General features: G+C 54.5%; 87 protein-coding genes, 1 tRNA gene and 3 pseudogenes. 40 read left to right on the top strand and 51 right to left on the bottom strand.

The features are described 5' to 3' along the window. The first annotated feature begins 545 nt into the window (after positions 1–545). On the top strand, positions 546–2927 hold the full coding sequence (locus RBB49_RS04810; protein ID WP_306141552.1) for an EAL domain-containing protein: 2382 nt from the start codon (positions 546–548) through the stop codon (positions 2925–2927). Between the two features lie 7 nt (positions 2928–2934). Here the strand turns inward: RBB49_RS04810 and RBB49_RS04805 are convergent, their stop codons facing one another. Together RBB49_RS04805 and RBB49_RS04800 are read right to left on the bottom strand one after the other, a co-directional pair. Then, positions 2935–4941 (bottom strand): alkaline phosphatase family protein, encoded by a 2007-nt coding sequence (locus tag RBB49_RS04805; RefSeq protein ID WP_306141551.1) that lies wholly within the window; start codon positions 4939–4941, stop codon positions 2935–2937. 192 nt (positions 4942–5133) lie between these two features. Beyond that, a complete protein-coding gene (locus tag RBB49_RS04800) occupies positions 5134–6273 on the bottom strand; it encodes a polyamine ABC transporter substrate-binding protein (RefSeq protein WP_306141550.1) in 1140 nt (379 codons plus the stop codon). A 333-nt stretch (positions 6274–6606) separates the two neighbouring features. Here RBB49_RS04800 and RBB49_RS04795 point away from each other — a divergent pair, with 333 nt between their 5' ends. The 4 genes from RBB49_RS04795 to RBB49_RS04780 all read left to right on the top strand — a co-directional run bounded on the left by RBB49_RS04795 (position 6607) and on the right by RBB49_RS04780 (position 13343). Then, positions 6607–8670 carry a bifunctional diguanylate cyclase/phosphodiesterase gene (locus tag RBB49_RS04795; RefSeq protein ID WP_306141549.1) on the top strand — a complete coding sequence of 688 codons (2064 nt, stop codon included), beginning with the start codon at positions 6607–6609 and terminating at the stop codon, positions 8668–8670. A gap of 321 nt (positions 8671–8991) precedes the next feature. After that, the gene (locus RBB49_RS04790) at positions 8992–9381 is read left to right on the top strand and encodes a hypothetical protein (RefSeq protein ID WP_306141548.1); all 390 of its coding nucleotides are present in this window, start codon (positions 8992–8994) and stop codon (positions 9379–9381) included. 502 nt (positions 9382–9883) lie between these two features. Next, positions 9884–10921, top strand: a complete 1038-nt coding sequence (locus tag RBB49_RS04785; protein WP_306141547.1) for a helix-turn-helix domain-containing protein — start codon at positions 9884–9886, stop codon at positions 10919–10921. Between the two features lie 634 nt (positions 10922–11555). After that, entirely contained in the window at positions 11556–13343 is a 1788-nt protein-coding gene (locus tag RBB49_RS04780; RefSeq protein ID WP_306141546.1) for a methyl-accepting chemotaxis protein, read from the top strand. Positions 13344–13441: 98 nt separating this feature from the next. On the opposite strand, the gene RBB49_RS04775 is transcribed toward RBB49_RS04780, so the two are convergent. Together RBB49_RS04775 and RBB49_RS04770 are read right to left on the bottom strand one after the other, a co-directional pair. Beyond that, positions 13442–14128 (bottom strand): hypothetical protein, encoded by a 687-nt coding sequence (locus RBB49_RS04775; RefSeq protein ID WP_306141545.1) that lies wholly within the window; start codon positions 14126–14128, stop codon positions 13442–13444. Between the two features lie 119 nt (positions 14129–14247). Beyond that, entirely contained in the window at positions 14248–14643 is a 396-nt protein-coding gene (locus RBB49_RS04770) for a hypothetical protein (protein WP_306141544.1), read from the bottom strand. Between the two features lie 712 nt (positions 14644–15355). Here RBB49_RS04770 and RBB49_RS04765 point away from each other — a divergent pair. Both RBB49_RS04765 and RBB49_RS04760 read left to right on the top strand, forming a co-directional pair. Continuing rightward, complete coding sequence (locus RBB49_RS04765; protein WP_306141543.1) at positions 15356–15583, top strand: hypothetical protein; 228 nt, start codon at positions 15356–15358, stop codon at positions 15581–15583. 225 nt (positions 15584–15808) lie between these two features. Beyond that, complete coding sequence (locus tag RBB49_RS04760) at positions 15809–15931, top strand: hypothetical protein (RefSeq protein ID WP_306141542.1); 123 nt, start codon at positions 15809–15811, stop codon at positions 15929–15931. 42 nt (positions 15932–15973) lie between these two features. Here the strand turns inward: RBB49_RS04760 and RBB49_RS04755 are convergent, their stop codons facing one another. Further along, on the bottom strand, positions 15974–17320 hold the full coding sequence (locus tag RBB49_RS04755) for a globin-coupled sensor protein (RefSeq protein WP_306141541.1): 1347 nt from the start codon (positions 17318–17320) through the stop codon (positions 15974–15976). A 964-nt stretch (positions 17321–18284) separates the two neighbouring features. Here RBB49_RS04755 and RBB49_RS04750 point away from each other — a divergent pair. The 4 genes from RBB49_RS04750 (at position 18285) to RBB49_RS04735 (ending at position 21693) form a co-directional block, all read left to right on the top strand. Then, positions 18285–19691 carry a pilus assembly protein gene (locus tag RBB49_RS04750; protein WP_306141540.1) on the top strand — a complete coding sequence of 469 codons (1407 nt, stop codon included), beginning with the start codon at positions 18285–18287 and terminating at the stop codon, positions 19689–19691. A gap of 35 nt (positions 19692–19726) precedes the next feature. After that, a complete protein-coding gene (locus RBB49_RS04745; RefSeq protein ID WP_306141539.1) occupies positions 19727–20260 on the top strand; it encodes a TadE/TadG family type IV pilus assembly protein in 534 nt (177 codons plus the stop codon). 1 nt (position 20261) lies between these two features. Continuing rightward, positions 20262–20840, top strand: a complete 579-nt coding sequence (locus tag RBB49_RS04740; protein ID WP_306141538.1) for a hypothetical protein — start codon at positions 20262–20264, stop codon at positions 20838–20840. Between the two features lie 550 nt (positions 20841–21390). Further along, positions 21391–21693 carry a hypothetical protein gene (locus RBB49_RS04735; RefSeq protein ID WP_306141537.1) on the top strand — a complete coding sequence of 101 codons (303 nt, stop codon included), beginning with the start codon at positions 21391–21393 and terminating at the stop codon, positions 21691–21693. Positions 21694–21965: 272 nt separating this feature from the next. Here RBB49_RS04735 and RBB49_RS04730 read toward each other — a convergent pair whose 3' ends face one another. From RBB49_RS04730 to RBB49_RS04720, 3 genes are read right to left on the bottom strand one after another with little or no spacing between them, the layout of a single operon-like run. Then, positions 21966–22355 (bottom strand): hypothetical protein, encoded by a 390-nt coding sequence (locus RBB49_RS04730; RefSeq protein WP_306141536.1) that lies wholly within the window; start codon positions 22353–22355, stop codon positions 21966–21968. Positions 22356–22414: 59 nt separating this feature from the next. Then, complete coding sequence (locus RBB49_RS04725; RefSeq protein ID WP_306141535.1) at positions 22415–23002, bottom strand: TetR/AcrR family transcriptional regulator; 588 nt, start codon at positions 23000–23002, stop codon at positions 22415–22417. 60 nt (positions 23003–23062) lie between these two features. After that, positions 23063–24319 carry an NADH:flavin oxidoreductase/NADH oxidase family protein gene (locus RBB49_RS04720; RefSeq protein ID WP_306141534.1) on the bottom strand — a complete coding sequence of 419 codons (1257 nt, stop codon included), beginning with the start codon at positions 24317–24319 and terminating at the stop codon, positions 23063–23065. Positions 24320–24386: 67 nt separating this feature from the next. Between RBB49_RS04720 and RBB49_RS04715 the strand changes: the two genes are divergently transcribed. Then, entirely contained in the window at positions 24387–24749 is a 363-nt protein-coding gene (locus RBB49_RS04715) for a MerR family transcriptional regulator (RefSeq protein ID WP_306141533.1), read from the top strand. Positions 24750–24942: 193 nt separating this feature from the next. Here RBB49_RS04715 and RBB49_RS04710 read toward each other — a convergent pair whose 3' ends face one another. Continuing rightward, the gene (locus tag RBB49_RS04710) at positions 24943–25551 is read right to left on the bottom strand and encodes a site-specific integrase (RefSeq protein ID WP_306141532.1); all 609 of its coding nucleotides are present in this window, start codon (positions 25549–25551) and stop codon (positions 24943–24945) included. Positions 25552–25830: 279 nt separating this feature from the next. On the opposite strand from RBB49_RS04710, the gene RBB49_RS04705 reads away from it, so the two are divergent. Together RBB49_RS04705 and RBB49_RS04700 are read left to right on the top strand one after the other, a co-directional pair. After that, positions 25831–27096 carry a porin gene (locus RBB49_RS04705; protein WP_306141531.1) on the top strand — a complete coding sequence of 422 codons (1266 nt, stop codon included), beginning with the start codon at positions 25831–25833 and terminating at the stop codon, positions 27094–27096. A gap of 1250 nt (positions 27097–28346) precedes the next feature. Then, on the top strand, positions 28347–28907 hold the full coding sequence (locus tag RBB49_RS04700; RefSeq protein WP_306141530.1) for a hypothetical protein: 561 nt from the start codon (positions 28347–28349) through the stop codon (positions 28905–28907). A 196-nt stretch (positions 28908–29103) separates the two neighbouring features. Here the strand turns inward: RBB49_RS04700 and RBB49_RS04695 are convergent, their stop codons facing one another. From RBB49_RS04695 to chvE, 8 genes are all read right to left on the bottom strand, one after another. Beyond that, the gene (locus RBB49_RS04695) at positions 29104–30063 is read right to left on the bottom strand and encodes a 2-hydroxyacid dehydrogenase (protein ID WP_306141529.1); all 960 of its coding nucleotides are present in this window, start codon (positions 30061–30063) and stop codon (positions 29104–29106) included. Then, positions 30060–31763 (bottom strand): gamma-glutamyltransferase, encoded by a 1704-nt coding sequence (gene ggt / locus RBB49_RS04690; RefSeq protein WP_306141528.1) that lies wholly within the window; start codon positions 31761–31763, stop codon positions 30060–30062. The genes RBB49_RS04695 and ggt overlap by 4 nt, the downstream gene beginning before the upstream one ends. Positions 31764–32090: 327 nt before the next feature. Continuing rightward, positions 32091–33014 (bottom strand): Gfo/Idh/MocA family protein, encoded by a 924-nt coding sequence (locus RBB49_RS04685; RefSeq protein ID WP_306141527.1) that lies wholly within the window; start codon positions 33012–33014, stop codon positions 32091–32093. Beyond that, complete coding sequence (gene araD / locus RBB49_RS04680; protein ID WP_306141526.1) at positions 33014–34756, bottom strand: L-arabinonate dehydratase; 1743 nt, start codon at positions 34754–34756, stop codon at positions 33014–33016. Before araD ends, RBB49_RS04685 begins: the two co-directional genes overlap by 1 nt. A 3-nt stretch (positions 34757–34759) precedes the next feature. After that, complete coding sequence (gene araD1, locus RBB49_RS04675; protein ID WP_306141525.1) at positions 34760–35755, bottom strand: AraD1 family protein; 996 nt, start codon at positions 35753–35755, stop codon at positions 34760–34762. A gap of 4 nt (positions 35756–35759) precedes the next feature. After that, positions 35760–37013 (bottom strand): multiple monosaccharide ABC transporter permease, encoded by a 1254-nt coding sequence (gene mmsB / locus RBB49_RS04670; RefSeq protein ID WP_306141524.1) that lies wholly within the window; start codon positions 37011–37013, stop codon positions 35760–35762. 9 nt (positions 37014–37022) lie between these two features. Continuing rightward, positions 37023–38537, bottom strand: coding sequence for a multiple monosaccharide ABC transporter ATP-binding protein (gene mmsA / locus RBB49_RS04665; protein ID WP_306141523.1), 1515 nt, complete (start codon positions 38535–38537; stop codon positions 37023–37025). A gap of 75 nt (positions 38538–38612) precedes the next feature. Continuing rightward, positions 38613–39677, bottom strand: coding sequence for a multiple monosaccharide ABC transporter substrate-binding protein (gene chvE, locus RBB49_RS04660; protein ID WP_306141522.1), 1065 nt, complete (start codon positions 39675–39677; stop codon positions 38613–38615). Between the two features lie 150 nt (positions 39678–39827). Here chvE and RBB49_RS04655 point away from each other — a divergent pair, with 150 nt between their 5' ends. Further along, on the top strand, positions 39828–40784 hold the full coding sequence (locus RBB49_RS04655; protein WP_306141521.1) for a LysR substrate-binding domain-containing protein: 957 nt from the start codon (positions 39828–39830) through the stop codon (positions 40782–40784). Positions 40785–40890: 106 nt separating this feature from the next. Here RBB49_RS04655 and RBB49_RS04650 read toward each other — a convergent pair whose 3' ends face one another. Next, positions 40891–41790: a LysR substrate-binding domain-containing protein gene (locus tag RBB49_RS04650; protein WP_306141520.1), complete on the bottom strand. Its 900-nt coding sequence runs from the start codon at positions 41788–41790 to the stop codon at positions 40891–40893. A 107-nt stretch (positions 41791–41897) separates the two neighbouring features. Between RBB49_RS04650 and proX the strand changes: the two genes are divergently transcribed. The 4 genes from proX to betC all read left to right on the top strand — a co-directional run bounded on the left by proX (position 41898) and on the right by betC (position 46355). Continuing rightward, entirely contained in the window at positions 41898–42848 is a 951-nt protein-coding gene (gene proX, locus RBB49_RS04645; RefSeq protein ID WP_306141519.1) for a glycine betaine/L-proline ABC transporter substrate-binding protein ProX, read from the top strand. 64 nt (positions 42849–42912) lie between these two features. Then, positions 42913–43932, top strand: coding sequence for a glycine betaine/L-proline ABC transporter ATP-binding protein (locus tag RBB49_RS04640; RefSeq protein WP_306141518.1), 1020 nt, complete (start codon positions 42913–42915; stop codon positions 43930–43932). An 18-nt stretch (positions 43933–43950) separates the two neighbouring features. Further along, a complete protein-coding gene (locus RBB49_RS04635) occupies positions 43951–44865 on the top strand; it encodes a proline/glycine betaine ABC transporter permease (protein ID WP_306141517.1) in 915 nt (304 codons plus the stop codon). Next, on the top strand, positions 44862–46355 hold the full coding sequence (gene betC, locus RBB49_RS04630; protein ID WP_306141516.1) for a choline-sulfatase: 1494 nt from the start codon (positions 44862–44864) through the stop codon (positions 46353–46355). The genes RBB49_RS04635 and betC overlap by 4 nt, the downstream gene beginning before the upstream one ends. Before the next feature lie 96 nt (positions 46356–46451). On the opposite strand, the gene rbsK is transcribed toward betC, so the two are convergent. The 3 genes from rbsK to RBB49_RS04615 all read right to left on the bottom strand — a co-directional run bounded on the left by rbsK (position 46452) and on the right by RBB49_RS04615 (position 48985). Next, the gene (gene rbsK, locus RBB49_RS04625; protein WP_306141515.1) at positions 46452–47381 is read right to left on the bottom strand and encodes a ribokinase; all 930 of its coding nucleotides are present in this window, start codon (positions 47379–47381) and stop codon (positions 46452–46454) included. Then, complete coding sequence (locus tag RBB49_RS04620) at positions 47378–47830, bottom strand: RbsD/FucU family protein (protein WP_306141514.1); 453 nt, start codon at positions 47828–47830, stop codon at positions 47378–47380. The genes rbsK and RBB49_RS04620 overlap by 4 nt, the downstream gene beginning before the upstream one ends. An 84-nt stretch (positions 47831–47914) precedes the next feature. Continuing rightward, on the bottom strand, positions 47915–48985 hold the full coding sequence (locus RBB49_RS04615) for an ABC transporter ATP-binding protein (RefSeq protein WP_306141513.1): 1071 nt from the start codon (positions 48983–48985) through the stop codon (positions 47915–47917). 236 nt (positions 48986–49221) lie between these two features. Here RBB49_RS04615 and RBB49_RS04610 point away from each other — a divergent pair, with 236 nt between their 5' ends. The 3 genes from RBB49_RS04610 to RBB49_RS04600 all read left to right on the top strand — a co-directional run bounded on the left by RBB49_RS04610 (position 49222) and on the right by RBB49_RS04600 (position 52953). Further along, positions 49222–50862 (top strand): extracellular solute-binding protein, encoded by a 1641-nt coding sequence (locus RBB49_RS04610; RefSeq protein ID WP_306141512.1) that lies wholly within the window; start codon positions 49222–49224, stop codon positions 50860–50862. 65 nt (positions 50863–50927) lie between these two features. Then, complete coding sequence (locus RBB49_RS04605; RefSeq protein WP_306141511.1) at positions 50928–52034, top strand: carbohydrate ABC transporter permease; 1107 nt, start codon at positions 50928–50930, stop codon at positions 52032–52034. Between the two features lies 1 nt (position 52035). Then, entirely contained in the window at positions 52036–52953 is a 918-nt protein-coding gene (locus RBB49_RS04600; RefSeq protein WP_306141510.1) for a carbohydrate ABC transporter permease, read from the top strand. A 37-nt stretch (positions 52954–52990) separates the two neighbouring features. On the opposite strand, the gene RBB49_RS04595 is transcribed toward RBB49_RS04600, so the two are convergent. From RBB49_RS04595 to RBB49_RS04585, 3 genes are read right to left on the bottom strand one after another with little or no spacing between them, the layout of a single operon-like run. Then, a complete protein-coding gene (locus RBB49_RS04595; protein WP_306141509.1) occupies positions 52991–54478 on the bottom strand; it encodes an FGGY-family carbohydrate kinase in 1488 nt (495 codons plus the stop codon). Continuing rightward, a complete protein-coding gene (locus tag RBB49_RS04590; RefSeq protein ID WP_306141508.1) occupies positions 54475–55545 on the bottom strand; it encodes a M42 family metallopeptidase in 1071 nt (356 codons plus the stop codon). Before RBB49_RS04590 ends, RBB49_RS04595 begins: the two co-directional genes overlap by 4 nt. Beyond that, positions 55542–56345: a BtpA/SgcQ family protein gene (locus tag RBB49_RS04585; protein WP_306141507.1), complete on the bottom strand. Its 804-nt coding sequence runs from the start codon at positions 56343–56345 to the stop codon at positions 55542–55544. The genes RBB49_RS04590 and RBB49_RS04585 overlap by 4 nt, the downstream gene beginning before the upstream one ends. Before the next feature lie 89 nt (positions 56346–56434). Here RBB49_RS04585 and RBB49_RS04580 point away from each other — a divergent pair, with 89 nt between their 5' ends. Next, positions 56435–57457, top strand: a complete 1023-nt coding sequence (locus RBB49_RS04580) for an aldo/keto reductase (RefSeq protein WP_306141506.1) — start codon at positions 56435–56437, stop codon at positions 57455–57457. A 22-nt stretch (positions 57458–57479) separates the two neighbouring features. On the opposite strand, the gene RBB49_RS04575 is transcribed toward RBB49_RS04580, so the two are convergent. The 3 genes from RBB49_RS04575 to RBB49_RS04565 are packed head-to-tail and all read right to left on the bottom strand — an operon-like array spanning position 57480 to position 60021. Further along, positions 57480–58328 carry a PfkB family carbohydrate kinase gene (locus RBB49_RS04575; RefSeq protein WP_306141505.1) on the bottom strand — a complete coding sequence of 283 codons (849 nt, stop codon included), beginning with the start codon at positions 58326–58328 and terminating at the stop codon, positions 57480–57482. Next, complete coding sequence (locus tag RBB49_RS04570) at positions 58325–59296, bottom strand: TIM barrel protein (protein ID WP_306141504.1); 972 nt, start codon at positions 59294–59296, stop codon at positions 58325–58327. Before RBB49_RS04570 ends, RBB49_RS04575 begins: the two co-directional genes overlap by 4 nt. Beyond that, the gene (locus tag RBB49_RS04565) at positions 59293–60021 is read right to left on the bottom strand and encodes a GntR family transcriptional regulator (RefSeq protein WP_306141503.1); all 729 of its coding nucleotides are present in this window, start codon (positions 60019–60021) and stop codon (positions 59293–59295) included. The genes RBB49_RS04570 and RBB49_RS04565 overlap by 4 nt, the downstream gene beginning before the upstream one ends. Before the next feature lie 277 nt (positions 60022–60298). Between RBB49_RS04565 and RBB49_RS04560 the strand changes: the two genes are divergently transcribed. Together RBB49_RS04560 and RBB49_RS04555 are read left to right on the top strand one after the other, a co-directional pair. Continuing rightward, positions 60299–61681, top strand: a complete 1383-nt coding sequence (locus tag RBB49_RS04560) for an FGGY-family carbohydrate kinase (RefSeq protein WP_306141502.1) — start codon at positions 60299–60301, stop codon at positions 61679–61681. Between the two features lie 173 nt (positions 61682–61854). Continuing rightward, the gene (locus tag RBB49_RS04555) at positions 61855–62700 is read left to right on the top strand and encodes a PHB depolymerase family esterase (RefSeq protein ID WP_306141501.1); all 846 of its coding nucleotides are present in this window, start codon (positions 61855–61857) and stop codon (positions 62698–62700) included. 412 nt (positions 62701–63112) lie between these two features. Here the strand turns inward: RBB49_RS04555 and RBB49_RS04550 are convergent, their stop codons facing one another. Continuing rightward, a complete protein-coding gene (locus RBB49_RS04550) occupies positions 63113–63688 on the bottom strand; it encodes a YceI family protein (RefSeq protein WP_306141500.1) in 576 nt (191 codons plus the stop codon). Positions 63689–63800: 112 nt separating this feature from the next. On the opposite strand from RBB49_RS04550, the gene RBB49_RS28385 reads away from it, so the two are divergent. The 3 genes from RBB49_RS28385 (at position 63801) to RBB49_RS04540 (ending at position 66969) form a co-directional block, all read left to right on the top strand. Then, entirely contained in the window at positions 63801–63941 is a 141-nt protein-coding gene (locus RBB49_RS28385; protein WP_369293622.1) for an integrase core domain-containing protein, read from the top strand. Positions 63942–64894: 953 nt separating this feature from the next. Beyond that, on the top strand, positions 64895–65812 hold the full coding sequence (locus RBB49_RS04545) for a helix-turn-helix transcriptional regulator (protein ID WP_306141499.1): 918 nt from the start codon (positions 64895–64897) through the stop codon (positions 65810–65812). Positions 65813–65886: 74 nt separating this feature from the next. Then, a complete protein-coding gene (locus RBB49_RS04540; RefSeq protein WP_306141498.1) occupies positions 65887–66969 on the top strand; it encodes a hypothetical protein in 1083 nt (360 codons plus the stop codon). A gap of 11 nt (positions 66970–66980) precedes the next feature. Here the strand turns inward: RBB49_RS04540 and RBB49_RS04535 are convergent, their stop codons facing one another. Then, the gene (locus tag RBB49_RS04535; protein ID WP_306141497.1) at positions 66981–67835 is read right to left on the bottom strand and encodes an alpha/beta fold hydrolase; all 855 of its coding nucleotides are present in this window, start codon (positions 67833–67835) and stop codon (positions 66981–66983) included. Between RBB49_RS04535 and RBB49_RS04530 the strand changes: the two genes are divergently transcribed. From RBB49_RS04530 to RBB49_RS04520, 4 genes and pseudogenes are all read left to right on the top strand, one after another. Next, positions 67800–69758: a glycosyl hydrolase 108 family protein gene (locus RBB49_RS04530; protein WP_306141496.1), complete on the top strand. Its 1959-nt coding sequence runs from the start codon at positions 67800–67802 to the stop codon at positions 69756–69758. The two genes, RBB49_RS04535 and RBB49_RS04530, sit on opposite strands and share 36 nt — an antisense overlap. A gap of 258 nt (positions 69759–70016) precedes the next feature. Continuing rightward, positions 70017–72899 (top strand): patatin-like phospholipase family protein, encoded by a 2883-nt coding sequence (locus tag RBB49_RS04525; protein ID WP_306141495.1) that lies wholly within the window; start codon positions 70017–70019, stop codon positions 72897–72899. A 481-nt stretch (positions 72900–73380) separates the two neighbouring features. After that, positions 73381–73485, top strand: a pseudogene (locus tag RBB49_RS28360) (transposase); the annotation flags it as partial. Between the two features lie 346 nt (positions 73486–73831). Then, positions 73832–75658, top strand: coding sequence for a hypothetical protein (locus RBB49_RS04520; protein WP_306141494.1), 1827 nt, complete (start codon positions 73832–73834; stop codon positions 75656–75658). 633 nt (positions 75659–76291) lie between these two features. Here the strand turns inward: RBB49_RS04520 and RBB49_RS04515 are convergent. The 9 genes and pseudogenes from RBB49_RS04515 to RBB49_RS04475 form a co-directional block, all read right to left on the bottom strand. Further along, positions 76292–76920, bottom strand: a pseudogene (locus RBB49_RS04515) (transposase); the annotation flags it as partial. Positions 76921–76996: 76 nt separating this feature from the next. Next, positions 76997–78406, bottom strand: a complete 1410-nt coding sequence (locus RBB49_RS04510) for a hypothetical protein (RefSeq protein WP_306141493.1) — start codon at positions 78404–78406, stop codon at positions 76997–76999. 93 nt (positions 78407–78499) lie between these two features. Beyond that, positions 78500–78847, bottom strand: coding sequence for a plastocyanin/azurin family copper-binding protein (locus tag RBB49_RS04505; protein ID WP_306141492.1), 348 nt, complete (start codon positions 78845–78847; stop codon positions 78500–78502). 267 nt (positions 78848–79114) lie between these two features. After that, on the bottom strand, positions 79115–80911 hold the full coding sequence (locus RBB49_RS04500; protein ID WP_306141491.1) for a vanadium-dependent haloperoxidase: 1797 nt from the start codon (positions 80909–80911) through the stop codon (positions 79115–79117). A 343-nt stretch (positions 80912–81254) separates the two neighbouring features. After that, positions 81255–81407, bottom strand: coding sequence for a transposase (locus RBB49_RS04495; RefSeq protein ID WP_306141845.1), 153 nt, complete (start codon positions 81405–81407; stop codon positions 81255–81257). A gap of 141 nt (positions 81408–81548) precedes the next feature. Further along, positions 81549–84359, bottom strand: coding sequence for a pentapeptide repeat-containing protein (locus RBB49_RS04490; RefSeq protein WP_306141490.1), 2811 nt, complete (start codon positions 84357–84359; stop codon positions 81549–81551). A 443-nt stretch (positions 84360–84802) separates the two neighbouring features. Further along, on the bottom strand, positions 84803–85279 hold the full coding sequence (locus RBB49_RS04485; protein WP_306141489.1) for a hypothetical protein: 477 nt from the start codon (positions 85277–85279) through the stop codon (positions 84803–84805). Beyond that, positions 85254–86804, bottom strand: coding sequence for a S8 family serine peptidase (locus RBB49_RS04480; RefSeq protein ID WP_306141488.1), 1551 nt, complete (start codon positions 86802–86804; stop codon positions 85254–85256). Before RBB49_RS04480 ends, RBB49_RS04485 begins: the two co-directional genes overlap by 26 nt. A 756-nt stretch (positions 86805–87560) precedes the next feature. Then, a complete protein-coding gene (locus tag RBB49_RS04475) occupies positions 87561–88658 on the bottom strand; it encodes an endonuclease/exonuclease/phosphatase family protein (protein WP_306141487.1) in 1098 nt (365 codons plus the stop codon). Between the two features lie 175 nt (positions 88659–88833). Here RBB49_RS04475 and RBB49_RS04470 point away from each other — a divergent pair, with 175 nt between their 5' ends. Beyond that, a complete protein-coding gene (locus RBB49_RS04470; RefSeq protein ID WP_306141486.1) occupies positions 88834–89661 on the top strand; it encodes an endonuclease in 828 nt (275 codons plus the stop codon). A gap of 416 nt (positions 89662–90077) precedes the next feature. On the opposite strand, the gene RBB49_RS04465 is transcribed toward RBB49_RS04470, so the two are convergent. Further along, the gene (locus RBB49_RS04465) at positions 90078–90938 is read right to left on the bottom strand and encodes a hypothetical protein (protein ID WP_306141485.1); all 861 of its coding nucleotides are present in this window, start codon (positions 90936–90938) and stop codon (positions 90078–90080) included. 516 nt (positions 90939–91454) lie between these two features. Between RBB49_RS04465 and RBB49_RS04460 the strand changes: the two genes are divergently transcribed. From RBB49_RS04460 to RBB49_RS04435, 6 genes are all read left to right on the top strand, one after another. Further along, a complete protein-coding gene (locus RBB49_RS04460) occupies positions 91455–92696 on the top strand; it encodes a site-specific integrase (protein WP_306141484.1) in 1242 nt (413 codons plus the stop codon). Positions 92697–92905: 209 nt separating this feature from the next. Further along, positions 92906–93340, top strand: a complete 435-nt coding sequence (locus RBB49_RS04455) for a hypothetical protein (RefSeq protein ID WP_306141483.1) — start codon at positions 92906–92908, stop codon at positions 93338–93340. A 76-nt stretch (positions 93341–93416) separates the two neighbouring features. Next, a complete protein-coding gene (locus RBB49_RS04450) occupies positions 93417–93656 on the top strand; it encodes an AlpA family transcriptional regulator (protein WP_306141482.1) in 240 nt (79 codons plus the stop codon). 115 nt (positions 93657–93771) lie between these two features. Further along, positions 93772–94749, top strand: a complete 978-nt coding sequence (locus RBB49_RS04445) for a DNA-primase RepB domain-containing protein (RefSeq protein ID WP_306141481.1) — start codon at positions 93772–93774, stop codon at positions 94747–94749. Further along, positions 94746–95729, top strand: a complete 984-nt coding sequence (locus RBB49_RS04440) for an AAA family ATPase (protein WP_306141480.1) — start codon at positions 94746–94748, stop codon at positions 95727–95729. Before RBB49_RS04445 ends, RBB49_RS04440 begins: the two co-directional genes overlap by 4 nt. A gap of 324 nt (positions 95730–96053) precedes the next feature. Then, positions 96054–96800 carry a hypothetical protein gene (locus RBB49_RS04435; RefSeq protein WP_306141479.1) on the top strand — a complete coding sequence of 249 codons (747 nt, stop codon included), beginning with the start codon at positions 96054–96056 and terminating at the stop codon, positions 96798–96800. A 331-nt stretch (positions 96801–97131) separates the two neighbouring features. Here RBB49_RS04435 and RBB49_RS28380 read toward each other — a convergent pair whose 3' ends face one another. Beyond that, positions 97132–97707: a GIY-YIG nuclease family protein gene (locus RBB49_RS28380; RefSeq protein WP_369293621.1), complete on the bottom strand. Its 576-nt coding sequence runs from the start codon at positions 97705–97707 to the stop codon at positions 97132–97134. Between the two features lie 317 nt (positions 97708–98024). On the opposite strand from RBB49_RS28380, the gene RBB49_RS04430 reads away from it, so the two are divergent. After that, positions 98025–98228 (top strand): hypothetical protein, encoded by a 204-nt coding sequence (locus tag RBB49_RS04430; RefSeq protein WP_306141478.1) that lies wholly within the window; start codon positions 98025–98027, stop codon positions 98226–98228. Between the two features lie 309 nt (positions 98229–98537). Here RBB49_RS04430 and RBB49_RS04425 read toward each other — a convergent pair whose 3' ends face one another. The 11 genes and pseudogenes from RBB49_RS04425 to RBB49_RS04375 all read right to left on the bottom strand — a co-directional run bounded on the left by RBB49_RS04425 (position 98538) and on the right by RBB49_RS04375 (position 115241). After that, positions 98538–101738, bottom strand: a complete 3201-nt coding sequence (locus tag RBB49_RS04425; RefSeq protein WP_306141477.1) for a DEAD/DEAH box helicase — start codon at positions 101736–101738, stop codon at positions 98538–98540. Between the two features lie 4 nt (positions 101739–101742). Further along, a complete protein-coding gene (locus RBB49_RS04420; protein WP_306141476.1) occupies positions 101743–101967 on the bottom strand; it encodes a DUF2188 domain-containing protein in 225 nt (74 codons plus the stop codon). A 262-nt stretch (positions 101968–102229) separates the two neighbouring features. Then, a pseudogene (locus tag RBB49_RS04415) lies at positions 102230–102714 on the bottom strand (transposase); the annotation flags it as partial. Between the two features lie 62 nt (positions 102715–102776). Then, positions 102777–107309 carry an SAV_2336 N-terminal domain-related protein gene (locus tag RBB49_RS04410; protein WP_306141475.1) on the bottom strand — a complete coding sequence of 1511 codons (4533 nt, stop codon included), beginning with the start codon at positions 107307–107309 and terminating at the stop codon, positions 102777–102779. Then, positions 107306–108358 (bottom strand): MoxR family ATPase, encoded by a 1053-nt coding sequence (locus tag RBB49_RS04405; RefSeq protein WP_306141474.1) that lies wholly within the window; start codon positions 108356–108358, stop codon positions 107306–107308. Before RBB49_RS04405 ends, RBB49_RS04410 begins: the two co-directional genes overlap by 4 nt. Further along, complete coding sequence (locus RBB49_RS04400; RefSeq protein ID WP_306141473.1) at positions 108355–110241, bottom strand: caspase family protein; 1887 nt, start codon at positions 110239–110241, stop codon at positions 108355–108357. The genes RBB49_RS04405 and RBB49_RS04400 overlap by 4 nt, the downstream gene beginning before the upstream one ends. Then, positions 110241–111638, bottom strand: coding sequence for a hypothetical protein (locus tag RBB49_RS04395; RefSeq protein ID WP_306141472.1), 1398 nt, complete (start codon positions 111636–111638; stop codon positions 110241–110243). The genes RBB49_RS04400 and RBB49_RS04395 overlap by 1 nt, the downstream gene beginning before the upstream one ends. Before the next feature lie 27 nt (positions 111639–111665). Continuing rightward, on the bottom strand, positions 111666–112961 hold the full coding sequence (locus RBB49_RS04390; protein WP_306141471.1) for a hypothetical protein: 1296 nt from the start codon (positions 112959–112961) through the stop codon (positions 111666–111668). Positions 112962–113625: 664 nt separating this feature from the next. Then, positions 113626–113702, bottom strand: a tRNA-Met gene (locus RBB49_RS04385). A 115-nt stretch (positions 113703–113817) separates the two neighbouring features. Then, positions 113818–114996, bottom strand: coding sequence for a tRNA 2-thiouridine(34) synthase MnmA (mnmA, locus tag RBB49_RS04380; protein ID WP_306141470.1), 1179 nt, complete (start codon positions 114994–114996; stop codon positions 113818–113820). Between the two features lie 2 nt (positions 114997–114998). Then, a complete protein-coding gene (locus RBB49_RS04375; protein WP_306141469.1) occupies positions 114999–115241 on the bottom strand; it encodes a hypothetical protein in 243 nt (80 codons plus the stop codon). Positions 115242–115343: the final 102 nt, after the last annotated feature.

Genomic DNA, 115343 nt, shown 5'->3' with positions numbered 1-115343 from the left:
ATTCTATAAGTAAAATAGTTTAGTGAAAACAGCTTCAAAGTAAAAAAGGTCAAGAAAAATTCAAAATAATTTTGCATAAATATCTATTTATCAGTAATTTGTTCTGATGTTTCTGCGATTATCTCGCGCTTGTGAAATAGTCGCAATCGAAATAGATATCCTAGAGTAAGAATTTACTTTACATTCACATATCCCGGATATAACAAAAACTACGTGTGGGGGACGTCCAAACAGAGACGTCCGATGATACCGAACTCCAGTCACCAGCTTCCGCTGACACATCTGTCGGTACAGGCAACGCTGGTTTTAAGGCCCATATTTTTCACTCAGGAAGCACCTTTTCGGACCGGCATCGTCTCCGGCAAGCCTGATCCCGTTTCCCGGCTCTTTGAACCAAGTTCAGCTTACCTCGCGCATGCGGGGGGTGCCCCGCATGGCGCTTCAGCCGTTGCGATGACGGATTGGACCGGCGGTCTCAACACGCACTGTGACCGGAGACGAGAAACCGGGTTCGGCAATGATCGTGACTGGCAAGGCAAAAGATAATGAAAACAAACCCGCCTCGTCCTGGCCTCGGCCCGGCAGCTGACGCACACTCCTGTTTCCCCGCGAACGAACTCAAGCGCTTCTTTGTCGATAGCAGACCAACCCGTCTTGAATACGCCCGGGTGGTTGCAAAAGAGGCATTTTACGAGCTTGGCGTCGACCGCTTGAGTGTGTGGCTGTTTCCTCCGGACAAGGCGAGCCTTGATTGCGTCGTGTGTTATCCGCATGAGACGCTCGGGCAGCTTGCGGAGCGCAAGCTTCACGCCGAAACCTGCCCGGGTTTCCTGGAAGCCGTACTGGTGGAACGTGTTTTCGGTGCAAGCGATGCAGCAAAGGATGAACGGACGTCGGAGCTTGCGGCGGCATGCTGCGCATCGAACCCGGCAGTTTCGATGCTGGTCGCACAAATCAGATCTGCCGTCGAACCCGTCGGCATCGTCTGCGCGGAGACGTTGCAAACACAGCGCGACTGGTCCACCGGGGAAAGTGCATTCATCGCTTCGATCGCGGAGCTTCTCGGCTTTTCCATAGACCGGAAAAACAAGCTCCCGTTCCTGGGCCACGGAGGCCAGGCCAGGAACGGGTTCAAAGAAGCCGTTCAAAGTTCGTTTGTTGCAAACGAACGGTATGATCTTGCCATCAAGGCGGCCTATGACGGTGTCTGGGATCTCGACTACAAAACCGGGCAGGTCTATTTCTCGGAACAGAATTTCGACCTGCTCGGAGAACGCTACGACATTCCACCGACCGAGTTTGAGTGGTGGCAGGAGCGGGTGCATCCGGAAGATATTGACGGCGTTCTGGCGTATTATGCGGAACTTCTCCAAAATGACCGCCCGTATGACGTAACCTATCGCATGCGGCACAGGGATGGGTCCTGGCGCTGGTGGCGTTCGCGCGGCAAAGTCATTCGCAATCCCCACTACGAACCGGTCCGAATAGTTGGAACGAACTCCGATGTAACGGATCTGGTCGAGACCAAGCTTGAACTCGAAAAACGAAATCAGGAACTTCTGCTGGCCAAGAAAAAGGTGGAGCACGCTGCTCTGCACGACAGCCTGACCGGTCTGCCAAATCGACGGTTCATGGAACTGATCTCCGCCAACAAGGCACGCAGCGCGCCCGGCAAGCAGAAGGCTCTCGCGTTTTTGCACATAGATCTCGACAACTTCAAGGAGGTCAACGATCTGCTTGGGCATGCTGCAGGCGACGAGGTGCTGTGCCGGGTGGCGGAATGCCTGCAAGGATTGTCAGTCGAAGGTGACTTCATTGCGCGCAGCGGGGGTGACGAGTTTATTGCGATCCTTGAAGACGAGAGCAATGCCGAAAGATCGATACGTTTCAGCGAGCGGTTCATCGGGAAACTTGAAAACCCCATGATCGTCGAGGGGCGCCCGGTCAACCTGGGAGCAAGCGTCGGTATCGCCTTGTCGGAAGAGCCGATAAACGATGCATCGGATCTGCTGAGAAATGCCGATCAGGCCTTGTACAAGGCAAAACGGGCCGGAAAGAACACCTACAGGGTGTATGACCATCAAATGAGCCTGCAGGCGGCGAACATTCGAAAAACAAAGGAGGAAATCCAGTTTGCCCTGGAAGACGGCGGTTCGTTTGTGCCCTTTTTCCAGGCACAGTTTTATGCCGGCAACCTGGAACTCGCAGGTGCGGAGGCGCTTGTGCGATGGCACCACCCGACGCGGGGAATACTGTCGCCGGGGGACTTTCTGCAATATGCGGAAGAAATGAACTGCGTTGCGGAGATTGACAGGCAGGTGCTCCTGAAATCCCTTGCCACGGTCAACCAGTGGCACGAAACGGGGCTGGCCCTGCCGCGACTTGCAGTCAACGTTTCGTCCGACCGTCTGGCTGATCCCAGTCTTCTGTTTTCTCTCGAGAATTTCGAAGACAACGTCCCCAGCCTGTCGTTCGAATTGATCGAGTCGACGTTCCTTGACGACACCAGCGAGCAGGTCAAGAAAACGCTCAGCCAACTGCAGGATCTGGGTATCGAGATGGAAATCGATGACTTCGGCAGCGGCTACGCCTCCATTGCCAGCCTCGTGAACATCCGTCCCAAGCGTTTGAAGATCGACAAAACCCTTGTCTCGAATGTCGACACAGACACGGCCATGACGAGCCTGGTACAGTCGATCATCGATATCGCGCGAACCCTTGAGGTGGAAGTGATCGCGGAAGGCGCCGAGACCCCGTCGCAGATCAAGACACTTACCGCCATCGGCTGCGACATCCTTCAAGGCTACGGCCTGGCGCGTCCGATGTCGGCCGAGATGTTCTTCAAAACCTTCGCGCACAAACGGCTGCAGCGCGGCACCGGGGAGCGTAATCAGGCGGCCAACGGGACAACGGCACACCAGCCATGAGCACCGGTCAATCCAGCCGGGCTTCCGCCTCTCTGCGCTCGAACACGTAACTTTTTCCCGCGGCCGTGACCTGCCGGATGGTTGTCGGTGCGCCCTGGTCATCCAATTCGACGACGCCAATACCTGATGCGTTCAGGATCCGCCTGCCACCCGGTGTGCCGCGCGGCTTTCTCGGAATAATCCGCATGCCGCGGCGTTTCGTCAGCCAGTTGAGCGGCGACCTGGGTGAGAACGCCAGGCGGTTTCCGCGATCAAGTGCGGCGATCAGCCGGTCCGGCCACTTGTTCTTGATACCGCTGGAGCAGATCTGCCAGATTTTCGGATCCGCCTGCGCCGTGCGATGGCGTGCGGAGTGGCCGTTGCGCAGTTCCACGTCATAAACAAAGGAATAGTGGACGTCACCGGACAGGATCACGAAATGCTCCGGCGTGTCCCGGTGCTGAAAGATGTTCAGGATCGCGCTCGCGGTGCCAGGATGCGCCATCCAGTATTCGGCATCGACCATGAGAGGTTTGCCGATCAGAGTGAAGAATTTCTGGACGACCTCGATCAGCTTGACGCCGAAGATCGGCGCGGCCGAGACCAGCAGGACCGCATCCTGTCCCTTCAGATTTGCCTGCAAGTCGGTTGCCGCCTCCCAGTCGAGCAGCCCGGACGGGTAATGCGCGTTTCTTTCCGATCTCCAGCGCCGCGTGCGGGTATCCAGCGCAATAAGCGGCGGGGTGGTCGGCCAGACAAAGTCCCATTTTTCGTAGCCCAGAATCTTGTCGATCGCGTCCTCATGGACACTCGACCCGGGCTGCGCAAGCGCTTGGCGAAACAGATTTGCAAGGTCTTCACGGATCTGCGACGGACGGTTGCCCCAACCCTGATTGATCCCGTAGGCGATCAGCGCGTTGCCAATGACGCGGCGAGACAAGGGATGTGCATAGGCGGCGTCTTCCCAGGCGAGCGACAGGTTCCAGTCGTCCGTGACGTCGTGGTCGTCGAAGATCATTGCTGTCGGCAAATGGGCCAGCAACCTGCGCACGCTCGGCAGGCCTTGAACAAAATCTCGCAAGGTATCCCGTTCACGCGCATACATGGCGCTGTCGTCTTCGTCCAGGCTTTCCGGCGCGTTGAAGCCGGGCAGGATCTGCCAGGCTGCCGGCGACCAGACCAGGAGATACATGCAGAGCATTTCACCAAGCGTGATCAGATGATTGCGTGCATGCGCCGACGTGAATACGGGCTTGTTGGTGCCTCCGAACAGGACATCGAACACAGTGCTTTTCTGGTCGATTTTCGGCAGCAAGCGGTCGCGGTGATAAAGGCAGCCGCCGGTTTCGCGGAGCTGCGTACCCGATCGCGGCAGGCCCGGGCCGGACCCCTCAAACGTTTCGTCGGGCAGACCGAGAATACCGGCGAGGCACATGATCGCCTGCAGCATCGGACCGGCGACATCGTCAACATAGACCTGATCACCGCTCAGAACGAGCATTTCGGGCAGGGTTTCGGCGGCAGGATTTTCTGCATCCGGCGACGTCAGAATGTCAGCCAGAAGGCGGTCTGCGGCAACAAGACCATCCCCGCATTGGCTGTGAGGCTTGCGGCATGAGCCATGCATGACCGAGGACACCTTGTCGGGAACGCGCAGGAAAGGTGTGTTCCATCCCGGATAACACAGATCCTGCGCCCAGGTCTCATGGTCCTGCCAATCCGCAGACGGCTCGTCGTGAAGTCTCAGGTTGAGCCGGTATCCGACAAGCGTTTCCTTCGGAAGCTCCGTATCGAGGCGGAGATCGATCATCAGGTAATAGAGTTGCTCGCCGGCCTCGAGGCAGGCGAGTTCCGCGGTGCCGGGGGCCATGTCGTAGGTCTGCGCAGGCGCATCCGGCGGAAAGAGTTCCAACCGGATGTCCGCGGGCGCGCGTGCCGCCAGCCAGAAGCACAAACGGCCGGACAAAGTCTTGCGCAAGATCGGTCCCGCCAGGACGGCCGGCACCTGCCGTTCAGCCGAGGTCGCAGATTGCATAAAGGGCGCGGTCCTTCTTCAACACGTCGTTCAGACTTATGTCCGCGACGCTTCCTTTCAAGAGCCAGAAATGTCGCAAATTGTCGTCGTCCGGAGCACCAGGCTCCGAACGACAGATCCGCCGCCACCCGCTCAAGAATAACCAGTCACGGCGACGGACGGCAAAACCGATCAAGCCGGTCGGAATATGCTCTAGCTACCTGTCTTGAAACGTGTCCAGCTTCTGGTCAGCAGGCGCAGCGCTCCATGCGCGCGCGGGAGGTTGGGAAACAGCTTTTCCATGATCTCTGACGGCGGGTAGACATTGGGGTCGTTTCTGACCTCCTCGGCCACCAATTCGAAGGCCGCCCTGTTGCCGTTCGGATAGAAGTACTGGTTGGTTACCTCGGCAATGGCTTCCGGTTCCATCAGGTAGTCGATGAACCTGTGCGCGTTCTCGGGGTTGGGCGCATCAACGGGAATTGAAAGGAAATCGAAGAAGACTTCGGTTCCTTCCCTCGGGATGGCGTAGGCGATTTCGATGCCGTTTCCGGCGTCGAGAGCCCGGGCATGGGCCAGACCGGCGTCACCGCTCCATCCCAGAACCAGACACAAGTCACCGTCGGCCAGACCATTGATGATTGCACCGGTCCTGAAATGCCGGATGTGCGGTCTGACCGACGTCAAAAGAGCTTCCGCCTGCGCCAGTTCAGCAGCATCGCCGGTAAATGGATCAAGACCGAGATAGTTCAGCGCAATTGCGACCACTTCTTCGGGCGAGTCGATCATGGCAATCCCGCAATCGGCGAAGTGGGCTGCAATTTCAGGATCGAACAGTATGTCCAGACTGCCGACCGGCGCGTTTTCCAGGCGCTCGGATACGAGTTTCGGGTTGTAGAGGATGCCCGTTGTGCCCCAGAGATACGGAACGCCGTACGCGTTGCCTTCATCGTGTTTCGCCAGAAACGCCAGGATGTCCGGATCAAGGTTTGCGTAGTTGCCGAATTGCGCCTTGTCGAGCTTCTGGAGCGCACCCGCCTGTATCAGCCTGTTGGCAACAAGGGCGGAGGGAAGAACCAGATCGTATCCGGAACCGCCGGTCAGCAGCTTCGTTTCAAGAAACTCAAGAGAGTCAAACGTATCGTAGACGACCTTTATCCCGGTTCGCGCTTCGAAACCGGAAATGACTTCCGGAGGGATATAGTCTGCCCACGCCGCAATTGTGACGGTCTTTTGCTGTGAAACCGCTGTGCCGAGAGCCGACAGGAACACACAGACTGAAGCGGCCAGGAGCGTGGCCAGCTTGAAGCAAAGGCTATATGGGCGGCAATGTCCGCAGGTGTGGATGGTCACGTCTTTTCCTCAATGATTGAGCCCGACCGCACCGAATTTGCGCGTATGCAAATTTCAGTCACCAGTCGGACCGGTCCGGTCCCACACCTTGCCCTCAGGATGTAGCCGGGTTCTGCGGCCAGGAAAAGGTCTTTTCCGGGTTCCCCTCAAAATCGGGGCAGTGCGACCGGCGGCAGGCCCTGTGGATACAGCCCCGGATCTTGCGCAAAACGACTAACGTGCGCGACCGGCGTCGCGTTAGCCTTACGCAACGAAGTCGTCCAAGCACTGTCTGAAAATTGTGTTTCAGCAGCGAGTTTGACTTGGGCAAGACAACTCGGAGATCCGTTGTTCTTGTCGACACACAGGCAACCCGTCGACGCCGCGCGTGCGCTGGGGTTCAAGAGATTCAAACCCACGAGAACAATTTACCTCGCGTTGTTCATAGCGCTGGGTGGTGCTGTGTTCTATTTTGCCATTGCGAATGCAAAACTGCTGCAGTCTGAGCGCGCGCAACAACATCAGATGATCGAACTGACCAATGCATTCACGAATGCCTATGCGCTTGAGCGCACCGAAAACGGTGCGGTCCCGGCTGCGTTCCGCAGGATCGGCATGGAACAATTCGCCCGCGAAATAGGACAATCTTCCCGTTCGCGGGAAGTTCCCGTTTACATCCGGATGCCCGGGGTGCCGGGGCTGGAACTCCAAACGGTCGAGAAGAACCGGCAGATCCTCGACTATATCAGGGTCATGGCAAATTCCGGCATGCCGCGAGGAAAAGAGGAAATCCAACTCGAGCTGGGGAGGGTGATCGCGCGCAAGATCGTGCCTTCGTTCGCCTCGGAGCAGACGTGCGTTTCATGCCACAACGAAGCGCTGGGATTTCAGGCCTATGCGCGCGGTGACGTTATGGGTGCGTTCGTCATCGAGACGGATCTGACGAAGCCGGTCGTTCAAAACGCCTACTTCGCCTTAGGCGCGTTTTTCGTCATTCTATTCGCAGCCCTGCTTGTTGTCGGGCGTGAGAATCAACGCATGCAAAGTGCGGTCGATGCGTTGCGAGGCCGCGTGGAAGCGGAGAGCTACGCGAATTTCCTTGCCTCTCACGACTCGCTCACGGATTTGCCGAACAGGAAACTGTTTCTGCGGAGGCTGAATGCGGATGTAGCGGCGTTTGACAGGGGCAAATGCGAGAATGTCATTGCCGTTATCATTGATGTCGACGACTTCAAAACGATCAACGATACCCTGGGTCATGACGCCGGTGACGCGGTCTTGAAAAAAATTGGTATCAGCCTGCGCGCCGTGTTGGAACGGTACGGCGGCATCGCCGCCCGGCTTGGAGGTGACGAATTCGCCGGCGTGCTGAAGGTTTGTCCAGGGGGGCTCCTGCCGGAAGATCTCGGGTCTGAGCTGCTGGACGAACTCTGTCTTCCGTTCGGCTTCAAGGGAGCGTCCATTCAACCCGGTGTCTCCATCGGCGTCGCCGGTCTCAATCACCTGCCGGAACCAGGGCCCAGGCAACTGCTGAAAGCCGCCGATATCGCGCTCTACGCAGCGAAGCGGGGGGGCAAAAGGTGTACCAGAATATTCGACAACGAACTGCGCCAAAGGTTCGGGCGGCTGTCGGGTCTCACCTCTGCGCTGCCGGATGCGATTGGCAAAGGCGCTGTCAGCCCGATTCTGCAGCCACAGGTCGACGTTTCGACCCATCAGCTTGTGGGCTTTGAAGCGCTCGCGCGCTGGACCCATGAAGGGCAGGAGATCTCACCTGCCGAATTCATACCCATCGCCGAGGAAATCGGACTGATCGGGCGCCTCGATCTGGCCGTTCTCGAACGCGCGATCGTGCTGGTGCAACGATTGATGGAAACCGCGAACCGTGCGTTCAGGCTTTCGGTCAACGTGAGTGCGAAGGATTTCAAAACGGACGAGTTTGTCGAGCAAATCCAGCGTGTCCTCCACACCAGCAGGTTTGACCCGAACCTGCTTACATTGGAAATCACGGAATCGGTTTTTCTGGAAGACTGGAGCGCAGCCTGTGCTCGGCTGGAATTGTTGCAGAAGATGGGGCTCAAGATCGCGTTGGACGACTTCGGGACAGGATATTCGTCGTTGTCCTACCTCATGCAGTTTTCGTTTGACATCATCAAAATCGACCGCACGTTCCTGCAACGGCTGGACGAGGACCGGGCAAGACTGATCCTGCTCAATCATATTATCAAGCTCGCGACGAATCTTGGTAAGACCGTCGTCGCCGAAGGTGTCGAGCGGCCGGATCAGGCTGTGAAGGTTTCAAAACTGGGCGCACATGTTCTTCAGGGTGCGTTGTTCGGGCTCGATATTGAGCAAGCTCCCGAATTGCTTATGCAGTCAAATCGCAAAGTGGCCGATCACGCCCGCGCGGCACATTGATCGATCGGCGCACAGGCCAATGGTCTGCGGCCTGAAAGGCCGCCGTTTCGGGTTCGCTTCGTCCCGGGCACCGGGCTGTTCCTGTTCGAATACCCCCAGGTCAGGGTCGCCGGTTTTCCGTCTTCGAATCACTGGTCTGTCCGTCATTAATGTCTTGTTAATCTCTGAATTTCGCAATTCGCTCACGCCGGAAGTTAAGTGACTGATTTTAAATGATTAACGTCAGTCTTGGGTGTCGAGAGACATTCGGAAACTGCATAACGCCGCAGTGCTGAAATCCCGTATTAATTGGTCAACGTTTCACGAACTTGGAGAGTGATCTTGTTGGCGGCAGACGGCGCATTATCGCTGAAGGTAGCATCGATCGGAATACCGTTCCGGATCCTGTCACCCAAGCACGGTATTTTCGTCAACGCCGATGCATGTGCGTTTCAAAGCCTGCTCGTGAAAGCCGTGCTTTCAGGTGAGCCGGAAGAGTTTCAGGACAATCTCAGTCACTCCGCGAACCAGGGTGAAGCTGGCCTTGGGCAGGGAGCCGGTTCGGATCCCTGCCAGGAAGCTTCCTCTATCGACAGCCGCTGCAGTTCCGTCTCGCGGGACCGTGTGCGCGAAGACCCGCTTCCGCAGGAGTGCGGCAAGCGTTCCCGGTGGACCGTTCTCCGGGCCGATGAGAAAGGGCTCATTTGGCGCAGACGAAACGCCATGGACTAGATAAAGCGGCGCCTCTGCTCGCAACAAAGGCGCCAAACAGTCAGTTCGCGTTGCAAAAACTGTGATGCGGACTGGCGGCACCGCTCCAATCCATAGATGCGGACGAGCGGTCGACGACTTCCGGTGCGCCGGTCACATGTATCAGCAAGGAGCTACCCCTCGCTGGTTTTCGGTGACTGATCGTGTCGGACGAACCCACCCGCCCAGGAGTAACACGGGGTCTGGCGCAAAAGGTCCCCCACACCTGTTCAGCGCCCGTGCCACCTGGGTGGGTGGCCTTAAAAATATTGGCACATCCTGGTTGTGTTGGCAATACAATATGCTGGTGGAGTGTTGGTGTTGAACGACGGCATTCTCGCAATGCGCACCGCTCTACTTCTCCTTATTTATCAGATGTTTGCCGACTCCGGAGTGCCAGGCACACAAGCCGGCGCGGCGCAGTCCTGCGTGCGTATCCAGTTGCAGTTGTGTCGAAACCATCAAGCGACGCGGAAGAACGCTCATGAATGATCTGGCCACCATTGGAAATGCGGACTCATTCGAACGGGTCGAACTTGCAGCCCTGCAAAACGAAGGGTGCAGTACCGACAATTTCGATCATCATGCGAACCTCTACAAAGGCATCGACGTCAGGCTGATGCAACTCAGCGATGGCAGTTTCAAGGGCCGGCTTGGCCTGGGGCTTTCGGAAAAAATTGCGATCCATTTTTCGATTTGCACACGGTCCGTCGAGCAGCACATGATTGCGGATGCGAACAAGTTCGTGTTTTGCATCGCGCCGTCCGAAGCGTGTTCACATGCCGTTTTCGGAAACGCGAGCTTAAATTCCTCCGTGTTCATTCTGCCACCACGCGGCGAGGCAGTTGCCATCGTGCCGGAAGACGTTCCTCTTGTGACGATGACGGTTGATCGGGACTTCCTGCTGCAGTGCGACAGTCTTCTGCCCGCTGTTGCGGCATGGTTCCAGGCAATCGGTCCTGAAGGCGAAACCATAAATTCGCTGTCATTGGCCAGCCGCTTGCGTACCGATGCGTTTGCAAAGCTGTGCAGCGCACATGGACAGCAAGACACGCAACAACTTCGAACAATGGATCAGCTTTTCGTCTCGAATATTGCAAACTCCCTTTCTCTCGAATGGCTGAAAGAAAAGAGGTTTCTCTCTCCGAAAAGATCGGCCGCGCTACAACGGTTCTTGAAAGCGCGTTGCCTCGTTTGGAAGAACCCGCACAATCTTGCAGGAAATGGCCAGCACGCGATCTTCCAGCTTGGCTCAAAACGGTCCGTGGAACAGGCGTTTGCGGAACGTGTCGACATGGGCCCGCTCTCTTACGCCCGTCTTGTACGTCTGCACAATGCCCGGCGAAAACTGGGTGACACGAGGTTCGCTCGCGAGTCGATCGGAAACATCGCGGCTCAGGAAGGGTTCTGGGAGTGGAGCAGATTCACGTCATACTATGGCAAGCATTTTGGCGAACTTCCTTCACAGACACGAGAAAATGCGGCTCCATCCGACTTGTCTCCGCAGGCCATGGCGGGATGAGCGGTCGCGCTGCAGGGCAGGCCCAGCCGATCCTTCCCGAACGGGGAGAATGATACCCGGAAGCGAGCGCCGATCATCACGAAAAGAGCCTCGTGGATTGAGGAAGCCCGGATCGTTTGCCGGCTAATTTCCAAGGGGATGGATCGGTCGGGAAGCGTCCAAACAGACTGCCTGGAAAGTCATCCGAGATGCGCCGTTCTGCTCTTGATCCGCATCCAGCCACCGCGCTGCGTCCGGACGCATCACGTTTACCCCTTTTTCAGATTTCAACCTGTAGTTTCGTTTCTGTGTGGGGGACGTCCCAAAGACGAGACGTCCAGAAATGTGCAGATACAATCAGCTTCGTTCCGCATCCCGCGTTGCAGGAAGAGAGATGCCGGCCGGCGGCAGCGGGCCTGAGATCACAACGCTGTTCTTCCGGTTCGACGCCGATCCAAAAGCGCAGGCTGAACCTTTCTCCGCTTTGAATTCTGTCCGTTTGCTGATTTTTTTGTCAGGCTGCGACCGCTCACGCGCCGGCTGGCCTGACAGTCTGTCCTTGCCAGGTTGAGCAAAAAAAGTCTCGTCTTTGTCCCGTTTCTTCCCAGGCCGCGGGTCCTCCGCGTTTGCCCCAAAATCGAATCCGGAGCGCTCCATGCAGCAGTTCTTTGAGTCAGAACAGCCAGACAAGATTGTCTTCAAGCGATCTTTGAGCATAGGGGCGAAAATCGTCGGTCTTGTTTCAGTGTGTCTTGCAGGTCTGCTTCTCGTCGCCGGAATCTCGTTGTGGCAGCTTGTCAGCATTGGCGCGCTGATCGACGACGTCGCAAACAGGGATGTTCCGCTGACGAATGCGGTTGCCGGGATAACGGCACATCAACTGGAACAGTCGATCAGCCTGGAGCGGTCACTTCTGGCCGGACTTAATCTCGAGCGTAGCCGGAAAGCCAGGCAGGCGTTCGACGACGCGCGCGCTTCTTTCCTCGCTTACGCTGTTGATGTTGATGAAGAGATTTCCGCTGCCAAGGCGCTGGCCAAAGCAGCTGAATCATCGGCGATCTCCGAAAAATCAAAACGCAAATTCCAGAAAATCCACGTCGCTTTCGATGCCATCGCGGCAAAACACAAGGCGTTCAATGAGACCGCCCTTCGGGCCTACGTCATGATAGACGAAGGCCAATTGGATTCTGCCCTCGACCTGCATGAAGACGTTGAAGCACTAGAAGACGGCCTGAACCTTGCGCTTGAAGACATGGTGGCCGAGCTCGCCGTCTTCACGCTCGAGGCGGCGCAAACAGCGCTGGCCGCCGAACAGCTTGCGGTTCGAAGCATTCTTCTGATTGCGGGTGTCATCTTCGTTGCATCGCTCGGCTCTGCCGTGCTGCTGTGCAAACGGACAATCGTGCATCCGCTAAGCGACGTTGTCGCTGGTATCAAGGCCCTTGTCGATGGTGATTTTTCACGGGAGGTGAGAGTTTACTACCACGACGAAATCGGCGCCGTTGCAACGGCTTATCAGACCTTTCGCGAGACGATGATCCGAACCCGTGAGCTTGAAGAGCAGCAGGTACATGAGCGTGAGAACGAAGCGGCCCGGCAGAAAAATCTTGCCGATGCATCGGGCAGTTTCATTGAGAAGGTCGGTACGATTGTCGAGACCCTGTCGGTCGCGTCGGCTGAACTTGAAGCAACGGCTCAATCCATGTCGAGCATTGCGGAAGAAACCGGCCGTCAGACAACATCCGTCGCAGCGGCAACGGAAGAGGCAACGACCAATGTATCCGCTGTTTCCAGTTCTACAGAAGAGCTTTCAAGTTCAATTGGTGAAATCAGCGCGCGCATTGCCCAGGCCTCGGAGACTTCCGGACATGCGGTTGAAGAGGTTGCCAGAACAGAGGTGCAAATCGATCATCTCGCGCAAACGGCGGAGAAGATCGGCGAAGTCATATCAATGATTTCCAAGATCGCGGGCCAGACGAACTTGCTGGCCTTGAATGCGACGATTGAATCTGCGAGTGCCGGTGATGCGGGCAAGGGTTTCGCGGTGGTGGCCAGCGAAGTCAAGGCTCTGGCAAACGAAACGGCAACGGCGACGGACGGCATTGCCGGTCTGGTGAGGGAGATCCAGGAACAGACGCGGGCGTCGGTCACGTCCGTCAAGGAGATTGGCAGCACGATTTCAACAATCAATGAAACGACGCTTGAGATTGCTGCGGCACTGGATCAGCAAAACACGGCAATGCAGGAAATCGCACAAAACATCACAGAGGCCTCGGGCGGAACCGGTGCCGTATCCGAGACCGTGTCAGGGATCAGCCTTGCTTCGCTGGAAACCGGGGCGGCGGCAAACCAGGTGACCATGCGGGCTGCGGAACTGTCCGGCCAGGCGGCCAAACTGAAGTTTGAGGTCGACGAGTTTCTCGAGGAAATCAGAGTAGCCTGAGCGCATCCGGGCCTATGGCAAGCGCTCATATGCTCCGCCAGCTTCTGCGGGGTTCGAACTTGGTCACTGCCCGCGCGGGCGCTCAGTGACAGGCCCTGTTACCGAGATGCCGGTTCCGAGACGTCCAGTGCCACAATCGGAACCATGGCAAATTCAGGATGCTCCTCCTTGAAACGCTCAAAAGCGCTTTCCCGAGCGCGGTCCTTTTCATGTGCGGTGACGCCAAATACACGTATCGCAGCCAGTTTTTCGGTTCCGTTCTGGCGGATGATGAACCAGAACAGTAGGTGGGCGTCCCGATCCCCTTCGCGCTTGCGCGGCTGGAAAATACAGGTCGAAATTATTTCAACATTGCGCATGAGCGCCGTTCCTTCCGTCTGCGCGACGATTTTTTCCGCAGATGTTTTTCCGTCCTGTTGAAACCCCGGCACCGACTGCAGGTGTGCCGACCAGCGCAATTTTCGCATCTGAAGTGCGTGGCCGGAATAGCAATACGGGTGCGAAAGCTGCTCCTGATCTGAGAGTAATTGGAAGAAATGCATACGGTTATGCGACTTGCGCAACAATCGGTTGCTGCCGGGTTGTATCGCCCGGCGCGAAACACAGACGAGATGATTCGCAAAGGGCAGCGCGGAATGCCCTTGGAACCGTGGGTTCGAACGGGTGCGGGAAACGTGGAACGTTCGGGCTCGAATGGCGCCAGGACAAAGCGGAACGAGGAAATCGGAGACGGTGCGTTTGAAGTGTCGTTTTCCGCTTCTTGTTTTCAATGCGCCCGGACGCATCGCGGGGAGGCGTCCGGGGTTCGGAGGTGCAGGCGCCACTTGGCTGCTTGCAACAATCCGGATGTTGACATCTGTGCCATCGCATCGGGCAACCATCCTTGCCGCCCGGAAAAACGCATTTAGGCGACCTTCAGCCGTCTCATTGCAGCCAGAAGTGTCCGGTGCTTGTTCTTTGGCCGGTAACTGACTGATATTCCAGTCGTATAGGGTGGAAATTCACCCATGACCTCGTATTGCGCCTTCGTTGGGTCGAGAATAGCGTCACTCGAGTTGGCCACCCAATAGTGCGGCACATTGTGCTGATCGACGGCTCGCATCAGCCTGTAGCCGTGCTTCTTGCCTCCCAGGTAGTCCAGCAGTGCGCGCGCTGCGACATAGGATTTGCCGCGTGTCGGGTTGCGTGCCGATGCGAATCTCGCATCCGCGTTCGCGAAGTGAAGGCATTCAACGCACTTCCGAAGCGCGATAACTTCGGTTGCCTGCATTTTTTGCTTGGGGATTTTTCCGTTCATCATTTGAATTTCCAAGAATCATCATCGCCAAACTCCCGTGGCCCGGTCATGGCTTTGGGAATGTCTTGGTATGCAATCACGGATAAATCGGTGGTTGTTAATGCAATTTGCGCAATAATATGTTGAATCCAGCCGTGTCTGCCGAGTGCGGTATCCGGGGCCGGCTGCAGGTGCACCAACGCGTCGTGCACAGCGTGTCACTGCATCAGTGGCCCGGGCGCGTGCCAGGTGAATTGTTCCGATTTTCGGATTGCATTTCACCGATTCTTAAGCGCAGTAGGCTATCCAGAACCCGTGTGGGGGACGTCTGAAACGAAAGACGTCCATCGATGAAGAGTTCCTGTTGTCCGCGCAGGCCCTGGCGTCGCGAAACGGGCAATCGCCATTTGACGGCGCGGCTAATCCATTGCGATCCAGAATCGAACTTCGAGAGGGCTTGCCGGTGTACCGGTGAACCCGACCCCGCGCTTTGTCTTCCATCGACCGAATGGAGTGCTGATCGAGCGGCGCATGATGCCGGCCCGTCGTCACGAAAGGGTCCGATTGCGTCGGCGTTACCGAGCCTAATCCCGAGTGATTTATGCCGGCGGAGGACTGATGCCGGCGGGACTTCAAATCCGGCTCGGGATCTTTGTTCAGCGACTGCGATCTGACCCGTTTCCAAACTTCGAAGGCTGAAACCTGCCTTCGGACCCCTTGTTGAGGAGAGACACCCGTGACCTATGCAAAAGGAATTTACGCCTATTGGGTGATGTGTTTCGGCCTTGCCGTTCTCAAGGCATTCGGCGTCGTGAACATCTCTTTCTGGTGGCTGATCCTGCTTGGTGCCGCACCGCTGCTTTCCTATGTTGTCTTTGCCTTGGCAGCGGTAACTCTGGTGGCTTTCGCCCTGGGCCAGAAATCCAGATCGGGGACGTTGCGCAGGCCGCGCGAGCGCCCATGACACAGGGCAGGAATGCGCGCAAGACACCGATCAGTCGTCTGAACCCCAATCGGTGAACAACCTTTTGGGACTCCACACCTAGGGTACGGACTCATAAATGAAGTCAATTTGGTTTGGATCGCTTTGACCAGCTGCGAGAAGCGAAAGCGCAGGAAATGTGGTTCATTTTCAAGCCTTTCGCGACGCAGCAGATGGCCAAAACGGCCAAATCCGAAGGACGGCAAAATGGCTTCACCCCGTGGCGTCAGCGTGCTTGACCGGGCAAAAAGCCCGCTCCGCACACCCTTCCTGACGGGATTTCGCCATTTCTACCGCCAAATCGGCTTCATTTATGGGTCCATACCCTAGTCCGCGCGGAATGATGCGGTGGATCCGCCTGCGGGTTTCCACTTACGCGGATCTGACTGATTTGAGGAAATTGTCGACCTCCGCCTTGAGGTCGCCGGACTGTTCCGACAGCCGGGCGGCGGAAGCCGAAATCTGACCGGAAGAGGTTCCGGTCGAATCGGCGGTCTTGCTCACGGCTGCCACATTGCGCGACAGGTCCTGCGTGCCCTTTGCCGCTTCTTCGACGTTTCTTGCAATCTCCTGCGTTGCCGTATCCTGTTCCTCGACGGCTGAGGCGATGGCTGCCGAGATCACATGGGTTTCCTCGATGATCTTGCTGATGGATGAAATCGACGCGGCCGCGTCGGTGGTTGCGCCCTGAATGCTGGCAACCTGTGTCCCGATTTCGGCGGTTGCCTTTGCCGTTTGTTCAGCCAGTTGTTTGACTTCTGATGCAACCACGGCAAATCCCTTGCCTGCGCCGCCGGCGCGTGCCGCTTCGATCGTGGCATTGAGAGCAAGAAGATTTGTTCTTTCCGCGATATCACTTATCAGGCTGACGATCTCACCAATGACCTGCGACGAGGATGTCAGCAGTTCCACCTTGCCGTTGGTCGCGCGCATGCCTTCGACTGCCTTGGAAGACAAGTCCGTGGAATTGGCGATCTGGCGGGAAATTTCAGTAACTGAGACCGCCATCTCTTCCGTTGCCGCGGCAACGGTTTGCACATTTGATGCCGTCTCTTCGGATACGGCGGAGACAGCGGCTATGTTTCCCGATGTTTCCTGTGCACCTGTCTGCAAATGCCGGGAGGCATCCGACAGCTCTCCCGCTGCAGTCGCAACGCTCAAGGCAATTCCGCCGACCGTCTCCTCGAATTGTGCGGCCAGGCGTTCAAGCGTTTCGTGCCTGTCCCGGATACCGGCCTTGAGATAGACGTCGATTGCGTAGTCCATGTCGAGCATCGACGCCCGGATGACCGCAGTTTGCAACTGGCGCAGATATTCGCGCTTCCTGCCCGCCATGATCCCGGACGGCATGGTCCGCGAAATCGCTTCCACAACACCTGCGACCAGGAAATTGTAGCCGCCAATATACCAGCGCGGCTCCAGGCCAAGCTGATTGTGGACTTCTCCAATGCGCGTCACGGAGGCAACATAATCCTTGTCGAACCTGCCTTGCGCGATGATTTGCCAGTGTTCCAACTGCTTCTGTTTGGCATGCCGCATATGTGCGTCGTCACGAAAGAAAGCCCTTGTCTCGGAGACGGCGCTTACGTGATCGTAAAAGCGATCAAGAACATGCGGGAGAATGGCCAGAATTTTGTCCGAGTTTTCCCTGAGCAGCTGAATTGTGCCGCCGTCAATCTTGTTGAAAGCCAAACGCTCTTGCAGTGTTTCGTCAAGCATGGGGATCCATCCAAAGAGAGAACAGTCAGTGAAGAAGAGCGTCTGTTGGTAAATAAATGTATAAATTCATCTAATGTTTCTATAATTTTCGTTTATGGTATCAGCACAAATTACCATTTTCCGCGTTGCGGCAGCTTGTCGTGCAAAGCGGTCCGCGCCTGTTCCCGCGAGCGACTCTTCTGATGGCAGGGGGGGAAGCCTTAAACAATGGATTTGAGCATTCGAAAATTAATACCTGTCCAGATGGCGCAATCCGTTAAGCGACGGGTCTGTCTTGTTCGGATTTCCGAGCGCGTTTCCCGGAGGCGATGGTCTTCGCAAGCAAAGACGACATTGTGTTGCCAGGTCGAAACGATGGGTCGGTTGAAATAAATTTGCGAGGAGCTCTTCGACCTGCACGAACAAGTTGCGCAAACGTCATACCGAGACATGCGCATTGCATGTTATCTGACACGGCAGGGTTGCTTGCGCGGACTGTCTTGTCGGCCTTTTCCGAAGATGTCGATCGTCGCGTTTTTTTAGTAATTTCCAAAGATGCAAATTTATAGTTGTGCCCACTTCAAAGAATGAGCAGAGCCAAGAAAAAATTCTTGATCAAACATGAACATGGAACTCGAAAATTTGACGTTCTGAAACCAACTAACAATTTCATTTTTCGGTAGATTTCTCACAACCAACTGAGAAAAAGAAATGATTCTCTGAGCCAGGGAGCCTGATTGGTATGGCGATTTATCTTGGCGACTGGGAGCCTTTGCACTGAAAATCAGTTTACTCAATCGAATAAAAAATAAAAAAAAAGATCTTGTTAGTAACTAATTAATCCTTTTTCTTTTATTTCTTATCCTTGACGCTAATCTATATTCAAATTTTTTGAAACTTGTCTTATGTTTGCGTACGGATTAGCTCGCAGGCGTTGAATGGGGTCTTCATCTGCACTTGGCAATACAATGCTGGTGAGACTGAGATGGCTCCATTCAAGAAATTTGTGCCCGTGCTGGCACGATTCCGTCATGACGAAACCGGTAACGTCGCGCTTCTGACCGCGTTTTGCGCCTTACCGTTGATCGTCGCGGCCTGCGGCAGCGTCGATGTGCTGAGAATGACGGCGACGCAGGAGCGTTTGCAGATCATGCTCGATTCCGCAACACTTGCATCCGCCTCACTCACGCAAAGCGGCTCAATAACCGATGTGGTCGATGAATACATGGCCGCCAATCAGCCGGACGGTGCTGTTTGGGATACGCTGTCCTATACGACAACTGTTGTCGATGACAGCCTGAGTTCAAAGGAAGTCACGATCACCGCTTCGGTAAAGCTCAAGACGCCGTTTCTGTCCCTGATTGGACAGAGTGAGCAAACCGTGCGGGCCGAATCCACTGCTGTTCAGGCCCAGACAGATATCGAAATTTCCATGGTGCTGGATATTTCGTCGTCGATGAAGGGCGCCAAACTCACGGACCTGAAAAGCTCGTCGAAGGAGTTTATCGACCTGATGCTCGACGGGGATCTCGCCGACCAAACGTCGATCAACCTTGTCTTGTTCGGCGGGACCGTAAATATCGGCAGCACGCTTTTCGACAAATACGCCGTCCCCTCCAGTCCCAGCAATACCGACCCAGCCGATTCTTACTATCAGGCCAATACGAACGTTCCCTATCTTGTCTCGAGGTTTTCCGCCGGCAACACGTGCATCGAATACCAGGACAAGGATTTCAGCCTCACCGCGATCGGGGGCAAGTCACACCCGCAAGTGCCTGATTTTACCCGTTACGGTGCAAAGAACGACTGGTGTCCGCGAACCGACACGGAATCCATGTTCAATTCGAACAGCGCCGCCGACCTGAAAAGCCGGATAGACGGGATGTCACTGTCGGACGGAACCGGCATGGATATCGGAACCATGTGGGGCGCAAAGGCACTTTCGCCAAATCTGAGGGGGGAGTTGGGTGGGGATTTTGCCGACCGGCCAGCGGATTTCGATGATAGCAACACCATGAAAATCGCGGTGATCATGTCCGACGGGGACATTACCGAACAGGTCCGGCCGAAATCGCCGACCAGCGGCGTAAAACCGCACCTTGACAAAGGTAGTCTTCGGCAAACGATCGTTGACAAGGGCAGCACGAGCGTGGACCCGGCAACAGCTTATAATGCGATGGCCTATTACAAGCGCATGTGCGATCTGATGCGCTCGAACGGCGTCTATGTCTATACAATCGGTTACAAGATCACGAGCGGCTCTGCGGCCGACACCCTGTTGAAGTACTGCGCCAAGTCCCCGAGCGACTATTACCATGTTGAAGGGTTCGATTTGTCCAGCGCGTTCAACGGTATCGCGGCATCAATCAACAGCCTGAGGATTTCAGGGTGATGCGCGACGGAAAACGGTCATGGATCGGCAGGCGCTTGCTTAAAGCACTCTCGCGCGACAAGCGAGGCGTTACTGCCGTGGAGTTTACGCTGCTCGCACCCGTGTTCTTTGCGATGATCCTGTCGCTTTTTGAAATCGGCATTTTGTTCACACGTATCGCCATGGTGGATCACGCCGTCAATGTGGTCTCGAAAATGGTCTATACCGGCCAGGTAACGGAAGGCGTCGCAGCCGGGACGATCAGCCAGTCGGATATCGAAGCGGCTGTGTGTGATATCACCGGTGTCGTGATACCGGACTGTGAAAGTGAAATCACCGTTGAGTTGACCGAAATCACGTCCCTGTCCGCATTGCCGACGAGCGACGCAGCTTGCGAGGACGCCACGCTCGATCTGGACCCTGCGGTCACCTTCAATCCGGGTGTGGCGAACAGCGTTGTCTTCATGCGCGTTTGCCTGACCGTGGATCTGATTACGCCAGGTCTCGGCTTCGGACTGAGTCTCACAAAAACGAGCACCAACCGGTATGAGCTGATCTCTTCAGCGGCCTTCCTGAACGAGCCCTTCTGAGATGAACAAACGCACGACATTCCTGCCCAAAAGCCTCCTGCGCGACTGCTCGGGCGTTGCTGCTGTCGAGTTTGCGCTGGTGTTGCCCTTCCTGGTCCTTGTCCTCATCAACGTCGTGTCATTTTTTGACGGGTTCAGAGGCGACAAAATTATTTCGAAAACAACCGGTGTTGTCGTTGACCTGGTCACGCGCGACAAGGGAGCAATCGATGACGACAAGTTTACGGAACTCGTCAACATAGCGACGGCGCTGACCGGAAAATACGCGGTCAGCGCGGAATTCACCGTTGTCGTGGCGAGCATTCGAAACGTCTTCGATGTTGACGAAGATGATGAGTTGGAACTGGTGTGGAGCCGCAGCAACGTTGATGATGCGGTGCTCGAACAGGGGGATCTGGACGAGCTTGACCTTCCCTTTGTCGCTGAAGGCGATTCCGTGATTTATGTGCTCGTCCAGGCTCAATACAAGCCGATGCTCGTCAACGAGCTGCTTGGCACGTTCACCCTTAGCGACAACCAGGTGCGCCGCCCGCGATTTGTCTCCGAAATCACTTGCGAGAGCGATTCCGGCAAGTGTTGATGTCCCGTCTTTCAGAGTCGCGGATCGGATCGGAACCCAATTTTTGGAATGCGGTTCGCGCTCCAGTCGTCTGTCCGGATGAATGCGCATTCTGTAGAACTCATTGAAACTCAGCACCGCGCAAGCTGCGTCAACAAAGTGTGTCTCTCAAGTGGCAGATATTCGAACACTATTGGGGTTCAACGCTCCGCTTCGGCCAGCGTGTTGCGTAAACTGCATAATCGTTAAATTTTGTTCATAAATTCAACAAGTTTCATCAAGGTTTTCTAAACCGGTTTCTTCGGTTCAAGCATAACGTTGCTTCTCGGGTCTATGCACATAATACGTGTAGCCAAGTCTGTGTGACCTGATCTGGCGACCGTTCGCGACGGTCAACCGGCAACTGCCCGACAGGCGGCTGGGTGCCGCTTTACGAATAGGCTCGCCTGACTGCGACACGGGCGGGGAAAGCCAGGGAGTTGCCTGGTCCGGGAATGGATATGTTGTTGCGTAGGAACTGGATAATATGATTAGCCGGCTACTTAATTGTTTTTCGAAAACAAAAACTGTTTTGACTGTTTTTTCGGGTGCAGAAACCGTTTCGCTCGACAGACGTCGCGACTTTCTTTTTGACTTCGGTGCCTCGGCGCAGCAGGCGCGCAGACTTGCGACGGGCCTTGCCTCGCTTCCGGCAACGGATGCGGATGCGCCGGACGACGCGGTTCTTGACGTCTGGCGCAAGGAACTGGGAACGACGCCGGCGCATGGTGGCAACAGGGGAGAATTGTCATTCCTGTTGCTGAAGAACACTCTCTATTGGGGATCGGTTGCGTTGTCGCTCTACCTGATTTTCACGGTCTTCAGCTTTTTTTGATACTAGACAGATGTCCGTCCAGGCGATGCGCCGTGTGATGTGGCGGCTCTCGTGTCGGGAATGAAAATCACACGGCTCCTCTCTCCCTTTCATCGTTAAGGCCAGTCATCGGCGCGAACGAAAGCGGCCGCCACAGATGCCGGGTTCCTGGCACAGGTTTTACCCGGACGGCAAGGCACCGACACCCGGAGGAGCCGGACAGAAAATTGGGCTGCTCCCGATCCGGAGAGCGGCGTTCAAGGGCCGCTCTGACGCAAGTCTTGAGAGGCCGTTTACTGCGCACGGCGCATCGCATAGGCGACAAGATGGACCGCCACAAACACTTCAAGCCATGCAAGTGGCAAGGCAACCAGCAGGACGTCATGAGATGCCAGGTTCATGTTGTAAAGGCCGAGCCAGAGGATGACGAAAATGCTGGCCCAGATGCCGGTTGCCACCTTGAAGACGGTTTTCGGGGAACCGCCGAACCGTTCGAGGGCGAGGAGTGCGATCAAGGTGACTGAAATCACAAGGATCGTATCCCAGACCCCCCAGATCAGAAAGATCGGGACGCTCATCGGGGCGACGTCGGGCAGGGCAGGGAGCGCATCCTGCATCATGGGTCTGACGAACACGAAATATCTGAACACCTCGGACAAGTTGATCCAGATAAAGTTCAGCATTAGTGCGAACCATAGTGTTCTGCTATCCGTTTGCGCAGCCTGCAGCCTTTCCGTCGGACTCACCTGAGCTCTCCCTCGATCATGCCAAGAAATGTTGCAACGACGCGGCGCAAGTCCCTTGCGCTGGACGTGACGCGCGACAACGCCCACAGGCCTGTCGCGAATACGAGGACGGTTTCCGCCAGTTGCCGGCACCGCTTGGGCGGAACACCCTTCACCGTGTTGCTGATGGCCGAAGCAAAGCCGCGCCGGAGCCGCTCGTTGTGTTGGTCGATCTTTCGTTGGACATCTTCGTCATGCGGGGCAACCTCCGTTGCAGAGTTGGCGACGAGGCACCCGGGTCCGGGCAGTCCATTTTGTTCCGCAAGCGCAATCTGCTGCTCGAAATAGGCAGCAATGTCATCAATCGTTGCGGCTCTTTGTTCAACTCGTCCGAACGCCGGGCTGACGATCAGTTCCTGATAGAGGTCGAACGACGACAGGAACATGCCTTTCTTTCCGCCAAACTCCTTGTAGATGCCGTGGCGGCTGACCCCCGTCACACGAACCAGATCCTCCATCGACGTCGCATGATAGCCACCCTGCCAGAAGGCGGTCAGTGTGCGCGTCGCCAGGGTCTCGCTGTCATAGGATCGGGGTCGTGCCATTCCTGATTATTACAGAATGATCGTTCTGAAATCAAGTAATAGCTCTCGATCTATCGTGTGTCAGGTCTTGCCTTCGCGCCACTTGCGATAGGCCTGTGTCCTTTTCCTGGTTTTCAACTGGTTGCCGATGAGCGCGAGAATCGGCATGCCGCCCTTGTTCGGGGATTTTCCAATCGAGAGGCGTTCCAGTTGCACATAGGCAAGCACCATTGAGGCGAACCCGGCCATTCTCTTGTTCTTCCATCGGACTTCGGGGATATCGACGCGCAACTTTTTGCCCTGCTGCCAGTTTGAGATGACGTCCGGCTCGAATGCCATGGCACGGGCAAGGCCAAGAACGGAAACGCCGATACCACCGGTGTGGTTGCTGATGGCTTCTTCGGCAACGTCGCGCGAGCGAATGCCGCCGGTTACCATGATCGGCATCTTTGCGGTCTGCGCGGCCTCCCGAGCGAATTCAACGAAATAGGCTTCGCGCCGCGCGGTGCTGCTGCCGTCCGTGTCGCGTCCCTGCATTGCAGGGCTCTCGTAGGAGCCACCCGACAATTCAACGAGGTCGACGGACATTTCGTCAAGCCGGTCAACAACCCATTTGGCATCTGCCGTGTCGAACCCGCCCTTTTGAAAATCAGCGGAGTTCAATTTGACGGAAACGCAAAACGTGCTCGACACGCGCGCTCTGACCGCGCGGAGGACCTCAAACAGGAAGCGGGCGCGGTTTTCCAGGCTGCCGCCCCATCGATCGGTCCGCAGATTGGTAAGCGGAGAGAGAAACTGGTTGATCAGGTAACCGTGCGCCGCATGGATCTGGACGCCGGTAAATCCCGCCTCTTCAGCGCGTTCGGCGGTGGTTGCAAATTTTTCGACAAGTGCCAGGATCTCCTCGTCCGTCAAAGCTCTCGGTTTTCGGAAATTCTGCGACATTCCTGGAATGTCAACCGCGACATCCGATGCGGAAACCGCTTCTTCGCCAAGCGCTGCCAACACCTGACGGCCCGGATGATTGATCTGCATCCAGAACTGCGCGCCTTTTGAGCGGCCAGCTTCTGCCCACGCTCTGAACGGCGCGACATCCGTTTCTGCCTGCAACACGACACTTGCAGGTCCGGACAGGGCGTCGGGCGCGATCATCACGTTTCCGGTGATAAGCAAACCGGCGCCGCCGTTCGCCCAGCGGCGGTAGAGCGTGAGCAGGCGGGTCCCCGGCACCTGGCCATAGTCGGCGAGGCTTTCTTCCATGGCCGCCTTTGCGAACCGGTTGTTGAGGACCGTGCCATTTGGCAGGTGCAGCGGAGTAAACAGGGGAGAAGGTGTCATTTTCGGGATCCTTGCGTTCTGGATCCCGGGCATATAAACCTTCAACAATGGTTGAAGGTCAAGAGCTATGAAAATCGGCGAACTCGCAAAAGCGGCCGGAGTTGCGACATCGCGCATCCGGTTTTACGAAAAACATGGGCTGATGCCGCAAACCGTCAGGCAAGAAAACGGTTACCGGGACTATCCGGAAGCCATGATTTCCCGGCTGCACACGATCACGATGAGCAAGGCTCTCGGGTTTTCGCTCGCAGAGATCAAGCGCTTCCTGCCCGACGATCCAAGTGACGTCATGGAGCGGGCTGAGGTTATTTCCAACCTGGAGGCAAAGCTCCAGGACATCGAACAGCGGATTAAAGATCTCAAGAGCATGCGGAAAAACGTGAAAGACATGGTGGTCTACCTGAAGGACCCGAATTCCAAGGCGTGCTGACCTGTGACGGGCGGCAGGGCGTACGCGTGGTTGATCGCCGGATGTACGAGTGCAACTGCAAACATATAAACGGTGCCACTTATTTGCCGGCAAACCAGTTCTGAGCCTCCGATCGGTGCAGACTTGTCGCCTTACCAGGAAACCTTTCGGTTTTTCACGTGAACTGAACTCCGCGCCCGTTTTCGGGCGCGATTCAGGACCACATGCGCCCGGCGAATTCCATCTCTTCCTTGCCGACCGCGTTGGTGTAGATCGCCGTGGTCTCGATTGAGGCATGGCCCATCCATTTGCGCAGCATTGTGAGGGGGACACCACACCTGAGTGCGTAGACGCCATAGCCGTGCCGGAGGCCCTTGGGCGATGCCTGGGCGCCGGAGATACCGGCAGCCGTCATCACTTTCTTGACCCATCGGTAGCCGGTGATCCGGCAGACAGGGCGGTTCAAGTTTTCCGGCCAGAGGAAATTCCCGTGCGCCTGGGCTTCCATGAGCGCCGCGAGCGTTCGGCTCAGCACCGGGGGGATCGGGATCTCCCTGACGTGGTGCTTGTCGCGCTTTTTCAGGGTCCGAATCGAAACCAGGTGGCTTGTCGTGTCCACCGCTTCCGATGTGAGTGCAAGCGCCTCCGACAACCGGCACCCGGTATGCAGGAGGGTCAGGCAAAGTGCCTTTTGCGGCAGGTCCTGATCGTTGGCAACGGCGATGAAACGCCTGCGTTCTTCCGCGTTGACGTAGAGCCTGCGGTTGGTTTGGTCATACAGCCGCATCTGTGCGGACTGCTGACCGCAGATAGAGATATTCATAAGACTAACACACCCATTCTCAGTAGTGTTTCTTTTCTGCAACACTATTATTCATATTGTTACAGTCAGAAATACTCAGCGAATTTCAGCGGTTAGAAGCGGCTGACCAAATGAGTACTCAATTTTACCGGGCTTGACAACCGCAGGTTCCTTCGAATTTCCTGTGTTTGTACAGAATGAATAATTTTGTTGCATCCCGGAGTTCGGAAAACCAGGCAAGACCAGCATTTCATCGGTTCCAGGAAGTGGGCAGCTGACCCCTTTGAGGAGAATCTTTAAATGTCTGGAATGAAACTCAAAACACTCTTGCTTGGTGCGGCAGCAGCAGCCACTGCCACCACCGCACAGGCAGCCGACCTTCCGGTCGCTCCGGAGCCGGTAGATTACGTGCGCATTTGCGACACTTATGGCTCCCGCTTCTACTACATCCCGGGCACCGAAACCTGCCTGCGTGTTGGTGGTCGCTTGCGGACGCAGGTAATTGTCAACAATGTTTTGGATGATGGTGCCTGGGCCGACCGTGACGAAGACGGCTATTCCTGGCTGTCGCGCGGTTACGTTTATCTCGACTCGAGAACCGCTACAGAATTTGGAACCCTGCGTACCTACACGTCAATCTATGGCACGGTTACCAACGGTGGGAACAGTGTCACGCTCGACAACGCCTATATCCAATGGGGTGGTCTGACCGCCGGTTATCTTGGTTCCAACTTCAACATCTACACCGGTCAGGTGTTCATGGGTGTTGTTACCCGTGACTGGGCAGATTCTACTCTTAACCAGCTTGCCTATACGGCAGCCTTCGGTGACGGTTTCTCGGCGACAATCGCGCTTGAGGATCGTTCCGGCCGCGAAGTTGGCGACTATGGTGGTACGCGGGCGCCAGATCTCGTTGGTGCTTTGGGTATTTCGCAAGGTTGGGGTTCTGCCCAGCTTTCGGGTGCCCTGCACCAGGTCTACCCGGACGCTGCCTTCAACAGCACCAACGCTTCTGGCAATGAAGACAACCTCGGCTGGGCAGTCGGTGCCGGTGTAAATGTCAACCTGCCTTTTGCTAACTCTGGGTCCAACATTTACTTCCAGGGCTTTTATGCAGATGGGGCTCTGTCTTATGTTGGTAACGGAATTACTTCTATCACGGGTACGATAAATGAAGCCCTTACCGAAGTGACTCTTGACTACGATGGAGATGACCCTGACGTCTCTGTATCAGACTACGGTTCAAATGGTAGCAAGAACTCTGGTTTCTCTTTGTCAGCTGGCGTTTACATCCAAGCGACTCCGACGATCGGTCTTGCGGTAGATGGTTCGTATGCTCATCTAGAATTGAGCGGTATCTACTCAGAAACAACAATTGGGTCAGTTGACGCAGATATTGATCGCTGGGCGATCGATGGATCGGTGCAATGGCAGCCTGTGTCCGGTTTTGTCTTGGGTGCGGACGTTGGTTACTCGAGCGCTAGCGTTGATCCGTCAGTGGCTGATATTGATGTTGACGACCTTAACGAACTCAAGTTTGGCGTTCGTATGCAGCGGACCTTCTAAGGTCAGCACAACAACAAGTTCTGGCTGAGACCTCCAAAATTTTCAGTCAGTCAAGCGGCCCGGCTATCTCCAAGTTGCCGGGCCGTCCCCCGTTTGGGAACGTGTTGCGCAAACTGGTGTAACAGTGCGCGCTTGAACTGTGCTTTCTATGCCGCTGCGGATGGGAGCGGCTAAAATCTCAATCGCCTTGAACAAACAGGACTGGTCAGGCGGATCTGCTTGAACCAGCCAGCCTGTCGGTCGATGCACGGTCACCGGAGCGCGGTGCCCGAGTGCACAGAAGACAGTGGGAGCTCCGATTGACCCTTGTGCCCTCGCTACGGAAGTTGCAGTCCGGTCTGATCGGCATTGCCACTCGGGTACGGACCCATAAATGAGACTGAAATGGCATGCGAAATCGCGAAATCCGGCAGGTAGAGTGTGCGGAGAGCGCTTCCTGCCTGGTCAAGCACGCTGACGCGACGAGATGAAGCGATTCTCATTTCCTTCGGATTTGACCGGCTTGCACCTTCTCCGAGTTGCGAACGGCTGGAAAACGAACCCCATTTCCCGCGCTTTCGCTCTTTGACGAGAAGCAAGCCGCCTAAAAACCAATTCGGCCTCATTTCTGGACCCGTACATTAGCGTTGTAAGCGTATCTTTGCGGGCCAGATCCTGGCGTCCGAGCGACCGGTGCGGGGTTCGATTGCTGCATGAATGCAAACAGGTCGCCGGTCGGCTGCGCCATTGTAGGGTGCCCGACGCCACGGCTACCAAACCGGCGATTGTTCAAAAAACCTTGTCATGCCTGTCTCGGCATCTGCATTCTCCGCAGTCTCATTTTGAGAAACTTGGCACCAAGTTGCGCTATTTGCACATATGGCTATCCGAATCTTCGTTTTTGCAACGCAGGGGAAGCAAAAACGAAACTGAAAGGTATTCGGTTTCTGCATAACACTACATTGCCTAAACTTTGTATCAATTGGGTGTTGCTCAGACACCATTGCCTTGAAGCGAACGCATCAGTGATTTGAGCGGGGGCATTTACTGCCCGGGATGCATGAAGAGCTGGTGGTGGACAACAAGCATGGAACCGTCGTCCCCTAATCGGAAACGGACATATCGCTCGGCTACCTAACACACTCTGCGCCGAGACAACTGCAGTCAGCATTGCTTCAACCCACAATGCTGACTGCATTTTTCTTCTTGAAATCAGCAACCCTCTCACATGACCATGACAGCGACGTCCAATCACATCCCGGTGCAAATGCATGTCTGCCGGTCTTGTCGGCATGTGTCCGCGCCCGGCGAAGGCGCAAACAAACCCTCAAGGCCTGTGGATCAACACGTTGACCGGTTGTTTGACCTTGTCCGGTGAAACCGGACGCCGGTGGGTTCGCGTGCACTTGTTCGCTCTTTTGTGTCTTGGCCCGAGCCTGGCACCCGCCGGGAACTGGAAAGAGGCCGATGTGCCTGCCAACGCGAAATCGGTGCAAAGTCTGGCAATCGGCGACGATGGCAGGCTCTATTCCGTAAGCTCGAACCGGCACGGATACTTCTTTCGATCCATCCTGCCCATTTACAGGTTTGAGGTTTCGATGGAAAAAGGCCATGCCGGTCAATTGGTTGCGCGCCGCAACATCGTCTTCCTCGCCGAAAGCTGCGATGCCTATACACCCGAAAGGACCGGATACTGGACACGTCGCGGTTCGCGAGAAACCTACAGGCTGACGATTGCCGGCAAGCAGGCGATCACCTTCCAGCTGCTTTCCGAAGACCTCGACCCGCGCCATACCTGCTCGGCGATGGGCCCACGAATGAGACTGAGATGACATGCGAAATGGCAATATCCCGTCAGGAAGCGTGTGCAGAACGGGCTCACCGCCCGGTCAAGCACGCTGACGCCACGGGGTGAAGCCGTTTTCCTATCCTTCGGATGTGACCGGCTTGCTCCTTCTCGCCTTGCGAAGGGTTTGAAAATGAAGCCCATTTCCTGCGCTTCCGCGCCTTGACGAGCAGCAAGCCGCCTCAAACCAGCACATCGGTTTCGGGCAACTCACGGCCTTCTTGAAGGGCAAGCAGGTTGCCGATCATTCTCTTGACAGTGGGCTCGAACGTGTCTGCCGAAACTGCCGCGATATGCGGCGTGTTTACCGCCGTATCCAGTCCGATCAGGGGATTGTCCGGCGCAACCGGTTCTTCCATGTAGACATCGCTGGCAGCACCGCGCAGGTGTCCGGATGTCAGGGCGTCGGCAAGGTCCGCCTCCACGACGATCCCGCCACGGGCGACGTTCACGAGCAACGCACCGCGTTTCATCAGGGCGAGCGTGCGCGCATTGATCATCGCGCGTGTGTCCTCGTTGAGCGCGCAGTTGAGGCTGACAACATCCGCCCGGGCCAGGAGTTCTTCCAGCGGTGCGAAACGGACAGCCAGCGCCGCTTCGGTTTCAGCGTCCTGGCGCGTTCGTCCCGTGTAGAGGATCTCGCAGCCGAAACCGCCGAGCAACCGCGCCAGTGCCTTGCCGACATAACCCAGTCCGACTATGCCGACCGTCTTGCCGGACAGACGCATCGATGTCGTGCCGAGTTCGGATTTCGGCCAGCCCCCTTCAAGCACGGCTGCATGCCCGCGTATCAGGTTTCTGTTGAGGGCCAGGATCAGGCCAAGCGCCGTTTCGGCGACGGAAATCGCGTTGGAACCCGTGGTGCGGAAAACCCGCACACCATGGGCCCTTGCGGCCGCGCAGTCGATGTTGTCATAGCCGACGCCCCATTTGTGGATGGCGCGCAAACCGGGCACGGCCATCATTTCCGCCGTCACGGGTACGTCGGCGGAAATGGCGAAGTCAGTGCCGATGAGGGCGGTCAGTTGGTCTTCCGGCGTGCGCGAGGCGGCATTTTCCAGGCTCCAACCGTCCGGTAAATAGCCGGCAAAGCGTTCCAGCCGGTCCCCGGAGACAGGATCGAGAATGACAAGCCGGGTCATTGCTTTGCCTCGTTCGCGGTTTTGGTCTCGCTGTCGTCTTCGTCGGGGGCCTTGTCCGGCCAGAAGCGGACGCCCGGACGGGCAAGGCCGCCACCGATGCCCATTGCCGTTCCGTCTGCGCGCCAGCAGGCGGCGCCGGTCAGTCTGTCCTGCTCAAAGCCGATGGCATTCATACCGCCGCCGATATGCGGAACCACTTTCACGTCATGGCCATTCTGCGCGAGTGCGTCGGCAGCCGGAGCAAAGGGTTTTTCGATCTCGACTTCCTGCCCTTGGGTCCAGATGCGCGGAGCCTCCACGGCTTCCTGCAGGCTCATGCCATGATCGATCAGGTTGACGATGGCCTGCATCGCGGAGGGGAAGATCCTGAGGCCGCCGGGAAGGCCAAGCGCAAAGCAGGGTGTGCCATCCTTGCTGACGATCATCGGTGCCATGGACGTCGGTACCCGTTTGCCGGGTTCGATAGAGAGCGCCCGGCCGGGATGCGGATCGTAGTTCATCATGTAATTGTTGGGGATGATGCCGGTTCCCGGCACCATGAAACGTGCCCCGAACAAACCGTTGATCGTGTGCGTGGCAGTGACGATATTGCCCTCCCTGTCGGCAATGGTGACATGGGTCGTGTCGGCGCTTTCGGTTTGATGTGCGGTGTGCGTGTTCGAACCCAGGCGTTTAAGGCAGTCGGCGGCGTAGTCCTTGGACGTCAGGCGTTCTACCGGAACATCGACAAAGTCCGGATCGCCGGAGGCGGCCCGCCTGTCATCGAAGGCGAGCGCGATCGTGCGTGCCAGTAGATCCAGCCCCTCGACGCTGCCGAACCCGAGTGCCGAAACCTCGTAAGATTCCAGAATGTTCAGCATCTGGACGATGTGGACCCCCGACGAGGCCGGCGGCGGCGGGCCAATGATCTCATAGCCGCGATAGGTCCCGGCGATGACGTCACGCTCGACAGGTCTGTAGTTTCTCAGGTCGTCCAGCGTCACCCATCCGCAGTCCGGTCCGCCGGTTGCCAGGCGGTCGGCAAGTGCGGCGCCAAGCGCACCACCGTGAAGCGCGGCGACTCCTTCCTTCGCGATGAGGCGAAGGCTCTCGGCATAGTCATGCATGAAGATCCGCTCGCCGAAACGGGGCGGCCGTCCTTCGGGCATCAGGACCCTGGCGCATTCGGGATCGTCGCCGAGATCTTGCCTGAACTCATTCACCGCACCGCTGAGATAGTGTGTCGCCAGAAAACCGCGGCTTGCCGCGCGGATGGCGGGGTCCACGAGGTCGGCAAACGGCAGCTTGCCGTATTTTTCATGAAGGCGGCACCACCCTGCCAGATTGCCGGGAACGGCAACCGCCGAAGGACCGACGGTGTTACGCCTGTCCTTCACCTCCATGTGGTTCGGGGGTATGTCCGACACTGGTTCGTAAATCCCGGCATGCATGGATTTCGCGGCGCAGGAGAGCGCGTCCATGACAACATGTGTCCCGTCACGAAGACGAACATGAGAAAGTCCACCGCCGGCGATGCCGACCATCATCGGTTCAACCACCGTCAGCGTCAGCAATGCGGAAACGGCGGCATCGATCGCATTGCCCCCAGCGCTGAGCATTTCTGTTCCGGCCGCGCTGCCAAGCGGATGGTTGGTGACGACCATGCCGATGGAACCGGAGGCCGGTTGTTTTTCACAAGTGAAAGGGAGGGGACGTGACATAGAAATTCCATCTACGGGATCTGTGCAGGCAGATTAGAGCATTTTCCGATCAATTTGGATCATTTGATGAGGATGTCCGGTTCACTCGGCGAGGCGGGTCATGAAGCGCGATGCGGTGCATCGTGCAAGTGGTACAACGCGGCCGATGGGCCGGATTTTCTCACCCGTTGTGGAACGCGTTCAGCCGATAGGCATCAAGATTGGCAGGAAAAGCTCCAGCCGCCGGCGGGTGGAACCGCCGCACAGGAAATTACTCCCAGTCTCGAAAACAGACTTTCTTAGCCCCTCCGGCCAAGCGACAGGAAGGCAATCGCGTTTGACGCGTGATCAGTAATGGAAGGGTGCCGTTACAACCCTGCGGCCAAGCGAGCAGGCGTCGCAGACATGGATGAACGGGGAGAGGTCCATGTCGCTGCTCCCTGTCCGGACCAGATCGGACATCCTTTCATAAAGGTTCGGATACTCGTTTTCCGACCCTTCCCTGATCAGCTGGCCGTTAATTTCCAGCTTGCTGCCGCCGAGAGACAGGCGGGCGTTGCCGTCCTCTGTTTCCACCTCGATGTCCCATGTCTGTGGACCTTCCTGGCGCCAATCGAAGACAGCGGACACATCGGCTCCCCCCGGATCGGTAAACCTGAGGCCGGCGGCAATCGGAGTCGCCCGGTTCTCCGGATATTCGAGGGTTGCCTCGCGGACGTGAACGGCATGGGGCAGGATCTCTGTCATGATCGACAGGGCGTTGATCCCGGGGTCGAACACGCCCATTCCGCCGGGTTCCCAGATCCATTCCTGCCCTGGATGCCAGTGCCGGACATCCTCTTTCCAGACAATCCTGAGACGTTTGAGCTCGCGCGCCGCAAGCCAGGATTTCAGGTCCGGGACACAGTCGGCAAAACGCGAGTGCCAGGTTGCGAAAATGGTCACGCCCATCTCCCGGGCGAGGGTCTCAAGCGCAAAGCATTCCGCAAGGCTCTGCCCGGGAGGCTTTTCAAGCATGACATGCCTGCCGGCTCTGAGGGCCGCCTCGGCATAGGCAAAGCGCGGCTGGGGCGGGATCGCGAGCGAAATCGTCGAAATGTCCGGGCGCGCGTCCAGAAGGGATTGCAGCTCTGCATAAGAGGCAATCCCGTCGACAGACGCATGACGGCTGACGGTGGCCTCGAGCGACCAGTCTGGGTTGGCGGAAATGGCCGGGATGTGCTGGTCGCGGGCAATCTTGCCGATGCCGACGAGCGCCAGTTTTTCTGTCATCAGTGAGAATCCTTCGGGACTGCCGAACCGCGGCAGCCTATCAGAAAGTCGAAATCCGCGCCCGTGTCCGCGCCCTGAACATGATCATGGAAGAGGCGGGCATACCCGCTTTCGGGGACATCGTGCGTGGGTTCCCACGCATCAAGCCGCCGTTGCAACTCCTCGTCGGAAACCGCCAGATGAAGCCGGCGGTTCGGTACGTCCAGTTCAATGAAGTCTCCGGATCGCACGACTGCCAGAGGTCCGCCGGCCGCCGCTTCCGGTGCCGTGTGCAGAACGACCGTTCCATAGGCCGTGCCTGACATCCTGGCATCGGAGATGCGGATCATGTCTGTGATGCCCTTGCGCAGGACTTTTGGCGGCAGACCCATGTTTCCGACTTCCGACAGCCCCGGATATCCCTTGGGTCCGCAATTCTTGAGCACCATGATGCAGGTCTCGTCTATGTCGAGACCCTCATCGTTGATCCTGAGCTTGTAGTCGCCGATGTCTTCGAAAACGACGGCGCGGCCGCGATGTTTCAGAAGGTGTGGTGATGCGGCCGAGGGCTTCAGAACCGCGCCGTTCGGCGAGAGGTTGCCCTTCAGGACGGCGATCCCGCCCTGATCCGTCAGAGCGTTTGAAACCGGCAGGATAACCTCTTCGTTCCAGTTCTTGACTGTCTTGACCTCGTCCCAGATGGTCTCGCCGGAGACGGTGATGGCATCCCGGTTAAGCAGCCCGGCTTCGCCGAGATGCCTGATCACGACAGGCAGACCGCCAGCATAGAAAAACTCTTCCATCAGGTATTTGCCGGACGGCATCAGGTTGACGACCGTCGGGATGTCGCGGCCAAACCGGTCCCAGTCGTCAAGCGTCAGATCGACGCCGATGCGTCCGGCGATGGCCAGCAGGTGGATGACGGCGTTGGTCGATCCGCCGATTGCGCCGTTGGTCCGGATGGCATTCTCAAAAGCCTGTCTGGTCAGGATGTCCGATGGCTTCAGATCGTCCTTGACCATCTGAACGATCCGCCGACCACTCAGATGCGCCATCACGCGGCGCCGGCTGTCAACGGCAGGAATGGCGGCGTTGCCGGAAAGCGCAATGCCGAGAGCCTCCGCCATCGATGCCATGGTCGACGCCGTGCCCATCGTGTTGCAGCTTCCGGGCGAGCGGCTCATCGATACCTCGGCTTCCAGAAACTCCTCCCGGGTCATCTCGCCGGCCTTTACGGCTTCGGAAAACTTCCACAGATGTGTCCCCGAACCGACCCGTTCGCCCTGAAACCAGCCATTCAGCATCGGTCCGCCGGAGACAACAATTGCCGGCAGGTTGACGGATGCAGCCCCCATGAGCAGGGACGGGGTCGTCTTGTCACATCCAACCAGCAAAACTACCCCGTCCAGCGGTGTTGCACGAATAGTCTCCTCTACATCCATGCTGGCAAGGTTGCGGAACATCATCGCCGTTGGCCGCAAGGTGCTCTCGCCTGTGGAGAAAACCGGAAACTCGACGGGAAACCCGCCGGCCTCGTAGATGCCGTGTTTGACCCGTTCGGCAAGGTCGCGCAGGTGTGCATTGCACGGGGTCAACTGTGACCATGTATTGCAGATGCCGATCACGGGACGGCCGTCGAAAAGATCATCCGGTAGGCCCTGGTTCTTCATCCAGCTGCGATGATAGATGCTGTCCCGGCTGGTGCCGCCGAACCATTCCGCCGACCGCAGTTTCCTGGGCCATTTTGCCGGTTGGAATGCCATTTCCTAGAGCACCCTGACAGCTGTAATGCTGTTTGTTTTTGCTTCAAACGAAAGCCTGTTTTTCAGGGGGACACCGAAGCCGCGCGCCGCTATCTCGACCACATCCCCGTCTTCACAGGAGATGCCGTCGGCAAAGGAAAGGGTCGCCGTCCCGAACATGTGAACGTGCACATCTCCGGGTTGGCAGAACAGGCCATATTTGAAGTGATGATGCTCAAGATTTGCCAGGGTGTGAGACATGTTGCTTTCGCCGGACAGGAACGGCTTTTCCCACAAGAGCGCGCCGTTGCGCATAATCCGGCTGGTGCCCTCGACATGATCCGGCAGATCGCCGACGCGCAGTTCCGGCCCGAAGGATGCCGGGCGCAGCTTCGAGTGCGCCAGGTACAGGTAGTTCTGGCGTTCCATTATGTGATCTGAAAACTCGTTGGCGAGCGCAAATCCCACACGGTTGGGGGTTCCATCCGGGCCGATGACATAAATCCCCGCGATCTCCGGTTCCTCGCCGCCATCGTCGCAAAAACCGGGGCTGACCAGGTCGCCGCCAGGCGCGACCGCACTGGTGCCGTTGCCCTTGTAGAACCACTCCGGTTGAACGCCGGCATGGCCGTTGCCCGGTTTGCCATTCTCCAGACCCATGCGGAACATTTTCATGGAGTCCGTCAGTTGGGTCTCGTCTGTCTCCGTCTTGGCATGCATGGCATCGCGTGTTGCCGCCGATCCCAGATGGGTGAGGCCGGTTCCCGTCAGATGCATGTGCGCCGGATCCGGATGGTGCAGGGGCAGCAGAAGGCGGCCGTCTTCTGCCAGCTTCTCCAGGTCCACGGCGGGGCCCAGTTCGTGGGCACGGATGCGTTCGGCCAGGCTCTTGCCTCTCCTGATCGCGTCCATGACGAGTTGATAGGTTGAGGAAACCCCTTTCAGGACACCCGCTTCACTGCCGTTGCGCACAACAACGGCGCAGTTTCCCTGTGCGTCCAGGATCTGAGAGAGCAACATGTGACTATCCTTGCTTGTTCTTGTTGTAGACGTCGAAAATCACGGCTGCGAGCAGGACAAGACCCTTGATCATCTGCTGGTAGTCGATGCCGATGCCCATGATGGACATCCCGTTGTTCAGGACGCCCATGAGAAACGCGCCGACAACCGCACCGATGATGGTGCCGACGCCACCGGACATGGATGCACCACCGATGAAGACCGCGGCAATGACGTCGAGTTCCAGGGCAAATCCGGCCTTCGGTGTTGCCGTGTTCAGGCGGGCGGCAAAGACAAGGCCAGCCGCGGCCGCCAGAACGCCCATGTTGGTAAAGGCCAGGAACGTCAGCCGCTCCGTCTTGATGCCCGAGAGCTTGGCGGCCTTCTCGTTGCCGCCAAGCGCATAGATGCGACGGCCGACCGTGGTCGATTCCGTGATAAAGGCATAGATGATCGTCAGCACGCCCATGGTGATCAAGACGTTGGGCAGTCCGCGGAACAGCGACAGCTTGTACATGACGAAGATAAGCGCAGCGGCCACGATGACATTGCGCGCAATGAAGAACACCTTCGGTTCGTCTTCGATGCCGTAAAGCCGGTTCTGCGCGCGCTGACGCAATCCGATCCAGACAATCATCGCTGCAGCTGCAACACCGGTGAAGAGCGCCAGCATGTTGACGTGTTTCACGCGCCGCATCTCAAGCATGCCGGCCAGCGAGTCACCCCAGCTCACCGGGAAGATGTCCGGGACGAAGCCGGTCGCCAGGATCTGGAACTCCTTCGGGAAGGGGCCGACCGACTGTCCTTCCAGCAACCAGAGCGACAGGCCCCTGAAAACCAGCATGCCGGCGAGGGTGACGATGAAGGATGGAATTTTCCAATAGGCCACCCAATACCCTTGCGCTGCTCCGATGAGCCCCCCGACGACGAGACATACGATGATGGTCAACGGGACCGACACGTCCATGTTGACGATCATGACGGCGGCCAATGCACCGATGAAGCCCATGACCGAACCGACCGAAAGATCGATGTTTCCGGACACGATGACGATCAGCATGCCGAGCGCCATGATGATGATGTAGGAATTCTGCAGCAGAAGATTGGTGACATTGACCGCGCGCAGCAACGTACCGTCGGTGACGATCTGGAAAAACGCCATAACCGCAATGAGCGCGAACAGGAGACCGTATTGCCGCAAGTGCGAAGAGAGGTATTGACCTATGCTCTTGGTCTTTGCCTGCGGGGCGGGATTGGTATCGCTTTGTGCCAGGTCCATATTGAAACTCTATTCGTTGACGATGAGCGACATGATGCGCTCCTGGCTCGCATCGGCGGCATTCAGTTCACCGACGAGCGCACCTTCGTTCATGACGTATATCCGGTCGCACATTCCGAGCAGTTCCGGCATTTCGGAGGAGATCATGACGACGCCTTTGCCCTGGTCCGCCAGATCATTGATGATGGTGTAGATCTCGTATTTTGCGCCCACATCGATGCCCCTGGTCGGTTCATCGAGGATCAGGACTTCCGGTTCCGTGAAAAGCCACTTCGCCAGCACAACCTTCTGCTGGTTGCCGCCGGACAGGTTCATGGTCTTCTGAAAGACCGAAGGCGTGCGGATCGCGAGCGCCTGCCTGAACCGTTCGGCAATGCGGGTTTCCTCGTTCTTCTTCAGAACAGAGCCCGATGATACGTCGTCAAGGTTTGCCAGGGTGGTGTTGAAGCGGATGCTCTCCTCAAGCACGAGACCGAGCGACTTGCGATCCTCCGTGACATAGGAAATGCCGGCATTGATCGCCCTGTCGACGGTGCTGACGTCGATTTCATTGTCGTTCAGCTTCACCGAGCCCGAGATGTTCCGGCCGTAGGAGCGGCCGAAAATCGACATGGCAAGCTCGGTCCTCCCGGACCCCATGAGACCGGCGATGCCGACAACCTCGCCGGAGCGGACGTTAAAGGAGGCATTTCTGATCACTTGGCGCCCGGTATGCTCCGGATGCCAGACATTCCAGTTTTCGACCTCCAGCAGGATCTTGCCGGGACTGCGCCGATGCTCCGGAAAGCGATGCGTCATGTCCCGGCCCACCATGTCTCGCACGATGGCGTCTTCGCTCAGACCAGCCTTGGCATCGAGGCGTGAAACGGTCATGCCGTCGCGAATGACGGTGACGGTGTCCGCCACGTAGCGGACCTCGTTCAGCTTGTGCGAAATGATGATGCTGGTGACGCCCTGCGTCTTGAGTTCCAGCATAAGGTCCAGGAGCTTGCGGCTGTCATTTTCCTGAAGCGCGGCTGTGGGCTCGTCCAGGATCAGAAGCTTGACGTCCTTGGAAAGCGCCTTGGCGATCTCCACAAGCTGCTGCTTTCCGACCCCGATATTGTCGACCAGCGTGGAGGGCGCTTCGGCCAATCCGACTTTCGCAAGGAGGTCTTCCGTTCTGCGGTTGGTTTCCCGCCAGTCGATGACACCGCTCCTTGCGCGTTCATTGCCGAGAAAGATATTCTCCGCAATGGAGAGCTGGGGCACGAGCGCCAGTTCCTGGTGAATGATGATGATGCCTTCGCGCTCGCTGTCCGAGATTCCGGCGAATTTCGCGTCCGCGCCGCCGAACAGGATTTTTCCGTCATAGCTTCCGTGCGGATAAACGCCGGAGAGAATTTTCATGAGTGTCGATTTGCCCGCGCCGTTCTCACCGACGACGGCGTGGATCTCACCTTGCTGCACATCCAGGTTGACCTGATCGAGCGCTTTCACGCCCGGGAAGGTCTTGCTGATGTTCTGCATGGACAGGAGTGCCATCTGCTCCGCTCTCCAAAATTCCAAAAACCCGCCCGCAACTGGTGTGTTGTGGACGGGTCTTTTGCCGGACCAGACTTACTTGACTTGATCAGCCGTGTAGTAACCGCTGCCGATGAGGACATCTTCCCAGTTGGAAGCATCGACCGCGACCGGTTCCAGCAAATAGGACGGAACAACCTTGATCCCGTTGTCATAGGTCTTGGTGTCGTTGATTTCGGGCTCGCCGTCATTGAGGATGGCTTCGACCATGCCGACCGTGACACGGGCCAGTTCACGCGTGTCCTTGAAGACGGTCGAATGCTGCTCGCCGGCAAGAATGGACTTTACCGACGGGATCTCTGCGTCCTGTCCGGAAACGATCGGCATCTTGAGATCGCCGGATCCGTAGCCGACACCCTTGAGTGACGACAGGATGCCGATGGAAAGGCCGTCATAAGGGCTGAGTGCACCGTGGAGCTGCTTGTCCGTGTAGTGCGCGGACAGAAGATTGTCCATGCGCGCCTGGGCAACAGCGCCGTCCCAGCGAAGGGTGCCGACGGTGTCCATGCCCATCTGCCCGGATACGATGTTGACCGTGCCAGCATCAATCATTGGCTGCAGGACCGACATCGCGCCGTCATAGAAGAAATAGGCGTTGTTGTCGTCCGGCGATCCGCCGAAAAGCTCGACATTGTAAGGACCGTCACCAAAGCGCTCTTTCAGGCCGTTGACCAGCGACGTGGCCTGCTGAACACCGACCTTGAAGTTATCGAACGTCGCATAGTAGTCGACATTGCCGCTGTCGCGGATCAGCCGGTCATAGGCAATGACCTTGATCCCCGATGCTGCCGCGTTTTCCAGCGCGTTGGACAGCGTGGTTCCATCGATTGCCGCGATCACCAGCACATCAACACCCTTGGTGATCATGTTTTCGATCTGTGCCAGCTGATTGGGAATGTCATCTTCCGCATATTGCAGATCGGTCGAATAGCCTGCCGCCGTGAATTGTTCGACCATGGAGTTTCCATCAGAGATCCAGCGGGCGGAGGACTTGGTCGGCATGGCGATGCCGACCGCCCCCTTGTCTGAGGCGAAAGACGTGCCGGACATCAGCGTTGCCGTCGCGGCGACTGCAATCAGCGCCTTGGAAAAGAAATTCATGTGTTCCTCCCTGGCCGGTATAAGTCCGACCGCAAAATTGATGAGGCATCCGGAAATGCCGTTTTCAAACTTGCGAAAAGACACATGACGGTCAAATCATCATTTGCTATCAATACTTATTAAAATTGGTATGTTTATGGAGGATCAGGTTTGGCCCTGGATCTGTTGCGGCGCGGCATGAAAATTTCCCATCTGCGGCTGCTGGCCGAACTCAGCCGGCAGAGCCGCCTGACGGATGCCGCGGCCGCATTGGGCATAACGCAGCCTGCAGCCTCACGCCTGATGACGGAAATCGAACATGTCGCGGACGCGGAAGTCTATGTGCGAAGCGGGCGTGGCATTGAGCTGACAGAGGTCGGCCGTAATCTTGGGGAACGCTGCGTCCGGGTGCTTCAGGAACTGACCGACGCCGCGGTCGATATCGAACATCACGTTTCGGGGCAAAGAGGGCAGGTGCATATCGGGTCGGTCACCGGGCCCGCGGTGGAGTATGTCTTGCCTGCCATCCGTCACATCCGGTTGAGCTACCCGGAGATTTCCGTTTCAGTCGAAATCGGACCAAGCAGGGTTCTGGCACCCATGCTTGAGGAAGGGCGGCTCGATTTTTCGCTGAGCCGCGTGCCCCTGGATGCCGACCCCGACCTCTTCGACGAACAGCCTTTGCGGCGGGAGCCGGCCTGTATGGTCGCGCGGCTGGATCATCCCCTGATCCGTCATCCGGCTCCGATTCCTTCACATGCCCTTCTGGGTTTCGACTGGGTCTTTCCACCGGTTGGTGCGCCCATCCGGACGACGGCGGAAAGCGCGCTTCGGGATATGGGGCTTCAGCTGCCGACCAAGATCCTGACCACGTCCTCTTTCCTGTTCACGCTTGCGACCATTCAGCGCTCGAACGCCATCGGACCCGTCGCCCGGTCGGTTGCGGACAGTTTCGCGATGTTGCCGGACGGCTCGCCCGGCTCGCTTGCCATCCTGCAGACCGACCTGCCTCTCTCCGTGGAAACCTATTCCTTCCTGACCCGCAAGGGCCAGGTGCAAACCGCAGCCGCGCGGATCGTGTCGCGGGAAGTTCTTCGGCACGTCAACGCAGAGCAGGACCCGGGTTAGGGTACGGCCTCATTAACAAGGCAGTTGCCGGGACCCTTGATCGCTTCGCTTCCGGAACACATTCAGCTGGGAAGCTCTTGCCGTCGTCCTGACAGCGATTGCTGATCTAGTGCGTGTCAGTCTCTGCCAAGATCCAGTCGCAAAACATGCGTGCGTCTTTCCGGTTCTTGGTGGTGTCGATCAGGTAGAAGTAGTCCCGGTCATGTTCAAGGAAACCCGTCAGTTTTCGGAGCGAACCGTCGGCCAGATACGTGTCGACAAGCGGATAGCCGGCAAGCGCGATGCCCTGACCGGCGATGGCGGCCTGCAGCATGTTGATGTAGGTGTTCATCACGACGCCGCTCGCCTCGGGCGGCGCATTCAGACCGTTCAGGCGGAACCAGTTTGGCCAGCGCGCACCGGGACGATAGATGCCGGAGAGATGAAGCAGGTTTTCGCTTAACAGGTCCTCCGGCGTCGCAAGCTTGGTCCGTGCGATGTATTTCGGACTGACGACCGGGAAAATCCTTTCGCGCAACAACCTCGTCACGTTGTCCCAGGGAGGCGGTGTCCTGGCATAGCGGATGGCGACGTCCACACTCTCCGCCGCCAGATCGAGCATGCGGTCGGAAACGACGAGGTTCAATTCGATCTCGGGATGAAGGTTGTTGAAGTTCACCAACCTCGGCATCAACCAATAGGTCGAGAACGCCGAGGTGGTCGTGACCGTCAACCGGGTGCGGCCCGAAACTGCCGACACGTTGTTGAGCGCTCCCGCGATCTGGTGGAGGGCGGGGCAGACCTCCGCCTCCAGCATGCGTCCTGGCTGGGTCAGCACCACTTTCCGGTGGCTTCGGTGAAACAAGCGGACACCGAGCTGTTCTTCCAGTTCCGCGATTTGACGGCTGACCGACACCCTCGTGATGCCAAGAGCTTCAGCAGCACGTGTAAAATTTTCGTTTCTGCAAACTGCCTCAAATGTAATGAGATGCGGCAGTTTTGTCAGAGTTTTGCGTAAATTTCCCATAACACGCAGGCTAACAGTTTGAACCGGATTTTGGAACTTCACAAACGGATCGCGGGGATCGAACATAGGTTTCGAGGAAGGTTCGCTCGCCTTTTTGGGAGGAGAATATGAGACAGCTGTCAAACTTGATTCTAGCAGTGGCGTTGACGACTGCGATTCCGGCAACGGCGCAGGACATGCCCGGAAAGGGCGTGTCGGTGTCGCCGATCAAGGGATCGCCGGCGAATGCCTGGTTTCAGCACATGGTGGTTCAACTGGGTCTCGAAGCCCTGGGCTACGATGTCGAAGAGACGCTTGAAGCGGATTTCCCCGCCGTGCATCTCGCGGTGGCATCGGGCGATGCAGACTATACGTTCAACCACTGGAAACCGCTGCACAACAACTTCTTCGACAAGTCCGGCGGCGAGGGGGTCATGACCCGGGTCAAGGCCTCGATCACCGGTGCCGGGCAGGGATACTTCATCGACAGGAAAACGGCCGAAGAACACGGGATCAAGGACATCGGCCAGCTCAAGGATGCCGCGGTCAGCGGGATATTCGACAGCGACGGCGACGGCCGCGCCAATCTTTCAGGCTGCAATCCGGGATGGGGCTGTGAACTGGCGATCGAACAGCACCTGGACGATTACGACCTGCGCGATACAGTGCAGCACGACCAGGGCAGCTACTTCGCGATCATGGCCGACACGATCACGCGCTACAACGAGGGCGGCTCCATTCTCTATTACACGTGGACACCCAACTGGATCAGCGACGTCCTTGTTCCGGGCGACGATGTCGTACAGATCGGGGTTCCGTCGAATGGCGATTTTGATGCCGGCTTTGCCGTCAATGACGTCTACATCGTCGCGAACAATGATTTCCTTGAGGACAATCCGGCGGCCGCAAAGTTTTTTGAACTTGTCGAGATCCCGATCTCCGCGGTGAACGCAGCCCAGGTCAAGCTCCGGGACGGTGAGAATACGCTCGAAGACTTCCGCCGCCACGCCGAGGACTGGGTCAAGGCCAATCAGGCGGAATTCGACGGCTGGGTCGCGGAAGCGGCGAAAGCGAACTGACATCCCTCCCCACCTTCCGGGCGCGGCACTTGCCTCGCCCGTTTTTCTGCAAGGGACTGCTGTCATGAGCGATGCGCAGATCGAGTGCCGGGATTTGTGGAAGATCTACGGCAAACGTTCCGACGAGGCCATGAAGGCCGTTCTTGCCGAAGGCCTTTCAAAAGAAGAGGTGCGTGACCGCTTTGACTGTGTGCTCGGGGTCCGCAATGCGAGTTTTTCCGTCAGGAAGGGCGAGATCTTCTGCATCATGGGTTTGTCCGGGTCGGGAAAGTCAACCCTGGTCCGTCACGTAAACCGGTTGATCGAGCCGACCTCCGGCGAGATTCACGTTGCCGGAAAGCGGGTCGACACGATGATCGAGTCGGACCTGCGCCAGCTGCGTGCGGAAACCATCGGAATGGTGTTCCAGCACATGGCGCTGTGGCCGCACAGGACCCTGGGAGAAAACGTCGGTTTCGGCCTGGAGGTGCGCGGCGTGCCTTTGGCGGATCGGAGAAAGGCAGCGGAAACGGCCCTGGAGGCCATGGAGCTCCGCGGCTGGATCGACCACTATCCCGACCAGCTGTCGGGCGGCATGCAGCAAAGAGTGGGACTTGCGCGCGCGCTCGCAGCGGACCCGGAAATCCTGCTGATGGACGAACCGTTTTCAGCGCTCGATCCGCTTATCCGGCGCCAGTTGCAGGATCAGTTCCTCAGTCTTTCGGAGCACATGCACAAAACGACGCTGTTCATCACCCACGATCTGGATGAAGCGATCAGGATGGGCGACCACATCGCGATCATGAACGATGGCGAGATCGTCCAGATCGGCACGCCGGAGGAGATCGTGACAAACCCGGTAGACGATTATGTCGCTGACTTCGTCAAGGGCATAAGCCGCGTTGGCCTGGTGCGCGCCGAAACGATCATGGAACCGCTCGACGGCCGTGCGCCGACGCCCAAGCAGGTTCGTACGGACGTTGAACTGGGCGAGATCATCGATGCCTTCATGGAGGATCAGTCACCGGTAACGGTAACGAACACCGAGGACGTCCCGGTCGGATTGATCACAATAACTGCGGCGCTCAAGGCGCTGCGCGGCTAGAGCCGAGGAGAGGCGACGATGGATCTGTGGAACATCTTCGACACGGAATGGGTGCCGGTCGGTGTCTGGGTCGAAACCGCGCTGCAATGGGTCGTTGCGAATTTCCGTTTCGTCTTTCAGGCGATCAAGGTGCCGTTCGACCTGGTGCTGACGGCGCTGGAGGACGGATTGACCGAAGCCCCGGATCTCCTGGTGCTGGCGCTGATCGTGCTGATCGCCTGGCAGGCCGGTGGCCGCAGGCTGGGCATCATCGCGGCCGCCTGCATGACTGCGATCGGGCTGATGGGGGCCTGGGAAGAAAGCATGACGACGCTGTCGATCGTTCTGACATGTGTCGTGTTCTGCTCCCTGATCGGTATTCCGCTGGGCGTTCTTGCCGCCAAGCGCGACCGGTTCTGGATGGTTCTCCAACCGGTTCTGGACCTGATGCAGACCATCCCGTCCTTCGTCTATCTCGTGCCGATCGTGATGCTGTTTTCGATCGGCAACGTGTCCGGGGTCATCGTGACCTTCATCTACGCGCTGCCACCGGTCGTCCGCCTCACCAATCTCGGCATCAGGCAGGTTCGCCCCGACATGGTCGAAGCGGCCCGGGCCTTTGGCGCGTCAAATCGCCAGACGCTCTACAAGGTGGAGCTGCCTCTTGCCCTTCCCACGATCATGGCAGGGGTCAACCAGACCATCATGATGGCGCTGTCCATGGTGGTCGTCTCGTCGATGATTTCGGTCACCGGGCTCGGACAAATGGTGCTGCGGGGCATTGGCCGGCTGGACATGGGGCTTGCGACCGTCGGTGGGCTCGGCATCGTTTTCCTGGCGATTGTCATCGACCGGGTGTCGCAAAGTTTCGGCCAATCCGCTCGCGCGCGCAATCATCAGAAGTGGTACGAAACCGGCCCGGTCGGGGCTGTCAGAGCATTGGTCCGCAAATGAAAAAACAACCCAACATCCTGTTCCTTCAGGTTGACCAGCTCACAGCATCGTCCCTGCGTGCCTACGGGGACGAGATCTGCCATGCGCCGACACTGGACAGGCTTGCAGAGACAGGCGTCGTTTTTGAAAACGCCTATTGCAACTTTCCGCTCTGCGCACCGTCGCGGTTTTCAATGGCAACCGGTCAACTCTGCTCCGCCGTTGGCGCCTATGACAACGCGGCTGAATTTTCCGCCGAGATTCCCACCTATGCCCATTACCTGCGGGTCGCCGGTTACCAGACGGCCCTGTCGGGCAAGATGCACTTTATCGGGCCGGACCAGTTTCACGGCTTTGAAAAGCGCCTCACCGCCGATCTCTATCCGGCTGATTTTGCCTGGGTTCCAAACTGGCAGAACGAAGGCAAGAGGGACACGAACGATGACCGCGCGGTTCGGATTGCCGGCATCTGTGAACGGTCCGTTCAGATCGACTACGACGAGGAGGTCACCTTCAAGGCGGTTCAGCATATCTTCGACATCGCCCGCTCGGACGACGAGCGCCCGTTTTTCCTTCAGGTCTCCTATACGCACCCGCATGAACCTTACCTGTGCCGAAAGGAATTCTGGGATCTCTATGAGGGCAAGGAAATCCCGATGCCCCGGATCCCGGCGCTCAGCGAGCAGGAGCACGATCCGCATTCGGTGCGTCTTCTGAAGGATTTCGGTATGCTCGGGATCCGTTTCCGGGATGAGGATGTCGGCCGCGCCATTCGCGCCTACTACGGTTCCATCAGCTATCTCGACAGCCTGATCTCCCGCATTCTCGACGCCCTTGCGGCCACCGGCGCTGCGGACAACACCGTGATTGTGTTCACGTCCGATCATGGTGAAATGCTCGGCGAGAGGGGCATGTGGTTCAAGAAACACTTCTTTGAAAAAGCCTTACGCGTTCCACTGATCGTCCAGGCACCGTGGCTGAACGCGCAGCGGGTGGGCGAATTGACGTCGCTGGTTGACCTATTGCCAACCTTCTGCGCTCTGGCCGGCGCAGGCGAGCCGGTCGAACCGCTCGAGGGCGCAGATCTGCTGAGCCTCCTCGACAGGGGAAATCCGCCGCCGCAGCGCACCGTCTATGCGGAGTACCTGGCTGAAGCGACGCCCGCGCCTATTTTCATGATCCGGAGGGGAACGTACAAATTCATCCAGTCATCTCACGACGGCATCATGCTGTTCGATCTTGCCGAAGATCCCCACGAACGGACCAATCTCGCCCGTTCCGAACCGCATCAGGAACTTGTTGAGGCTTTCCAGGAGGAAGCCCGCACCAAGTGGGACGAGGCCGCATTGACCGATGCCATTCTTCTCAGCCAGAAGCGGCGGGCGGTTGTGCGAGACGCCATGAACCGGGGGCAGAAGCACTTGTGGAACCACGGCGAAAGCGAAACGGACAAGGTGCTTTGGTATCGCGGCACCCAGGGCTACAACGAATGGGCGTTCGATTACATATAGGTCAATGCTTTTGAGAGGGGCCGGCACCCAAAGGCGCTGTTCTGCCGACGGACAGAGGGACTTCCTCAAGGTCTATCAGGCGCCGGCCAGGTACGGTTATCCCGGATTTTGCCTTAGCAGGTCCTCGATTTCCGCACGAGCGGGCATAGAGGGCGCTGTTCCGGGTCTCGTGACGGAAATGGATGCGGTTGCCGTTGCGAACCGGATCGCCTCGATGGGCGACATTTCCTGCGCCAGGCCGGCCGCGAAACCGCCGTTGAATGCGTCGCCGGCACCGGTGGTCTCCAGGACGGGTCCGGCGGACATGGCGGGAACATGTGTCGCCTCAGCGCCGTCGTGATAGAGACATCCGTTTTCGCCGAGCGTGACAATGGCAGCCCTTGCGCCGCGCCTGATCAGCTCCGCGGCCGCCTTCGTGGCGTCTTCAACGCTCTGTACGCTCAGCCCGGTGATGGCCTCGGTCTCGGATTCGTTCGGTGTGACATAGTCGCAAAGCGCAAGCATGGAGTCGGGCAACTCGGCCGCCGGTGCCGGATTCAGGATCGTTGTCGCACCGGCATTCCTGGCCACATCCAACGCATATTCTGCGGTCTCCAGCGGTTGCTCGAGCTGCGTGAGGAAGACTTTACAGGTCTTGAGTGCCTCTTTCTGGGCATCGACGTCATGCGGCCCTAGGCTGGCCGCGATGCCCGGGCACACGATGATGGCGTTGTCGCCGGTGGCATCATCAATGAAGATATAGGCGGCGCCGGTGTAGCCGTCCTCGTGCTGTGAGGCCAGCGATGTCACCCCGGCCTTCGACCATGTTGCAAGCGCCATGTCCGCGAAAGGGTCCATCCCGAGCCTGGTCAACATGCCGACACTGGCACCGGCCATGCCGGCGGCAACCGCCTGGTTGGAGCCTTTCCCGCCCGGTCCGAGAGCGAAGGATTTTCCCAAAATGGTTTCACCCATTCTGGGTGGCCGGGCCGCCCGGTAGGCGGTGTCTGCAACAAAGACACCCAGTATGACGATATCCAAACTCATTGATCCGGTCCCACGACACCCTTGCGCAACACGAAGCATCCGTAAAAGCGCCGCTCTCCCGTCTGGATCACGGCATAGCTCTGGCGCGCCAGATCATAGAATGCGAAGCGTTCGACACCGATCATGGGACGCGAGCCGCCTTCGGCCGTGTCGATCTTCTTCTGGACTTCGCTTTGAACCTCGGGGATTTCGTCCGGCGCACCGACGATTTCCATCCGCATCGCGAAATCATCGACAAACGTATCGAGCGGGAGCACGGACAGGATCGCTTCGATCGCTTCGGCGGCACTGAGATTTTCCATCCGCAGCAGGGAGCCGTAAACCGTGTTTCTGGCAACGCTGTCGGAGGGGAAATTCGTGTCGGAAATGACGATCGCATCTCCATGACCCATGGCCCGCAAGCAATGCAACACATCGGCGTTCAGTCTCGGATCAATCCCTTTCAGCATTCCTGGCTCCTCTCTGCAGATACCCGTCTCTGCGGCTTCACGGACCAACTCTGGACTATCGTCTGTCCTGGAGTCGACTGTTCCTCACGGTTCGATCCTCAGTCCGTCATCGGCACCGAACAGGTGAAAGTGGTTTGTATCGATCCCGAGATGGACCCGGTCCCCCGTGGACAGTGCATGCCGTTCCCTGAAAACCGCCGTCAGTTCGCCGGCCCCGAACTGGAACACGACATGAATTTCCGGGCCGGTCGGCTCGACAACCCTTACTGTTGCCGGCAGACCGGTTTCGGCCAACTGCAGGTGCTCCGGACGAACGCCCAGCCTTACCGGACGGCCAGGTTCCAGGTCATTGAACCCAGGCAAGTCAAGCACGGTTCCGCCGACAGAAACCTGAGCGTTGTCCGCGCCGGACTTTTCTATTTTTCCATCAAAGAGATTCATCGCCGGCGAGCCGATGAAACTGGCGACAAAACTGTTTTTGGGCCGGTCGTACAGATCCAGCGGGCTTCCGATCTGCTCGACATTGCCGCCGTTCAGCACGACAATCTTGTCGGCCATGGTCATGGCTTCGATCTGGTCATGCGTGACGTAGATGGTTGTGGTCTGCAAACGCTGGTGCAATTCGCGGATTTCCGTGCGCATCTGCACGCGCAGTTTGGCATCCAGGTTCGAGAGCGGTTCGTCGAACAGAAACACCTGCGGATCGCGAACGATCGCGCGGCCCATCGCAACCCGCTGCCGCTGTCCTCCCGACAGGGCGCGCGGATAGCGCCCGAGATAGGGTGTAAGACCGAGAATTTCAGCGGCATCCGCCACACGCTTCTTGATTGCCGCCTTGTCCATTTTTTTCAGCTTGAGCGAAAAGCCCATATTCGCCTCAACCGTCTTGTGCGGGTAAAGCGCATAAGACTGAAACACCATGGCGATGTCGCGCTGGTTAGGCGGCAAATGATTGACCCGGCGCTCGCCGATGTGAATGTCGCCGGATGTGATTTCCTCCAATCCGGCGATCATGCGCAAGAGGGTCGATTTCCCGCACCCCGACGGTCCGACGAGGACCACGAATTCGCCGTCCGTGATATCCACGTCGATACCGTGAATAACCTCGGTATCGCCATAACTCTTGCGCACTTGCTTGACAGCGACTTCAGCCATTGAGCCTCACAAAGCCGATCCTACCCTCTTCACCGGGTAGCTTATTGGCAGGAATTTGTCCACCTCTGACCTTACTAACATGTTAGCTACTTGACAGCACGTACGCGAATTGGGACGTTACCCGTCGGAAGTCTGCTCCGATTGGATAAGACCCGCCTGTTTTCGAGGAGAGCACCCGGCAAAAAGGGTGCCTTTGCAGGGGTTGGCCAACTTGAAGTGTAGTGGGAGGAAGTGACGTGAAAGTTAGTGATTACAATACGATTATGCGTCGTCAGCTAAACCGGCGCGGTTTGCTCAAGGGCGCTGCAAGCGTCGGCGCGATTGCCGCCATGAGCTCGGTAGCGACCGGTATCCCTTTCAGTGCAGCCAGGGCCCAGTCGGATCTGCGCGCTGAAATTCTTAAGATCCCGGGCGTCGGTCAAGGCTCGCCCACGGACGCCGACTGGCAGAAAGTCGGCGAGATGTGCCTCGGCCCGACCAAGGAGCGCGTCGCGGAAGGCGAGTTCGAGGGTGTCGAGCTGACATTCATGGGACTCAACAACCAGAACCTCCACAATTTCCTTTTCCGGGGTTTTCTGAAGCCGTGGGAAGCCTACACAGGGGCGAAGATCAACTGGGTTGACCTTGCACAGGCGGACTACAATCCGCGTCTGCAGCAGGCGATTGCGACCGGAACCGTGGACTTCGACATTATCGAGATGGGCGCGCCGTTCGAGGGCGACACGGCCGGCAAGGGTCTTCTCGACGAAATGCCGGACTGGGTTGAAGAGCAGATCGATGCAGAAGATCTGGTGAGCTATCTCAAGCCGCCGGTCGGCACGTGGGATGGAAAGAAATACCGGGTCACCATCGACGGCGATTGCCACACCTTCGCGTACCGGACCGATTACTTCGGTGACGGAGCGATAGGCGGGGCGTCCGTTCCCAGGACCTGGCAGGATGTCAACACCGTGACCAAGGCCCTGATCGGCAAGGAAGATCCTCTGACCGGGCTGCCTGCTCACGGGTATCTCGACCCGCTGAAAGGCTGGGGCGGTTTCGGCTTCTATTTCCTGGAGAACCGCGCCGCAGTCTATGCCAAGCACCCGGATGACCCGGCCTGGCTGTTCGATCCGGACACCATGAAACCGCGCGTCAACAATCCGGCCTGGGTACAGGCGATCCAGGATGTTCTCGATCTTATTGAAGCCGGTGCCTATCCGGCAGATCAGATCAATGCGGATCCGGGAACGACCGGCTTCCAGCAGTTCCTTGCAGGAACAGGTTCGATGCTGATGTGGTGGGGCGATATCGGATCCAGTGCGCGCACATCCGACACCTCGGTCGTTGGCGACGTTGTCGGTTTCGGGATCAATCCGGGCTCGGACCGCGTTTACAACAGCAAGACGGGTGCCTGGGAAGAGACCTACAACGAAGCGCCGAACATGGCCTATCTCGGCTGGGGCATTTATGTCACCAAGCGGGTGTCGGGCGACGAGAAGAAGCGCAAGGCGGCCTGGAGCGCAGCGGCTCATCTTGGCGGCAAGGATATCAGCCTGTGGATGTCTGCCTATCCGTCCGGCTTCCAGCCGTACCGCAACTCACACTTCCAGTTCGACGAGTGGGAAGCGGCCGGGTACGATCGTGCCTATATCGAAGACTATCTTGGCTCGAACGCCGACAGCTACAATCACCCCAATGCGGCCATCGAACCGCGGATCCCGGGTATCTTCCAATACTATTCGGTGGCCGAGGACGAGTTGGCCAAAGGCTATGCCGGACAGTACGGATCGGCTCAGGAAATCGGCGATGCAATTGCGGCCGCCTGGGAAAAGATCACGGACCAGATCGGCCGGGAGAACCAGATCAAGCTGTACAAGGCTTCGCTGGGACTTTGACGTGAACATGCGGGCAGGCGCTCGGTGCCTGCCCGCAAATCCTACAGAGGCGGGGCGAGACATTAATGAGTTCCGAAGGCGATCGGCTTCATGTTGTGACCGCCGACGATATCTCCGAACAACGCAAGCGTTTCGGGAAAATCCTGGTCTGGGGATCCGCAGGCCTGTTGGCATTTATCGCAATTCTACAGGCGGCTGACCAAAGCGGCTGGATAGACCTGGGGTTCGCGAACTGGCGGCCAACACTTTATGCCTATATTTTCTGGGGCATATGCCTGTGCGCGTCGCAGGTGATTACCCGTGGAGAGCATGGCAAGCGGACGCTGTTTGTGCTTCCGGCCACGTTGTTCGTGGTCTCCATGGTGGTCTTTCCGCTTCTGTTCGGATTGGTCATCGCGTTTTCCGACTGGAACCTTGCATCCCCCGACGGACGAAAATTCAACGGCATAGACAATCTGCGACAGATGTGGGACGACCCGTTCTACTGGAACGCGCTGCGCAACATGGTCTGGTATACCCTCGCGATCATCGTGGAATATGCCATCGCGTTCGGTCTTGCCCTGCTTCTCAACGCGGAAATCCGGGCACGCAAGTTCTTTCGGGTGGCATTCCTGCTGCCGCTGATGCTGTCTCCCGTCGCGGTGTCCTGGATGATCGGGAAGTCGATGCTGGAAAACAGGTTCGGGCCGGTGGCCAGACTGTTGCGGGAGCTGGGCGTGGAAAATCCCTCGTTCTTTTCGTCTCCCGAGATTGCCCAGCTGATGATCATGCTGATGGATGCCTGGACCTACATTCCCTTCATGATGATCATGATACTGGCAGGATTGCAGGCAATCCCGCGAGAGCTCAACGAGGCTGCGCGCGTTGATGGCGCGGGCGCTTGGACCCAGTTCTGGGAAGTGACGTTCCCGCTCATGCTGCCGGTTTCCATCACCGCGATCCTGATCCGGATCATCTTCAAACTGAAGCTTGCGGACATCATCATCAACGTCACGTCCGGCGGTCCCGGCGGGGCGACGGACAGCGTGACCAGCTTCATCTTCCGGGAATATCGCGACCGGTCCAATGTCGGATACGGAACGCTGCTTGCGATTGTCTATCTGGTCATCATCGTCATCGCCATGACCCTTCTGATCAAGGCGGCCGACCGCTGGATGCGCCCGAGGTACTGAGATGACGACCCAGATTTTCCACGACACAGAGGCCGACCGGACATTCAGGGCGAAACGGATATCGGGACGAATTCTGATCTACGGTATCCTGATCGTCTGGGCGTTCATTTCGATCTTTCCGATCTACTGGACGATCACGACGAGCTTCAAGATGGCACCCGATGTCATGAAGGGGAACATGGTGCCATGGTGGGATTACATCCCGAAGTGGCTCGGTTGGCGCTCCCTCGGACTTTCGCCCGACACCATCGCCAATGAAAGCACGGTTCGCGAGGAGTTCCTGAAGAGGTTCTGGAATTCAACTGTTGTCGCGGTCTCCGCCTCGACGCTCGCGGTCGTGCTGGGCAGCATGACGGCGTATGGTCTGTCCCGGTTCAACTACCGTTTCGGCTTCATGCGCAACCCGGACATTTCGTTCTTCTTCCTGAGCCAGCTGATCCTGCCGCCGGTCGTGCTCGCACTTCCTTTCCTGGTGCTCTACAAATCGCTGGCAATGCTGGATACGCGCATCGGCCTCATCCTGCTTTACACACTGACCGTCCTGCCCATCGTGATCTGGATCATGCGCGATCAGTTCGGTTCCATTCCGACCGAACTTGAAGAGGCGGCGCTCGTCGATGGCTTGTCGATATGGGGCGCGTTCCTGACGATCATTCTGCCCATCGCGGCACCGGGCATGGTCGCGTCATTTATCCTGTCGCTTGTCCTGACCTGGAACGAATATTTCTTTGCGGCCCTCCTGACCTCAAGCCACGCAACGACCCTGCCGGTGATGGTCGCGAGCCAGACCGGATCGCAGGGCATAAGCTGGTGGTCGATGGCAGCGCTCAGCTTCGCGGCTATTTTGCCGCTGATCATCATCGGGATCGCGCTGGAGCGCTTCATCATCAAGGGCATGGCTGCCGGCGCGGTGAAATAACCGGCACCGGCAGCTTCTGTTCGAACCGCGTGACCTGCTAGCCGAGTTCGGCGGCGATATCCTTGGTCTGCTCGTAGAGCCGGCGGAAGAGCGGATAGGCCTTGCGGTAGCCAGGAACGTCGTTCGGGTGGATCGTCTGCGAGGCCGGATTCCACGTGGCAATGTCGTCTATCTGCGCTTCGCCGATCGCCAGCCGCGCCAAAAAGGCGTCCCCGTAGCTCGCCCCGACCGTTTTCTGACAGACAATCTGGCTCAATCCGGACGTATCGGACGTACCCTGGAGCCAAATGCTGTTCTTGGTGCCGCCACCGACCGCGAGAATGCGTGCCGGTTCCACGCCGGCCTCGCGATACGTTTCGACGACGTGGGCCGTTCCGAACGTGATCCCCTCAAGAAGGGCCCTGTACACGTGTCCACGCGTATGGGTCAGGTTCAGTCCGAAGAAGGTTCCTTTGGCATGGGGATCGTGCAGAGGTGTCCGCTCACCGGAAAAATAGGGCAAAAAGAGCAGTCCGTCCGCGCCGGGCGCAATGGCCTCGGCTTCCCGCGCAAGCGTCGAGAATGCGTCTTCCTTCGGTAACTCGCGTGCGAACTGGTCACGAAACCAGTGGGTCAGCGTACCGGATGTCGCAAGCCCGGCCATCGACGCATGCTGACCGGGAAACAGCCAGGGTGCATACCAGAGCCGTCCATCCTGCACGCGGTTTTCGGTCAACGTGATGATGAAGATGGTCGAACCGTACATCATCATCATGTCGCCGTTCGACCGGACGCCGACGCTGAGGGCTTCCGCGGCCGCGTCTATTGTACCCGAAGTGACCGGCGTGCCTTCGGCAAGACCTGTTGCCGCAGCGGCTGCCGATGTTACGTGGCCGGCAATTTCGGACGACCAGAGCAATCTCGGCAGCTTGTCCGGTGGCAGGATCTCCGGGGCAAGGTCGAAGCACCAGTCCTGCGTGGTCACGTCATAGAGCGGTGAAAAGTTTGCAGCCGTGTAGTGGTCGATCACATATTCACCGGTGAGCCGGTGAACGATGAAGCTGGTCGAAGTCAGTATCTTGTGTGCCGCTTGATAAATCTCCGGGCGCGTGTTTTTCAGCCACAGGATCTTCGGACCGACCGACTGCGACGTAAGCGAGTTTCCGCAACGCTCAAGCAGGACATCGTCCCCGATCCGGTCCGTAAGGTCGCAGACTTCACGCATCGCTCTGGTGTCGACCCCGTAAAGGACACCGTTCATCAGCGGGGCACCCTGCTCGCCGACCGGCAACATGCACGGACCGATCGCCGAACAGGCGACACATTTGATCTGATCGCCGGCAATGCCCGACTGCCGGATGAGGTCGCGGGTCACGGTGACGAAATCGCCCCACCAGTCTTCCTCCGGCCGGTGTTCTGCCCATCCCGGTTGCGGCACGGTCATTTCGTGGGCATGACGGGCCGTGGCGGCAACGTTTCCGGTCGCATCAACCAGAACGCCCTTGGTTTCATAGGTGCCGATGTCAACGCCAAGGGTATAGGTCATGCGCCACGCTCCAGTTTTGTCTCAGGCGTAATTTCTCCAAGAGCGGCGCACAAAAGCCTGGCGAGATCCTCAAGGTCGCTGATCTGGCACACTTCCAGCGAGGAGTGGCTGTAGCGCATGGGAAATCCGACATCGATTGACGCGACGCCTTCTCCGACCAGTTGTACATAGCTGAGGTCGGTCAGAACGCCCACCTGCGCGGAACGCTGGAGCGGCATCTGAAGTTCCGCAGCGGCGCTTTCGAAGACGGTGACAAGCGCTGGATGCGGCAGGACGCCGTTCAGCGTCCCGCGGCCGTGAAAACTGTAAAGGCTGATCCCGGGTCCGCCGCCGAGGCGCATCTCGCCCAGATCGGTCATATCCGGCGTGTCACAGGCCAGCATGAGGTCAACCTGTATGGCGATGTCAGGCTTCAGGCTCTGCGCAGCCACGACGGCACCACGCAGGTTGAACTCCTCCTGCGTGGAAAACACCACATGGACGGTGGGGCCGTCCTGCCGCGCGGCAAGTGACCTGGCAACGTCCAGAAGCACCGCACATCCGGCCCTGTCGTCTATTGCCGTGCCTGCAATGCGCCCCTCGGCAAGCTGCATGAAATTGGGTGCGTATGTGACCGGTGTCCCGATCCGGATACCGTCCGCCTCCGCCGACGCCTTGCTCGTGTAGCCCGCATCGATGAAAAGGTCCGCCGTCTTGGGGACGGTGTATTTTTCGTCCGGCTGTGTGGCGTGATGGCTCTTGTTGGCAATGACACCGGGGATGTCCTTGCCAGTTTTTGCGCTCAAGACCACGGCTTGCGAGAGCAGCGCACGCTCAGGCACACCGCCGAGCCTCTGAACCCTGATCAGGCCGTTTTCCTCTACCTTTCTGACGACAAACCCCAATTGATCCATATGGGTAAAAAGCATCACCGAGGGACCGGTGCCCTGGAAAGTCGCAATCAGGTTGCCAAGACGGTCCGTCCTGCACGGGACCGGCATTCTGGCTGCAATCTCGCTGGCAACGCGTTCCTCGTGCCCGGACAGCCCGGGGATCATGACGAGTGCCTGAAGGTCCTCACCGATCATCGTGCGGCCCTCGCACGGTCCATGAACTGCTTGGCGCGATCCGGGTCGACCGGATTCCAGGTGTTGCCGTCAACTTTCAGGCTTGAGCCGACGACACATCCATCCGCAATGCGAAGAACGTCTGCCACCGTGTGAATTTTCACACCCGTGTTGGCCAGAACGGGCGTGTCGGGCAGGGCGTCCTTGACGGCCTCGAGATCCTCCATGCGGGCCGCTTCACCGGTTATCTGACCTGACACCAGAATGGCATCGGGGATTGAGGAAAAAACCGCGGAGCGGGCACGATCGGCAAGCGGACGCCGGTCGAGACTGTCGGCGAACTCGGCGCACACGTTGTAGAGCATCAGGAGATCGTCTTTATCCAGGCGTTTCCGGTAGCGCAGCGCCGCTCCGGCGTCCGGTGCCCAGTGTCCCATGTCGCTGGCATAGGTGCCGGTGAAAATCTCGCGGCAGAATGTGGCGCCGCACGCGGCGGCAAGCGCGACCGTGCTCTTGGGATCCCAAAGGACATTGACCCCGAAAGGAACGGTAATCTGGTCCCTGAGGCGGCCGATTACATAGGCCATTGTGGTCGTGCTTGCCGTGTCGACTTCGAACTCATAAGGGCGGTCGTTTTCGTTTCCGAACATGACGGCGTCGACGCCCGCTGCCTGAAGAGCAAGAAGGTCGGCTTCGGCGTCGCTGATCAGACCGGAGATCCCGCGTTCCGCATCGTAAAGCGGTGTTCCGGGCAAAGCCCCGAAATGAACCATGGCGATGACGGGTTTGGGTGTTCCAAAAACAGATTCGAATTTCGCCATTTAGTTTCCTCCGCGCTTTCCTGCAGCCGAATTTGAGGGTGCAGTCTAGCTCAATTGATACTAGCATGTCAGTTAAAAGGAGGCACGGTATGGCGTTACAGACACGACACTGGGACAGGATCGGTAACGGGGGCGTTACCGTAACGCAACTTGGCTTCGGAACCGCGCCGCTCGGCAACCTGTATCGGGCAATCCCGGACACGGATGCACAGGAGATACTGTCGGCCTCCTGGGACGCCGGCGTGCGTTACATCGACACCGCTCCGCTCTATGGACTTGGTCTTTCCGAAACCCGGCTCAATCCGTTTTTACGCGGCAAGGACCGGGACAGTTATGTTCTGTCCACAAAGATCGGCAGGATCCTCACGGTGACCCCGCCCGAACAGCGTGACGGGTTCGGAAAGTGGTTCGACGTGCCCGCGCGGCGCGAGATCTATGACTACACCTATGACGGTGTAATGCGCTCAATCGAATTCAGTCTGGAGCGGCTGGGCATCGACCGGATCGACATCCTGTTCGCGCATGATCTGGATATTTTCAATCATGGTACACAGGAAACGCTCGATGCCAAGCTGAACGAGTTCATGAATGGCGGTTACAAGGCGTTGCTCTCGCTCAGGGATCAGGGAACGATCAAGGCATTCGGTGCCGGTGTAAACGAATGGCAACCTTGCCAGTGGATGGCCGAGCGCGGCGATTTCGACATCTTCCTCCTGGCGGGCAGATACACGTTGCTTGAGCAGGAAGCCCTGACCAGCTTCCTGCCGCTTTGCGAGGCGCGCGGCATCGGCGTCGTCATCGGCGGCCCCTATAACTCGGGCATTCTGGCAACCGGTCCCAGACCGGGTGCATTCTACAACTACGACCCGGCTCCCGAAGACGTGCTCGAAAGGGTCCGCGTCATCCAGGGCATTTGTGAACGTCACGGCGTGCGCATGGTGGATGCCGCCTTTCAGTTTCCGCTTCGGCATCCGTCTGTGATTTCCGTCATCCCGGGTGGACAGGGTGTCAGCGAAATGGAAGGCAACATCCGGGCGGAAAGCGCTGTAATCCCCGAAGCTCTTTGGGCGGACCTGAAGAATGGGGGGGTGGTACGCGAGGACGCTCCGTGACCGGACGGACAGCGGTCCGTTGCTACCGGTTCCCGGACACGTGATGGCATGCGGCGGCCTGCGCCTTCCGGATGGCCGTGTCGAAAGGCGCGCCGTCCACGTAGGCTGCTGCAAAGGCACCGACAAAAACGTCACCGGCGCCATGCGTTGAACGGACGGTCGTTTTCCTGGCAGGTTGATGTTCCGGTGTTCCGCCCTTTTGCGCGAAGATCACACCGTCGCCTCCCAGGGTCACGATGACATCCGATCCGGGGGCGAGGTTGTGAAGTTCGCAGACCGCGTTCGCCCAATCCGTATCCGCCGGGGCATATCCCAACAGGTCAGCCGCCTCGATGCGATTGACGATCAGAACGCCGATGGCTTCCAGGTCCGTAGCCGTCAGGCCGCGCGCAGGGGCCGCGTTGAAAACGATAGGCACACCCGCGTCAAGAGCCTTTTGCCTGACCTTGTGCAACACGGTCTGCGTCATTTCGTTCTGCACAAGCACCATCCGGCATCCGTTCGGGATGGTCAAAACATCCGCATCGAACTTGTGGTTCTCGGCAGACACGATTACAGCGCCGTAGTTTCCGTCCCCGTCGACGATGGCGGCGCTCATTCCCGAAGCGTCCGGCCCGATCTGCAGTTCAGAGATATCGATGCCGGCCTCTATCAGTCTGCGTCTTATCTCGGCTCCGGCCTGGTCTGATCCGATCCGCCCCGCGAAGGCGACTTGCGCACCGGCAAGGACCGCTGCGACGGCCTGATTTCCACCCTTGCCGCCAAACTGATAGGCGACCGATGAGCCCTGCAGGGTCTCATCGATGTGCGGCAGCCGGGGTGCGTGCACCACGACATCCCAATGCAGTGCCCCGATGACCAGGATCGTCATGATCCGTAGAGCTTTCGGGCAACAATCCGCTGCGAGATTGCAGCATCCTGCCTGCTGATCGCGTCCATGAGTTCCCTGTCTCCCGACAGGCTGTCGGCCACGTCAAGGAGCCGGTCCGTCATCAGGACATTCGTGCGCGCCTCCTCGATCGGGTCCAGGCCGCCCATGTCCGGAAAAGTGTCGAAATAGATCACATCCGTCTGGTTTGCCCGCAGCATCGCGATCAGAAGTTCGACAGTCTGGATGGCGTGAACGGAACCGACCATCAGTCCGTCGTCACGTTTGCCGTAGCCGTCGTTCAGGTGCAGTCCGATCATACGGGAATGGCGCGCAATCAGGGCGGCCGAACAGGCGGGCATTTCATCTGCATAAAGGACATGCGCAAAATCGAGCGTCACACCCAGATTGGCGGCATTCACCTCCTTGCAGGCGAGCAACGTCGTCCCGATGTCCGGCATTAGGGCAAACGCCCGCGGTTCGTTCGGCTTGTACTCTATGGCGATATCAAGATCTGGGTTATGAGCACAGACGTCCCGGATCGCCTGGACCGTGTGATCCCAGGCTTGGGCATAATCCATCTGAAAGGCGTAGTCGAACCCGTCCTGTCCCATCCAGAGCGTGACGACCCTGCCGCCCATACGGGCACACGTATCCATGCCTCTCTTCGTGATGTCGATGGCGGCCTGACGGACCGATCGGTCAGGGTGGGTGAAAGCCCCGAGTTTGAACGCAGGCTCGGAATAGTAGCGCATGGCGATGCCATTCAGTACCAGTTCCGCCGCATTCAAAGCGCCTCTGACGGCGTCTTCGTCGTGTCTGGAAAAATGATCGGGATAGTTCAGGTCGGCCGCGCCTAGCCCTTCCACCTTGCCGGCGGCAGCGATCCAATCGAGAACGTCGGACCCTGGAGAGAGTTGTTTGAAGGCATTCAGACGAGCTGCGTAACGGGGACGGTTGGGACGTGTCATGATCGAGAAAAGAGCTCCGGCCGATCACGTTCAACCGCTTCCAGGTGACGAACGAGCTGGCCCAGGTGAAATTCGGTAGCGGCTCTGGCCGCGTTCGGATCGCGCGCCGCGAGCGCGTCGACAATCGTGGTGTGCTCATCCAGCGTGTCAGAAACACGTCTCGGATTCGGCAGGACAAGCTGGCGGGCACGGTTGACGTGCAACCAGCTGGTTTCCGCGATCGAGGCAAGGCGTTTGAAGTTGGTAAACCCCATAATCAGATTGTGCAGCGCCGTGTCCGCCTTGTAAAATCCCTGAATATCCTGATCCTCCACAAGTCCTTGCTGAACCTTCAGGTTTCGCCTCAAAAGTGTGATCTGCTCATCCGTGATGATCCGGGCCACATATTCGACGGCCGCCAGCTCGAAAGCCTCCCTGATAAAAGCTCCTTCGCGAACCTCGTCCATCGACAATTGAGCCACATATGTTCCCGACTGCGGCATCACCCTCAGCAACCCTTCCGCGGCCAGCCTCGCCACGGCCTCGGAAACAGGGCTTCGGGATATTCCAAGCTGTTCGCAAATCTCGGCTTTCCGCAAGACTTCACCGGGCTCGTAAGCCAGGGTCAGGATCGCGTCTTTCAGGCTCATGTAAACGCGAGACGATAGGCTGCCCTCGTACTCTGACAATGGTGTCAGCCGAACGGTGCCGGAGGTTTCCATATCTGTGGCCGTCGTTTCGCTCATCGGTATTCTAACATGTTACCTTTTGCCCGAAATCCGGACAAGGGTGTTTGTCGGCAGGCCGCCGCTTCCTTGTGAATTCGCGGCCATCCCGCACTGAACGCTGCCGGGGCTTTCCATTCGTGACGCGCTCACGACCCTGATGCGTGCACCGGAAACGCCGTGCGAGAGCATGCGTTGAGAAGGGGCAACGAGTGTGACAGGTTTCGAAGGTGCGTGTCGTTCAACCAGTCCGGAACGGACCGCGATCGGGAAATCATTCGGCTCGGGAGCATCGTGCGTGAGACATGTCGCAGTCATAGATATCGGCAAAACGAACGCCAAGGTTGGCGTGGTGGACGCGGTCCATGGCGCGGAAATCGACATCGCGACGCAGCCCAATGCGGTTCTGCCGGAACCTCCTTATCCGCACTACGACCTTGAAGGTCTCTGGCGTTTCGTCCTCGGTGCGCTCCAAAGTCAAAATGAGAAATACGGGATTGATGCGATCTCGATCACGACGCATGGCGCCAGCATCGTTCTTCTTGACGACGAAGGAAACCTTGCCGCGCCCATGCTGGACTACGAGTTTGCCGGCCCCGACGCGCTTTCGGCAAGCTACGATGCCGTTCGTCCGGACTTTCAGGAAACAGGATCGCCCCGACTTCCGCTCGGTCTGAATGTGGGTGCCCAGATCTACTGGCAACTCCATCGCGATGCCGGTCTGCTTGACCGGATTGCCAGCGTTGTCACGTATCCCCAATACTGGTCCTACAGGCTGACTGGCGCGAAGAACACGGAGATGACGTCACTCGGTGCGCACACCGATCTGTGGAACCCGCAGGAGCGCCGCTTTTCGCCACTGGTTCGGCAATTGGGCATCGCGAACAAGATGGCACCTGCACACATCGCGGCCGGATCTACGAATGTGTTGAAACCGGAAATTGCCGCTGTCGCGGGGTTGCGGCCGGGCATACCGGTCGCCAGTGGCATTCACGATTCCAATGCCTCGCTTTATCCCTATCTTCTCGCTCTTAAAGGTGGCTTTTCAGTCGTATCAACAGGCACATGGGTGATTTCGTTTGCGGTTGGCGGGCAGAAGAAAACCCTGTCCCCGGAGCGCGACACGCTGTTGAATGTGAACGCATTCGGAGACCCCGTCCCCTCGGCACGGTTCATGGGCGGACGAGAGTTCGACATGGTGATGAAGGAGCGCGTCCGTCAGGCCTCGAAGGAGGATGTCTCTCGCGTCCTGGCGAACAGGATCCAGCTTTATCCTGCGGTGGATCCGCTATCTGGGCCGTTTCAGGACCTTAAAGCGGGCTGGAGTACGGACGAACGTGCGCTGTCCGACGCAGAACGCTACACGGCGGCCTCGTTTTATCTTGCGCTGGTTACGAGCCGGTGCCTGGAGCTCATAGGTGCTCAAGGCCCCACGATCGTCGAGGGCCCGTTTGCAAAGAACAGTCTGTTCATGAAAATGCTGGAGACTGCGACGGGGCGTGTTGCCGAAAGCTCGAAAGTATCGACAACCGGCACCGGTCTCGGCGCCGCCCTGCTTGTCTCGGACACGCTGAAGAATCCCGTGGAGCCACCAGATACACGTGCCGCTTGCCGCCCGGATCCCTCGTTTCTGGCGTATGCACGAAGCTGGTTCCAAAAAGTCGACGCGAAACGGGCATGACCTGAGAGGTTTTTCGGCGATTGCTCCGCCGCCTGTTTCATACGACTTAGTGATTTGCATCCATCCGGCGATTGCCGGAGAAATCTGGAACCGGCCCGGTACACTTTAAGTCTTTGAGCGCGGACGGCCGGGCAGGCCATCAATGCGGTCGCGTCACAGGATGGGAAACAGACATGCTGAGCAAGGGATTGCATCAGGTTGCTGGCCTGATGTTGCTATTTCTCTTTCAGAACGGCGCGGCGTTCGCGCAGGATTGCGGCGATGCGGAGACCCCATGCCGCAGTGCCAGCGGAAGCTACCATCTGATCCTTCCCGATCGCGATCCGGTCGGGATCGTCATGCATCTGCATGGTGGCGGTGCCACCGGAAAGGCAATGCTCAATTCCGATCTTGCCCGTGTCTCGGTCGCCCGCGGCTATGTGTTTGTCGCCCCGAACGGAGAACATCCGGAGGCGCGCTGGACCAAGGACTGGTCTGTTCGTGCGGACAATACCGGCCACGATCGCGACGATGCGGTTTTCCTGCAAGAGGTGATCGCCGACGTCCGGGACACGTTCCAACTGGCGGACACGCCATTTCTGCTTGCCGGATTTTCACGCGGGGGATCCATGGTCTGGGACATGGCCTGCCGGCTGCCTGATTTTGCCGATGCCTATGCTCCGGTCGCAGGTGCGTTCTGGGAAAGCCTGCCGGAAAACTGTGCAGGCCCGGTGCGCCTGTTTCATGCACATGGATGGACAGATCGGACGGTTCCGCTGGAGGGCCGGTCCTTCCGGGACGGTACGGTTGTACAGGGTGATGTGTGGGCGTCCCTGAAGGTTCTGCGGGAAACGAACCGCTGTGGCAACCGCCAGCCGGAAACCAACAGTTTCGCCGGAGAGTTCTGGCTGCGGCACTGGACCGATTGTGAAGCCGGTCAGATCGACCTTCTGCTGCACAAAGGCGGTCACACCGCACCGGCAGGCTGGGCGGATACCATTCTTGACTGGTTTGAAAATCTTTCCCCCGGGCAGCTTTAGGTGATGTACTCATAAATGAGGCGGAAATAGTTTGAGGCGGCTTGCTTCTCGTCAAGGAGCGGAAGCGCAGGAAATGTGCTTCATTTTCAAGCCTTTCGCGACGCCGAGGAGGAGCAAGCCGGGCAAATCCGAAGGACATGGAAATGGCTTCAACCCGTTGTCGTCAGCGTGCTTGACCGGGCAGTAAGCCCGCTCCGCACACCCTTTCTAACGGGATTTCGCCATTTCGCATGCCATTTCAGTCTCATTTATGAGTCCATCACCTAGGGCTTTCTCTCTCCGGCCCGGCGGAAACGGTCAATTCTGCTGACGTTGCCGGTAGCGGAACGACAAGGTTCAGCTTCCACGGCTCCGCGAAAGATGTCTGCGGTCGCTGAGCCGGCATTGATACCTGCAGCAGCGACCGGAAACGTTACTGAGCCCGCATTTCCGTAGAGATATCAATCGTGAGCGGACCGACGGGCAGGGCGAAGCCAAAGGGAGCCGTGTCGATCTCGGTGCTTGCGTGGAAGCCGAGCCAGTCGCCCTTGTAGTAGTCGATGAACTGGGCGACGGGGTGTGGCCCCTGATGGATCAGCTCGACCTGCAACGTAACGGGAACGGTTACACCGCGCAGCGTCACCTCGCCGGCAACATCAGCCGTGGTATCGCCGGTTGGCGTCACCGACGTGGAGACAAAGCGGATCGTCGGATGTTCCTCCACGACAAGGAAGTCGGCGTTTTTCAGGTGATCATCGAGCGGTCCGACGCCGGTGGAGACGGAAGCGGCATCGATGGTGACTTCCAAAGTGGCCGAAGCCGGGTCCGCAGGGTCGATCGCCAGAACACCCTCGGCGCGGTCGAACTCACCGTGCTGACGGCTGACACCGGCGTGGTCCCAACCGAAGCGAACCTCCGTGTGGCCTGCGTCGGTCTTGTAGGTGCGGGTTTCGGCCAATGCCGGCACGGTGAGCAAACTCATGAGGGCAGCGGTTACAAGGATACGCATCGTGATCTCCAGGCGTCGTCTGAATGGGAAAATTGACAAGGGACTATAAGGTGATTGCAGCGATAAGCGCCATGCGAAGTCGAGAACCCTCACGCAGACGTGACAGGCGCAGGTGAGGGGGCGGTTGCTTTTCGAAGACTGGAGGATCGACTACAATTTGAACCGACCACACACGAGCCTCGAGGGGCTCACCCCGTCCAAATTTGAAACCCTATCCAACACAGATCACACCGTGAACAGAGCTAACTTATAAACGAGGACAATTAGGGGAACTGGTCACCGGTATCAAAAAATCTAAGGAAAAATGGTAGCGGAGGAGGGACTCGAACCCCCGACACGCGGATTATGATTTAGGCTTTGATATCAATCGTATAGCTGCACATTGCCCCAATCCGCTTCACGGACCCCTTGATCGCGTTCAGTAAATAGTCTTCGTTCTGCGTCATGCATTTCCAGCGCGTTGCAGTTAAGCCCAGCAGCATTTGCACCCTGTTGCAACCCAGCAAGATCCTGGAAATTTCTGAGCCGACAGGAACTCCTAGGTCGAAGGACGAACGTCGAGATTTCCCTCATAGTGCGAGGTACTTCCCTTTCCATTTGGTCGTAAATTTCGCAACCAGAGCCTCATATTCTCTGTGAGATGTTCGAAAATACAAAATGTGTTTCGTTTGTTCTCCAAACGTCGGCTTTAATAGCTTTGCGCCCTCGTTTCGTTGATCGAACGCGGCGTTCTTGGCGTCCTAAAACCAACTTCGAAACAAACCGGATGAACTACGGATGACCATTCTTAAGGGTCGGAAAGTTAACCTGGAGGGATCTAATTTTTCTCTCTCAATTCGGATTTAATTTCATCGATCGAATAAACAGGTTGCTGAATGGAAGGCATTAATCAATTATAGGTTGAAGGCGGGCCCTTCTAGTGAAATTATTACTGCAAGACAATTTGTGGGGCGCAATATGAACACTTCTGAGTACCGTAGTTTGGTATTGCAAATATATGATACGGTTTCAGACGTAGAATTGTGGCCATCAATATTAGATCGCATAACTGAACTTACTGGTTCGCGAGGCTGTATAATTTTCGAGTGGCAGAAACGAGGTGAACTGAGAAGTCTCGAAGCTCCACTGATTTCGACCAGCTATCAGAGAGAATTAGTCGACGAATACATTCGGAGGTTTCACGAATATGAGACACGTGATCACGATATGCTTGATCGCGCTTTGCTCTCGCGCGACGGCATAGACCTCGTCTCTGAGGAAATCCTCTACGACAATGAAGAGGACTATCTAGCACGGCCGCACGTGCAAGAACTCAAGAAGCTAGGAATTAGGTACCGCACAGGAGCACTTCTGGACAAAGATAATCCCTATCGTGCCCGGTTTTCACTCGCAATGACAGAAGAAAGGGGCCCCTTTGTCGAAACAGAAGTTGCGCTACTAAAGGATCTGTTGCCGCACCTCGCCAAAGCGCTCGAATTGAGCCGTTCGGTCAGTTTAGGATTAAGCGCTCGAGAAACTCTTTTGACAGTACTGGATCAGCTCACGGTCGGGATTTGTCTCCTCGATGGTGAGGGCAATCTTATTGTTTCAAATGAGGAGTTTGATCGCCAGCGCGACAAATACAATGCCTTCCACATTGATGCTCGTGGCAGATTGTCGCTGAACGAATACGCAGACCGAAGGAAGTTCGCACGCCTCCTTTCTGACGCGCTCAATCACGGCCGATATGGGGCTCGTCCTCGTAAAGAAGCAGTCGTATTCGAAAGCAGCGACCTTTCGGGAAGTCTTTGTATTGAAATCGTCCCCCTCGATCGCTCACGTGCGTCAGGAACAGCGCCGATAGGCGGAGCGTTGGTCATAAGTCGAGACACCGAAATGCAGATATCGATTGACCTTGATTTGGTAAGGAATGTGTTTGAGCTTACAGGCGCAGAAGCAAGCATAGTCGAGCAGGTTTGTGAAGGTTTGACGAACTCAGAAATAGCTCAGCGGCGCGAGAGATCGGTCGAGACCATCAATTCGCAATTAAAGACGATATTTAACAAAACGCGCGCGATCAACCGAACACAGCTGGTTCGATTGCTGTGCAACTTTTCGCTGCCGAGCGCGATACTAACGCGCTGAACCTCACCCAAATTGGGGATGCGGATGCTCCGCTCCCGTGTAATTTCCAGAACAAACACTAGGAGGGACGCGAAATGAAGTTAAGTTTCAATATTCGGGAAGACCTCGGTGAATACGAGCCGTCAGATAACGAAGCGCAGCTGATTGATAAGATAATCGAAGCAAATGATACGATGCTACCGCGGGGGTCAGGTGACGAGCGCTACAAACCTGGAATGCGCGCACAACATCCTAAAGCGCATGCGACAGTCGAAGGCACGTTTGAAGTGCTTGATCTGTCTGACAAGGAATCGTGGGCACAGGTCGGATTGTTTGGGCAAACCGGCACTTACCCGGTAAAGGCACGTTTTTCAAACAGCGCTTCATTCGAAGACAACCCTGAAAAAGGAGACGCACACGGGTTGGCGATCCGAATTGAAGGACCTGCCGACATCATAAGAGAACGGAAATTTGTCGATGCTGGTTCGGAGAACTCTATTGACTTCGTTTTGATGGACAACGAGACGTTTTTCGAAGGAGACCTTGAAAAATATGCACGGATTAACGATCTGGCAGCCGAAGTCGTAAACAACAAGAGAAATTCCAAAGACTGGTTGGCGAGCAAGATTAACGCATTGAAACTTGCTTTAGAGGTGAAGTTTTTTGATCGAGACCTTGGAAACGCGATCGAAGGCTCAAAGGATCAATTCCCAGATTCTCCACTGACGACCGCCTACTTCAGCACTACTCCTTACCTGTTGGGAGAGCATGCGGTGAAATATGAGCTTCGTCCGTACGACGTTAGCGAGCCAGCTCCGCAACATCCCAAAAAAACGGATGACTATCTGAGTCGCCAACTGTTCAAGGGACTGAGCGCTAAGCACCAGATCTTCGGTTTCTACGTCAAGCGTCAACAAAGTAGGTCTAAGCACCCAATCGAAGATCCAACAATACCTTGGGACGGTGCAGAAGAAATTCTGATCGCGAGACTTAAGCTTTCAAAAATCGGAGTGGCAAAGTTCGAAGATTGGAGACAGCCAACTTTGGATGGCGAGAATGTCGGCTACAATATCTGGAATACAATTCAAGAACACCGTCCTCTCGGTGCAATCAATCGCGCGCGCGGTATTGTATATGTTGCGCTGCAAAAGAAACGACACGAACTCAGTTTGGAATAACCTTCCACAATTCAGATTTTTTGATCAACCTTGTATTCTAATCCATCCAGAAATTTCGAGATCTCGCTTGTGATCAGTTTTGGGTGACTTCCGACAATTCCATGACCCGCGTCGCTCACCTTCACAATGGTGAGATCATCGCACAACGTTTCAATGCCTCTGATTGATGAAGCTAGCAGGTACGGATCATTCTCGCCCCAGATCAGAAGATGAGGTTGCGCGATACGGCACGTATCCGTTGAAGATGGAACTTGATCTTCTGACATCTCCCCGAGTGATGGCAAATGGATGTTAGTGGATCGATAAAAATCAAGCATTGCTGACAGCACGCCTGGTTGACTCCATAAGTCAATCAATACCTCTGCTTCTTCACCGGGCAGCTTTATTCCTTCAGTGACAGCTTTATGGGTTTGTAGAAGCAGCTTGAATCGATTTCTTGAAAGATCTGCTTCAGCGTGCTGAGAACGCAGAAAAGCGACATATTTGCTTGCTTCGGCTTGCTTGGGATCAGTCATTAGCGCGGATTGATAAAGTTGCGGATGAACTCCATTGATGACAACAAGCGCACGAACCAAATCGGGATGATCGAATGCTAGAATGTAGGCTATGTAAGCGCCAATGTCGTGCCCAACGACCGTAGCCGGTCGACCTCCATTCATTTGCTTGACTTTACCCGCTAGCTCATCTGCCATCGCTTTCGCCGAATAGTTTTCATGCCTGTTTTGTAACGCGTGCGGCTGATAACAGGGTAACGCCAGCTTATGGCAAGTGTGTGCGTCTGGAAGCAAATCTATGACTTGGTTCCACATAGCTGTCGTCTGCGGAAAGCCGTGCAGGAAAAACACTGTTTCGTCAGAAATATTCAAATTTTTCTCCAAAACCTGGCCGGCGTATCACCAGTCTTGGTGATGTTAATTGCGACGAAGGGGGCACAATTGCCCATATCAATACTGAACATTTTACCGGGTGCAGTTGAGAGATGCAGGCAAAAAGTTCAAAGCGGTTTCACATCGAAAATTCGCCTTCATGCCGCCGCGTCAAAGGCTCTAAATTTCGGCAACATTTTTTTGATTTCGCAAATCAAATATGTGGAGAATAAAATGTCAAACACAGCATCCAGAAGCAGTGATGTATCTGTTCTTCATCCCGCAATTCGAAGTAAAGTAATTGCAATCCAGAAAAAGTTACACGAAGAAAAAATACCTTTTGAAGTATTTGAGGCCTTTCGAACTCCAGAGCGCCAAGCAATACTGTACGATAAACGGCCCAGGGTTACTTGGGTCGGGCCATGGGGATCCATACATCAGTATGGTCTAGCCGTCGACTTCGTGTTGCGGATTGATGGAGAATGGTCTTGGGACGACTCGGGGAAGAATGCCGGTTTATGGGCGCGAATGCACGAGCTGGCATTGGAAAATGGAATGACCCCTCTCTACAACAAGAATGGGGAATTGTTGGAAAAGCCTCATATCCAGTTGATCGGTGTCTCTTCGAGCGACCTTCGCAAAGGAAACTATCCGGCGGGTGGTGACGAAGCTTGGGCGGAACATTTGTCTGACTTAATTGACAACTGGTCCGGCGACTTTGCGCCGCCAAAAAAACCTAAAATCTTGCAAGAGCCACCGCCGCTTCCCCTGGGTGCTGTTCCTGAGATGGACGACTCATTTGTGCATGAAACGCCTGAGGCGTCAAATGCGTCCGTCAATGACCCTCAGTTTAAGAAGCTTCATGAGTTCGTTAAGCGTTGGGAAGGAGACTTTGTAAATCATCCAAGTGACCCGGGTGGTGCAACCAACATGGGCATCACAATTAGTACGCTCACAGAGTGGCGCGGAACTGAAGTCACAGTTGACGACGTCAAAAAACTGAGCAGGGCCGAAGCGGATCAGATTTTTCGTACAAGGTATTACGCCAGCAATCGCTGCGGCGAGATGCCGGAACGAATGGCAATGGTCATCTACAACTGTTCTGTTCTTTCAGGCCGCAAACGCGCAATCACGCTCGCCCAAGAAGCGTTCAATGGGCTTGGCCTTCTTGTTGGCGGTGTGCCCCTGATTGTGGACGGGATTCTGGGACGGATGACAATGAGCGCTTTGAAAGGCACGGATGCGTCGTTGTTTGCGGACGCGTTTATGGATCGTCAGGAGGAATATCTGCGCCAACTCAACACTTTTTCGACGTTCGGGAAAGGCTGGTTGAACCGAATGGGCGCCTTGAGGGAGTTCGTAAATACATTGCAAAAAGGAGCGGGCGCTCGTCCGGCGAGGCAAATGACTGTTACCGAAAACAATCGTGATCTAGGAACTCTTATCGATCAACTTGCTACTTCAGAAAGCTCAAATTCCAGAGAAGTCTTGCAAAAACTGCTACTTGAACAACTTCGGTCAAACGATCGCGCCGCCACAGAAAAATCGATTTCTGCCAAATTGCGTGCTCTTTTCAGAGGTAGCGGGAACGAGGGTGAGAACTCCGCGAATTTACTGTCTGACGCTGCAGCGATAATTTCGACCGGACCTGACGGAAAACCTCCCTTGACGCCGATAAATGCTGCATTGGGACAAGTAATCGGTCGAGTCCTTAATGGAAAGAAGTCGATCATAGGCCTTATTGGATTGTCACTAACTACGTTGCTACCACAAACTGCATTAACTGGTGATATTGTCTCCTTCGTTTCAGGACATCAGGAGGTGTTCTTGACGCTATTTTCAGTGATTACCGGTTGGGGAATGTTCGGGAAAATGGATAAGGCAATTCGTCTTATGGGCTTGATAAGCGAACTTAAACACTAGTTGATCCGGCAAACTGACTTTCTGTGGGGCGGCTTATCCAGATCCGTTTTTTACGGAGGACAAGGGACTTTCCTAACTGATTTTGTCTTGCCATCTGCGGTGCGCGTGGCTCTAACTGCCTGATTGTTCTCTGGAAAATTAACACGCCAGGATAGCGGTCTTCGCATCTAATTCAGCAAGAGAGCTCTCCATTTTTTTCTTGAGGAATTACTAAAAATTGTAGTTTTGATCTATGCTATCATGCGCAAAGGGGGCGAAATGGCAATGGAATTCCAAACCAAAAACAGTCGAGAGAAAGAAGAGGCCGAGAATTCCGCTGATGGCTATGTGTCCAGCGAGACTGTACAGCTTGAAGCAGAACTGAATTTGGTCGAGAACGCTCGCCACATCGATAGGGCTCAGTTGTTCGGCGTTGCGTTTTCCGGAGGGGGTATACGGTCGGGGGTCTTCTGCCTCGGGGTAATGCAAAAACTTGCCGCTTCCGGGATATTCAAACATGTTGACTACCTCTCGACAGTCTCTGGAGGTGGTTATATTGGATCAGCTCTGTTGTGGTGGTTATCCGGCAAGTCATCGCAAGCCAATATGGACTCGGCGGGTAAGTTCGACACTTCCGAAAATTTGCCCTGGGGTGTCTCTGATCCTGACGAAGTTGAAAGTGTCTCTGACCCTGAAGAAGTTGAAGTATCTCCCAAAAAGATATTAAGCTACCTGCGCAACAACGGAAAATATTTGACCCCGGGCAATGGGATCACAGTTTTGTCCGGTGTGAGTGTCGTTTTGAGAGCGGTGTTGCTCAACCTTTTGGTATGGATTCCTCTCTTCGCTGCTATCTTCGTGCTGTTAAACTGGTTAAGTTCTGAGTATCCAAATATTGGTAATATTTTACCTATTTCAGGATACTATTCAGAATTTTCAGTATATAAGATTCCGTTACTTGTTGCATTGCTTCTTGGTCTTGTTTTTTTAACGTTTTCAGTGCAGTTTTCAGTATTGTCCTGGTCGCGTAGACCAAAAAACAATGCGGCACCGAGAACAAACCCCACTGAACCTGGTGATGACAAGATTGACATAAGAAAAACTCTGCCTGTGGTGGCTGAAGGCTTTGTGTTGTTTTCGATTTTTTTTATTGTTGTATCAGCAGGGTCACTTATCAGTTCGATCATTAAAATTGAGCCAAGATTACTAGCAAATGTCGACTGGATAAAATGGCCCCAAATGTATTTCATGTTGCTACACCACAATGTGGGATACGCAATTCCGATCTTTGTATTCGCTGCCATTGTTTCGCTTTGTGCGTCAGTCAATGATCGATTGATCGAAAACAAGGGAGTAATTCTTTCAAGCATCGCTCTGCTTTTAGCGCTTGCTGTGTTTGTCGAAGGTGGCCGTCAAGATACAATTCTTCGCTCGACAAACGTTGCGCTGCCGGGATTTCTGGTCGTCATCAGCGCCATGATTATCAATTATCGCCTTGGCCGACTGTTTCGTCACCTGCGTCGGAAACCACCCCTTTCGGTCCGTTATTCAGGGCGCAGATCTTTTGAGATCTGGGGCGGGCGCTTCCTGATTTGCATAGCGGTTCTTGTGGCTATCGGAACCTTGCCGCTGGTGCATGGCCAAGTTGGTGCAGACGTTGACGAAAGTGGTGGTGGACTAGCTGGATTAGTCGGCGTACTGGGCGGTGTTGTCAGCGCGTTTTGGGGGTTCTACCAATCCCGTGGGAAAGGATCCGGCGGGCCGAAAACTGGTCTGATCCTGAAGCTGGGAGCAGTGGCGCTTCTTTATGGAGTTGTTCTGATAAGTTTCGAAGTCGCAGAAGAAGTGTCTCTCGCTTCAGGTTTTATTCAATCTGAAAAGACCGAAACCACAAAAGATTCAGATTCTAATCTGTTGTTCAGCATCGAAGATAAGAACATGATAAAACAAGCTTTATTCTGGTCTTTCTTTGTAATCGCTATTTCTACTGGTGTATTTACGAATCTGAACTATATATCGCTAGGGCGCTTTTACCGTGATCGTCTGGTTGAAGCGTTTATGCCTGACCTACAAAATGTGAAGCAGAACGAAGTTGCTGCCGCAGCCTTGGCAGATAAACTCAAGCTCTCGGAAACATGGCAAAACAAGAAAGGGCCTTTTCCACTAATAAATACGAATGTAGTGTTAGCGAACTCAGACATCAGAGAGTTTCGGCAACGTGGCGGCGCAAATTTTATCTTGACGCCATTTATGTGCGGCAGTGATGCGACAGGTTGGCAGCGGACCGAGCAGTTCGATGGCAATGAAATGACTCTTGCAACAGCCATGGCGATATCTGGCGCAGCCGCCAATCCCCGCGCGGGAGTTGGAGGAAAGGGGATTACCCGCAGCATTGCTGTTTCACTGGTGATGAACCTACTCAACTTCCGGCTTGGATATTGGGTGAACAACCCAAAGAAGTCGCAGTGGCTCCGATTTAATATACGGCCTAACCACTTCTATCCAAGTGCAGCCTATGCAATTCCAGGTAGAGGGTACAGGGAATGCTCACACTTCCTAGAACTGAGCGACGGAGGGCATTTCGAGAATTTGGGCCTATACGAACTTGTTCGCAGACGCTGCAGATTCATCATGGTTTGCGACGGAGGTCAAGACAGCTTAGCCTCTTATTCCGACTTTGTTACTGCAATCAGACGTATCGAGGAAGATTTTGGTGCCAAGATTACTTTCATCGAGAATGCGGGTCCTGAAAGACTGATCGCGAAACCCAATGAAGACACTTATCCGAGTGGCGCGCACTACGCAGAGAAAGGCTATTTCGTAGCCAAAATTGACTACGGCAGGAAACGCGGTTGCGACCCTTGGGCGAAAGCCGGTCTTATTCTCTATCTGAAAACAACGATGATCAAAAAGGGACTTTCTATGAAGGTTAAAGGATACAAGGGCGCCAATCCCGGTTTTCCGGACCAGAGTACTGGCGATCAGTTTTTTGACGATGATCAGTTTGAGGCTTACCGGGAACTTGGCTATCGGATCGCAGAGCAAGCGATCAACGATCTGAAACTGGAAGACGACTTTCGAGAAGGTCGACCTGCATTTGATGCCGATTGGGCGAGCAGCATTCTCGAGAAAGCCAGCCAGAGATCTGAAAGTGGTAAGTGAAGGCGATGTATCATGCTCCCAAAGCGCTATTTTCTTGAGCTGCAGTTAGGACCCAAGGCCCAGAAACTTACTCAGCGCCTTGTTTCGGCATTGCCTGTCGGCCCACAGAACGTCGGCACTTGGAACGTTCACGTTTTCTCGAACTATTTAAAAAGCCGACATTCGCTGCTATCAGCGTAAATGGTTGAGATGCGCGCGGAGCTCCCTTGCGCCACAGATGCACCGATTACTGCTTTTGTAGTCGGACCCAAACCGGTCATCAGCGATCAGAAATCAGACCATAAACCTTGTAGGTTTATGTCGCAAAAAAGTCAGCGGCTGAGATCGCTTGCATGCCCGGTGCTATCGACAAGAGAAGGATGAACTGAACGGGGACACCTTTCGTTGATTTTCAGTAGTCGAATATCCAGCCCTTCTGACGTGCTCCCCTGAAAACTCCGCGTTTTGAGGTCAGTCTGTTTCCAACTGAAGGATACAGACAATGAAGCGATCCAAGTTCTCTGAAGAACAGATCATCGGCATTTTTAAAGAGCCTCAGGCTTGTCTTTCAGCCGCCGAGCTTTGCCGCAAATACGGCGTCACTGACCCTGATCGTTTTCGGGTATGCGACGACAATGCATTTCTAACTCAATCGGTTGCAAAAGCGTGTTGCACTAAGCTTAGGCTAGTGTAATTTGTTTTTACAACTACCTCAAATTAGGCGTTGGTGTGTGTAGTCTCGTTCGGCAGATTGGGCCGATTTCGTTGTTTGCCGTTTAACATATCAAAGCACGGATTACGTCAAGTGTTTCAGGATCTCCTATTCCGTTGCTCGCCGCTAAGCCATCGACTCGCTTGTACCTCCAGCACCGCAATAAACCAAATCGTTCGAACGCTGTTACCCCCTAAGAACAATAGCGAGAATGTGAGCCTTAAATGGTCGGGGACTGCCAATGACTAGGGAAAAAGTTTTAGTTGGGATCGTTGTACCAATCGTAGTCGTGATCCTTGGCGGGATACTGGCGTGGATGACTGGGCTTTTTGAGAACGCCCCCCCTCAAGTAGCGCCGATCGTCATTACCAATGGGTCCGAATTGGCGGATAAGACGGGCACGCGGATGCTTTTGGGACCCCGCCCGGAGCAAATACATCTGAGCGTGTCGGCGAGCGACGATCGAGGCGACGACAACCTCCTAGTCGACTGGGTAGTGGCCCACAATGGTGGTCCGTCCAAAGAGTTACAGGGGGCAAATGGCAGCGAAGCGGTCTTTTCGCCAACGGAGGCCGGTCGATATGTGATCACGGCGCGCGTCGAGGACGTCGGAAATGGCATTGGTTTGAATGCACTTGCAGACTCTCAAAGTATTACGATCCAAGTTGATGAACCGCGCCGACCCGAAGCACGCATTCGCGTTTCAAGTGCGTCTGATTTGGTTCTTGGTGACACTTTTTCAGCGAGTGGCAGAAACTCATTCTTTGAACCAGGATCAGGGCCTCAAGTCGGGCCAACCTATGTGTGGGACATTGAAACTCCTGACGGTGATCAATCCCTCGGAGGTGCAGAAGAAATCACCTTTGAACCAAATCGGCCTGGTGTTTACACCCTCAATTTGAAAATCGAGGATAGGTTTAGCCAGACCAATTCCTCGTCGCTCTCCTTTACAGTCAGCCCACCACAGCTCCCAGTCCCGCGCATCGAAGTCGAGCGTACAACCGTTTCACCAGGCGAAGCACTTCAAGCGATTGGTGTCCCGCAAGACAATGATTTTACTCCGAGCTGGATTCATGTCGCACCGTCAGGGCAAAAACTTCGCGGGGCAGCGCAAACCTTTCCATTTAGTGCGCGCGAATCTGGTTCGCATATGTTGGAATTCACGATTAAAGATGTCTGGGGAAGCACAGCCACCGCTGAGGAAGTGATTGTGGTCCTCCAATCGGACCTCTTGGACCCTACGAATTTCGATGAACAATCGGATGGTGCTCGGCTATTTGATTTTTCAAGTCGTGAAGTAATCCTTGCGGGACCGCTCGAAACAGGCGGCGCACCGATGATCCTTCGGGCACACACGATCCGATCAGAGGGCGGTGCGATCCGAGCTTTCTCCGACGAAGCCGCGGCGCAGAACGGACCAGCGGGAGCAGATGGACAGAACCAGCCGACGGCCAGTAGAAATGGAAGCAACGGTGCTGCTGGCGGCGCTGGCCGAAACGGCGGTGACGGTGTCTCTGGTGCAAGCGCGGGTGGCATCTCAATCAGCGCGACACGCCTGATAGGTACCCTCGAGGTTGTTAATTCTGGTGAGGCAGGTGGAGCAGGCGGTTCCGGGGGAAGTGGCGGAAACGGTGGCGCAGGGGCTGGCGGCAACAGCGGTGCCTCAGGCGCTATTGATTGCAGACGTGGGCCTCAAAGTGGCGGAAACGGTGGTGCGGGCGGGGCCGCTGGGTCGGGCGGCGATGGTGGCGCCGGTGGCAATGCCGGAACGGTTACGATCACGATTTCAGAGCCACTCGGAGAAGGAAGTCGCATAATTGCAACAGCACGCGGCGGTGCAGCAGGAGCGGCCGGAAATCCCGGAAATCGAGGAGTTGGCGGAAGCGGTGGTTCGCGTGGATCTGCTCCTGGCTTGTGTCGTCAAACTGCCCGAAATGGTTCTGTGGGTCCCAATGGTACAACAGGCTTACGTGGCATAGCGGGTGATCCCGGCCAAGATGGATCGATTACAATCTCCGTAGATGGAAGGACCTGGACTGGCTCTGGGGCAGTCGAAGTTGGGCATTAGCCGTAAGAAAACGAAATTGCAAATTAATGACGAACGGTGTTGCTTTATATTCTTTTTGTTAGCTGACACGCTCTTTCGAGATTTTTTGCCTTGCCGTATCCTACCCTAAGGCTGGGATTTGGCTGACGATGTCCCAGAAGGTGTAGATGTCGAAGCGCTTTTACATGGTGCCAATGCGCTTGATCGCTAGACCATATCGGTCCGGGTGATGACATGCGTGAACAAATCGCCAGGGAAGGATCTCTGAAAGAAGACCAACTTTGCAACTCCTTGCCCCATAATCATTCCTTGACGATACCTTTTCTCGCCGATTTCTGCACCGACTTCTATTTCAATGCCGTGGAGCGAGTCGTTCAGACGAGCCGCTCAAACAGGCTCCGCACCGATGCCTCCGTCGGATACGTCCTTTCCAGCCATTCCAGGCTGTCCTCGCGCGGTTCTCTCTATGCAACCATTGCCGTCCTCAAAAAACGGGAGACATGTGCGAGATCAGGGGTGGGAAAGCAACCGAAAGGCCGAAACAATCTAAGCTATTGGTTAACTTGTGCTATGTGCCCATTCGCCTTTGTTTAGTGGATAAATACGATTTATTTTGACGATTTTTTCCGTAAGAGGCAGGTGATGAAAAGAAAACGGCTCCGTGCGGCTGACCTTGGTCTGTCTGACCTCCGACTCCCGCGCCATCTCCTTCAGCGGCTTCTGGCCGTGCAGCTTGCGTTCCGCATCGATGGCCTTGTCCAGAGCCCCCTGTAATCCGATCGCGACTTCTCTATCTGGGCCAGATCGTACTTGCCTTTGTTGGCGTTCGCCTTCAGATGCGTTGAGTCCGTGTAAAGCACCGTCCCGTCCTCAAGCTTGTGGCTGATCGCCTGCTCGACAATGTGGTCGAAAATATCTTGGGCCACCGACGCATCGTTGTAGCGCCGCCGCCGGTTCTGGCTCAGCGTCGAGGCATCGAACACCTTGTCCGTCAGCTTCAGCCGCAGAAACCAGCGGTAGGCGACATTCACCTCGATCTCGCGCACCAACTGGCGCTCCGAGCGGATCCCGAACAGGTAACCGATGAACAGCGCCTTGAACATCAACGTCGGATCCAGCGGCGGACGGCCAATGTCTGCACAATAAAGATCCGCAACGCGCTCGTGGATGAACGAAAAGTCGATCACCGCATCGATCTTGCGCAAAAGGTGATCCTTGGGAACAAGCTGATCGAGCGTCACCATCTCGAGAGCTGTCTGGTCAGGGCCTGGCTTCTTCAACATAAAACCAGTGAATCAAAAACCCCCAGCAAAAGCCAGGGGTTCGTCAGCAGTCTGAAACGGCTCGGAGAGCCATTTTTCACTGTTTTAGAAAGTCCAAGATGCTTTGGATAGTTGCGCCATCCAAAACACGACCTTGTGGCATATGAAACTGCGTGCCTGGGTTTTGCTCGATCCTGAAAGAAATATTTCTTGCGTTTCTTAAAACAGAACCTTTGTCAAAAACATTGTAGCGAATTGAGCCATGGCAGCGAAAGCAGTTTTGATTTAATATTCGCAAAAACTCTTGATCATCACTGTTTCCTGCTAACCAAATCTCTGATCCCATATCCAAAGCTCGATTCTCCTGATCGACATGTCCAATGTTCACAGCATGATTGTCGAGCCACTTTTTGGCAGCCACCGCCTTGAACCCATTCGTGTCGATACTTGCCGTTTGTGCAAACGCCTCTTCATTGATCTTTTTTATAACTTCGAATGCACGTGCGTGATTCAGTGACGTTTCATCGCCACCTCCGTCATAAACAACAGGGTGATCGGTGGGATTTAACTGAGGAAAATCGAGCAACATCGCGTCGTGCCATTGGTCCGTGTCAAGATAGTTTACGATCGCGTGTTCATAAACCAAATTTGGAGGCCTCGGCCCTTCCGCGCCGCCACGTTTGTCATGACCATGACATTGGGCACAAGCACTTGGAACAAAGTAATCGCCTGTGTTGACAATAGGTAAATCAAAGGCCACCCCTTGCAGGGAAAATTCAACTTTGTACTCTGGAGCCTTGCCAAACACCATGAAATAAGCAGAGTCTTTTCCGTCTAACTTCGATTGTGGCGTTAGAATAACCTGATTATTCTTTGAAATTTCGCCAAAAGGATTTTTGTCAGGATCTGCCTCGATATAGTTGAATAAGAAATATGCGTGGCGCAAATCCTTAGCTTCAGCGGTCGAACCGGGCAGCGCAGAAATCCTTACCAGTTTTCGCCAACCAGGTGAGAAAGGCTTGTTCGCATCTGCGTAGTTTACTATTTTGGGGGCGAAAAACCGCGATACCAGTACGTTGTCCGACTTAAAATCATCTAGGGTTAGATTTTTTTTAAACTTTTCTGGATCAACAACCAGAGACACGAGCTTCTCAAAGTCTGATGTACTTTGGGGCATTAAGTCAAAAGAACTAATTTTCTCGATATCTATTGCTGCAAGGCCAGAAAAACCAAAAAAAACAAGCAATTCGTCCATATCGGCTTGTGGCGTTAATTTGTCGTCTAAGATATTAAAACCTAAATCAGTTTCGAGTCTGCTGTAGTATTCAATTGCTTGTTCCTTTGTGCCGGGCTCAACAAATATTGATATGTCATCTAAATCCACGACGGGTTGTTCCGTAGCAGCTGGGGTAGCTGTACTTTGACTGAAAGCTGACGTCGGACTATCAAGTGCGATTAATGCAATAAGTACTGAGAAGAGTAGTGAAATACTTGATTGTGATGTCATTGATACCTCCTGTTCATGCCAAAAAGCGGAAAGATTGAGTAGCAAAAATCAATTCAAGTATAGGCCGACACAATAAGCGTTGATTAGCAGCGCCTATTCAGATTTCTTGCGATGCGCTTTTGCAGCTTGAGCGGTGTAAGACGCAATATTTGATCCCGGAAGTGCTACGATTATCTTTCCGGTCATAAATGGGTGCGGTGAGCAAAAATATTCTAAGCCGGCACTGCTAGTGGCTTGTTCAAAGACGACTTCAAGTGATTCCTCATCTTTGGCGAGAAGTCTTGTTTTGAAGGTGGGGGCGACGTCTCTGGTTGCATCATGCATTGCAGCGTCACGGTTCACCCATTTGACGCTATCGCCAACCTCTACAGCGAGTTCGTCAGGGTCAAATTCAAAATTTGAAATTTCAACTGTGTGTACTTTAGCCACAACCAACTCCATTTAACATCACTTATAATCTCTAATTTAACACGACATTATACACAAAGTTTGCACAAAATGGATCTCTTTTTTTTTTTCTTGTCGTATAAAGTGTAGTGAAAAAGACTTTTTCTATTCCTGATTCTTTTCATTCACACTTCCGCCGGACAACAACCTGCAGCCATAGCGCTGGTACGAAAGCTATAGCCACGCTATTCAAAGTTCACGACAGCCTGAATATCACGAGTAGAATAGGTGCAATGCTACACCTTTATTGCTGATGTTGGCTCATTTTCGTCCAATCCTCACCTGCTTATCGTCGAAGGTGGGCAAACTTAGAACAAAGTCATCGGTTGGATAGCAGAGTGCTTGTTCCTCCAGCATACCAATCGCGATTTCCTCACCCATACGCAAGCTGTCGTAATAATCGGAGAAGTAGTGAACGCCTGCCATGTTTCGACCAATAGAGATATTGGCAGCGAGTTTGTTGAGCTCGCCTTCGAGAGTTAGTGGACACGTCGTGGACTGAATGTCGAGCTTTTTACCTTCGTCCACTGGGATATAGTAGTTGGCGCTTTTAATTTTGTGAAAGAAGCCGAACTTACCATCTGCGCATGGATCGTCAGTATCAAGATGGCCCAGAACAGTGCCCGTATCAAAAAAGGCCTTTACGATAGTTGTACAGGCACCCGCCACCGTTGCATGTCCAGCACCGTAGGTTGGATGCATCGGCGAACCTTCAGCAAAAGCCATGGGTAACAGAGCAGTTTTTGACTCTACTGCGTCGTCATTGAATTTTTCAACCACCGCAACTGTCTTGCCCACCTGGGCTCTGAAGTCCGTAAATGCGGAACAGAGAGAGGGGAAGCAAGCATCAAGATCGGCTGCCTTTGCCACCCGGGCAGCCAACGCTTCCGGTCTTAAGCGCAAGTGGTTGTTGAATTTCTGGAAGCGAACCGCTTTCAGCGCCCGTGTTGCAACTTCCGTGACCAAGGTGAGAATATGGGGAGGCCCGTAAAGCGCGAAGCCACCGGCGTTTCTGTCAATCGATGACCCTTTCGCCGGATTATACATGTCTCGCATGCCAGAGAGCGAAGCAAAACCGGGATCAAACGGCGTGCCCATTCCAAGAAGGATCAACGTAGCATTCAGATAGGCCTGATAGAGGGCGTCGAAATGCACATAGGTTGCCAGATCGCGCGGCGTGTAGATGAAACGGTTATCGCCTGCGATATCATCAGTCAGTTCCTGACCTTTGCTACACTCCTTGTTGTTCTCTCCATGACCGCAATGATTGACGTCAAAGCCGTTTTGGACTTGAAGCCAATCATCCCAAATTTGCATATGATCAACGTGAGGCGTCGCAATAGGAACTTTCTGATTGATCCGTTGAGCACCATACGAAATCAGACCTTTATCGGGCTGACCGCTTCCGACCCAAAGAAACTGAGAGAGATATGGCCCTTTTTCAACGCCAGGGCTCGAGCCTCGAAACACATTTTGATCCGTTAACTTGCCTGCCACATCTGTTTTTCTCTTGCGGCCAGGATAGCCTTTTTGTGCATATTCGTGATGGTTGAGTCGACCGATTGCATCAGTGAGCTCCTGCGTAGCTTGTCCATCGCTAAATTTTGTAAAGGGAATGTCGCGAATGAGCGCTAGCTCATAGACCTCGGCCATTTCAAAGGCCAGTTCCGCACTGCCCAATTCAGGTGCAGGAGGCATCGTTACAGCCTGTGCGTCTGGACCTTCAAGATCATAGACTACACCCGCGGTCGGCGCTTCCCATTGTCGCCTACGACACTTCAACTCCGATTGATCCTCTGGCACACGCACACGCGAGGTAAACGGTTCGATGAAACCCTCATCAATGCAGAAGCGGAAATTCTCAAAATCTGCGGGCTGAGCAACAACACCCAATCCAGGGTCATGCTCGAGACCTTTGGTAAAGCTCATCGCGTAATGCGCCGGCGCATAACGTTGTTCGTCAGGGTTGGCCTCATGTTTAGGATGTGTCCGTTCCCGGGCGAGCTCAGCTGCTTCTACTCTGACGCGATGTGCTGCTTGACGGCGATCTTTAGGCACTACAACTAACTCCAAAAAAACCTATGACTTCTAAATACTAGAACAACGTGTGAAGTTGCATGATTTCAAGAAAGCTGACGCTGGGTAATATCAACGCTTAAGGGCAACTGAGTCAACCTCAATTTTAAGTTTTCTAAAAGCATGAACCGCACCGGGTTTGCCAGAGGCTCCAACTTCTGAGAAAGTGGAGCCGATATGAGCAAGACTACAAACAAGTTTTCAGCTGAAGTCCGCGAACGCGCCATACGCATGAAGCTGAACATCCGTCCCGGTGGGCCGCAGTTTCTTCTATAGGAAACATCTCTCTGGCCGAAGCAGAGGAACAATACTACGCCATGCTGGATCAAACGGCCGCAGCCGCATAACTTAAACCAACCAGCCTCCGGCAAACCCGGTTCGGTTCATGGCGCTGGCAAAGATCATCCATCTGCGCACTTGTTTTGCTCTTCTTTAGCACCGCAATGGTCTGTTCCTCACTGAAACGTCTGCGCTTCATTGTTTTCTCCCATTATCAATACAAAGTTGGAGTTCTACGATCCGTAGTGGCTCGGATCACGAGCGAAAGAACAGGCAACTAAACTTGTTTGAAACATCAAAAGCTCGGCTCTGCACTTTCTTATTCCTTATTTTCAAATGTTCATTCGAACGCGAGCGTATGAGCGGAAGAATACAATTCTCTCCATGTTCGAAACTTCATGCAAAATGGTCGGGAACGGTTTGCGACAATTGGTGCAAATGTAGGCTCCAAGTAATCGGCGTAGGCCTTGAGGTTTTTTGCGCCTGCATATTCGACCGTGCTCCATCCTCCTAAAGATCTAGGTGTTGGAAAGTGCGTGCCGTTAGCGGAAATTTCTTGGCAAAGTAATGCACAGAAAGCGCCATTGTCATACTTTAAGTTTGCCGTGACCGCATTCTTATCATTTGCCACGAGTCCTTGGACTGTCCTAGAGTCCATTTTGTCGAGTAGGTCATTTGGAAAAAGCTGTTCATAGGGTTTCGTTATTAGCGCTTGCGGTGAGCCGCCGCTTTTCAAATAGGCACCCACGAGCGTACGCACATCGTAGTCAACACCGCAAATTGAATCCTTTCCCCGTCTTGGTTCACGTCCTAGCGGCGGTTGAATTACGAGACTGCCGTTAGTTGGACTTAGGTTATCCATCAATCCAAAATCTGAGCACTTTCCCGATGCAGTGTATCCGCCGTGTCCTGGGTCGGGCGCTGCACTGAAAGCAGCCTCACCTAAATTAGCCACGCATCTTCGAACGCTTTCAGTATTGCGAAGCAAGGTCGCCAAATCGGGATTCAGGTGCTTCAGCGGCTGGCAATCATTGTCAGTTTTCCGTAAATAGATATCAAGCACCAACAAATAAAACGCATCCAGCGCAGGATTGAGTTCTTTATCGGATTCCAATCCAATCAAACTGGCAAATCGATGCGCAAACAATTGGCTAGAGCCAGGATTCGCACATACTTGTGCCCTCAAACCTTTACCCAGTGCATTGGCTGTTGCCAAAACATCTGTCGCAGACGGGAATCCAGAACTGTCGGTATGCAAGCTACTTTGCGAAATAACTTCGGTGAGACTGTTTGTGTCAGTTTCATAACTGCTACTAAATTCAGTTCTATCGATTACATATTTTCCGACATGTTCAGCACCAACAAAAGGGTAGGCCCGTTCATCTGAAACAAGTTTTTTGAGGAATACTTGCTCGTATTCACGCAAACTGCCTCCAGGATTGTATATACCAAAGCGGGCAAATCTGAAGTCTGACAAATCAGCCCGTACATTCTCAAGTTTAGCTCCTTCAAGACGGGCAAACTTCAGACTTGTTCCTGTGAGGTCAGCATCCTTCATTTCAGCGCGACGTAAATCAACGAATGAAAAGTCGGAAAACCTAATGTCAGCGCCCGTCATCCTTGCGCCAGTCATCCTCGCTCCTGCCAAATTCGCTCGATCAATTGTGGATCGCCACAAGTGGGCGCCAGATAACCAAGCTCCGGCCATGTTTGTTTGCGTCAGATCGGCGCCGTCAAAACGAGCACCAATCGCATTTGCCCATATGAATTTTGCGCCCGTGAAATCGGTCTGCTCCGTATGGGCGCCAGACAACAGAGCGCCCGTATAGTCAGCATTTCGAGAGTCTGCATACTTCAATTCAGCGGCGCGCATATCCGCGTTGACAAAGGTGGTCTCTACTAACGTTGCGTTTCCAAATTCTGAAAACGTCGCCGTCGCGTCTGTCAAATTTGCTCTACCTAAAAAAGTGCCATGAAACCGCACATGACTTATTCGAGAGCGATCAAAGCGCGCGCTGCCAAGGTTACTGCCTTCAAAGTTCGCACCATAAAGATCGGCTTCCCTAAAATCCGTACTACTAAGTGTCTTGTCATTTAGTGCTGCAAATCTCAGGCTCCTTCCGCGTAAATCCCATCCAACACTGTTGGCGGCGACAATCTGCTTTGCGTCGGAATTATCGCGCAAGCTAATCACCGTTCCCGGAGATACGGTCTCTCGCAATAGCGTCGCAGATTGGGGCTTCAGGTAGCGGCAAGTAATGTCAACTTCCCAGTTTTCGCACATCCAATCAAGTGGGTTTCCGGACAACGGAAACAAAGCGATTGGATTGTCTTCCAAATGAATGCTTTTCCGTAAAGGATTGACGGGAAACGGCTCTTTTTCGGGAAGCGCAGAGATCCTGTCGAGTTCGACGATAACTTCAGATTTGAAGTCGCCAGGGACATGAGCAAACACGAGCAAAAAAGTTAGCGGACTTGCAAAAACAAGTACGGCGGCGATGGTTATTGCGTCAGAAGACTTGAAAGATGCTGTCGAAGAGCGTAGCCGCGAGAACAGTGATGAAAGAGTATCCTGGAAATAGAAATTAATAACGAGTATAGTGTCGGCAAATAAAATTAATTTGTGTAAAATTGTTACGAAATTATTCTGGAATGGCATAAATATCATCAAAGTAAAAGATAGAAGAAATATAGGTAAAAAACCTAATGAAATAAGCGTCACTAATTTAATCGTAATCGAAAGCTCTTTGCCGACGTAGTCTCTATGTATATATGTAAACGGATAGACCAACTCATGCGAAAAGCTAGATCCTGCGTTCGAAGCGGTTTCACAATAGAGTTGAAATCTTTTCTTAAGTATTCGTAACTGAATGAATAAACTTACATGAATGTAAAGAAAAATTAGTGGCGCAAGAATAAAAGAAACAAGTATAGGCAACTTTAATCCAACTTGAGGAACAGAGATTCCACCGCCGGTGAAAAGGTCGTCATGCGTAGTCGCTACGAGCATTGCGCCAATGTAAACGGTCACAAGCAAAAGGGAGGTTAGTGCTGTTCTAGCGTTTCTTGCAGAATCATTTACTGCATCTAACAGTGCGTTAAGGTCGTTTACATCAGCCGAAGAATCCCCATTTTTCGTTGCTTGGGTCATCATATCTTCTCCGCACAAATAATTCGTTCAATATGTCTGTCGTTAGAGGTATTTCGATTGGTCTTTTCTCGCTCTTGCAGGCTTTGGTCGCCGCGCCCGAAGTAGAGGTCGGTGGACGTGAGGTTGTTGAGACTTACGTGGCAATTAAAACTTTGCGGTCAGGCCGAGCATAATGTCGTCAACCTTAAGTCTTGTTTGTGGAAGCCACCCGATGCGATACTTTGAAATCAGTGCAAACTAAACTTTGTCATCGAGCGTCCAATTTCCAAATAAGTTGAAAAAAGAGTAGGTATTTCCTCCTTCATAGAAGTCATGCTTATCAACGCGATCAATCAGGCGAGCAGGTCATTCTCAATGCGGTTCACTTTTTGAAGAGTTGCTTTGGACTGTTCGATTTAGACAGACCTAATGCAATGCGCAAAATCCTCAAGCAGTGTCAAACATCAGCGCAATCGCTGATTTTCCAAGATTTCAATAACGTGCTCGGATCGTTCGAGTTCTTTTATCGTGTCTGCGTCTACAACGGCTACGATGCTGGACGCGTTTTCTAATCGTTGTTGCAGTGTACCGTTAGACCTCGATATTATTTCTTCAATTGCCCGCTGCGCATCGGCTGCCGTGCTTTTGTGCAGTGTGGGGTCTGCCAGCTGCTGTTTTGATTTGCTCGTTCCGAACACGTGCGAAAGATCCGGTTTCGGTACATTCAGAACAATCACGACCTGGTAAGTGGCATCGCCATCTTCGCCCACCAGAGTTCTCAATCCCTTCGAAATCTTCGAATTATCGCTCACTAAATCTCCTTGGGTAGAGGCTTCAATTGTCTCTTTGGCTTCAGAAGCGATTGCTCTTGATGACGACCATGCAACCACCAATGAAAGGGCAAGAATACTCGCGCTAAAAGCCCAGTTTAATCGCTTCATCAATGCTTCTCAAAATATTTATCGCGCCGTGACCAAACCGTTGGTCTTGGCCAGATTCCCCAACGTCCATCACACCGCCCAACAAAAGATCTTTGGCAGTAAATGCTCTCCGATCTTGTGCCAGACTTTTGAGGTCAGTTGCTGCATAAAGTAGCGCTGCAGCACCCGCAACATGCGGGGTAGCCATCGATGTGCCATTGAAGCTCTCGTAGCCACCGTTGGGAACACAGGATTTAATGCTAACTCCAGGCGCTGACAAATCTGGTTTCGTATATACCAACGGGAGAAAATCGCTGTCGATGACATTTGATTGACGCAGTATGTGCGTCCGACCACCGCTAAAGCCCGCGCAGCGGTCCCGGATGTCATGCGCTCCAACGGCAAGTGAAAAATAATCGTTACCTGGCGCACCAGAAGTCTGATGGCCATCATTTCCTATCGCTGCAATCACGAGCGTTCCCCTAAGTAGAGCATCCACAATAGCACGCTGATATGGCGTATCCACAGTACTATCAAAGGTTAGTCCGCCGAGTGACATGTTAACGATTTCAGCTTTGTTATTTACTGCCCAATCGATGCCCGCGATAACTTGCGCTAGTGTGCCTCCCGCATCGCCGTTGAGCACGAGACCGGCAATAACTTCAGCGTCAGGTGCCATGCCAATCCAGCTTCCGCTTGCGTTACCTCCAACAATGGTTCCGGCAACATGGGTGCCATGCGAGCCGCTGTCGCGTGCGTTGGCCACACCTTGCGCAGTGATGTTTCCCGAGGGATCGAATTCAGCAAAGTCGCTAACTTTGCCAAAGAGGTCCGGATGCGTTGCGTCAATACCAGTGTCAAGCACTGCGACCCGCACCTTTGAGCCATCTTTTCGTTGGCCACGTGTGCCGAACACACTCCAAGCACCTAAAGCTTTTGTGCGTTCAAGACCCCAGGTTGTCATTTCATAACCACCGCCCAAAATCTCCAAGCTCCCGTCGGACTTTGTGGTTCTAGGCGTGGGGATATGGGCATTCTGATAAACGCCCTCAAGCTTATCGCCAGCTTCCTCGAGCACCTTTTTAAGCTCACCCCGATGTACCATAATCCGCGCGGCGTCGATGTTCGGCATAGCCAGAGGTGCTGCGCGGTCCTTTTGTGATTTGTACTTTCGTACCTTCTGTACGGCTTCATCGACGGTCGTGGAACTTAGGAAGTTGGTCACCTGGGATATTGAATCTGGTGCCAAATATGTGGCCGCGAGTGAGCCCACTGCACTAAGCGCAATGTTCGCTGCCAAACTGGCGTTCTTGTTTCGGAGCACGCGTCGCGCAGAGGTCTCTCCAGAAAACGCGCTTCGCTTTGGTGGAAACATAGTCTTTGCATCGACGACCATAGATCGATTTTGTTCTGTTTCAACTGCTGCCGAAAGTAGCTCAACAAGCGTCCGACGGCGATCAGATGTGAATTGAACAATGACATCGGTGTAGTTGCCCGCGGTTTCATCCATGATCCGATCAAACTGATGTTGAAGCCTACGTTCCATTGCTTATCTCCCAATAAAAATGCTCTCAAAAAATTCCTGCAGCGACTAGTGTAACCGATGTCTACTTAAAATTGAACAAAAATGATATTTTGCAACTATCATACGTATTTTTAGTTGACTGGTTGCAATCGCTGCTTTGATATTGACGTCAAAATTTAGTTAATCTGAAAAGTGTTATCGGAAGGCTTCTATTGTCGGAGCGAATAGAGCAAACATAATCCGAAAACAAACGGCGCGTGCTTGTTTTTCTCGCGTCGAAGCGGCAAAAAGGCTATATAGAAAAAAATTACTCTAGGGAAGAAACGGTCCAGCGGTATCATGATGATGAATTTCCGCTAGGAACTTTCTTCGGACTGTGACTGTAGCTATGTTGATCGCATGACGCTTTGGTGCAAATTTTATTGGAAGTGCGCTTCACACTGCTCGACTCGTGTTGCAAAATGTCAGCGAGTTCAAATTGACAATTCCTTGCTGTCGTTACTCAAACAATTGAGGTCGACCTCGGACTTCAAAGACTTTTGAACTAGCGCGAAAATAGTTTTGATCTGAATTTTTTGAACTGGCGCTATCGCTCTAATGGGTACAGTGGAACTCTGTGGTAACGAAGCCGATGGAAAGTTGGAACTTACCTAGCTTCTCACCGTCGTTAGGACACTTGTTTGATGCTAGCGTTGGTTGAGCGTTCGCAGTTTGCACTATCGCGGCGCTGCTAAGTCTTTCCGAAACGGGTGTAACTACAGATTCGATCGAGCAACGCTACTCGCTAACCCTCGTCAGTTGTTCCAACAATTCCAGCCTCTCTCGAACTTCGCCGATTAGGCGTTGAATTTCGGCGTCTCTCCCCGCGCGACCCAAAGTGTCCAGTGACGTTGCATTCAAAACACCTTGGTTTGCTTTCTTAGCGTAAACCGGACTGTGGTCCGAACCGAAATACCTGTTTCTTGCGACCGACACGGTTTCAGCGTTCGGAAAACTGTTGGCTAATGGTCCTGCAACGACGATGTGGTCGATTGCGCCAGGGCCAAAATTTCCGGCGAGATAGGTGGGGGGCAACTCCGCAGACAGCAACCGATACCCGAAACCGATCTCTGACAGGATTTTCATACTGTCGTCGTAACCATCGCGTCCTCCAGCCCCGCAGTCATTTAGACTAGGCTTGCAATCCTCGGCAACATTGGATCCAACCCTGACGTGTTTTCCAATCGGCTGAATATTGAAGTCTCCAGCAATCACGACGCTTCGCCCGCTCTGCAACACTGCCGAGGCATCAGCAGCCAGTCCGCGTGCATTGTTCTCACGCTTCGCGGCATTGCTCAGATCATCGTCACCCTTTGCGCCCCCGGACGATTTCCAATGTGCGGCATAGACTGATAGGCCATCTGCGAGATCTACACGCAGAAACCCGCGCGAGGGGCGTTCACTGCCGTTGATCGTAAGGCCGAGATCGAGAGATTCCGTCGGCCAGTCTTCATTGGACGCTCTTGGGTCATACCCGTCGACCGATGTATCCCACTCGGCGATTTTCTCAAATGGTGTACGGCTTATGATCGCGACTTCCAATGACTTCGGCCAATGCCCGGTCGTTTCCACTGGTGGAGAAAAGTCGCTGATGGCCCAATGATCGAACCCGATCTCATCGGCAATTTCTGCGACTTGACGCGAAGATACAACTTCCTGAAGCACCAACACATCAAAGCTTCCTATGTCGTGCATCATCTCGAGCGCGTTGGTCGCCAATATGTCTTTGTCCTGCTCCCCACCGTTTATGTTCCAGGTCACGATCTGAGGTGTATCAGCGAACGCGCTGGTAGCAGCCAAGCATGTTGCGACCCAAAAAATGTGCAATAGTTTCATGGTATGTCTTTCCTAGAATTACTAACTGACACTTTTGTCGTTTAATGTTTTCACCTTAGAGTAGCGATCAGAGCCATTCAACCTTTTAGGGTGGAACCTGAATGCCTCTAAAGGAGTTCGCTGATAGAATTTGCTCGTCCTCCGCGGGCGGCATGGAATATCAAACAGGGGTAGGATGAAACGGCCCATCTTTAACGAACGCGTCGTGCGAGCAATCTTCCTTTTAACGGTTGTCTTTTGGACTGGTCGGTCGTTTGCCGATGGAGGTACTTCCGATCCGGATTACGACTATCTTCCGCCTGAGGAGATGGGATTTTTCGCGTCGTTTTCGGCCTATGCCACTTCATGGATTCGCACACCTAGTCACGCGGGCTCGTTTGCGACTGCCAAGCGTAGGCTCTACGCACATGTTAAGGATCAATACTCCTTCTACTGCCGTTGCGATCTCGATCTAGAAAACAGAAGTTTTGATCGAGCAAGCTGCGGCTATGTACCGGCGAACGATACCGTCAGAGCGCAGCGGACCGAAGCAGAGCACATCATGCCTGCTTTCTGGATTGCCGAATTACACGTTGGTCCTTCTTGTTGGGTCAAAGATGAAGCAACCTGCGGTGACGCGCGAGATTGTTGTCAGGCAAATGACCCAAGATTCAAACGTGCTCACAACGACCTAATCAACCTTACGCCCGCAATCGGTGAGTTAAACGCTATAAGAAACGACTTTGCATATGGTGTGATTCCAGGTGAACCACGTCGCTTTGGCGGCTGTGATTTTGAGAGCGATCGCGACCTTCAGGTTACTGAACCAGCTGACGACATTCGTGGCGATATTGCACGAGTTTATTTCTACATGCGCGATACCTACGATCTGGTATTGCCTGACGACTTGATGAGCCTCTTGGCGGACTGGGACGTTAGCGATCCTGTCAGCGAGAAAGAGGTTGATCGCAACGAGCGCATTCGCGACATTCAAGGTACCGCGAATGACTATGTTTCCGATTAAACGACGTTCAACGAAGCGTAGTTTCCTACTTCAGTTCTTCGGAAGCAGCACGCTCAGCTTTTTTGCCCTCAATCACGAGATCCATTGCTACAAAATCCATGCGATAAGTCCACAGACCAAGCTCATCTCGTCGGGATCGGCTGCCCATAAAACTTAATCCTCATAAACCGGCGATTCTTCGCTTACAACGGGATAGGTTGGGCTGGCCTCGCGCTTTTCGGCATTGCCTGGTTTGTGAAGGGCCGTGGCGGAGGGTTCCTTTTGCTCGATGAAACGCCAAACCGGATCATATCCAAACCTTGGTGGTGGCCAAACAGTTGAGCCGGCTTCTTTCTTAACCAGTTACACGTTCAGCGTGAAATTTGATTTTCAGGCATCCGCAAATGTGTGCTTTCCGCAGAACGGCCAATAAAGATTTATTCGCGCATGCCCTGAGAACGAAAGGTATTTTGAAGCTCCAGATTTCTTAGACTTAACTCTGTTTCCAGGGCAGCAGCTTTTTTTCCAATCGAAGGAGTAGGTTTCTTTTTCTTGACGGTCGACAGAGTGAGGAGGTGCTTTAGTTTTCTTGAAGCACCAAGACCGACAAAGCCTCCAAAACTATCTTGAAACGCGTCGGACGCCATAAATGTTGCGCCAGCTGAGCCATCATATGTGACTTCGAAAAGCGCAATATATGACAGATTAACCGGGTCTGTGCTTATCGCGGTCAGGCCTTTGTTTATCGATAAGATCCAGTCGCGCAAACCCAATGCGCCACGAATTCTAACTACTTGTGTGTCTGAATCGAGTGCGTTCTCCGCCTTGTGGAGATAACCTTTGTCGTTACACGAGAAGTTGATCTCTCCTTCACTTTGCTTAATCTCTTCGATTTTCTGTTTATTCACCAATAGTAGTGGTGAAGTAACAACTGTTGTGATTCGCCTTTTTCCCTTCCGCTCGACGCCAAGGTTTCCCGTGAGTTCAAAATTTGAGAACGGAATGAGAAATGTTGGCTTTCCGCTAGCGTCGATAACCCGCTCAACCTCTACTTCAAAAGCAGCTGTCGCAAGCAAATTCAACAGGAAATCGTTTGGATCAGGCTCATCAGGCTCTGCTATTTCGCGCGCAGTAATCGCCTCGGAAACTTCACACTGAATCGAGTAAATCACACTAGCTAGGTTGACACCGTAGTTCAGAGGAAGCCTTGGCACATCCTCGAAATCCTTTGGCGTAAAAGCGCACCCTGACAAACAAAACACACCTGCGCATAGTAAAACAAATTCGCGTAAACCCATGCTTGCCCCCATGCCCGTGCGTTACCGCTATCAATCAAAAGTTGTTAAAGGAGGGTATTATCTAATACAAGTGTTTTTTTGCAACTTTAAATTAGACTACTTGGATGTGCCAATTTTGCTGAGAATTAAGGGGGCGAGGCCACTAATTGGTGTTTTTGCACTTTAGGCGACGACGTTTAACGCAGCACAACTTCCTGATTTTGCAAATTAGATGCACTTCGAGAACCTTAGGCGTTGGGTGGTCATCTTAAAAAACTCCATGCTTTGGCGCAGACAGATCGTTCTTCCACCTGATTGCCTTGATTTAGTCGCCGACGCGAGATGACGGAGCGTATCCACACGTGGCCAAGGGCTCACCAATGTTAGGACGGTAAGCGGGCTTATCGATATGCCAGCTGACCTGCTCTGCCGATTTTGCGCATTCATAGGTTAGTTCTGTTCTTAGAGTGCTCTGCTACCCAACGCGCCCCAAACCATACCCTGACACGCGGACTTTTCAATCTTACATTCAGCGTCATGAAAAAGCGCCTGACACCTAAGACGATCGAAGCATTGCCACCTGCGACCGGCAAGCGATATGAGGTCCATGATCTGCTGCTGCCTGGCCTGCATGTTCGTGTCTCATCAAACGGCAGGAAAGTGTTCTACGTCTCAAAGCGTTTCAATGGTCGCATGAAACGCATCAAGATCGGTGCATGGCCAATCCTCTCTTTGCATGATGCTCGTGATGAAGCGCGGCGCATTCTGCGAGACATTGAACTTGGTCAGTTTGACGAGACAACTTCGGACGAGAAACAGGTCGTCCCAACCTTCGGTGAGGTTGTTCCGCAGTTCATAGAGCTGTACGCGAGGCCACGAACCAAAGATTGGAAAGGCACTGAACGTATTCTCGAGAAATTTAGTCGCCTAAATACTCGCCCAATCGACCAAGTCAAACGTGCTGACATCGTGCGCGTGCTTGATGTGATAGTTGCCAGTGGGGCACCGTTTAGAGCGAATAGGGCGCTAGCTGCGGTCAAAAAGCTAATGAACTGGTGTGTTGATCGCGGTATGATCGAAATGTCGCCTGTGACCGGTCTTAGGCCTCCTACGAAGGAAATTGCGCGTGATCGCGTGCTGAGCGATGACGAATTGATCGCTTGCTGGCATGCCGGCGAATCTGAGGGATATCCTTTCGCGCAATTCCTTTGGTTACTCATCCTGACGGGCCAGCGCCGTGGTGAAGTCTCTGGAATGCGCTGGTCTGAGCTTGATATTGAGAAACGTCTTTGGACGTTGCCTGCCAAGCGCGCCAAGAATGCCACATCGCATATCGTTCCATTGGCATCCTTGGCAATCTCGATCCTGAATTCGGTTCCAAGACTTGAAGGAAGCGATCTGGTCTTCACCACAAATGGTGTGACACCTATATCTGGGTTTGGTCGTTTCAAACAGCGCCTTGATGAAGCAGTCGGCCTAGATGCCGAGGATTGGCGCTTTCACGATCTACGGCGTACAATGGCGACGAACATGGCGATGATGCGTGTTCAGCCTCATATCATCGAGGCAGTGCTGAACCACAAGACGGGTATAGTGTCAGGTGTAGCGGCGACCTATAATCGGCACGCCTATCTGGACGAAAAACGCGAAGCGCTGGGGCAATGGGCCGAAAATCTGATCCAATTACCAGGTTTCCATTCCCAAGGGTCTGGCGCGAAATCGATGATTGGCACCAAGATGAGTGGGAAATTAGACTTCGTCCCGCAGCGAACCTCATAGGGTATTTCCTCTTTCCTGTTGGTTGGCATTGGACCGAGTTTAAGGCGCTTACCGAGGCTGACAAAATGCCTTATGAAACCACCGCTCGAGAGGCGTCCAATTTCGATTTCCCTGTTAATCCTCCTTTGCGTAGACCTGCGTCGTTGAGGCGAAAAAGCTCTCGGGAATACAGGCGGGATCAGGTTATCCACCAACTTCGAAAAGTTCTTATGAGAAATGACGTTAAGTACTTTCTCGGGCAAATGCGAAACATCAAAGCGCCGGGGCTTGGTACAAAGCAGATTGACCGTTCCTTAACCATCGAAGATTTTGACAATATTTGCGTGAGATATTCAACGGTGGGTCGACTTGTGTCGCGGCAGATTGATTTAACGGTCGACGCTAAGGACCTGATTGAATACTTGGCTAATAGAATAGAAACACGTGGTGCAAAGACTAAATACGAATTGTATAAGGTCGAACGCTGGTGCAGAGCCCAACTCGAAAGCAATACTCCTATTCTCCAGGACACAACAAAGGTCCAAGCCGCGTTGATCAATGCCGCTTGCGATTGGCAAGGGAAGGTCGATGCTCAACCTGCTGGGCCCGATCAGGTGCGCCCGATCGTCATCGAGTTGATGCGAGAGTACAAAATCGAGAAATAAATGCGATTTATTCCTCAACGACTCGAGCTCAAGACCTGAGTATTTGAATGACCTCCAAACAAACAAGGAGGTTTTGATGGATAACACAAAGGCAAATAACCCAGCCAAGTTACTCTTCTTGCGGAGAGACGACCTCAAGGCTCTGGGAATTTGGCAGTCAAATTCAACGCTGCTTCGCCTTGAAGCGGCAGGTAAATTTCCCAGAAGGGTTCGTCTGGCATCTGCTTCAGTCTGTTGGGACCGCGCCGAGATTATGGCATGGATCGACGCAAGAAAGGCAGAACGGGCCAATTGGCACTACGCAGATCCCTTCTAACCGAGGGGCGTTTTAGCCTCTCATCCCCCACAACTTCCGCCAATCGCAACGTGCTTTTCAGCGCGCAGTGCCTCTCTGTGCTCTGTGATTGGCCTAACACCCAGTTGGAAGTTTCATGACGAAAAAGACTGCTTACAAACCAAACAAGCACCCGAATAATACAGCTAGAATTTTTCGTGATCTCGAAGATGACGATGCTGTCGTTGGTAGCCAATACCATTTTCTGCAAGGTTTTTGGGACTATTGGGATAACATTGGTGATCCCGTTTACGCGTTCTTTGGGTTCAAAGAGGTCGCCACAGGGAAATGGATTGAGCAAGCTGTAAAATACCATACCGGGTTCCCCGCAATAAGCGAGCTGCTGACCAGATATTCCCGTTGGGATTATGATCAGTACTTTTGCGCCAATCCATTTTCCAAACCTCGGCGCAAACAGCAATACGCGTTACCGACACGCTTTGGCTGGTGTGACGTCGACGATAGCGATCCCTTCCAGTACGATCCTTGGCCAAGTTTGGTCTGGACGACGTCACCCAATCGCTATCAAGCGATTTGGGCATGGGACGAAACACATTCTGCGAATGAGGCAGAAAAGTTTTCGGAGGCACTCGCATATCGACATGGTGGCGACCGAAATGGATGGTCGGCGACCAAAATGCTGCGCCTACCGGGCTCGATCAACCACAAGCGTCAATATAATGAGCCGTTGGTTCAATTGGTTCATTGCGACTGGACGAATATCGCATCCCGCCCCATGCCCTTAAAATCGGCACGTCGCAGTTGGCCAACGAAACTTGCTGACGTCGATGCTAATCCCAATAAACATGATCGGCTGTCCGTGCTCAAAAGATACAGGAAAAACCTGCACCCAAAGGTGCGGGCTCTGATCCAAAACCGGAGAGCTTATGCCCGAAACCGTTCCGCTCAGATTTTTCACATCATCGCGGGCCTTCACGAGGCTGGTGCGTCAAGTGATGAGATTGCTGCAGTGCTCTGGGATAGTCCCTATTTCGTTGAAAAGCACGGACAGAATATTCAGAGGTTGAACGATGAACTTTCTCGGGTGATTGGCAAGCTGGAGGGCGGAAAATGAAAAAGCCAGAACCAGCTTTTCGCCGACTGAGCGAATACGAACCGAAGAAGATCAATTGGTTTTGGGATCAGTTTATCCCGTTCGGCATGACTACCGTGGTCGAGGGTGATCCTGGACTAGGAAAATCCTATCTGCTCATGCACTTATCAGCCTCACTGACGACGGGTACGAAGCTACCTACCGGTAAGCGCATACGGCCAACAGACGTCGTTTATTGCACCACCGAGGACTCGTACCACTACACGTTTAGTCCACGCATCAAAGCGCTCGGAGGCAATCCCGATAAGATTTGGGTGCAGGAAAAGTATTCGGCGATGGACGACAACGGACTTCAGACTTTGAGATCGCTGGTGAAACGTCGGAAGCCCGGTCTCATCGTTCTTGACCCGTTGTTCAACTATGTGCCTGCTGACCGGAATGCATACAGCCCGAATGAAATTCGCGCCATCATGGGCGAGTTGAATGAAATCGGTGAGTCAGCCGACGCTGCGGTGCTCTTGATCCGGCACCTAACGAAGACCAAGCGCGACAAGCAAATTTATCAGGGTGCAGGTGGGATTGATGTCATCGGCTTTGCAAGGTCGGCAATGCGTATCGAGAAACATCCCGATAATCCAGATCTACGCCTCATGGTCCATCTAAAGTGGAACCTTACAACACAGAGCAAAAGCTGGGTATATGAGGTCGTCAAACGGGACGGAGAAGACCTGCCCGTTATCGTATGGCGCGGGCAGTGCGATATCTCGATCGACGATCTCGGCAGAGACGACAACGGGGAAGGACCGCCCCCTCGCAGGACTGCTTTCGAGTTCTTGCGCGCCGAATTGGCGAACGGTCCCATGCCGGCAAAATATTTGCTCGAAAAGGCCGAGAATGAGGGAATCAAAAAACGTACTCTCGATCGCGCTAAGTCAAAGCTGAATGTCATTGTCGAGCAACAAAAGCGAAAATGGGTCTGGCGATTACCCGTCGATCGGTGACCACGGGGGTATGGACAACAGCGTCTCGGCACTCGCTGTGGTGTTTTGTTTGAGCGCGCCAGAGTGCCAACGATGCGCAGCGGAATTCTGGCAATCTGGCAACCTGAAAAGTTCTGCTTCGAATCTCAGACCGCCAGGTTGCCAGAATGTCAGTCACGAGAATTGGCGATCTGACCCATCCGACCTATCCCCGTGGCCGATAGGTTCCACGAACGCCTATCTGAGCTGGTTGGGGTCATCAAGGCCGACACGCTTACTAAATGTTAGCCCGTCATTGTCGCCGGCAGAGAAATTTGTCGAAGCGTTTCATGTGGTCTGAAATCCATGCAAACAGTCGATGTCGTGATTGGGTGTCAAGCGAGCATAGCAACTGAATTCTGGGGAATGTGCACGGCAGTGAACTGGCTAAGGTCAATACCTGCTAGCTTTTCTGCTTGCCGCGTCTACGACTCGGCGCATCGAAAAACAGAAACGAAACGGGTTGGGCAAATCGCAATGCTTTCGGTCGAAGAAAAGGTGCTGCTTTTGGATGAAGTCGCAACTTCGGCGATTTCATCTTGGAGGATTTTAAAGATAGCTGAGCGAGACTTTTCTAACTGGCGAATTGAAGAGCGTGATCACCCCGCTTACCTCGGGTATTGCAACTTAAGAAATCTACTCAGCGTAAGCCTTATGACATCTTGTTACACACTTATTGAGACGGGAGATAAGTCGTACTCGCTTCATCACGTTGTGAAGGACCAATCCTTGCGACTTTCTCCAACGGCTTTACAGGAGTGTGAGAATTGCTTTCAATTAAGGAAAAAGATCTCGATTTACCGGAACAACGTGACCGCCCATGTAAATCATAGAAAGACACAATCCGATTGGGCACAGACCGCCGGTCTCAAGAATGGAGAAATTGACGGCTTTACAAAAAGCGTTTTCGTGGTCGTTGATGAACTGTCACGAGACAACATGCCGAGCGACTTTGAACCTTGCGTTAGAAAGCAATCCTTATCTTATTTCCAAGAGTTTTGTCGGGCAGCATATGGCTTCGAGCTACGGCGCCGAAAGAATGGTCGCGGCTGACGGACTGGTCCGCGGGTTCTTACTCCGAAGTAAATGGTTCATTGATCGCGATTTATTGGATGGGCAAATCTCGGCGTGAGCTAGACAACTCATTTGTAACATTGAAGTATTCGTTTTTTCAAAGCCAGTGGTTTGTTCGCTATTGCCGGGCGGCAGCTTTCCTGTTTTCGCAACATGTTCGCAGTTCAAGTAGCGCTCGTTAGTTCTGGTGTGTTGGCCAAATTCAACGAAAAAAGGACAGAATTCGAGGTGTGCCTTCAAAACATAGTGCCAGTTAGAGTTACGGGTCGCACGTAAAACTCGCTCTTTGGCGTGATTATCTCTTTTGCCATCAACGTCGACCAAGCGAGCTTCTGAGCGCGCTAAGCGTATCCTTAAATGGGTGCGTCGACATACTTAGGTTTAGAGGGAGTGGAGGGCCGTTTCTAACCAATGCTGCCTCCAACTCCCGTGGTGCATCGTGGTTCACCATCGAAAGCCCAGCATGGTCCTCGATCCATAAAGTAAGCTTTGCTTCGTGTTCTTTGGCCATTTTTAGACGTTTTCCAGTGTCGCGAAAGAATTCAAGCTTGAGATCGTTTCTGAGAAGCGCTGCAAGCGAGAGGCGCAGCGTAGAACTCCGAACAGACCCGTGTATGTGATTGCGCCAAAGTCGAAGTCGAAGTGGGGTGGCTGAGCCTGGCCTGACGGGTTTGGATTTTGGCGGAGCGATGCCAACGTATAACAGGTGCTTGCCTTCGAGTTCGTAACAGCCATCTCGCGGGACTTCCGGCAATGATTCATCGAACCACCATCCATACAATCCGTGCGTATACTTGTGGGTGTCGAGGAATGCTAAAACATCAACTGGCTCAATGAGCTTACTTGGCTCGAGCACCCGCTTACCTTCAGGTGTGTCGGCTTGCATTTTCGCCCCGGTCAGCGAGCGCCCTCGCGTTGACTGGTGATCGGGGTGTTGGAAAATCGTAGTGACACGATCCCTGTACCTTCAGCCGAGGGCCTGTTGTATAGCACAGGCACCCCGACCATAGGTCAAAGGTGTTCAGCCGATAAACGGCCTAAGTCACTAAGGGGTTTCCACGCCCCAACGCGAATGCGTCTTTCGCGTCGAGAAAAGAGATAGCAGGCGAATTGAAAAATCTAAAGATGGTGCGGGCTTTTTCCTGACAAGCTCTGTCTTGGCATCTTATTAGAAAGATCGTCTTGAACCTAAGGAGACGATCAATGTCCGACATCATCACCCTCAAGCAGCTCTGCGTCGAATTGAAGCTCGACCGGCGTGAAGCCCGCGAACGCCTTCGCACCGCCGCTCGTGACCCTAAGAAGCATTCAGAATTGGCGAAGCTGCACAAGCCGCGCGCGCCATGGAGCTGGGTCAAAGGATCAGCAGGAGAGAAGGAGGCGAGAGGTCTGTTTGCTACGAAATAGTTGAGCGCGGGCCGTGGGAATTTGTCTACAATTGATCAAGGCGATCCAGCGGCCCCGCCCACTGACTGCAGTATCGACCGACAGCGAGCATCGAGTCACACTGCATTGGTGTCGAGCGTGGCAGGCTTGCGCGCCAATCCCGGTCGTTCACCGCATAGAAGAATGAGTTCAAAAGCAGACATTGAACTCTGATGCAGCATATAGCGGGATGGGCGAGAGCCGGGTGTTCGCTGTAAGGCTAACCGAGGTGCACATTGTAACCGTGGACTATTTTCTTGAGTTAGAAAAGTGAGGCAAACCATTCCTGTATTAGGAACTAAAGTAACAATGAAGTCTAGTTTCGGTCATTTCAGCTATTGTAGAATACACAGAGCCCAGCAATGTTTTCATTTCCGATGAGAGGTCAGAAGAGCTTACACCGGGCTGAGCGATCGCAAACTCAAATACGACATTACAATATTTGAGTGCTTTTTTGATTTCTTCGAGGTCTTCTAAGTCTCCATAGAAAAACCTTAAGCCCTTTAAGATGCCCGTCGAGTTCCTACGAGCCATATGTTTCAAAAGCTCTTCTGGTTTCCATTTATAGCGTAAAGATACAATTGCTTGTCCGCAAACTTCGTACAGATCTGAGAGTCTTCTACCTGCTTTATCTTTTGAATATTTGCAGTGAACGATTTTGAATTTGACCCGCTCTTCATCTAAAAAAATTGCAACAATGTCCGCGGACTCGCCAGCATTGTCATCATTGAATACAACCCTAGCACCTTCATCAAGAAGGTGTTTCATCATGTATTCTTGAATAGATGCATCGCGCTTGGTGCGAGATTTGTATAAGGATTCAACCTTAAAATCGACACCTTCCCAATCAAGGATTTCAAGCCGTTCTTCAGGGATAATCTGTGTCCCGCTTTCCCCATAGTCAGTATGAATGCATCCCGAAATTGTGCACCCATTTAGCAGAAACACTGTTGGCGGATTTTCTTGAAAAAATTGCTTCAGAGATAATGCTACGCTTTTCAGTCCCTCAATTTTTATTGGGGAGTCGTCGATACCGAGAACTTCATGACCTCTTTCCCCGCCCAACAGAATAGAAAATGAAATTTCTTGGTCCGGAATTACGAGCGTAAAGTCAGCTTTTTTTCCTTTCGACGCCAAAAATCTTAGACTAGCTTCGGACAGCATAAATGACTGACCGGAAGGCGTCTCAAGCGTAAGTTTATGCATCCTGTCATAAAGATTCTCTGCCCAATCAGCTGCCAATACGATCAAATCTTCAGGATAATCATCTATTTGAATCTTTGAAGCAGAGTCTTCAAGCAACTGGTTAGAATCTATTTTTGTGTCAGTAACTAAGCGTCCTACTTCTAGGCACCATTCTTTCCATTCTTTTAGATTTCCTACTCGAGCAGGACTCCAGATCTTGCCTTTGACAGAGGCACCAACACTCACTGGAAAGCCATTCCTAAAACCTACGCCAACAAAGTCAGATTTTTGACATCGGGCGCCCGCTTTCCATCGTTCAAGCTCAGTTGTTACATCTGCGCCACTTAGGCGAGAATATCGATGTAGATGATTGGCAGGCTTAAAGATGCCTGCATGCACGATGCTAAGTCGTTTGATTGAGTCAAACGATCTAAACACACAATCACCATTCAGAGGAGATGCCTTTATCCCAGATATCTTATCAACCAGTTTACGGACATCGAGCCTTTTTTCTGAAAACCCGACAAAAAGTAGCTGTTTATCTTGATTGTGATGCATGACAATAAGGTCCCAAGTTTGGTCTCTCATTTTTTCAGTGCGTGCCCACTTCACCTTTTCCCTTTTTTGGGTGGTAAAGTAAAAGATGTTTTCTTCGGAGTTAAAATACGGTTGGGATAGCGCGTATTGCTTCAAGTTAAACGCGTCTTTAAAATTTGCCCAATTTACGCTTTCACAGCTAAAGCAAAGACAGCTCAGAGCTGGATAAACAAGTTTAGGGTTTAACTCTATGTCCGGAGAATCGAATCCAGAGAATGGTGCGCATCCTTGAAGAAAAGAGAGAAAAGACTCGGCTTCGGCCTTTTTGGCATCTGCGATCTCGCTAATAACTTCTTCCCAACCAGACCCCTCTTGAAACAAGTTCTCCAACTCAACAGAAATTTTTTCTTCGGCATAATTTACAATAAACGAGGCATCGCCAAGCCCGTCTTGGGGTCGAGTGAACCTACCGATAAACTGGAGAAGGACAGCTAAAGATTTGTGTACAGAGTGTACTGCGGCAATCTTAAAATCGGGATAATCAAATCCTTCCTTTAACATGTCTACGCAAACGACAATATTATATAGACCACGCTTTATTTCTTTAATTAATTCCTTTTTCCCCGCTGTTTTTGAATGTATTACGACAATCCGTTCATCTGGAAACCATTCTTGATACTTCACAAATAATGCATCCGCTTCTTTTGCATTATCTGCGCGAGCCATAATCTTGTGTCGGCTAAAACCGTTTTTTCGGTCATCGAGCAGCCGCTTCATTGCAGCATCTGCAATCGCTTTGTCTTTTTTTCTTGGGTGTCTCTCTTCTACAGCAACGAGTGAAATTTTTGAGAAGCAGTTATCTTGAAGAGCTTGAGACAGAGGGTAGTTGTAGACAACTTTTCCTTCGATTGGTTGTCGATCATTTCTATAAGGTGTGGCTGTAAACTGGACTACTTTTGATTTTTTGAAAAGATTTTTTAAATTGTTCCACTCATTTGCGACAACATGATGAGCCTCATCAAAATAAACATGAGAGAACAAGTTGCTTAGTTCAATTTGAGCTTCCAAAGGTGATCTGGCTAGCAAACCTGGCGTCGATACCACGACGTCTGCTTTTTCCAAAATTTCGACGTCGTTTTTGTTGCTAAGTGTTTTGTTTAATACAAGTACTTTTGGGTTGGGCGCATCGTTTGGAATTACGCCCAATTCTCTTAACATTCCCCAATTTGAAAATTTTTCCGCAATTTGATCTTTGAGATCAATGGTAGGAACAATGACAAGGGTGCGTTTTGCTTGGTCAACGAGAGAGGTTGCAAGCATGGTCTCTGTTTTTCCAGTTCCAGTAGGAAGAACTACAGTTGCCACTTCTTTCGAAAGAGACCAGTGTGAAAGTAAGGAATAGATTGCACCCAATTGGGCAGACCGGAGTCTCCGCCCGTTCGCACCGGCCCCGTTGATGTTCACCTTGTCAAAGAATGAAACGTCTGATTTGTCTGCGCGCTCAACACAGCCTTTTATCTCGTAAGTTCCCTTTTTGCTGCCTTTGCCATCTTGAAGCTTTGCTAAGAAACGAACTCCCAATTCGTTTGTAACTTCATAGAGGTCATCTTTCACACCAACAGCATTAAAGACCCAATCCCCTGCTTCTAGAGCAAGGTGAGACAAAACGCCAATGCTGGTTTTTACATGTTGGTAATAAAGTGAGTGGGTAAATTTTAATGTTTCTACGCGACTTAGATCTAAGCTCCCCTGTATTTTGTCTTTGGTCAATTATTTATCCCTTCGTTTTTCTGGGGTCTACTTTTCTGGGATAAGTACGTTCTTCCTGAATTTTTCCATCAGTTTTGTGGATTTTCACAGATCCAATTCTGCTTTCCATAAAATCGCGAGTTTCTTGAATAATCTCTTGTTTTGTATCCGCAGTTTTTGAAGCTCGCTGAGAACCTTCTTTTGTTAACTTCCATTTCTTACCGTCTTTTGTGACGTGGTAATTATCCATTGTTTCCCTCCGTAATCGATTTAGCCGAATCATTCTACCATAGCGTGCATATACTAGTCGAGTATTACACCAGCGTTCCGCTTCACTACACGCAAGATGTGCGGGGTAGGTGGGAAAATTTGTGGGACCGTAAATGCAAAAAATCTGTTTGGTGCATACTCGGGGAGACAGTTCTTTTTTACCGGTTTCGTTAAAACAGAAGGTGGCTACGCTGTGATTGCGTTTGAGGTGCCCGGATATAGCCTAGAACAGGCTCTGGCGTACCCTGACGTTCCAGCATCAGGTGAATACGTCTGTAGCCGAAGCGCCAGCGCTCTCCGGCAACTTGCCTCATGGCTTCACGCAGATCTGCATCTTCCGGTCGCAGGCTTCGATAGCGAACACTCGACCGGTCAATTGCCAAGACAGCACACTCCCGACGCTGGCTCACGCCGTGCCCGGAGCACAGATGAGCCACAGCTTCCCGCCTTGCGCCGGGCGTTACCATTTTTTTGAAGCAACGTCCTTCAGCATGGCGTTGTTGAGCATGGCCTCAGCCAAAAGCTTCTTGAGCTTCGCATTCTCGTCTTCAAGTGCCTTCAGCTTGCGGGTATCGGATACATCCATGCCGGCGAATTTGGCCGTGTACTTGTAGAAGGTAGCTTCAGAGATCCCATTCCGCCTGCAAACGTCAGCCGTCTTCTGCCCGCTTTCCTGTTCCCGCAAAATGCCGATAATCTGTTCTTCTGTGAACCTTGAACGCTTCATGCCGTCCGTCTCCTGATTGCGACAGACTCTACACCAATCTGGGGGAGTTCTGGGGTCTCAGGTCACTCTGGAATCAAAGATCTCAATTTCTGAATATTGTTACTTTCTAAGCCACTGATCCTCTTCTTGATATCCTCTGCAATTCTTACCCATCGAACAGCTTCACCTACCATTCTACCATCGGGCCCCGATACAGCGGCGTGATGAAATCCAATAACTTTTAGTCCCTCGTTAAACACTGGAGCTCCGCTTGAGCCTAGTACAGTCGCGTGGTCGTAGTGGAACACAAAATCTTCAATATTCAAAATTGATCCAAATTCAATGCTTGCGACCATTGGACTATCTGCTGGTTGGTGAATTAGATTTACTTTTGTACCAGTGGTCAGTTCTTCGTGTTCAGTCAATTTACTTTCTAGTGATCCAAATTCAGAAATATTACGTGAGGAATCTATAGATACGTAGTTCAACGAGAATATACTGTAATCCAAATCGCGATTGGTTATGAATAGCCTGTTAGGTACTGGCTTGAAACGAACAACAGGCACAGGAGACTCATCCAAACCAGCTTGAAAAGCAAAATCTACCTCCGCCGCCATAGCAACCTCTAGACTAGGTACAACATGTGCCGAGGTAATAAATAACCCGTCGCCAATGAGAAAACCTGTGCCTGTATGAATGGTTCCCGAAGAGCCTACGCGGATTCTACCGACCGAATTGGCAAGCTTTGCAATTTCCTTCACTTGTGTGATTGGTAGGTACGACCGATCCTCAGTATCGCCTACTATGCGCTCATTGCCAAACGCTTCAGAAAAACCATCGGTATCATTTCGAGAAGTGTCACCGAATTCTACTTCTTCTTCATCGCGATGAGTATCTTCGGTATTCGATTTGCTCTCATTTTTTGAGGCCGACTTCGATTTCCCGCTAGCTACGGTACCATTTGTTCTCTCAACCGCAGTCATAGCGTTTTGTACCAGCGAACGAATGGCTGTTTCGATGTCACTTGGCTTCTCAAAAAGCGAAGCGCTATAGAACCAAGCTGGCTCGAGATTGTTATTTCCGATTCTCACGACTGGAGAACCCTTGGCGTTTTCACTCGCCTTTACCGCGAAAGACTCTGCGACGGGAGATCTCCTCTGAACCAAAAAACGGCCGTCGCGTGTGTCGGGATCATCTAGCAAAAATAGAAGGCGCCTTGTTGTTGCAATTAGCCAAGATCTCTGGCGTTCTGTCTGGAAAAATACAAGGTTACCAATGATTTTTTCTGATGGAAGTAACTCTTCTTCATCCGACAAAAAGTCGTAAATCTCTTCAAGAGTACAGAACTCACCTTCGGGAATTTCCTCAATGTCTCTGCTAACTTTGGGAAGTTTTTGGAGAATCTCGTCTTCAATCGCTATCCTTGCAGGTGAGCCCTTTTTGAGGGTCGTGGCAAGGGCAGCTCGGTCAACGAGTTCCATGAGTTCTACAGATCGATTTGTCGCACCGAATGCACCAAAAGTTACAACTTCCCTTCTGCGATAGGGAGTAGATAAGGTATAGCCGGCAAATATGATAACTGGCAGAGAGGGTCTCTTGTTTCGCAAAGCGGCAATTAATTCATAGCCGGCCGTATCGTCCCCTTCTCTCGACATATCGCTAAGGACCAAGTCACATCTCTGAAGAAACTCTGAGTCAGCAAGTGCAGCTTCGGTACTGCGTTCTGTCCTGATGTTTGCTCCACCTTTTGCCAACGTAATCTCAAACTCGGTATTATTTCCCGGATTGTCATCCACCCATAAAATCGTAAGGCCAAGATATGGTTTGCCTACGAATTCCATACTGAAACGTTGTATATTGGAGTGCTCGAACCAAATTCTGCGATCCTCTGTAATCTTTAGAATTTCGGGTTCATTGATCTGATGCCATAAATTATCTTCGATATCTTCAGGGCTCAGATCAATATTGGTTGAGCAGAGACGAAGCAGAGCACCAAATGATTTTTTGTCCAAGCGGGCAAGTGCGCTATTGCTATGCTGATTTACATCTTGCTCCTCCTCTGATTCCACCTTATCTTTGTCATTGTACTTCGGTAAGCTGGTCTCGACGTTTGCGTCGAGAGATGAGTTGTCGATATCTGCTAAGATCGTGAACGGCGTCTGGTCGAGGAAATCGTTAATGTTTGCTCCAAAGAAGATAAGGCTCGGCGTTTGCCGTGGGGCATCCATTTCGGCGTCTATTGCATCGCGGAAACCCGAGTAACCTCCCGTAAACTGTTCGTTTCCCCAGACTTTCAATAGTGCTCCTGTGAAGACTCCGTATTCCGGACCGTCCTGAGCAAACTGATCCTCCCCGCATGCGCTCAGGAGTAGTACCATGGCAGAGCACCCCTTCTCCGAGAGTTCAGAAGGTCGGACAAGGGCGCCGGCGTGAGAATCTGCGACGATGAGGATACGAACACCTGACTCAAATTCGGAACAGAGCTCGTAAAGTTCGTCGATGGTTAGCCAAGAGTCGTAAAGCGCGAGTCCATCAGGTGTAGCACTTGAGCTGGAGCTTTTGGTATCACGTCGACTTTGAGCGTGGCCTGAAAACGACCATAGAAAAATATCGCCAGCACTCAGTACGGAGGCTGCGTGTCGAACGCTCGATACCACCACGTCTTTTATAGCTTCTTGCGTTAGTAAAAGCGTCGTTTCGAAACCCTGCGAGCTTGCGAGCTGCCTCATGGCGATGGCGTCGTTTTCGCAGCCCGCGAGAGCACCGCCCCAACCCCCATAATTCTCGGGATCGATCGTGTTGAGACCACAATGAAGCGATAGACCGCGCGGTATTATTTTCTGTTCGCTGCCTACCTCCGTTGTCAAAACTTCTCCGCCGGTGGCGGGCTTTGCCTTGGATTCCTTGCGGACCACCCGTTGGACCTCGGTGCCAAAACGCGCGAAGGGTTGCGCCCAGTTTGGGAGGACTTCGAGACCAGCGGCATCCTCGACGAGGACGTCGAAAGAGATCTCCCGGTCGCACAGGCTGCGAAGTTTGGCCGACAGGTGGTTCTGCAGGGAAACGCAAAGCGTCTCAATATCGCTTCTGCGCAGGCGGCTCAGGAGATCGTCACGGATCGCTTCAGTGAGCTCAAAATACGTCATCTCCATCTTATCGGAGATGACGCCATCCTTGATCCGCACTAGATCGCTCATAACGAGCGTGGCCAAGGCCGCACCATCAGGCTTCATCATGACTTCCTGCACGAGCCTCGCGACCGGGAGGGTGAAAGGCGCATGGGCAAGGTACATTGCTAGTTCGAAGGCGTCGTGCGATCGCCTGCGCAGATTTGACAGTGCGACATCGGTTGCCTCGGCGCGGCGCCGGCGGGCCGCAGTGGCCTCAACCTGGACGACGCTGCGCGGTTGTTCGAGTTCCGAAACAGGAACCCTATCGGCATTTCGGAACGCATATGCCTCATGCCCGTGTCCAAGGCCCATCTGCATGGATGTCCAGGCGCCCAGAATCTGCGGGTCTACTGAAGTGACCGGTAATATGAAAGGTGGATCGGAGGCCAACTCTGCAGCGTCTTCTTCGGGGCGAAGGTACCATTCAAACTCTAGTGCTGAAGCGGGATCACCGGGTTGGTGAGACCGGGCGATCCCCTGTGGCGTGTCCAGCACCATGCGAGACCAACGCGCGGGCGGCATAAGGTGTAATAGTGCAAGGCTTGCACTGGCCCATGTCTTCAGGCAGTCGTGATAAACGCCGGTCAGCCAATGATGCGATTCCCCGTGGCTGGCAAAGAGAATCAAAGTTTCGCGATTGGCTGCTAGACCCCGAAGCGGCAGGCGCTGACCTGAAGTACTTTCAAGTGTAGCATCGACTATTGTTCTGTCCTGTGAAGCTGGACCGTCCAGCGCAGAACCAGGGACATTACTTCTTGTGCCCTTGCAGTCGTGAGGCCCGAGCCTCAGGCGCCATTGCCTGACTGATCGGAAGGCACCGGTGTCGGACATAATGCGCCGGAAATCGCGCAGCATCGGCGCCCAAATTTCGGCATAAGGGTCGTCTTCGAGGATCAAGTGCAAGTCGTACCATCGCTCCCGCTGCGGCCGCAACGCAAGAAACACTCCCTGTCCGAAAGAAAGTCGGATCTGCGCCGTCAGTTCTGTCGTACGTTCCTCATCCAACTCCATCCTTCGGGACGAAAAACGCTGCCGCTGCAAAGGCTTCACAGCACGCGCAATTCGAAGTGGTTCGGAAATAGTGTGCGCGGCGGGAGCGATGATGGGGCTCGCTCGACGTCCGTCCGCCCCCGGTGCAAACTGTCCGCGTTCGAATACGTCTAACGCGTCCCCAGCCCTTTCCTCCGGTGACGTTTCCTGGGTGCCGCCATTTGCCAGCCTGCTTTTTTCTTGAGAGGAAATTGGCGCGTCGGCACTGGTCCTTGCTGAAGCTGTTTCTTGCTCGTCAGACGCTTCCGGCGTCAGGGGCTGCGGCGCCCTCTCTATGTCGAAGTCAAGTGTGAGGGGGACGCCCAACCCGGCGAGCCACAAGGCGTCTAGAATCTCGCCTAATGCTGGCGGGCCCTCGTCGTCGGCTAGGGCAGAGATGAATGCCTTTAGCGTCACGTCACGGTACCAGAAATCGAACGGTAGAGGATCTTCTTGACCTCCTCTAACTCGTCGGTCCCGAAACTGCGCTGCGTTCGATGAGGCACTCCGACAGTTAGGAAAACGGCGTTGAGTAGCTGGTCGGTCGACATTTCCTGACTTCGTCGGTCTTCGACAAATTGGTCGACAAGGGCACTGATTTCGGTCTGGACGCTCTTGCTTGCGGCACGCTCGTCCGGCGTTGCATACGCCCCGCGGTTTGCAGAGCTAAAGTCGAGGTGACTCTCTACAATTCTTATCAGATCTTCGGTTGTGGGCTCAGCGATTGACAGGCGGATACAACGGCGCTGGAACGCAGATGGAAACTCTCGCTCGCCGTTCGAGGTCATTACCACAAAGGGGAAGAACTGCGCGCACAACTTTCCGTTGGTCACATCAACGTCATTGTTTTCGAAATCGCGCACCTTATGACTGCCTGCGATGCGTTGAAGCTCCCGTATAACGTATTCGCCCTCCTCGATAAGGTTCAGAAGGTCGTTAGCGAAGTCGAGGTCGGACTTGTCCAATTCGTCGATCAAGAGTGCCCGCGGGCGTTCGCGTTCGGCCAAGGCGGTACCAAGAGGTCCGAGGGTTAGGTAGTCGTCGACGCTAGGGGGCTGCCCGTGCTCCCCCGCCGACTGCAACCTGCCCACTGCGTCATATTCGTAAATCCCCTCGCGCACGGAGGACCGCGAGTTGATTGGCCAGCGCAAAACAGGTCCAAGCTTCAACTGATGCGCGACTTTAGCGATCAACGTCGATTTTCCCGTCCCAGGCTTGCCCGTCAGGAGCAACGGGCGACGCAAATAAAGCGCGGTGTTCACCGCGAGCTCCATCTCGACCGATACGATGAAGGGTTCGGCGCGGGTAGCTTCGGCGTCCATGTCTCGCGATTGTGTCAAGTCATCGGCCGGGGTAATCTTTCTATTAGTTCCGAACCTACGCCACGGCGGCGGCGGCGGAATATCATCCAGTTTGTCGTGCTGACCACCGCTGCGGGAGAAAATCTTCCAAGTCTCTTTGGTCATTGGCTCTCTTCTTCTCCTTCACCGTCAAGCAACGTTAGGTGGGAGGGCATTACGTCCCACACGAGCGGACCATGCGCTTCTTGTGATGCTCTTAGGTCCCTGATTTTGTCCCGCATCTTGTCAAGATAAAAACGATCCGGGTCTTCGGACAAACTGGGAGGCCTTTCTGCCGTCAGCGCAGAATCATGCCAGTAGATGCAGGGCGCTCCCTGATCCAGAAGTATCTTCGCGACATCGGCGCAATCGCCTGCGCTGGACGCCAAACTAACGTAGCATAGCGTCAGCGTATTGGCAGCGAGAGCCTGTTCGGCTTTGGTCACACTAACCCACCCGGCAACCTTCCCAGCTGCCTCGCTCAGCAAGGGATCACAGCGACGCAGCCACTTGCTGCGGTGATCCCCTCGCCATCGCCGAGTCGGTTTGCGCAAGTGCCGTGGCATGTAGTGCAACAAAATGCCGAATTCTTGGCCAAGTGGCGCCGTCACTTCGGTTTCAGTGTCCACCCAAGTTCGCCTATGAAGGTCGATGGTTTCTAGTCCGTGGCCCACCACCACGTGGATGCTGAATTTGAGGATTTCGGCGTCGAGTAGGTGGTCGATCTCTTCGACTAGCCGCTCAAACACTTCGTCCCATGTCGCCACCTCGACACCTTCTGCGTACAGTGTGGAAGGCTCGATGCAGGCGCGAAAGTCCTCTTCCCGCAGTGTGGTGCGGACTTCAACAAGGTGGTCGGGGCTCCGAGTTTCGACCTCGATAACAAGAAGCTTCGCGGCCTCCAGTAAGATCTGGCGGCTTTTACGGCGAACGCGTTCCCCTAGGTCGCCCCCAATTTCGGCTGCCTGCCAACCCTGAAGCACGCCGAGGATTTCGGCCTCGTCTCTGCCTAGTTTTTCCTTCAAGACTGCGACGAAAACACCAAGCCAAAGGGTGGGTTGGTCGGGATCGTCCCCGGTTTGAGCCAGTTCGGTTAACATGTCCTTCAGTTCGAGCGGGCGAAGGGCGAGCTTGCTGTTTCCGAGTGCTGAATATGTCGCGCGATATGCGGCCTCGGCGGCGCTGAGGGGCAGTTTAGCCTCGCAAAGACCAGTGTAGAGTTTTTCCAAGTAGCAAGGCAGACCACTTGGAGCGGGCGTACCCATCAACCGCAACGGCCGTGAAAACGCCTGATCGCCGCACTGCCCTTCGACAACCAGTTGGAAAGGTTGGCCAAGGGCTGCTTCAGCCTCGATCTTGTCTGCAAGCTCTTTGGGTGTCGGAAGGTCTGTTAGCGACGCGAAGACATTGGACAGGAGTGCGGTAAAGACGCCATGCCCATCCGCGCTTCGGGCCGCAACAAGCTCGGGGGTGGCGAAAGCATAAAGGCAGTCAGGAGCAGCAAGGTCATGTTCTACGACCGTGCCAGGCGTGCCGATTGGCAGCGCCGTGGAGCTTCCGCAGACATCGGCGGTGAACCAGCAGGTTTCGACACTTTGGAACAGGCGACTGGTCAGCCGGTTTCGGAATAATTGTAAGCTAAAAAGGCGGTCGTTGGTATCCCGTGTATAATCGGCGCACAGGAAGTATCGCTGTCCCTCGCGTACGATCCCGTGGCCGGACCAGTACACCAAAAGTTCCGTTGGAGCGAACGAGGCAAGGTCTTTTACCAAGAGGTCCTCTACCTCTGCGCGAGTGGCTTTAGTGCTCGCAGGGTTCAAGTCTAGGTCCCTAAACGCCGCGATGTCAGCTTCTTTCGCGCCAGACACGATGACGTGGATGTTTTGGGGAGAAAATCCCAGGGCAATGGCCGCTTCGGCCATCAGTCGAGCATTTGCGACCGGCGTGTCCAGATCATGGCCGGAGATGTCGTAGGTGCCGACGCCAACGATGAGAGCATGACGCGCCATCAGACCACCTTAGGCAGGGCCACGACTGGGTCCCCAATGATGACCGTGGAAAGTCGGTCGTGGCCCGCGAGTTTCCGATAAAGTGGCGGTCCAAGGGACCTGTGCGTCGCGTCCTGTCGCCCCGCAAGGAAACTCGCACCTTCCCTGTGTAGATCTTCCAGCGCCCATCCCAGCGGCGCCGGAGGGCCGGGCTGGTAGAGACGGGTATAGAGGCAGGCGACGACAGTGGAAGGTAGGACCGTCATTCGGTCCGGATCACCGAGGGTCCAGGCGAAGGTCGGCTCAACGTGCCCGACGAAAGCACGGATCGGGTCTTTGCGACCCAGAAGTGCGCGTGGAAGTGGCGCCACGCGAGCACCCGCGTGGTCCGCGAGCGCTGCGAGGTCTGCGCCGCCCGCCTGGTCGCCCTCGAACAGTTGCGAGAAAGTGGAGGGGCGGTCGGACCCGGCTGACGCGCAGGCATGGGCATACCAAATCACCCCCGCGGGGGCCGCCGCAACTATATCGGCAGTCGCAGCCAATTCGTTGTCGCTGCCAATGAGGGACCCCAAGGTTTCGAGCCCCAGTCCTTCGGGGTGCACATCAATGTTGCCGTGACTGGTGGTGACCACAAGGCCAGGTGACAAGTCACCCAGCTCTTTAATCAAGGCCTCGCCCACAGCTGCCTCTCCATTGAGGTAGCGGTGCATCTCAATGTCTTTATCGTCGCCGAGAACAGCATCAAGGCGGTCGCCCACGGCGCGCTGCATTAGCGCGCCCATTACATCACCGCTACTGCGGGCGGACCAAATCAGTGGGCGAGCAGGATTTGCTGGGGCCATGGGCCAACCTGCAAGCAGGGCTTCGATATAGGTGCCCAACCCCTCAGGATCAGTCAGATCCAGCCGACCGACATGGCGGTTGATACTCAGATTGTATTGCACATGCCAGGGTATGACTTCAGGGCTGCCATATATCAGAAGGTATCGTGGAATACAGCCGAGACCAGTTCCATAGCCATGTGCAGATGCATCCAGCGTCTGGGGGCGTACACCGGGATCGTAGCGGCGGAATTTTCCGGCCGGCAGGGAGGCGTCATAGCGCAGTACCGGCGCGAGTCCGCCCGCAACGGTGTTGCGAGTTGCTCGCGCAGTTAGCAGCGAGCGGATCGGTTCGGGCGCATCTTCGGCCCGCTCCAATGCATCCCGGTCGAGACCTGGTGCGTCTGGCAACACGAGGCCCCAGCCAACGTCCGGATGTTGCCAGTCCTTATTGCTCGGCAAGGTAAGCGGGGCATAGGTTTCGTAGCCCGTGCGCTGTGCGGCGAATGTGTCGCCGTCATGCCACGCGTTGAGCCTCAAAGTGCCTCGGCGGCTCCATGCATTTGTCAGCAGAGGATCAATGTCGCCTTGGGGCACAAGTCGTTACCTCCAGCGGGAGCGCACTCACGTCCCGGATGTCAGCGGAACGCCCAGATCTTTGGCGGATGCTTCCAGTGCGGAGTCGTCGAAAGACTCAAGAGCTTCTGGCGTAACCCGCGCTACCGCGCTTTCCAGGACGTTGATGGATGGTCCCGCCCTGACGGGACCGGCTAGGCCGAGACCAAATTCGTCGAACTCAGTTTGGATGCCCAATATGGCGCGTCTTTTGTCAAGCCGAGTCAGGTCTTCGCTCGCCAGCGCGGCCGCCTTGGCTTGGCTCAGCAACAACGCCGCCTTGGTGTCCTCGGCCAATTGCGAAGCCGTGATTGCTTCCTCAAGTGGCTTGGAGATGGCCGTGAAGGAGCGCCAATCGTCCCGGCTGCTCGCAACCTCCAGCCGCAGCACGATGTAATCTTGCGACGGCAATGGACCAAGGTCTGCAGGACCGGAACCGTAGCGTGCTCCATCGGCGGTGACCCAGATCTTCTCAGGGTCTTGTGTACCCTCCGATTGCGCCGTCAGGAAAAGAAAGCCGGATTTAACTGAGGATCCGGCCAAAGTATCGTGGAAATAAAGCTTGGTTTCGGCTTCGCCTGCGCCAAGCAGCTTCTGCACCCCCGAAGCCACAGATTGCGCAAGTCCTATGGCCTGACTGGCTTGTGGGGCATTTAGGAGACCCGCTACATCCGAGACGACGGCGGCGAAGTCTTGCACTAAATTGTTAACCCTGACAGACACAAGACCTGCATCAATCTCGATTGTGCCTCCGTTGAACGGCAAGAGCGGCGTGAGTCTGTAGTTGCGCAGGATCGACTTGCCTAGATCAGGTGTTTTTATGTCGAAGCCAGGTTTACCGGACAGGTTGGTCAACTCGACCTTGTTATCGCCGTACTCCAACCCCACGCTGGTATGGACGATGGGGCTGCGTTCTGTGAACCAGACGCGGTCCTTTTCGAGGAACAATTCACTAATCCAGAGACGAACGTAATGCTGGCCTTCGTCGGCAGTTGTACCCACTTCGTCCGTTGTACGGGTGTTTTGCGGTTTGACCCATATATGCGTTGGCCGAATTGCAGGGCGTCCAACTTGGTTTGAAATCCATTTAAAAAGGCTCATGTTTGCACCGATTTTAGCAAATGTTGTTGACCAAATAAGTACAGTGTAATCGATTAGGTTGCGTGACGTTAGGTTACTCGTTTCGCGGTGGTCAAGCAACCGGTCCTCGCGCGCTAGTGGATTGTAGAAGCGGTTGATGTATTCGGAGACGGGTAGCGCTGTCGCCAGACCGGGGGAGGCGGTACCGTTGACGCGACTGCTCAACATTGATCGTATTGAAGAAAGTCTAAACTGTTGCGTTATCCTCACTCTGGAATTGGATGCGGGCAAGGTTCGGTATGCGCAGTGATCGTTTCCTTTGCCGGGCTGTGGCGCAACATAGCCGAAGGCTAAGCAAAGTCCGGTTTGGGCCGGTCATTCAAGGCTCAATGTCAGCTTCCTGCAGTTCTCAGTTGTTCGTGCCAAGTGCAGCATCGGAAACTTTGGGCTCGGAGCTTACCTTCGCTGCATCCAGTACCAACGTTCCGAGCGGAGAACCAAATTGAAGTTGCTCAACTTGAATGTCCACTTAGATTACTTTGCGGCCACTAACCGCCAGTCTTCTCCCGGCCCCAAAACGGACAAACGCCAGCAAAGCAAATTCCAAACATGGACGCTGAGCCAGCCACTGCCTGCTGCACAGCTGCTGAACGGATCATTGCTTCTCCAGTAGGTCCAGGTGTCGTCAGACAATCCAAAAAATGTCGAAGTTGCGATAACTCCGAATTATCGAAGAGGCGGGAGTTTCAGAATAGATGCGGCTATGTCCGCGCCATCCCATCGCATTCAACCCCATGCATTTGAAACCCTGTATGCAACCCCGGGCGATCCACAGGTGATTGATCCAACTGTGTGGGAGATTTAACTATCAATTGTTTATGAGGTTTTTTGGTAGCGGAGGAGGGACTCGAACCCCCGACACGCGGATTATGATTCCGCTGCTCTAACCACCTGAGCTACTCCGCCAACCGGCTGCGCGGGCGGTAGATGAGCCCGGCGCGATGTGGGGTGCTTATAGTGAGGCTGCGGGCAGGCGTCAAGCGCAGAATGAGCGCCTGACCGCAAACACTTTTTTCGCCCTTCAGGCCGCTGAAACCGGGGCCTCGGCTTTTGGAAAATCAAGCGGGCTCGCCGTGGAGCGCTCCGTCTTGTGGATCCATCCCCCACCCAGAACGCGGGCGGTGTCATCGTCGCTGTCGAAGAAGACACAGGCCTGGCCCGGTGCGACGCCGGTTTCCCCGTTTGCCAGCTCGACAAACCCCTTGCCTCCAAGCAGGCGCAAGGTTGCCGGAGCAGGCGGGCGCGTCGAACGGACCTTGGCGAAGAGCTCGACTTCGTCGCCTTCGTCGAGCGGCTGGTCGCCGATCCAGTTCATTTCACGCAGGAGAATGGTTCTTGTCGCCAGCGCTTCACGCGGGCCGACAATCACCTGGCGGGTGTCGGCGTCCAGCCGGACAACATATAGCGGCTCGCCCGTTGCAACGCCGATGCCGCGGCGCTGGCCGATGGTGAAGTGAATGATGCCGTCATGGGTGCCGAGCACGCGCCCGTCCATGTGAACGATCTCGCCCGGTTCGGCCGCATTGGGCCGCAGCTTGCGGATCACCTCGGCATAGTCGCCGTTGGGAACGAAGCAGATGTCCTGGCTGTCAGGCTTGCCGGCGACGGACAGGCCGAACTCCGCAGCCAGTTCACGGACCTTCGACTTGGGCATGCCGCCAAGCGGGAACCGGATGAAATCGAGCTGTTCCTGCGTGGTCGCGAACAGGAAGTAGCTCTGGTCCCGGTCAAGATCGGCCGGCCGGAAGAGTGCGCGCTTGTTGCCCTTTTGCGCCGAACGCACATAGTGACCGGTCGCAAGGGCATCGGCACCCAGATCGCGCGCAGTCTTCAAAAGGTCGGTGAACTTGACGGTCTGATTGCACGAGACGCACGGGATCGGGGTTTCGCCGGCAATGTAACTGTCGGCGAAGCGGTCCATGACCTGTTCCTTGAAGCGGCTTTCGTAGTCCAGCACGTAATGCGGGATGCCGATCTTTTCAGCGGCGCGACGTGCGTCGTGAATATCGACGCCCGCACAGCAAGACTTGGCCTTGGCGACGGCCGCGCCGTGATCGTAGAGCTGAAGGGTAACGCCGATGACTTCATACCCTTCTGCCTTCATGAGGGCCGCGACAACGGAGCTGTCGACGCCGCCCGACATGGCAACGACAACGCGCGTATCCTCCGGGCGGCCCGGCAGATCAAGACTGTTTCCCATTTTCAACACTTCCAGAAGCGTTGGCCCTCGTTGCGGCGGACCTTATCCAAAGCCGCCGACCGCGTCTTCAGGATCACCGCGCGCGCAACCAAGGCCATTTCAAAATTCGCGGCACTATACAGATAGGAACCGGCAATGCCAATTGCAGCTGGAGCGTAGCAGGCATGCTTTGCCTGATCGGCAAGTCTTGCCGCCCCTGATCGCCGCGGTGCCGTTTGACGAAAATAAAAAACTTTGTCTTTCAATGCTTTATGTCATCTGAAAACTTGGCCTGAGGATTGCTTGATAACCGTCGACGACATGTGCCTTGCGTGCAGGGCGAAGACTTCGGGGGCGAATTTGCTGCC

This window comes from Roseibium sp. MMSF_3412 (assembly GCF_030733265.1).
In the GTDB taxonomy this organism is placed as follows: Bacteria; Pseudomonadota; Alphaproteobacteria; order Rhizobiales; family Stappiaceae; genus Roseibium.
The sequence above is the reverse complement of the archived record's forward strand: the minus strand, read 5'-3'. Positions and strand labels throughout refer to the sequence as shown.

Excerpts from the sequence above, each read along its gene's own strand:
- RBB49_RS04810 (WP_306141552.1), top strand. The coding sequence starts at position 546 with ATGAAAACAAACCCGCCTCGTCCTGGCCTCGGCCCGGCAGCTGACGCA.
- RBB49_RS04805 (WP_306141551.1), bottom strand. The coding sequence starts at position 4,941 with ATGCAATCTGCGACCTCGGCTGAACGGCAGGTGCCGGCCGTCCTGGCG.
- RBB49_RS04785 (WP_306141547.1), top strand. The coding sequence starts at position 9,884 with ATGAATGATCTGGCCACCATTGGAAATGCGGACTCATTCGAACGGGTC.
- RBB49_RS04780 (WP_306141546.1), top strand. The coding sequence starts at position 11,556 with ATGCAGCAGTTCTTTGAGTCAGAACAGCCAGACAAGATTGTCTTCAAG.
- RBB49_RS04775 (WP_306141545.1), bottom strand. The coding sequence starts at position 14,128 with ATGCGTCCGGGCGCATTGAAAACAAGAAGCGGAAAACGACACTTCAAA.
- RBB49_RS04770 (WP_306141544.1), bottom strand. The coding sequence starts at position 14,643 with ATGATGAACGGAAAAATCCCCAAGCAAAAAATGCAGGCAACCGAAGTT.
- RBB49_RS04760 (WP_306141542.1), top strand. The coding sequence starts at position 15,809 with ATGGCTTCACCCCGTGGCGTCAGCGTGCTTGACCGGGCAAAAAGCCCG.
- RBB49_RS04755 (WP_306141541.1), bottom strand. The coding sequence starts at position 17,320 with ATGCTTGACGAAACACTGCAAGAGCGTTTGGCTTTCAACAAGATTGAC.
- RBB49_RS04750 (WP_306141540.1), top strand. The coding sequence starts at position 18,285 with ATGGCTCCATTCAAGAAATTTGTGCCCGTGCTGGCACGATTCCGTCAT.
- RBB49_RS04740 (WP_306141538.1), top strand. The coding sequence starts at position 20,262 with ATGAACAAACGCACGACATTCCTGCCCAAAAGCCTCCTGCGCGACTGC.
- RBB49_RS04730 (WP_306141536.1), bottom strand. The coding sequence starts at position 22,355 with ATGCTGAACTTTATCTGGATCAACTTGTCCGAGGTGTTCAGATATTTC.
- RBB49_RS04725 (WP_306141535.1), bottom strand. The coding sequence starts at position 23,002 with ATGGCACGACCCCGATCCTATGACAGCGAGACCCTGGCGACGCGCACA.
- RBB49_RS04720 (WP_306141534.1), bottom strand. The coding sequence starts at position 24,319 with ATGACACCTTCTCCCCTGTTTACTCCGCTGCACCTGCCAAATGGCACG.
- RBB49_RS04715 (WP_306141533.1), top strand. The coding sequence starts at position 24,387 with ATGAAAATCGGCGAACTCGCAAAAGCGGCCGGAGTTGCGACATCGCGC.
- RBB49_RS04710 (WP_306141532.1), bottom strand. The coding sequence starts at position 25,551 with ATGAATATCTCTATCTGCGGTCAGCAGTCCGCACAGATGCGGCTGTAT.
- RBB49_RS04705 (WP_306141531.1), top strand. The coding sequence starts at position 25,831 with ATGTCTGGAATGAAACTCAAAACACTCTTGCTTGGTGCGGCAGCAGCA.
- RBB49_RS04700 (WP_306141530.1), top strand. The coding sequence starts at position 28,347 with ATGTCTGCCGGTCTTGTCGGCATGTGTCCGCGCCCGGCGAAGGCGCAA.
- RBB49_RS04695 (WP_306141529.1), bottom strand. The coding sequence starts at position 30,063 with ATGACCCGGCTTGTCATTCTCGATCCTGTCTCCGGGGACCGGCTGGAA.
- ggt (WP_306141528.1), bottom strand. The coding sequence starts at position 31,763 with ATGTCACGTCCCCTCCCTTTCACTTGTGAAAAACAACCGGCCTCCGGT.
- RBB49_RS04685 (WP_306141527.1), bottom strand. The coding sequence starts at position 33,014 with ATGACAGAAAAACTGGCGCTCGTCGGCATCGGCAAGATTGCCCGCGAC.
- araD (WP_306141526.1), bottom strand. The coding sequence starts at position 34,756 with ATGGCATTCCAACCGGCAAAATGGCCCAGGAAACTGCGGTCGGCGGAA.
- araD1 (WP_306141525.1), bottom strand. The coding sequence starts at position 35,755 with ATGTTGCTCTCTCAGATCCTGGACGCACAGGGAAACTGCGCCGTTGTT.
- mmsB (WP_306141524.1), bottom strand. The coding sequence starts at position 37,013 with ATGGACCTGGCACAAAGCGATACCAATCCCGCCCCGCAGGCAAAGACC.
- mmsA (WP_306141523.1), bottom strand. The coding sequence starts at position 38,537 with ATGGCACTCCTGTCCATGCAGAACATCAGCAAGACCTTCCCGGGCGTG.
- chvE (WP_306141522.1), bottom strand. The coding sequence starts at position 39,677 with ATGAATTTCTTTTCCAAGGCGCTGATTGCAGTCGCCGCGACGGCAACG.
- RBB49_RS04650 (WP_306141520.1), bottom strand. The coding sequence starts at position 41,790 with ATGGGAAATTTACGCAAAACTCTGACAAAACTGCCGCATCTCATTACA.
- proX (WP_306141519.1), top strand. The coding sequence starts at position 41,898 with ATGAGACAGCTGTCAAACTTGATTCTAGCAGTGGCGTTGACGACTGCG.
- RBB49_RS04640 (WP_306141518.1), top strand. The coding sequence starts at position 42,913 with ATGAGCGATGCGCAGATCGAGTGCCGGGATTTGTGGAAGATCTACGGC.
- RBB49_RS04635 (WP_306141517.1), top strand. The coding sequence starts at position 43,951 with ATGGATCTGTGGAACATCTTCGACACGGAATGGGTGCCGGTCGGTGTC.
- betC (WP_306141516.1), top strand. The coding sequence starts at position 44,862 with ATGAAAAAACAACCCAACATCCTGTTCCTTCAGGTTGACCAGCTCACA.
- rbsK (WP_306141515.1), bottom strand. The coding sequence starts at position 47,381 with ATGAGTTTGGATATCGTCATACTGGGTGTCTTTGTTGCAGACACCGCC.
- RBB49_RS04620 (WP_306141514.1), bottom strand. The coding sequence starts at position 47,830 with ATGCTGAAAGGGATTGATCCGAGACTGAACGCCGATGTGTTGCATTGC.
- RBB49_RS04615 (WP_306141513.1), bottom strand. The coding sequence starts at position 48,985 with ATGGCTGAAGTCGCTGTCAAGCAAGTGCGCAAGAGTTATGGCGATACC.
- RBB49_RS04605 (WP_306141511.1), top strand. The coding sequence starts at position 50,928 with ATGAGTTCCGAAGGCGATCGGCTTCATGTTGTGACCGCCGACGATATC.
- RBB49_RS04600 (WP_306141510.1), top strand. The coding sequence starts at position 52,036 with ATGACGACCCAGATTTTCCACGACACAGAGGCCGACCGGACATTCAGG.
- RBB49_RS04595 (WP_306141509.1), bottom strand. The coding sequence starts at position 54,478 with ATGACCTATACCCTTGGCGTTGACATCGGCACCTATGAAACCAAGGGC.
- RBB49_RS04590 (WP_306141508.1), bottom strand. The coding sequence starts at position 55,545 with ATGATCGGTGAGGACCTTCAGGCACTCGTCATGATCCCCGGGCTGTCC.
- RBB49_RS04585 (WP_306141507.1), bottom strand. The coding sequence starts at position 56,345 with ATGGCGAAATTCGAATCTGTTTTTGGAACACCCAAACCCGTCATCGCC.
- RBB49_RS04580 (WP_306141506.1), top strand. The coding sequence starts at position 56,435 with ATGGCGTTACAGACACGACACTGGGACAGGATCGGTAACGGGGGCGTT.
- RBB49_RS04575 (WP_306141505.1), bottom strand. The coding sequence starts at position 58,328 with ATGACGATCCTGGTCATCGGGGCACTGCATTGGGATGTCGTGGTGCAC.
- RBB49_RS04570 (WP_306141504.1), bottom strand. The coding sequence starts at position 59,296 with ATGACACGTCCCAACCGTCCCCGTTACGCAGCTCGTCTGAATGCCTTC.
- RBB49_RS04565 (WP_306141503.1), bottom strand. The coding sequence starts at position 60,021 with ATGAGCGAAACGACGGCCACAGATATGGAAACCTCCGGCACCGTTCGG.
- RBB49_RS04555 (WP_306141501.1), top strand. The coding sequence starts at position 61,855 with ATGCTGAGCAAGGGATTGCATCAGGTTGCTGGCCTGATGTTGCTATTT.
- RBB49_RS04550 (WP_306141500.1), bottom strand. The coding sequence starts at position 63,688 with ATGCGTATCCTTGTAACCGCTGCCCTCATGAGTTTGCTCACCGTGCCG.
- RBB49_RS04545 (WP_306141499.1), top strand. The coding sequence starts at position 64,895 with ATGCTTGATCGCGCTTTGCTCTCGCGCGACGGCATAGACCTCGTCTCT.
- RBB49_RS04540 (WP_306141498.1), top strand. The coding sequence starts at position 65,887 with ATGAAGTTAAGTTTCAATATTCGGGAAGACCTCGGTGAATACGAGCCG.
- RBB49_RS04525 (WP_306141495.1), top strand. The coding sequence starts at position 70,017 with ATGGCAATGGAATTCCAAACCAAAAACAGTCGAGAGAAAGAAGAGGCC.
- RBB49_RS04520 (WP_306141494.1), top strand. The coding sequence starts at position 73,832 with ATGACTAGGGAAAAAGTTTTAGTTGGGATCGTTGTACCAATCGTAGTC.
- RBB49_RS04510 (WP_306141493.1), bottom strand. The coding sequence starts at position 78,406 with ATGACATCACAATCAAGTATTTCACTACTCTTCTCAGTACTTATTGCA.
- RBB49_RS04505 (WP_306141492.1), bottom strand. The coding sequence starts at position 78,847 with ATGGAGTTGGTTGTGGCTAAAGTACACACAGTTGAAATTTCAAATTTT.
- RBB49_RS04495 (WP_306141845.1), bottom strand. The coding sequence starts at position 81,407 with ATGAAGCGCAGACGTTTCAGTGAGGAACAGACCATTGCGGTGCTAAAG.
- RBB49_RS04490 (WP_306141490.1), bottom strand. The coding sequence starts at position 84,359 with ATGACCCAAGCAACGAAAAATGGGGATTCTTCGGCTGATGTAAACGAC.
- RBB49_RS04485 (WP_306141489.1), bottom strand. The coding sequence starts at position 85,279 with ATGAAGCGATTAAACTGGGCTTTTAGCGCGAGTATTCTTGCCCTTTCA.
- RBB49_RS04480 (WP_306141488.1), bottom strand. The coding sequence starts at position 86,804 with ATGGAACGTAGGCTTCAACATCAGTTTGATCGGATCATGGATGAAACC.
- RBB49_RS04475 (WP_306141487.1), bottom strand. The coding sequence starts at position 88,658 with ATGAAACTATTGCACATTTTTTGGGTCGCAACATGCTTGGCTGCTACC.
- RBB49_RS04470 (WP_306141486.1), top strand. The coding sequence starts at position 88,834 with ATGAAACGGCCCATCTTTAACGAACGCGTCGTGCGAGCAATCTTCCTT.
- RBB49_RS04465 (WP_306141485.1), bottom strand. The coding sequence starts at position 90,938 with ATGGGTTTACGCGAATTTGTTTTACTATGCGCAGGTGTGTTTTGTTTG.
- RBB49_RS04460 (WP_306141484.1), top strand. The coding sequence starts at position 91,455 with ATGAAAAAGCGCCTGACACCTAAGACGATCGAAGCATTGCCACCTGCG.
- RBB49_RS04455 (WP_306141483.1), top strand. The coding sequence starts at position 92,906 with ATGAGAAATGACGTTAAGTACTTTCTCGGGCAAATGCGAAACATCAAA.
- RBB49_RS04450 (WP_306141482.1), top strand. The coding sequence starts at position 93,417 with ATGGATAACACAAAGGCAAATAACCCAGCCAAGTTACTCTTCTTGCGG.
- RBB49_RS04445 (WP_306141481.1), top strand. The coding sequence starts at position 93,772 with ATGACGAAAAAGACTGCTTACAAACCAAACAAGCACCCGAATAATACA.
- RBB49_RS04440 (WP_306141480.1), top strand. The coding sequence starts at position 94,746 with ATGAAAAAGCCAGAACCAGCTTTTCGCCGACTGAGCGAATACGAACCG.
- RBB49_RS04435 (WP_306141479.1), top strand. The coding sequence starts at position 96,054 with ATGCAAACAGTCGATGTCGTGATTGGGTGTCAAGCGAGCATAGCAACT.
- RBB49_RS28380 (WP_369293621.1), bottom strand. The coding sequence starts at position 97,707 with ATGCAAGCCGACACACCTGAAGGTAAGCGGGTGCTCGAGCCAAGTAAG.
- RBB49_RS04430 (WP_306141478.1), top strand. The coding sequence starts at position 98,025 with ATGTCCGACATCATCACCCTCAAGCAGCTCTGCGTCGAATTGAAGCTC.
- RBB49_RS04420 (WP_306141476.1), bottom strand. The coding sequence starts at position 101,967 with ATGGATAATTACCACGTCACAAAAGACGGTAAGAAATGGAAGTTAACA.
- RBB49_RS04405 (WP_306141474.1), bottom strand. The coding sequence starts at position 108,358 with ATGACCAAAGAGACTTGGAAGATTTTCTCCCGCAGCGGTGGTCAGCAC.
- RBB49_RS04400 (WP_306141473.1), bottom strand. The coding sequence starts at position 110,241 with ATGGCGCGTCATGCTCTCATCGTTGGCGTCGGCACCTACGACATCTCC.
- mnmA (WP_306141470.1), bottom strand. The coding sequence starts at position 114,996 with ATGGGAAACAGTCTTGATCTGCCGGGCCGCCCGGAGGATACGCGCGTT.